General features: G+C 72.4%; 95 protein-coding genes, 2 rRNA genes, 2 pseudogenes and 1 riboswitch (1 of these 100 running past the window's edge). Of the genes and pseudogenes, 65 read left to right on the top strand and 34 right to left on the bottom strand.

Annotated features, from left to right (window positions below):
• Positions 1-1,190: ribosomal RNA gene (locus tag ACQEVC_RS17455) — 23S ribosomal RNA — on the top strand; it begins 1,920 nt to the left of the window's first position.
• Positions 1,191-1,290: 100 nt separating this feature from the next.
• Positions 1,291-1,407: ribosomal RNA gene (gene rrf / locus ACQEVC_RS17460) — 5S ribosomal RNA — on the top strand.
• Positions 1,408-1,524: 117 nt separating this feature from the next.
• Here rrf and ACQEVC_RS17465 read toward each other — a convergent pair.
• Entirely contained in the window at positions 1,525-2,256 is a 732-nt protein-coding gene (locus tag ACQEVC_RS17465) for a hypothetical protein (RefSeq protein WP_432878544.1), read from the bottom strand.
• A 69-nt stretch (positions 2,257-2,325) separates the two neighbouring features.
• Here ACQEVC_RS17465 and ACQEVC_RS17470 point away from each other — a divergent pair, with 69 nt between their 5' ends.
• From ACQEVC_RS17470 to ACQEVC_RS17480, 3 genes are all read left to right on the top strand, one after another.
• Positions 2,326-4,968 (top strand): valine--tRNA ligase, encoded by a 2,643-nt coding sequence (locus tag ACQEVC_RS17470; RefSeq protein WP_432878547.1) that lies wholly within the window; start codon positions 2,326-2,328, stop codon positions 4,966-4,968.
• A gap of 348 nt (positions 4,969-5,316) precedes the next feature.
• The gene (locus tag ACQEVC_RS17475; protein WP_432891483.1) at positions 5,317-6,588 is read left to right on the top strand and encodes a bifunctional folylpolyglutamate synthase/dihydrofolate synthase; all 1,272 of its coding nucleotides are present in this window, start codon (positions 5,317-5,319) and stop codon (positions 6,586-6,588) included.
• A complete protein-coding gene (locus ACQEVC_RS17480; RefSeq protein WP_432878550.1) occupies positions 6,585-7,085 on the top strand; it encodes a DUF4233 domain-containing protein in 501 nt (166 codons plus the stop codon). The genes ACQEVC_RS17475 and ACQEVC_RS17480 overlap by 4 nt, the downstream gene beginning before the upstream one ends.
• Positions 7,086-7,099: 14 nt before the next feature.
• Here the strand turns inward: ACQEVC_RS17480 and ACQEVC_RS17485 are convergent, their stop codons facing one another.
• Positions 7,100-8,779: a VOC family protein gene (locus ACQEVC_RS17485; protein ID WP_432878552.1), complete on the bottom strand. Its 1,680-nt coding sequence runs from the start codon at positions 8,777-8,779 to the stop codon at positions 7,100-7,102.
• 194 nt (positions 8,780-8,973) lie between these two features.
• Here ACQEVC_RS17485 and ndk point away from each other — a divergent pair, with 194 nt between their 5' ends.
• The 3 genes from ndk to ACQEVC_RS17500 all read left to right on the top strand — a co-directional run bounded on the left by ndk (position 8,974) and on the right by ACQEVC_RS17500 (position 13,886).
• The gene (gene ndk / locus ACQEVC_RS17490) at positions 8,974-9,399 is read left to right on the top strand and encodes a nucleoside-diphosphate kinase (RefSeq protein WP_432878554.1); all 426 of its coding nucleotides are present in this window, start codon (positions 8,974-8,976) and stop codon (positions 9,397-9,399) included.
• 498 nt (positions 9,400-9,897) lie between these two features.
• Positions 9,898-13,071, top strand: coding sequence for an isoleucine--tRNA ligase (ileS, locus tag ACQEVC_RS17495; protein WP_432878556.1), 3,174 nt, complete (start codon positions 9,898-9,900; stop codon positions 13,069-13,071).
• Positions 13,072-13,199: 128 nt separating this feature from the next.
• Positions 13,200-13,886, top strand: coding sequence for a lysophospholipid acyltransferase family protein (locus ACQEVC_RS17500; protein WP_432878558.1), 687 nt, complete (start codon positions 13,200-13,202; stop codon positions 13,884-13,886).
• A gap of 133 nt (positions 13,887-14,019) precedes the next feature.
• Here ACQEVC_RS17500 and ACQEVC_RS17505 read toward each other — a convergent pair whose 3' ends face one another.
• Positions 14,020-16,083 carry a hypothetical protein gene (locus tag ACQEVC_RS17505; protein ID WP_432878561.1) on the bottom strand — a complete coding sequence of 688 codons (2,064 nt, stop codon included), beginning with the start codon at positions 16,081-16,083 and terminating at the stop codon, positions 14,020-14,022.
• A gap of 235 nt (positions 16,084-16,318) precedes the next feature.
• Here ACQEVC_RS17505 and ACQEVC_RS17510 point away from each other — a divergent pair, with 235 nt between their 5' ends.
• The 8 genes from ACQEVC_RS17510 to ACQEVC_RS17545 all read left to right on the top strand — a co-directional run bounded on the left by ACQEVC_RS17510 (position 16,319) and on the right by ACQEVC_RS17545 (position 26,087).
• On the top strand, positions 16,319-18,307 hold the full coding sequence (locus tag ACQEVC_RS17510) for a TIGR03960 family B12-binding radical SAM protein (RefSeq protein ID WP_432878564.1): 1,989 nt from the start codon (positions 16,319-16,321) through the stop codon (positions 18,305-18,307).
• Positions 18,308-18,439: 132 nt separating this feature from the next.
• Positions 18,440-19,186: a TIGR03936 family radical SAM-associated protein gene (locus tag ACQEVC_RS17515; protein WP_432891486.1), complete on the top strand. Its 747-nt coding sequence runs from the start codon at positions 18,440-18,442 to the stop codon at positions 19,184-19,186.
• 109 nt (positions 19,187-19,295) lie between these two features.
• Positions 19,296-22,331 carry an Rne/Rng family ribonuclease gene (locus ACQEVC_RS17520; RefSeq protein ID WP_432878567.1) on the top strand — a complete coding sequence of 1,012 codons (3,036 nt, stop codon included), beginning with the start codon at positions 19,296-19,298 and terminating at the stop codon, positions 22,329-22,331.
• A 142-nt stretch (positions 22,332-22,473) separates the two neighbouring features.
• Positions 22,474-22,995: a hypothetical protein gene (locus tag ACQEVC_RS17525; RefSeq protein WP_432878570.1), complete on the top strand. Its 522-nt coding sequence runs from the start codon at positions 22,474-22,476 to the stop codon at positions 22,993-22,995.
• A gap of 267 nt (positions 22,996-23,262) precedes the next feature.
• Positions 23,263-23,577 (top strand): 50S ribosomal protein L21, encoded by a 315-nt coding sequence (gene rplU / locus ACQEVC_RS17530; protein WP_318398548.1) that lies wholly within the window; start codon positions 23,263-23,265, stop codon positions 23,575-23,577.
• A 29-nt stretch (positions 23,578-23,606) separates the two neighbouring features.
• A complete protein-coding gene (gene rpmA / locus ACQEVC_RS17535; RefSeq protein ID WP_101367567.1) occupies positions 23,607-23,864 on the top strand; it encodes a 50S ribosomal protein L27 in 258 nt (85 codons plus the stop codon).
• Between the two features lie 157 nt (positions 23,865-24,021).
• Entirely contained in the window at positions 24,022-25,506 is a 1,485-nt protein-coding gene (gene obgE / locus ACQEVC_RS17540) for a GTPase ObgE (RefSeq protein WP_432878574.1), read from the top strand.
• Between the two features lie 71 nt (positions 25,507-25,577).
• On the top strand, positions 25,578-26,087 hold the full coding sequence (locus tag ACQEVC_RS17545; protein ID WP_432878576.1) for a GNAT family N-acetyltransferase: 510 nt from the start codon (positions 25,578-25,580) through the stop codon (positions 26,085-26,087).
• Positions 26,088-26,314: 227 nt separating this feature from the next.
• On the opposite strand, the gene trpS is transcribed toward ACQEVC_RS17545, so the two are convergent.
• From trpS to ACQEVC_RS17565, 4 genes are all read right to left on the bottom strand, one after another.
• Positions 26,315-27,349, bottom strand: coding sequence for a tryptophan--tRNA ligase (trpS, locus tag ACQEVC_RS17550; protein ID WP_432878578.1), 1,035 nt, complete (start codon positions 27,347-27,349; stop codon positions 26,315-26,317).
• A 251-nt stretch (positions 27,350-27,600) separates the two neighbouring features.
• Positions 27,601-30,324, bottom strand: coding sequence for a PQQ-dependent sugar dehydrogenase (locus ACQEVC_RS17555; protein WP_432878581.1), 2,724 nt, complete (start codon positions 30,322-30,324; stop codon positions 27,601-27,603).
• Between the two features lie 346 nt (positions 30,325-30,670).
• The gene (locus tag ACQEVC_RS17560; RefSeq protein ID WP_432878583.1) at positions 30,671-32,206 is read right to left on the bottom strand and encodes an RtcB family protein; all 1,536 of its coding nucleotides are present in this window, start codon (positions 32,204-32,206) and stop codon (positions 30,671-30,673) included.
• 304 nt (positions 32,207-32,510) lie between these two features.
• Complete coding sequence (locus ACQEVC_RS17565; RefSeq protein WP_101371446.1) at positions 32,511-32,729, bottom strand: DUF397 domain-containing protein; 219 nt, start codon at positions 32,727-32,729, stop codon at positions 32,511-32,513.
• 70 nt (positions 32,730-32,799) lie between these two features.
• Between ACQEVC_RS17565 and pepN the strand changes: the two genes are divergently transcribed.
• From pepN to ACQEVC_RS17615, 10 genes and pseudogenes are all read left to right on the top strand, one after another.
• Positions 32,800-35,322, top strand: a complete 2,523-nt coding sequence (gene pepN / locus ACQEVC_RS17570) for an aminopeptidase N (RefSeq protein WP_432878586.1) — start codon at positions 32,800-32,802, stop codon at positions 35,320-35,322.
• Positions 35,323-35,495: 173 nt separating this feature from the next.
• Entirely contained in the window at positions 35,496-36,092 is a 597-nt protein-coding gene (nadD, locus tag ACQEVC_RS17575) for a nicotinate-nucleotide adenylyltransferase (protein ID WP_432878589.1), read from the top strand.
• Positions 36,093-36,191: 99 nt separating this feature from the next.
• A complete protein-coding gene (gene rsfS, locus ACQEVC_RS17580) occupies positions 36,192-36,590 on the top strand; it encodes a ribosome silencing factor (protein ID WP_101371445.1) in 399 nt (132 codons plus the stop codon).
• Positions 36,587-37,216 (top strand): histidine phosphatase family protein, encoded by a 630-nt coding sequence (locus tag ACQEVC_RS17585; protein WP_432878592.1) that lies wholly within the window; start codon positions 36,587-36,589, stop codon positions 37,214-37,216. The genes rsfS and ACQEVC_RS17585 overlap by 4 nt, the downstream gene beginning before the upstream one ends.
• 223 nt (positions 37,217-37,439) lie before the next feature.
• Complete coding sequence (locus ACQEVC_RS17590) at positions 37,440-38,285, top strand: DegV family protein (RefSeq protein WP_432878594.1); 846 nt, start codon at positions 37,440-37,442, stop codon at positions 38,283-38,285.
• A 240-nt stretch (positions 38,286-38,525) separates the two neighbouring features.
• Positions 38,526-39,776, top strand: coding sequence for an alginate lyase family protein (locus ACQEVC_RS17595; RefSeq protein WP_432878597.1), 1,251 nt, complete (start codon positions 38,526-38,528; stop codon positions 39,774-39,776).
• A 169-nt stretch (positions 39,777-39,945) separates the two neighbouring features.
• Entirely contained in the window at positions 39,946-40,842 is an 897-nt protein-coding gene (locus tag ACQEVC_RS17600) for a helix-hairpin-helix domain-containing protein (RefSeq protein ID WP_432878600.1), read from the top strand.
• 341 nt (positions 40,843-41,183) lie between these two features.
• The gene (locus ACQEVC_RS17605; protein WP_432891489.1) at positions 41,184-43,613 is read left to right on the top strand and encodes a ComEC/Rec2 family competence protein; all 2,430 of its coding nucleotides are present in this window, start codon (positions 41,184-41,186) and stop codon (positions 43,611-43,613) included.
• Between the two features lie 216 nt (positions 43,614-43,829).
• A complete protein-coding gene (holA, locus tag ACQEVC_RS17610) occupies positions 43,830-44,804 on the top strand; it encodes a DNA polymerase III subunit delta (protein WP_318398568.1) in 975 nt (324 codons plus the stop codon).
• A pseudogene (locus tag ACQEVC_RS17615) lies at positions 44,801-45,124 on the top strand (hypothetical protein); the annotation flags it as partial. The gene holA and the pseudogene ACQEVC_RS17615, both read left to right, overlap by 4 nt.
• Positions 45,125-45,694: 570 nt before the next feature.
• On the opposite strand, the gene rpsT reads toward ACQEVC_RS17615, so the two are convergent.
• Together rpsT and ACQEVC_RS17625 are read right to left on the bottom strand one after the other, a co-directional pair.
• Entirely contained in the window at positions 45,695-45,961 is a 267-nt protein-coding gene (gene rpsT / locus ACQEVC_RS17620; RefSeq protein WP_107269985.1) for a 30S ribosomal protein S20, read from the bottom strand.
• A 217-nt stretch (positions 45,962-46,178) separates the two neighbouring features.
• Complete coding sequence (locus tag ACQEVC_RS17625) at positions 46,179-47,162, bottom strand: phosphotransferase family protein (protein ID WP_432878605.1); 984 nt, start codon at positions 47,160-47,162, stop codon at positions 46,179-46,181.
• 229 nt (positions 47,163-47,391) lie between these two features.
• Between ACQEVC_RS17625 and lepA the strand changes: the two genes are divergently transcribed.
• The 4 genes from lepA (at position 47,392) to ACQEVC_RS17645 (ending at position 51,294) form a co-directional block, all read left to right on the top strand.
• A complete protein-coding gene (gene lepA, locus ACQEVC_RS17630) occupies positions 47,392-49,272 on the top strand; it encodes a translation elongation factor 4 (protein ID WP_432878608.1) in 1,881 nt (626 codons plus the stop codon).
• Positions 49,269-49,835, top strand: coding sequence for an NUDIX domain-containing protein (locus ACQEVC_RS17635; protein ID WP_432878611.1), 567 nt, complete (start codon positions 49,269-49,271; stop codon positions 49,833-49,835). The genes lepA and ACQEVC_RS17635 overlap by 4 nt, the downstream gene beginning before the upstream one ends.
• A gap of 77 nt (positions 49,836-49,912) precedes the next feature.
• Positions 49,913-50,200, top strand: coding sequence for a GlsB/YeaQ/YmgE family stress response membrane protein (locus ACQEVC_RS17640; protein WP_432878613.1), 288 nt, complete (start codon positions 49,913-49,915; stop codon positions 50,198-50,200).
• A 257-nt stretch (positions 50,201-50,457) separates the two neighbouring features.
• Entirely contained in the window at positions 50,458-51,294 is an 837-nt protein-coding gene (locus tag ACQEVC_RS17645; RefSeq protein WP_432878616.1) for a hypothetical protein, read from the top strand.
• A gap of 376 nt (positions 51,295-51,670) precedes the next feature.
• Here ACQEVC_RS17645 and ACQEVC_RS17650 read toward each other — a convergent pair whose 3' ends face one another.
• The 3 genes from ACQEVC_RS17650 to ACQEVC_RS17660 form a co-directional block, all read right to left on the bottom strand.
• Positions 51,671-52,573: a phytanoyl-CoA dioxygenase family protein gene (locus ACQEVC_RS17650; RefSeq protein ID WP_432878619.1), complete on the bottom strand. Its 903-nt coding sequence runs from the start codon at positions 52,571-52,573 to the stop codon at positions 51,671-51,673.
• A 279-nt stretch (positions 52,574-52,852) separates the two neighbouring features.
• On the bottom strand, positions 52,853-53,713 hold the full coding sequence (locus ACQEVC_RS17655) for a hypothetical protein (protein WP_432878621.1): 861 nt from the start codon (positions 53,711-53,713) through the stop codon (positions 52,853-52,855).
• Positions 53,714-53,797: 84 nt separating this feature from the next.
• Positions 53,798-54,583, bottom strand: a complete 786-nt coding sequence (locus ACQEVC_RS17660; protein WP_432878624.1) for an enoyl-CoA hydratase-related protein — start codon at positions 54,581-54,583, stop codon at positions 53,798-53,800.
• 17 nt (positions 54,584-54,600) lie between these two features.
• On the opposite strand from ACQEVC_RS17660, the gene hemW reads away from it, so the two are divergent.
• Positions 54,601-55,824: a radical SAM family heme chaperone HemW gene (hemW, locus tag ACQEVC_RS17665; protein ID WP_432878627.1), complete on the top strand. Its 1,224-nt coding sequence runs from the start codon at positions 54,601-54,603 to the stop codon at positions 55,822-55,824.
• Positions 55,825-55,888: 64 nt separating this feature from the next.
• On the opposite strand, the gene ACQEVC_RS17670 is transcribed toward hemW, so the two are convergent.
• Positions 55,889-56,620 carry a DUF4870 domain-containing protein gene (locus tag ACQEVC_RS17670; protein ID WP_432878630.1) on the bottom strand — a complete coding sequence of 244 codons (732 nt, stop codon included), beginning with the start codon at positions 56,618-56,620 and terminating at the stop codon, positions 55,889-55,891.
• Positions 56,621-56,993: 373 nt separating this feature from the next.
• Here ACQEVC_RS17670 and hrcA point away from each other — a divergent pair, with 373 nt between their 5' ends.
• From hrcA to ACQEVC_RS17685, 3 genes are all read left to right on the top strand, one after another.
• Positions 56,994-58,016 carry a heat-inducible transcriptional repressor HrcA gene (gene hrcA, locus ACQEVC_RS17675; protein WP_432878633.1) on the top strand — a complete coding sequence of 341 codons (1,023 nt, stop codon included), beginning with the start codon at positions 56,994-56,996 and terminating at the stop codon, positions 58,014-58,016.
• Between the two features lie 66 nt (positions 58,017-58,082).
• Complete coding sequence (gene dnaJ / locus ACQEVC_RS17680; protein WP_318398586.1) at positions 58,083-59,219, top strand: molecular chaperone DnaJ; 1,137 nt, start codon at positions 58,083-58,085, stop codon at positions 59,217-59,219.
• Between the two features lie 59 nt (positions 59,220-59,278).
• On the top strand, positions 59,279-60,022 hold the full coding sequence (locus ACQEVC_RS17685) for a 16S rRNA (uracil(1498)-N(3))-methyltransferase (RefSeq protein WP_432878635.1): 744 nt from the start codon (positions 59,279-59,281) through the stop codon (positions 60,020-60,022).
• Positions 60,023-60,191: 169 nt separating this feature from the next.
• Here ACQEVC_RS17685 and ACQEVC_RS17690 read toward each other — a convergent pair whose 3' ends face one another.
• Together ACQEVC_RS17690 and ACQEVC_RS17695 are read right to left on the bottom strand one after the other, a co-directional pair.
• Positions 60,192-62,693, bottom strand: a complete 2,502-nt coding sequence (locus tag ACQEVC_RS17690) for a glycoside hydrolase family 3 C-terminal domain-containing protein (protein ID WP_432878637.1) — start codon at positions 62,691-62,693, stop codon at positions 60,192-60,194.
• 117 nt (positions 62,694-62,810) lie between these two features.
• Positions 62,811-63,572, bottom strand: coding sequence for an SDR family NAD(P)-dependent oxidoreductase (locus tag ACQEVC_RS17695; RefSeq protein ID WP_432878640.1), 762 nt, complete (start codon positions 63,570-63,572; stop codon positions 62,811-62,813).
• Between the two features lie 105 nt (positions 63,573-63,677).
• On the opposite strand from ACQEVC_RS17695, the gene ACQEVC_RS17700 reads away from it, so the two are divergent.
• The 10 genes from ACQEVC_RS17700 to ACQEVC_RS17745 all read left to right on the top strand — a co-directional run bounded on the left by ACQEVC_RS17700 (position 63,678) and on the right by ACQEVC_RS17745 (position 73,492).
• Positions 63,678-64,031 (top strand): histidine triad nucleotide-binding protein, encoded by a 354-nt coding sequence (locus ACQEVC_RS17700; protein ID WP_432878642.1) that lies wholly within the window; start codon positions 63,678-63,680, stop codon positions 64,029-64,031.
• Between the two features lie 187 nt (positions 64,032-64,218).
• Positions 64,219-65,610, top strand: coding sequence for a serine hydrolase domain-containing protein (locus ACQEVC_RS17705; protein ID WP_432878645.1), 1,392 nt, complete (start codon positions 64,219-64,221; stop codon positions 65,608-65,610).
• 416 nt (positions 65,611-66,026) lie between these two features.
• A complete protein-coding gene (locus ACQEVC_RS17710) occupies positions 66,027-67,088 on the top strand; it encodes a PhoH family protein (protein ID WP_432878647.1) in 1,062 nt (353 codons plus the stop codon).
• A 53-nt stretch (positions 67,089-67,141) separates the two neighbouring features.
• Positions 67,142-67,609: an rRNA maturation RNase YbeY gene (gene ybeY, locus ACQEVC_RS17715; protein WP_101367540.1), complete on the top strand. Its 468-nt coding sequence runs from the start codon at positions 67,142-67,144 to the stop codon at positions 67,607-67,609.
• Positions 67,609-69,036: a hemolysin family protein gene (locus tag ACQEVC_RS17720; protein ID WP_432878651.1), complete on the top strand. Its 1,428-nt coding sequence runs from the start codon at positions 67,609-67,611 to the stop codon at positions 69,034-69,036. The genes ybeY and ACQEVC_RS17720 overlap by 1 nt, the downstream gene beginning before the upstream one ends.
• The gene (locus ACQEVC_RS17725) at positions 69,029-69,424 is read left to right on the top strand and encodes a cytidine deaminase (RefSeq protein WP_432878653.1); all 396 of its coding nucleotides are present in this window, start codon (positions 69,029-69,031) and stop codon (positions 69,422-69,424) included. The genes ACQEVC_RS17720 and ACQEVC_RS17725 overlap by 8 nt, the downstream gene beginning before the upstream one ends.
• Complete coding sequence (gene era, locus ACQEVC_RS17730; protein WP_432878655.1) at positions 69,421-70,383, top strand: GTPase Era; 963 nt, start codon at positions 69,421-69,423, stop codon at positions 70,381-70,383. Before ACQEVC_RS17725 ends, era begins: the two co-directional genes overlap by 4 nt.
• A 38-nt stretch (positions 70,384-70,421) precedes the next feature.
• Entirely contained in the window at positions 70,422-71,261 is an 840-nt protein-coding gene (locus tag ACQEVC_RS17735) for an NAD-dependent epimerase/dehydratase family protein (RefSeq protein WP_432878657.1), read from the top strand.
• Between the two features lie 296 nt (positions 71,262-71,557).
• Complete coding sequence (locus ACQEVC_RS17740; protein WP_318398592.1) at positions 71,558-72,214, top strand: MOSC domain-containing protein; 657 nt, start codon at positions 71,558-71,560, stop codon at positions 72,212-72,214.
• Between the two features lie 147 nt (positions 72,215-72,361).
• Positions 72,362-73,492, top strand: coding sequence for an acyltransferase family protein (locus tag ACQEVC_RS17745; RefSeq protein ID WP_432878660.1), 1,131 nt, complete (start codon positions 72,362-72,364; stop codon positions 73,490-73,492).
• Here the strand turns inward: ACQEVC_RS17745 and ACQEVC_RS17750 are convergent.
• Positions 73,473-74,258: a DUF4097 family beta strand repeat-containing protein gene (locus ACQEVC_RS17750; RefSeq protein ID WP_432878662.1), complete on the bottom strand. Its 786-nt coding sequence runs from the start codon at positions 74,256-74,258 to the stop codon at positions 73,473-73,475. The genes ACQEVC_RS17745 and ACQEVC_RS17750 overlap by 20 nt on opposite strands.
• Before the next feature lie 174 nt (positions 74,259-74,432).
• Between ACQEVC_RS17750 and recO the strand changes: the two genes are divergently transcribed.
• The 3 genes from recO to ACQEVC_RS17765 all read left to right on the top strand — a co-directional run bounded on the left by recO (position 74,433) and on the right by ACQEVC_RS17765 (position 76,641).
• Positions 74,433-75,272, top strand: a complete 840-nt coding sequence (gene recO, locus ACQEVC_RS17755; RefSeq protein ID WP_432878664.1) for a DNA repair protein RecO — start codon at positions 74,433-74,435, stop codon at positions 75,270-75,272.
• An 8-nt stretch (positions 75,273-75,280) separates the two neighbouring features.
• Positions 75,281-76,093: an isoprenyl transferase gene (locus ACQEVC_RS17760; protein WP_318398596.1), complete on the top strand. Its 813-nt coding sequence runs from the start codon at positions 75,281-75,283 to the stop codon at positions 76,091-76,093.
• 293 nt (positions 76,094-76,386) lie between these two features.
• Positions 76,387-76,641: a hypothetical protein gene (locus tag ACQEVC_RS17765; RefSeq protein WP_432878669.1), complete on the top strand. Its 255-nt coding sequence runs from the start codon at positions 76,387-76,389 to the stop codon at positions 76,639-76,641.
• A 161-nt stretch (positions 76,642-76,802) separates the two neighbouring features.
• Here ACQEVC_RS17765 and ACQEVC_RS17770 read toward each other — a convergent pair whose 3' ends face one another.
• Together ACQEVC_RS17770 and ACQEVC_RS17775 are read right to left on the bottom strand one after the other, a co-directional pair.
• Positions 76,803-77,366 (bottom strand): hypothetical protein, encoded by a 564-nt coding sequence (locus ACQEVC_RS17770; RefSeq protein WP_432878672.1) that lies wholly within the window; start codon positions 77,364-77,366, stop codon positions 76,803-76,805.
• Positions 77,363-79,102 carry a PHP domain-containing protein gene (locus tag ACQEVC_RS17775; RefSeq protein ID WP_432878675.1) on the bottom strand — a complete coding sequence of 580 codons (1,740 nt, stop codon included), beginning with the start codon at positions 79,100-79,102 and terminating at the stop codon, positions 77,363-77,365. Before ACQEVC_RS17775 ends, ACQEVC_RS17770 begins: the two co-directional genes overlap by 4 nt.
• A gap of 241 nt (positions 79,103-79,343) precedes the next feature.
• Between ACQEVC_RS17775 and ACQEVC_RS17780 the strand changes: the two genes are divergently transcribed.
• Positions 79,344-81,347, top strand: coding sequence for a serine/threonine protein kinase (locus ACQEVC_RS17780; protein WP_432878677.1), 2,004 nt, complete (start codon positions 79,344-79,346; stop codon positions 81,345-81,347).
• A 101-nt stretch (positions 81,348-81,448) separates the two neighbouring features.
• Here ACQEVC_RS17780 and ACQEVC_RS17785 read toward each other — a convergent pair whose 3' ends face one another.
• The 3 genes from ACQEVC_RS17785 to ACQEVC_RS17795 all read right to left on the bottom strand — a co-directional run bounded on the left by ACQEVC_RS17785 (position 81,449) and on the right by ACQEVC_RS17795 (position 84,392).
• Positions 81,449-82,249: an energy-coupling factor transporter transmembrane component T family protein gene (locus ACQEVC_RS17785; RefSeq protein ID WP_432878680.1), complete on the bottom strand. Its 801-nt coding sequence runs from the start codon at positions 82,247-82,249 to the stop codon at positions 81,449-81,451.
• Entirely contained in the window at positions 82,246-83,715 is a 1,470-nt protein-coding gene (locus tag ACQEVC_RS17790) for an ABC transporter ATP-binding protein (RefSeq protein WP_432878683.1), read from the bottom strand. The genes ACQEVC_RS17785 and ACQEVC_RS17790 overlap by 4 nt, the downstream gene beginning before the upstream one ends.
• Positions 83,716-83,801: 86 nt before the next feature.
• On the bottom strand, positions 83,802-84,392 hold the full coding sequence (locus ACQEVC_RS17795; RefSeq protein ID WP_432878685.1) for an ECF transporter S component: 591 nt from the start codon (positions 84,390-84,392) through the stop codon (positions 83,802-83,804).
• A 76-nt stretch (positions 84,393-84,468) separates the two neighbouring features.
• Positions 84,469-84,576, bottom strand: a riboswitch (TPP riboswitch).
• Between the two features lie 132 nt (positions 84,577-84,708).
• Here ACQEVC_RS17795 and ACQEVC_RS17800 point away from each other — a divergent pair.
• The 7 genes from ACQEVC_RS17800 to ACQEVC_RS17830 all read left to right on the top strand — a co-directional run bounded on the left by ACQEVC_RS17800 (position 84,709) and on the right by ACQEVC_RS17830 (position 90,926).
• Positions 84,709-85,458, top strand: a complete 750-nt coding sequence (locus tag ACQEVC_RS17800; protein ID WP_432878688.1) for a sugar isomerase domain-containing protein — start codon at positions 84,709-84,711, stop codon at positions 85,456-85,458.
• Positions 85,459-85,602: 144 nt separating this feature from the next.
• Positions 85,603-86,112, top strand: coding sequence for a DUF6328 family protein (locus ACQEVC_RS17805; RefSeq protein ID WP_432878690.1), 510 nt, complete (start codon positions 85,603-85,605; stop codon positions 86,110-86,112).
• A gap of 226 nt (positions 86,113-86,338) precedes the next feature.
• On the top strand, positions 86,339-86,620 hold the full coding sequence (locus tag ACQEVC_RS17810; RefSeq protein WP_432878693.1) for a hypothetical protein: 282 nt from the start codon (positions 86,339-86,341) through the stop codon (positions 86,618-86,620).
• Positions 86,621-86,684: 64 nt separating this feature from the next.
• Positions 86,685-87,266, top strand: coding sequence for an RNA polymerase sigma factor (locus ACQEVC_RS17815; protein ID WP_432878696.1), 582 nt, complete (start codon positions 86,685-86,687; stop codon positions 87,264-87,266).
• Positions 87,263-89,179 carry an EAL domain-containing protein gene (locus ACQEVC_RS17820; RefSeq protein ID WP_432878699.1) on the top strand — a complete coding sequence of 639 codons (1,917 nt, stop codon included), beginning with the start codon at positions 87,263-87,265 and terminating at the stop codon, positions 89,177-89,179. Before ACQEVC_RS17815 ends, ACQEVC_RS17820 begins: the two co-directional genes overlap by 4 nt.
• A 129-nt stretch (positions 89,180-89,308) precedes the next feature.
• A complete protein-coding gene (locus tag ACQEVC_RS17825) occupies positions 89,309-90,013 on the top strand; it encodes a hypothetical protein (protein WP_432878702.1) in 705 nt (234 codons plus the stop codon).
• Positions 90,006-90,926, top strand: a complete 921-nt coding sequence (locus ACQEVC_RS17830) for a serine hydrolase (RefSeq protein ID WP_432878705.1) — start codon at positions 90,006-90,008, stop codon at positions 90,924-90,926. The genes ACQEVC_RS17825 and ACQEVC_RS17830 overlap by 8 nt, the downstream gene beginning before the upstream one ends.
• A 39-nt stretch (positions 90,927-90,965) precedes the next feature.
• Here ACQEVC_RS17830 and ACQEVC_RS17835 read toward each other — a convergent pair whose 3' ends face one another.
• Positions 90,966-91,499, bottom strand: a complete 534-nt coding sequence (locus ACQEVC_RS17835) for a COG4315 family predicted lipoprotein (protein ID WP_432878708.1) — start codon at positions 91,497-91,499, stop codon at positions 90,966-90,968.
• A 95-nt stretch (positions 91,500-91,594) separates the two neighbouring features.
• On the bottom strand, positions 91,595-92,206 hold the full coding sequence (locus ACQEVC_RS17840; protein ID WP_432878711.1) for a TetR/AcrR family transcriptional regulator: 612 nt from the start codon (positions 92,204-92,206) through the stop codon (positions 91,595-91,597).
• A 99-nt stretch (positions 92,207-92,305) separates the two neighbouring features.
• Here ACQEVC_RS17840 and ACQEVC_RS17845 point away from each other — a divergent pair, with 99 nt between their 5' ends.
• Complete coding sequence (locus ACQEVC_RS17845) at positions 92,306-93,409, top strand: aldo/keto reductase (RefSeq protein WP_432878713.1); 1,104 nt, start codon at positions 92,306-92,308, stop codon at positions 93,407-93,409.
• A gap of 638 nt (positions 93,410-94,047) precedes the next feature.
• Entirely contained in the window at positions 94,048-96,033 is a 1,986-nt protein-coding gene (locus ACQEVC_RS17850) for an acyl-CoA dehydrogenase family protein (protein ID WP_432878716.1), read from the top strand.
• A 45-nt stretch (positions 96,034-96,078) separates the two neighbouring features.
• Here ACQEVC_RS17850 and ACQEVC_RS17855 read toward each other — a convergent pair whose 3' ends face one another.
• From ACQEVC_RS17855 to ACQEVC_RS17890, 8 genes and pseudogenes are all read right to left on the bottom strand, one after another.
• On the bottom strand, positions 96,079-97,047 hold the full coding sequence (locus tag ACQEVC_RS17855; protein WP_432878719.1) for an aldo/keto reductase: 969 nt from the start codon (positions 97,045-97,047) through the stop codon (positions 96,079-96,081).
• 359 nt (positions 97,048-97,406) lie between these two features.
• Positions 97,407-98,021 (bottom strand): hypothetical protein, encoded by a 615-nt coding sequence (locus ACQEVC_RS17860; protein ID WP_432878721.1) that lies wholly within the window; start codon positions 98,019-98,021, stop codon positions 97,407-97,409.
• A gap of 20 nt (positions 98,022-98,041) precedes the next feature.
• On the bottom strand, positions 98,042-98,449 hold the full coding sequence (locus ACQEVC_RS17865; RefSeq protein WP_432878724.1) for a Fur family transcriptional regulator: 408 nt from the start codon (positions 98,447-98,449) through the stop codon (positions 98,042-98,044).
• Positions 98,450-98,493: 44 nt separating this feature from the next.
• The gene (locus ACQEVC_RS17870) at positions 98,494-98,793 is read right to left on the bottom strand and encodes an ArsR/SmtB family transcription factor (protein WP_346260634.1); all 300 of its coding nucleotides are present in this window, start codon (positions 98,791-98,793) and stop codon (positions 98,494-98,496) included.
• A gap of 106 nt (positions 98,794-98,899) precedes the next feature.
• Positions 98,900-99,775: pseudogene (locus ACQEVC_RS17875) on the bottom strand (metal ABC transporter permease); the annotation flags it as partial.
• Entirely contained in the window at positions 99,772-100,542 is a 771-nt protein-coding gene (locus ACQEVC_RS17880) for a metal ABC transporter ATP-binding protein (protein WP_432878727.1), read from the bottom strand. The pseudogene ACQEVC_RS17875 and the gene ACQEVC_RS17880, both read right to left, overlap by 4 nt.
• Before the next feature lie 86 nt (positions 100,543-100,628).
• Complete coding sequence (locus ACQEVC_RS17885; protein ID WP_432878730.1) at positions 100,629-101,627, bottom strand: metal ABC transporter substrate-binding protein; 999 nt, start codon at positions 101,625-101,627, stop codon at positions 100,629-100,631.
• Positions 101,628-101,733: 106 nt separating this feature from the next.
• Positions 101,734-101,994 (bottom strand): DUF6703 family protein, encoded by a 261-nt coding sequence (locus tag ACQEVC_RS17890; RefSeq protein WP_432878732.1) that lies wholly within the window; start codon positions 101,992-101,994, stop codon positions 101,734-101,736.
• 96 nt (positions 101,995-102,090) lie between these two features.
• Between ACQEVC_RS17890 and ACQEVC_RS17895 the strand changes: the two genes are divergently transcribed.
• The 4 genes from ACQEVC_RS17895 (at position 102,091) to dusB (ending at position 106,079) form a co-directional block, all read left to right on the top strand.
• On the top strand, positions 102,091-102,432 hold the full coding sequence (locus tag ACQEVC_RS17895) for an antibiotic biosynthesis monooxygenase family protein (protein ID WP_432878735.1): 342 nt from the start codon (positions 102,091-102,093) through the stop codon (positions 102,430-102,432).
• A gap of 351 nt (positions 102,433-102,783) precedes the next feature.
• Positions 102,784-103,260: an Rv0361 family membrane protein gene (locus tag ACQEVC_RS17900; RefSeq protein ID WP_318398709.1), complete on the top strand. Its 477-nt coding sequence runs from the start codon at positions 102,784-102,786 to the stop codon at positions 103,258-103,260.
• A gap of 193 nt (positions 103,261-103,453) precedes the next feature.
• On the top strand, positions 103,454-104,833 hold the full coding sequence (locus ACQEVC_RS17905) for a glycine--tRNA ligase (RefSeq protein ID WP_318398627.1): 1,380 nt from the start codon (positions 103,454-103,456) through the stop codon (positions 104,831-104,833).
• A 55-nt stretch (positions 104,834-104,888) separates the two neighbouring features.
• Positions 104,889-106,079 carry a tRNA dihydrouridine synthase DusB gene (gene dusB / locus ACQEVC_RS17910; protein ID WP_432878738.1) on the top strand — a complete coding sequence of 397 codons (1,191 nt, stop codon included), beginning with the start codon at positions 104,889-104,891 and terminating at the stop codon, positions 106,077-106,079.
• Positions 106,080-106,205: 126 nt separating this feature from the next.
• On the opposite strand, the gene ACQEVC_RS17915 is transcribed toward dusB, so the two are convergent.
• On the bottom strand, positions 106,206-107,903 hold the full coding sequence (locus ACQEVC_RS17915; protein ID WP_432878740.1) for a beta-N-acetylhexosaminidase: 1,698 nt from the start codon (positions 107,901-107,903) through the stop codon (positions 106,206-106,208).
• A gap of 387 nt (positions 107,904-108,290) precedes the next feature.
• Here ACQEVC_RS17915 and ppdK point away from each other — a divergent pair, with 387 nt between their 5' ends.
• Positions 108,291-111,026 carry a pyruvate, phosphate dikinase gene (ppdK, locus tag ACQEVC_RS17920; RefSeq protein ID WP_432878742.1) on the top strand — a complete coding sequence of 912 codons (2,736 nt, stop codon included), beginning with the start codon at positions 108,291-108,293 and terminating at the stop codon, positions 111,024-111,026.
• 120 nt (positions 111,027-111,146) lie between these two features.
• Here the strand turns inward: ppdK and ACQEVC_RS17925 are convergent, their stop codons facing one another.
• Positions 111,147-111,815 carry an NADPH-dependent F420 reductase gene (locus ACQEVC_RS17925; RefSeq protein ID WP_432878744.1) on the bottom strand — a complete coding sequence of 223 codons (669 nt, stop codon included), beginning with the start codon at positions 111,813-111,815 and terminating at the stop codon, positions 111,147-111,149.
• A gap of 118 nt (positions 111,816-111,933) precedes the next feature.
• Between ACQEVC_RS17925 and ACQEVC_RS17930 the strand changes: the two genes are divergently transcribed.
• Positions 111,934-112,353 (top strand): winged helix-turn-helix transcriptional regulator, encoded by a 420-nt coding sequence (locus ACQEVC_RS17930; RefSeq protein ID WP_432878747.1) that lies wholly within the window; start codon positions 111,934-111,936, stop codon positions 112,351-112,353.
• Positions 112,354-112,433: 80 nt separating this feature from the next.
• Here the strand turns inward: ACQEVC_RS17930 and ACQEVC_RS17935 are convergent, their stop codons facing one another.
• Entirely contained in the window at positions 112,434-112,940 is a 507-nt protein-coding gene (locus ACQEVC_RS17935) for a roadblock/LC7 domain-containing protein (protein WP_432878749.1), read from the bottom strand.
• A gap of 495 nt (positions 112,941-113,435) precedes the next feature.
• Between ACQEVC_RS17935 and ACQEVC_RS17940 the strand changes: the two genes are divergently transcribed.
• Both ACQEVC_RS17940 and ACQEVC_RS17945 read left to right on the top strand, forming a co-directional pair.
• Positions 113,436-113,789 (top strand): VOC family protein, encoded by a 354-nt coding sequence (locus tag ACQEVC_RS17940; RefSeq protein ID WP_432878752.1) that lies wholly within the window; start codon positions 113,436-113,438, stop codon positions 113,787-113,789.
• 34 nt (positions 113,790-113,823) lie between these two features.
• A complete protein-coding gene (locus ACQEVC_RS17945) occupies positions 113,824-115,062 on the top strand; it encodes a deoxyguanosinetriphosphate triphosphohydrolase (RefSeq protein ID WP_432878755.1) in 1,239 nt (412 codons plus the stop codon).
• The last annotated feature ends 281 nt before the right edge of the window (positions 115,063-115,343 follow it).

Consider the following 115,343-nt stretch of genomic DNA (forward strand, 5'->3'; position numbering starts at 1 on the left):
GACGTGAAGGGACTTGCTCCTGGAGCGTTGTATGGCCGCAGAGAGCAGGGGGAAGCGACTGTTTACTAAAAACACAGGTCCATGCGAAGAAGTAATTCGATGTATATGGACTGACGCCTGCCCGGTGCTGGAACGTTAAGGGGACCGGTTAGTCTTTCGGGGCGAAGCTGAGAACTTAAGCGCCAGTAAACGGCGGTGGTAACTATAACCATCCTAAGGTAGCGAAATTCCTTGTCGGGTAAGTTCCGACCTGCACGAATGGCGTAACGACTTCCCCACTGTCTCAACCACAGGCCCGGCGAAATTGCAGTACGAGTAAAGATGCTCGTTACGCGCGGCAGGACGGAAAGACCCCGGGACCTTTACTATAGCTTGACATTGGTATCTGAATTAGCTTGTGTAGGATAGGTGGGAGCCGGTGAAGTCCATACGCCAGTATGGGTGGAGGCAATCTTGAAATACCACTCTGGTTGGTTTGGGTATCTAACTTCGGGCCCTTATCGGGTTCAGGGACAGTGTCTGGTGGGTAGTTTAACTGGGGCGGTTGCCTCCTAAAATGTAACGGAGGCGCCCAAAGGTTCCCTCAGCCTGGTTGGCAATCAGGTGTTGAGTGTAAGTGTATAAGGGAGCTTGACTGTGAGACTGACGGGTCGAGCAGGGACGAAAGTCGGGACTAGTGATCCGGCACTTGCGTGTGGAAGCGGTGTCGCTCAACGGATAAAAGGTACCCCGGGGATAACAGGCTGATCTTCCCCAAGAGTCCATATCGACGGGATGGTTTGGCACCTCGATGTCGGCTCGTCGCATCCTGGGGCTGTAGCAGGTCCCAAGGGTTGGGCTGTTCGCCCATTAAAGCGGTACGCGAGCTGGGTTTAGAACGTCGTGAGACAGTTCGGTCCCTATCCGCCGTGCGCGTAGGATACTTGAGAAGGGCTGTCCCTAGTACGAGAGGACCGGGACGGACGAACCTCTGGTGTGCCAGTTGTCCCGCCAGGGGCACGGCTGGTTGGCTACGTTCGGGAGGGATAACCGCTGAAAGCATCTAAGCGGGAAGCCTGCTTCAAGATGAGGTATCCCACCCCAGTGATGGGGGTAAGGCTCCCAGTGAGACGACTGGGTTGATAGGCCGGAGATGTAAGCCAGGTAACTGGTTCAGTTGACCGGTACTAATAAGCCGAGGACTTGACTACAAAGCTGCTACGCGTCCACTGTGTGATTCACAGCAAACGAACAACGAGTGGTTCCCTTGCGTGTGGGTGAGGGAGTTGTTGTTTGTGTTGTTGATAGGGTTACGGCGGTTATGGCGGAGGGGAAACGCCCGGTTACATTCCGAACCCGGAAGCTAAGCCTTCCAGCGCTGATGGTACTGCACTCGGGAGGGTGTGGGAGAGTAAGACGCCGCCGGACATCTTCTACGAAGTGGCGCCACCCTCAAAGGGGTGGCGCCACTCGTGTTTTACCCGGCCGGTCTACAGGGGTGGGGATTGGCCGGTTCCCACGGCCCCGACCACACCCCGCAGCAGATCAGTCCCGGCTCTGTACGGTCTCCCGGATATCGCGGAGCAGCGCCGCGGACTCGTCGAGGGAACGGCCCGGGAACATGCCCATCGCGATGCTGCCGTGGTCGGCCCAGCCACAGAAGACGAGCTGCCCGTCCCGGATCGGGGCAGTACCGCACTTCATCACCCCGCCGAGTGCACCGGCATCCACCTCGTGGACGCCGGCGACCGTACTGTCCTCCTCGGAAGCCAGGTCGAAAAGGCGGTCCAGATCCCGTTCGGGCTGCCAGACGAGGGTCGTACCTCCGAAGAGCAGGACGCTGCGGTCCGGGCCGGCCGGGTCGGCGTAGACGGCGCCGAAGCTCTCGGCGAAGTTGATCTCGGCGTTGACGGCGGTGCGGAGGTATTCGATGGTCGCCCGGGCACCCTCGCTCTCGTCCCGGGTGAGCCCGGCGACCTCGACCGGAGCGGCGAGGGTGGCGTCCTTCTGCTGCAGGATCCGCCAGCTCACGCTGCCGAAGACGGCGGCTCCGGCGAGGGTGACCGCGAGCACCGAGCCGAGGACGATTTTCCGACGCCGGGACGACGGCCGGCCACCCGGTCCGGCGGGGCCAGGCTCGGCATCGCGCGCCGGAGTGATGTCGACCGCCTCGGCGTCCCGGCTGACCGAGTGGTCCAGCACGATCGGCTCCGACGTGATCTCGATGGCGCCGGAATCGGCCGTGGCTTGCCGATCGGTGCGGGGGGCATCGGACATAGCCGCCACCGTACGCGACCGGGAGGTGGCGCACGACGGGCCTGGCACGCAGGCTCGTAGACTTCGAGGGTGACCGAGACTCTGGATGCGAACCGCGCCCCGGCCCCGACCCTTTCCGCCCAGTACCAGCCGGGCGAGGTAGAAGGTCGGCGGTACGAGGAGTGGGTAGCGGCCGGGCGTTTCCGGGCCTCGGCCGACACCGACAGGCCGCCGTTCACCATCGTCATCCCACCGCCGAACGTGACCGGCTCACTGCACATGGGCCACGCCTTCGAGCACACCCTGATGGACGCGCTCACCCGGCGGCGACGGATGCAGGGTTACGAGGCGCTCTGGCTGCCCGGAATGGACCACGCCGGCATCGCCACCCAGAACCTGGTCGAACGCCAGCTCGCCGGCGAGGGGCTGTCCCGGCACGACCTGGGCCGGGAGAAGTTCGTCGAGCGGGTCTGGCAGTGGAAGGCCGAGTCGGGCGGCAAGATCCTCGGCCAGATGCGCCGGCTCGGCGACTCCGTGGACTGGGACCGCGAGCGCTTCACCATGGACGAGGGGCTCTCCCGGGCGGTACAGACGATCTTCAAGAAGCTGTACGACGACGGCCTGATCTACCGCGCGGAGCGGATCATCAACTGGTGTCCGCGCTGCCTCACCGCCCTGTCGGACATCGAGGTGGAGCACACCGACGACGACGGCGAACTCGTCTCGATCCGGTACAGCGACGAGGTGGTGGTCGCCACCACCCGGGCCGAGACGATGCTCGGCGACACCGCGGTCGCGGTGCACCCGGAGGACGAGCGGTACAAGCACCTGATCGGCACCGAGGTGGAGCTGCCGCTGACCGGGCGGCGGATCCCGATCGTCGGTGACGAGCACGTCGACCCGAGCTTCGGCACCGGCATGGTCAAGGTGACCCCGGCGCACGACCCGAACGACTTCGAGATCGGCCAGCGGCACGACCTGCCGTCCCTGACGGTGATGGACGAGCGGGGCGTCATCACCGCGCCCGGCCCGTTCCAGGGACTCGACCGGTTCGAGGCCCGGCCGGCGATCGTCGCCGCGCTGCGCGAGCAGGGTCGGATCGTCGCCGAGAAGCGGCCGTACGTGCACGCGGTGGGGCACTGCTCGCGGTGCCGTACGACGGTGGAGCCGCGACTGTCGTTGCAGTGGTTCGTCAACACCGGTCCGCTGGCCCGGGCGGCCGGCGACGCGGTGCGGGACGGCCGGGTCAAGATCGAGCCCGCCGACATGGCCAAGCGGTACTTCGCGTGGGTCGACAACATGCACGACTGGTGCATCTCCCGGCAGCTCTGGTGGGGGCACCGGATCCCGGTCTGGTACGGCCCGGACGGCGAGGTGCGCTGTGTCGGCCCGGACGAGGAACCGCCGACCGGCGACGGCTGGCACCAGGATCTCGACGTGCTGGACACCTGGTTCTCCAGCGCGCTCTGGCCGTTCTCCACGCTCGGCTGGCCGGAGCAGACACCCGACCTGGCGAAGTTCTATCCGACCAGCGTGCTGGTGACCGGCTACGACATCCTGTTCTTCTGGGTCGCCCGGATGATGATGTTCGGCCTGTACGCGATGGACGGCCGGCAGCCGTTCGACGTGATCGCCCTGCACGGCATGGTGCGCGACCAGTACGGCAAGAAGATGTCGAAGTCCTTCGGCAACGTAGTCGACCCGCTGGACTGGATCGAGCGGTACGGTGCCGACGCCACCCGGTTCACCCTGGCCCGGGGCGCCAACCCCGGCCAGGACGTGCCGGTCAGCGACGAGTGGTGCCAGGGTTCCCGCAACTTCTGCAACAAGCTCTGGAACGCCACCCGGTTCGCCCTGATGAACGGCGCGCACGTGGCCGGCGAGCTGCCCGAGCCGGCCCGCCTGTCGACCGTGGACCGGTGGATCCTGTCCCGGTTGCAGCAGGTCACCGCTGAGGTGGACGAGCAGTTCGAGGCGTACGAGTTCGCCAAGGTCTGCGACGTGCTCTACCACTTCGCCTGGGACGACGTCTGCGACTGGTATGTCGAGCTGGCCAAGCCGGTGCTGGCCGCCGGCGGCGAGCCCCCCGAGGTCACCCGCCGGGTGCTCGGACACGTGCTCGACCGGCTGCTGCGGCTGCTGCACCCGGTGGTGCCGTTCGTCACCGACGAGCTCTGGACCGCGCTGGCCGGTACCGAGAACGCCGGCTCCGGCCCGGCCGGGCCGTCGGTGATGACCGCCGCTTGGCCGGTGGCCGTGCCGGCGCTGCGCGACGAGGCGGCGGAGCGCGAGGTGGCCGAACTCCAGCGGGTGGTCACCGAGATCCGCCGGTTCCGTTCCGACCAGGGGCTGCGCCCGGCGCAGCGGGTGGCGGCCCGGCTCGACGGGCTCGCCGGAGCCGGCATCGCCGCGCACGAGCCGCTGATCCGCTCGCTGGTCCGGCTGGACGAGGCGGCCCCGGACTTCCGGGCCAGTGCCACCCTCGCCGTCTCCGGCGCGGTGACGGTGGCCCTGGACACCCGGGGTTCGATCGATGTCGCCGCCGAGCGGGCCCGGCTGACCAAGGACCGGGCGGCGGCGGAGAAGGAGATCGGCCAGGCCCGGGCGAAGCTCGACAACCCGGCCTTCCTCGACAAGGCGCCGGCCCCGGTGGTCGACAAGATCAGGGACCGGCTGGCGGCGGCCGAGGCGGACCTGGAGCGGATCGCCGCCGCCCTCGCGGCACTCGGTTGACCGGTAGCGGGGTGCGGACCGAGAGCGGGCGGACGGTGCGGGCGCGGATGCCGGTGCCGGGTGCGGATGCCGTGCCGGTGCGAGCGGGTGCGGGTGTGCGGGCGCGGACCGAGGGTGTACGGGTGCGAGAAGGCGGTGTGCGGGTGCGAGACGGCGGTGTGCGGTGGTCAGGGCGCGGCGGTCGAGTACAGGGCGGTCGAGGGGTTGGCGGTCGAGAGTGTGGCGGTCCGGCGGAACGGGCGGGGGGCGTACGGTGCGGGGGCGAGGGTCGCGGTGAGTGAGCGCGCGGAGCGGGCGGCCGAGTTCGCCCAGGTCGAGGCGGAACTGTCCAGCCGCGGCTACACCCGGATGGTCTTCGACCTCGGGCGGATCGAGGAACTGCTCGACGTGCTCGGCAGCCCGCAGCGGGCGTACCCGGCGATCCATCTGACCGGCACCAACGGCAAGACGTCGACGGCCCGGATGATCGACTCGCTGCTCCGGGCCTTCGGCTTGCACACCGGTCGGTACACCAGCCCGCATCTGGAGACCGTGCGGGAGCGGATCAGCCTGGACGGCGAGCCGATCGGCGAGGACCGTTTCGTCTCGGTCTACCGCGAGGTGGCGCCGCTGGCCCGGCTCGTCGACGAGCGCGCCGACGAGCCGCTGACGTACTTCGACATGACCACGGCGCTCGCCTTCGCCACCTTTGCCGACGCGCCGGTCGACGTGGCGGTGGTCGAGGTCGGCCTCGGCGGTGCGGAGGACTCCACCAACGTGTTGAGCGCCGGAATCGCGGTGATCACCCCGATCGGGCTCGACCACACCGAGTGGCTCGGGGACACCATCGGAGACATCGCGCTGGCCAAGGCGGGGATCATCCACAAGGGCGCGACCGTGATCTCGGCGGTCCAGCCGGAGGAGGCCGCCGAACCGATCCTGGAGCGCTGCGCCGAGGTCGGCGCCACCATCGCTCGGGAGGGCGGCGAGTTCGGCGTACTGCGCCGGAGCATGGCCGTGGGCGGCCAGGTGCTCTCGTTGCAGGGCCTCGGCGGGGTCTACGACAACGTCTTCGTACCCCTGCACGGGGCACACCAGGCGCAGAACGCCGCGATCGCGCTCGCCGCCGTCGAGGCGTTCCTCGGCGCGGGCGCGTCCCGCCAGCTCGACGTCGAAGCCGTCCGGCAGGGCTTCGCCACCGCCGACTCACCTGGCCGGCTGGAGCGGGTCCGGTCCGCCCCGACGATCCTGCTGGACGGGGCGCACAACCCGCACGGCATGGCGGCCACCGTCACCGCGCTCCAGGAGGAGTTCGCGTTCAGCCGGCTGATCGCGCTGGTCGGCGTACTCGACGACAAGGACGCGGCAAGTCTGCTCGAACTGCTCGAACCGGTGGTCGACGCGGTCGTGGTCACCCGGAACAGCTCGCCCCGGGCGATGCCGGCCGCGGAACTCGGTGAACTCGCGGTCGAGGTCTTCGGGCCGGACCGGGTCGAGGTGGCTCCGGATCTGCCGGACGCGATCGAGGCCGCCGTGGCGCTGGCCGAGTCGGACGTGCAGGGAGAGTTGAGCGGGGTGGGTGTGCTGGTCACCGGATCGGTGGTCACCGTGGCCGACGCGCGACGGCTGTTGAAGCGATGAGCGCCCCGGACGAGGCGGCGAACCCGGCCGGTCGTACCGGGCCGGCAGCCGGCTCTGCGGAGCCCTCCGGCCGGGGCGAGGACGACGGGCCGGCCGGCACGGCCAGCTCCGCCGGCTCGACTGGTACGGCCGCCGGCTCGACGGGTACGCCTGGCGGCCGGCCTTCCGGACTGCGGAACCCGGACCGGGCGGTACGCGGCCTCGGCGCCCTCACGCTGAGCGTCGAGACACTGGTGCTGCTGCTCGCGATCCAGCCGATCAGACTGCTCGGCGGCGACCTGGGCGGCAGCGCCATCGGAGTGGTCGTCGGGCTCGCCGTGCTCGCGGTCGTACTGGCCGGCTTCCTGCGCCGGCCGTGGGCCTGGCACGCCGCCACCGTCCTGCAGGGGCTGTTGCTGCTCGCCGGCTTCCTGCACTGGTCACTCGGCGCACTGGGGCTGATCTTCGCCGGGGTCTGGGCGTACGTGCTGCACGTCCGCCGGGTCATCCTCGGCTGACCCGGCCCGCCGGTTCAGCCGGTGGCCCGGCCCCGCCACTGGGTGAGGGCGATCCCGTGCCCGTCCGGGTCCCGGAACGCGGCGGCCCAGAGTTCGAGTTTGGCGCCCCGGTTGACCGCCCGGGGGGCGTAGGTGAACTTCACGCCCTTGGCCAGGAGTTCCTCGTAGAACGAGGTCACGTCGTTCACCTCGAGATTGAGGTGGACCAGCCGCCGGTTGATCGGGGCCACCTCACGGATCGCCCGCAGAACCAGCCGGGTCGCCCCGGAGGCGAGGATGGCGTTGCCCTCGCCGCCGTCGATCTCGAAGAACCCGAGCAGGTCCCGGTAGAACGCGATCGACCGTTCGAGGTCGGTGACCAGCAGGGTGATCCCGACCCCGGCGATCGGGCCGGACCCGCCGAGCCGGGCCGGCGGCTGGGTGGCGATCAGGTCGGCCAGGATCGCCTCGTCGTCCGAGGCGGCCGCGAGGTCGTCCCGCGGCGCCGCGCCGGCCCGCGGGTCGAGATCCGGGTCGAAGTCCGCGTCGGCGTCGAGGTCCGGGTCGGGATCGTCCAGCGGGATGTCGATCTCGTCGGTGTCGCCCGGACCGGTGGCGCCGGTACCGGGGCCACCGGCGGCGGTGGCCGACCGGCCGGAGTCCGCCGCCGCGGGCTCGGGGGCGGGTCGGGGCGACTCCAGGTCCGGTTCGGCCGGTGCCGGGCCGGCCGGCGGGATGTCAGCGGACCGGGCCTCCGGGATCGGCGGCGTCTCCGGCCCGGTGCCGTCGCCGCCGGGCCCCGTCGCCGGCACGTCCGGCTCGGCTGAGCGCGGCGCCGGCGGCGCGTCGGAGACCGGCGCGGCGGCGGCCGTGGCGCTGTCCCGGGTGGTCGAACCGGGCGCCGGGCGGGGGCGGCGGTTCCGGCCGCCCGGACCGGGGGTCGGCCGGGGGCGACGGGGCAGCGGCGCGGTGGACGGCGGGTCGACCAGTGTCCCCTCCAGCACGATCGTCCCGCCCGGGGTCTGCCGCATCACCACCTGATCCTCGCGGGGCGTACCCCGGTCGTCCCGCAGTGGCTCCAGGTCGTCCCGGAGCGGGGCGAGATCGTCCTCGGTCAGGTCCTCGGTGGCCGGCGTGCCGCCGGGCGGTGCGGCGGCGTACGGGTCGTCCCGTCCGCCCCGCGCCCACGGCGGCGCCTCCTGCTCGATCAGGATGTCGTCGTCACCCGGGTCGAAATCGTGGAACTCCGGCGGCAGGTCGCCGCTCGCCGCCGCCTCGGCGTGGGTCAGCACCTCGTCCCAGAGGATCCGGACGTGCCGCTGGTCGTCGATCGCGACCATGATCGGCAGGGTGGCGCCGGGATCCGGCCACTTCGACACCGGTACCCGGGGATCGCGGATCCGCACCGAGCGGCCCGGCACCCCCGGCGCGTCGATCACGATCTGGAGTTCACACCGGCCGAAGGTCGACGAGGCGGGCGGCTCGGTGACGCTGTGCACGTGCCCGATGCCGGTCACCCAGGCCCGGGGGCCGCTGCGTACGGCGGTGAACGCGACGAGCGCGATGGCCAGGGCGAGCAGCGCCACCCCGAGTACGGCGATCGCCCAACTGCGCATCCCGAAGCCGAACAGGATGACGAAGGTGGCGAAGGTACCCAGCACAGCGGCGACCAGCTTGCGCACCGGCGCGACCTGGCGGCGACGACCATCTGCCACAGTGGACCTCCCTGGTTAAGGCCAGGCTAGGCCGGATCTGGCGGGAATGGAACGACCCGCGGCCGGTGTGCGGCCTTCGCCGCCGGATCAGGCGGCCGTGAGCTGGCCGAACGTGCCGACCTCCGGCGTCGCGGCCGAATGGCGCCGACATACGCTGGCGGTGCCCAGCTCTCCGGCCGTACCGAGGGATGTCCGTGGTCAGCAGCGAGTCCGCCGAGCGTACCCTCGTATTGATCAAGCCCGACGCGGTGCGGCGGCGGTTGGTCAGCGAGATCCTCGGCCGGTTCGAGCGCAAGGGCCTGGGCATCGACGCGATGGTGCTGCGCCGGATGGACGACCGGCTCGCCGACCTGCACTACGCCGAGCACGTGGCGGAGCCGTTCTATCCGGCGCTGCGCGAGTTCATGACCTCCGGGCCGCTGGTCGCGGTGGTGCTCTCCGGCTCCGGCGTGGTCGAGATGGTCCGCGGTCTGGTCGGCGCGACCGACGGGCGTCGGGCGGTCCCCGGCACGATCCGGGGCGACCTGGCCTGCTCTTCCCGGGAGAACCTGGTGCACGCGGCCGACTCGGTCGAGACCGCCCGCCGGGAGATCGCGCTCTGGTTCCCCGAGCTGACCTGACCCGAGCTGACCTGACCCGCCGGTTCCCCGAGCTGACCTGACCTGACCCGAGCTGACCTGACCCGCCGGTTCCCCGAGCTGACCTGACCTGACCCGAGCTGACCTGACCCGCCGGTTCCCCGAGCTGACCTGACCCGTCGGCCGGTCGGCACGAATCGGTTGTCGGGTGGCGGGTGCGCCGGTCGGCGGCGGTGCCGCAGGCCCGGCGGTGGAGCCGGACGGGGATATCGGGTGGGGGGCGGCGCGGGGGTCGAGTATCGTTGACGGGCACAGGCGTCGACCCGGCCATCACCGGCGAGCCTCCGGAAGAACAGGTGGAAACACCCCAGTAGAACCGGACGGGACCGGCCCGTCACAGCCGGCCAACGAGCGGGTGGTCGATCACCGACCGCCAAGCGGGGTGGTACCGCGGGCCCACCGGCGCGCCGGCTTCCGGCGTACCAGGGCTCGTCCTCGCAGACCACGGTCAGTGAGCTGCGACGAGGAGAGCGACCCGCGATGGCGTACCCGAAGAACGCCCCCGCCGGCACGGGCGTGCCGGCCAGTCCCGAGCTGCCGGCGGTCGAGCAGCGCGTGCTCGACCACTGGGTGGCCGACAAGACCTTCGAGGCCAGCGTCGAGGCCCGCGACCCCGGCCCGAACGGCGGCAACGAGTACGTCTTCTACGACGGCCCGCCGTTCGCCAACGGCCTGCCGCACTACGGCCACCTGCTGACCGGCTACGTCAAGGACCTGGTGCCGAGATACCAGACGATGCGCGGCCGGCGGGTGGAGCGGCGCTTCGGCTGGGACTGCCACGGCCTGCCGGCCGAGGTGGAGGCGGAGAAGCAGCTCGGCATCACCACCAAGGCGGAGATCCTCGACCTCGGCGTGGGGCGGTTCAACGACGCCTGCCGGACCTCGGTGCTGGCCTACACGCGCGACTGGGAGCGGTACGTCAACCGGCAGGCCCGGTGGGTCGACTTCGGCAACGACTACAAGACGCTCGACCTCAGCTACATGGAGAGCGTCATGTGGGCGTTCCGCCAGCTCCACGACAAGGGGCTGGTCTACGAGGGGTTCAGCGTGCTGGCGTACTGCTGGCGCTGCGAGACCCCGCTGTCGAACACCGAGACCCGGATGGACGACGTCTACCGGGACCGGCACGACCCCGCCCTGACCGTCTGGTTCGCGCTGACCCCGGACGAGTCCGCCCCGGATCCGCTGCGCGGGCCGGTCCGGGTCGGGGTCTGGACCACCACGCCGTGGACGCTGCCGTCGAATCTCGCGCTCGCGGTCGGCCCGGACATCGAGTACGCGGTGCTGGAGCGGGACGGCCAGCACTACGTCGTCGGTGCCGCCCGGCTCGGCGCGTACGCCAAGGAGCTGGACGGCTACACCCAGGTCGGCACCGTGTACGGCCGGGACCTGGTCGGCCGCCGCTACACCCCGCTCTACGACTTCCTGGTCGGCCCGGGCGGGCCGAACGCCTACCAGGTGCTCGGCGCGGAGTTCGTCACCACCGAGGACGGCACCGGGGTGGTGCACCTGGCCCCGGCCTTCGGCGAGGACGACCAGAAGGCGTGCAACGCGGCCGGCATCCCGACCGTGGTGACCGTGGACGACCACACCCGGTTCACCGCGCTGGTCCCGCCGTACCAGGGCCAGCAGGTCTTCGACGTGAACAAGTCGGTGATCCGGGAACTGAAGGAGCGCGGGGTGGTGCTCCGGCAGGACACCTACACCCACGCGTACCCGCACTGCTGGCGCTGCGACACCCCGCTGGTCTACAAGGCGGTCTCCTCCTGGTTCGTGGCGGTGACCAAGGTCAAGGACCGGATGCTGGAGCTGAACCAGCAGATCGACTGGACGCCGGCACACGTCAAGGACGGCTCGTTCGGCAAGTGGCTGGCGAACGCCCGGGACTGGTCGATCAGCCGCAACCGGTTCTGGGGCTCGCCGATCCCGGTCTGGAAGTCGGACGACCCGCAGTACCCGCGGATCGACGTCTACGGCTCGCTCGCCGAACTGGAGGCCGACTTCGGGGTCAAGGTCACCGACCTGCACCGGCCCGGCATCGACGAGCTGACCCGGCCGAACCCGGACGACCCGACCGGGCGCTCCACCATGCGCCGGGTGCCGGAGGTGCTGGACTGCTGGTTCGAGTCCGGGTCGATGCCGTTCGCCCAGGTGCACTACCCGTTCGAGAACCGGGAGTGGTTCGAGCACCACTACCCCGGGGACTTCATCGTCGAGTACGTCCCGCAGGTGCGGGGCTGGTTCTACACCATGCACGTGCTGGCGACCGCGCTCTTCGACCGGCCGGCGTTCCGCAACGCCGTGGTGCACGGCATCGTGCTCGGCTCGGACGGGCGCAAGATGTCCAAGAGCCTGCGCAACTATCCGGACGTCTACGAGATGTTCGACAGCTACGGCTCGGACGCGATGCGCTGGACGCTGATGTCCTCGCCGGTGCTGCGCGGCGGCGACGTGGTGGTCAGCGAGACGACGATCCGGGACTCGGTACGCCAGGTGCTGCTGCCGTACTGGAACGTCTGGTACTTCTTCTCGCTCTACGCGAACGCGGAGGGATACGAGGCGGTCCGGCGTACCGACTCGACGCATCTACTCGACCGCTACGTGCTGGCCAAGACCCGGGAGCTGGTCGAGGCGGTGCAGGGGCAGCTCGACGTCTACGACATCTCCGGCGCCTGCGGCACGGTCCGGTCGTTCCTGGACGCGCTGACCAACTGGTACGTCCGGCGGTCCCGGGACCGGTTCTGGTCCGGTGACCGGGACGCCTTCGACACCCTCTACACGGTGCTGGAGACGGTGAGCCGGGTGCTGGCCCCGCTGGCCCCGCTGACCGCCGAGGAGGTCTGGCGCGGGTTGACCGGGGAGCGGTCGGTGCACCTGACCGACTGGCCGGACGCCGCCGAGTTCCCGGCCGACCACGAGCTGGTCGCCGCGATGGACGCCATCCGGAACGTCGCCTCGGCGGCGCTCTCGCTGCGCAAGGCGAAGGGCCTGCGGGTCCGGCTGCCGCTGCGGTCGCTGACCGTGGCCACCCCGGCGGCGGCCGCCCTGCGGCCCTTCGCCGACCTGGTGGCGGACGAGGTGAACGTCAAGGCGGTCACCTTCAGCGACGAGCTGGCCAGCTACTGCGAGCAGGTGCTCACGGTGGTGCCCCGGGCGCTCGGCCCCCGGGTCGGCAAGCAGGTGCAGGCCGTGATCAAGGCGGTGAAGTCCGGCGCCTGGGCGCTGGTGGACGGGGTACCGGAGGCGGCCGGGGTGCGGCTGGAGCCGGGCGAGTACGAGCTGAAGCTGGTCCCCGCCGACGCCGAGCACTCCGCACCGCTGCCCGGTGGGGAGGGCGTGGTGGTGCTGGACACCGCCGTCACCCCGGAACTCGCCGCCGAGGGGCTGGCCCGGGACGTCGTACGGGTGGTGCAGCAGGCCCGCCGGGACGCCGGGCTGGACGTGTCGGACCGGATCGACGTGTTGCTCGCCGCTCCGGCGGAGGTGGCCGCGGCAGTCGAGGCGTACCGGGACTTCGTGGCCCGGGAGGTGCTGGCCGACTCGATCGGCTTTGCCGACCAGGCTGACCCCGCAGCCCTCGCCGACCGGGGCCACAGCTTCGCCGGTGAGGTCGGCGAGGGCGACCGGGTGACGGTGGCGGTACGCCGCCGCTGAGGATTCCCGGTGCGTCGCCGGGTGCCGCCCGACCGGTCCGGGTGGGTGATCGCGACGGTCACCTACGCGGACCGGTCGGGCGTCGGTTAACGTGACAGCGCCCGACTACCTTGACCGCCGGAGGTCCCGTGCCGCTGCTCTACACCATCGGCCAGTACACCGTGGGCACCGCGATGCGGGTTGCCTGGCGTCCGACCGTGGAGGGCCTGGAGAACGTCCCCGCGACCGGCGGCGCGATCTTCGCGGGCAACCACCTCTCGGTCGCCGACGAGTTGTTCCTCGGCTCGGTGGTGCCCCGGCACCTCGCCTTCTGGGCCAAGTCCGAATACTTCACCGGCACCGGGCTGCGGGGCTGGGTCACCCGCTCGGTGATCAGCGGGCTCGGCGCGATCCGGGTGGAACGGGCCGGCGGCCGGGCCGCGCTCTCCGCGTTCGACGGGGCGATCCCGGTGCTCCGCGCCGGTGACCTGGTGGCGATCTATCCGGAGGGCACCCGGTCACCGGACGGGCGGCTCTACCGGGGGCGTACCGGGGTGGCCCGGCTGGCGCTGGCCGCCGAGGTGCCGGTGATCCCGGTCGGGATGATCGGCACCGAGCGGGTACAGCCGATCGGGGCCCGGCTGCCCCGGCTCGGCACCGGCAAGGTGATCGTCCGGTTCGGCAAGCCGATGGACTTCGTCGGCCGCCCGACGGACCGGACCTCGCTGCGGCAGATCACCGACGAGATCATGACGGAGATCCAGAAGCTGACCGGGCAGGAGTACGTGCCCCGGTACGCGCCGGCCCGCAACGGGGCCGAGAACGGCGGTTCGTAGGCCGCCGTCGGTCCGTGGCTGCCGGCTGTCCGTGGCTGCCGGCTGTCCGTGGCTGCCGGCTGTCCGTGGCTGCCGGCTGTCCGTGGCTGCCGGCCGCCGCCCGTCGGTGCGGCGGCGGCCGCTGGGAGCGGGCTCATCCCGTACTGGCGCTGCCGCTGCCCGAGCCGACCGGGTCACGCACGATGATGCTGTCGCGCAGCGTGCTGAGCAGCTCGGAGCTGTCCGCTATCGACAGCCGGGTGAACAGCGCGGTGGCCGAGCTGCCGTGGTCCGCCCACGTGCAGACCACCACCTCGTCGCCGTCGGCCCTGCCCGTGCCACAACTGCGGTACTCGCCGCGGACGCCGGTCGGCACCGACTCGACCGAGGTGACCGCGTACTCGTTCTGGAGCCGGGTGACCTCCTCCTGCACCGCCGACTCGGGACTGAGCCGGAAGCCGGTGCTGCCGAAAATGACCACCCGCTTGCCGTTCGAGGCCCGGTAGACCCCGGCGAACGCCTCGCCGCCGGTGAACCAGCTCCGCCCCTGTACCTCCCGCTTCAACTGATCGGCGGCCTCCCGGCCGGCCGCGTTGTCCAGCAGCCGCAGGTCCAGTACCTCGCTCGGCAGCGGATCCACCGGCGAGGCCGGGTACTGGTCCCAGATCGGCTTGGCGTAGTACGCCGGAACGCCGCAGCAGCAGGCGATGGTGAGCAGGGTGAGCGTGAACATCACCCTGGGCCAGCGCCGGCGGCGGCGTACCGGAGGAAGGGGGGCGGGCGGTGCCTTCCGGACCGGCGGCGCCTCCGGCCGGCGCCGCTGTTTCGCCGGTCGGGGCGGAGCGACCGGTGGCGGCGGCTGCTTCCGTGGTGCGGGCGGGGCCGGCGGTCGGGCGGCCCGCGCCGGTGGTGGCGGTGGCGGTGGCGCCGCGTGTGGTGGCGCCGCGTGTGGTGGCGCGGCGTGTGGTGGCGGCGCGTGTGGTGGCGCCGCGTGTGGTGGCGGCGCCGGTGGGCGTGGCCCCGTCGGTGGGGGCGCCGTCGTGCGGGGCGGTGGCGGTGGACCGGTCGGCGCGGGGAACCGCCGGGTCACCGGCAACTGTCGGGCCGGCGGCGGGCTGACCGGTGGGTCGTAGCCGACCGGCGGATGACTCGCCGCTCCCTGGTGGCCACCGACCGGCGGGTACGCGTCCCACGGGTCGTCGGCGGCACCGGCCCAGGGGTCGACCGGGGTGGGGATCTCGTCCTCGTCCGCCTCGACCTCCGGCATCCGCAGGGTCGGATCGGCCGGTCGGGTACGGGCCGTCGGTGCCGCCGGAACGTCCGCCTCCTCGGCATCGCTCCGGAGCCAGCGACGCTTGCGCGGCCGGGGCGGTGGTACGGCCGCAGAGCCGGTCCAGCGTGGCGCTGCGACCCGGGTCGGGGCCGGCCCGTCGTCCTCGGACGGCGACGCCGGCACACCGCCCTCGGCCGGAACCGAGGAGCCATCGTCGTCGACGGGCCGGTCGATCCGGGTGGCGTCGGGCGGCGGGGTACGGCGGGTGGGTGCGTCGTCGTCGGCTGCTGGTGGTCCGTCCGGTGCCGCATGCTCGGTGGCGGCTGCGCGCGGCGAGTCTTCGACCGTCGGGCGTTGGGCGGTGGCGTCGGGCGGCGGGGTACGGCGGGTGGGTGCGTCGTCGTCGGCTGCCGGTGGTCCGTCCGGTGCCGCATGCTCGGTGCTGACTACGCGCGGCGAGTCTTCGGTCGCGGCACGTTCGGTGGCGGCTGCGGGCTGTGGCTTTTCGGCTGGGGACCCTTCGTCGCCGACGGCCGGTGCTGGCGCGGCGTGCACGGAGTCGGCCGGTGACGTGGGGTACGCGGTGACAGTGGCCTCGGGCGGCGGCGTGGGCAGGGTCGGTCGGTCGAGGTCGGCGTCGCCGGACCCGTCCGGTTCCACCGGGACGTCCACGGCCGTGTCGTCCGGCTCACCGGCGTGACCGTGCTCGTCGCCGGCCTGGCCGTGCTCGTCGCTGGCCTGGCCGTGCTCGTTGCCGGCGGCCTGACCGTGCTGCTGGTCGCCTGCTCGACCGTGCTGCTGGTCAGCGGCTCGGCCGTCCTGCTGGTCAGCGGCCCGAGGGTGCTGGTCGCCGGATGCCACGGTCGCCGATCCCTCGGCCGGGGGCGGCCCGGCCGGCGTGGCTCGGCCCGCCGGTGCGGTTTCCTCCGGCTGCGGCTGGGACATTGTGCGGGTCTCCTCTCGCGCCCGTTCGAGGTTAGTACCGCCCGACCAACCGGTCGTTCCGCGCCGGATCGTACGAGTGTCGCCGACGGCGGGGGAAATCGCGGCGAGCCGGCATGCGGGGGGCTTTCCGGCGGAAACTCCGCACCCGGCGGGGGCGGGGACTACCGGACCGGGGCTCGGGCGTGCCGCGTACTCTGGATGGTTGGTGTTCCAGCGGAGTGTCCCGGGAGGTCCCATGAGCGCCGCGTCGTCCGCCGCGGAAAGGTCAGCGGCGATGACGGTCTGGCCGCAGCTCGAGCAGTTGCTGCCCCAGGTCAGCAAGCCGATCCAGTACGTCGGCGGCGAACTGGGCGCGGTGGTGAAGGACTGGGAGTCGGCCGTCGTCCGTTGGGCGCTGATGTATCCGGACGCGTACGAGGTGGGCCTGCCGAACCAGGGGGTGCAGATCCTCTACGAGGTGCTCAACGAACTGCCGGACGTACTGGCCGAGCGGACGTACGCGGTCTGGCCGGACCTGGAGCGGCTGATGCGGGCCGAGGGCGTGCCGCAGTTCACCGTCGAGGCGCACCGGCCGGTCGGCGCGTTCGACCTGTTCGGGATCTCGTTCGCCACCGAACTCGGCTACACCAACCTGCTCACCGCGATCGACCTGGCCGGCATCCCGCTGCTCTCCGCCGACCGTACCGACGAGCACCCGGTGGTGGTGGCCGGCGGGCACGCCGCGTTCAACCCGGAGCCGATCGCCGACTTCCTCGACGCGGCGGTGCTCGGCGACGGCGAGGAAGCGGTCCTGGAGATCACCGAGATCGTCCGGGCCTGGAAGGTGGAGGGCAGCCCTGGCGGGCGGGACGAACTGCTGCTCCGGCTGGCCCGGACCGAGAGCGTCTACGTGCCGGGCTTCTACGACGTCGACTATCTGCCGGACGGCCGGATCCAGCGGGTCGTGCCGAACCGGGCGGACGTGCCGTTCCGGGTACACAAGCGGACGACGATGGACCTGGACGCCTGGCCGTACCCGAAGAAGCCGATCGTGCCGCTCGCCGAGACGGTGCACGAGCGGTACGCGGTGGAGATCTTCCGGGGTTGCACCCGGGGCTGCCGGTTCTGCCAGGCGGGCATGATCACCCGGCCGGTCCGGGAACGCTCCATCACCACCGTGGGCCAGATGGTGCGGGACGGCCTCGAATACTCGGGCTTCTCCGAGGTGGGGCTGCTGTCGCTGTCGTCGGCCGACCACTCGGAGATCGGCGACATGTGCTCCGGCCTGGCCCAGCAGTACGAGGGCACCAACGTCTCGCTCTCGCTGCCGTCGACCCGGGTCGACGCGTTCAACATCGACCTGGCCCAGGAACTGTCCCGCAACGGCCGGCGTACCGGGCTCACCTTCGCCCCGGAGGGCGGCTCGGAGCGGATCCGCAAGGTGATCAACAAGATGGTGTCCGAGGAGGACCTCATCCGCACCGTGGTCACCGCCTACACCAACGGGTGGCGGCAGGTGAAGCTCTACTTCATGTGCGGGCTGCCGACGGAGGAGGACGAGGACGTCCTCCAGATCGCCCGGCTCGCGCACGAGGTGATCAAGGCCGGTCGGGCGGCCACCGGCTCCAAGGACATCCGCTGCACGGTCTCGATCGGTGGGTTCGTGCCCAAGCCGCACACCCCGTTCCAGTGGGCCCGGATGGAGCGGCCCGAGGTGATCGACAACCGGCTCAAGCTGCTCAAGCAGGCGATCAACTCCGACCGGTCGCTCGGCCGGGCGATCGGTTACCGCTATCACGACGGCGAGCCGTCGCTGATCGAGGGGCTGCTCAGCCGGGGTGACCGCCGGGTCGGTGCGGTGATCCGCCGGGTCTGGGAGAACGGCGGCCGGTTCGACGGCTGGAGCGAGCACTTCTCCTACCAGCGCTGGGTGGACGCCGCGGCCGAGGTGCTGCCGGCCTTCGGGGTGGACCTCGACTGGTACACCGTCCGGGAGCGGGAGCAGGCCGAGGTGCTGCCCTGGGACCACCTCGACTCCGGGCTGGACAAGGACTGGCTCTGGCAGGACTGGCAGGACGCCCTGACCGAGTACGAGCAGGACGACTGCCGGTGGACCCCGTGCTTCGACTGCGGCGTCTGCCCGTCCATGGACACCGAGATCCAGATCGGCCCGACCGGCAAGAAGTTGCTGCCGCTGACGCCGGTGAACACCGGCCTGCGGATGCCGGCCGGCACCGGACACTGACCCCCGACCGTTTCCCCGGAGCTGCCCGCTCCCGGGGGAGCGGCCCACCCTGACCATTATCCGAGGAGCGGCACGATCAGCAGGAAACCACAGCCGGAGGGCGGCCAGGCGCCGGTCGTACAGCGGATCCGGATCAGGTACGCCAAGCGTGGGCCGCTGCGGTTCACCTCGCACCGGGACTTCGCCCGGGCCTTCGAGCGCGCGTTGCGCCGGGCCGGCGTACCGGTGGCGTTCTCCCAGGGCTTCACCCCGCACCCGAAGATCTCCTACGCCAGCGCGGCCCCGACCGGGGTGGCCAGCGAGGCGGAGTACCTGGAGATCGGGCTCCAGCGGCCGGTGGATCCGGCCGATCTCCGTGCCGCCCTGGACGCGGTGCTCTCGCCCGGACTCGACGTACTGGACGCGGTGGTGGCCGGCGGCGGCAGCCTGGCCGACCGGATCGACGCCTCGCGCTGGCGGGTCGAACTGCCCGGTGTCGGGCCGGACGTCGCCCGTGCCGCCGTGTCGACCTTTCTGGCCGCCTCCGAGGTGCTCGTCGAGCGGATGACCAAGCAGGGCCGACGCGTTTTCGACACCCGGGCCGCTGTCACGGCCATCGATGTGATCGAGAGGACCGAGGCACCTTCCGGGGTCGCGGGCGTACCGTGTGCGATACTCGAAGTGGTCGTGCGGCAGGTCACCCCGTCCGTACGACCCGATGACGTCCTTTCCGGCCTCCGCGTGGTGGCCGACCTGGAGCCGCCGGTGCCGCCGAGGGCGACCCGGCTGGCGCAGGGCACGCTGACCGCGCAGGGGGAGATCGTCGATCCGTTGGAGGCGGATCGCGACGGGACCGCCATCGGCGAACGCCAGCCGGAAGTCCGGCCGGCGGTCAGGTAGGCAGACTTCGGCGACCCGGTCACCTCGACGCGTCACCGGAAATACTTTGCGGCAACCCTGCGTGGCAGCGCTCACCCGCGCCCGGGGAAGCCAGAACTGGAGAACGTCCATGCTCGAGAACGAGCCAGAGGGCGGAGAACGGACCGGCGCGCAGCCGGCCGTCGACGCCACCACCGCAAACGGCAGCACCGAGAGCACGAGTGCGCAGAGCGCCACCGGAGAGAGTGCGGCCGCGCAGGGCGGCAGTGCGGAGAGTGCGGCCGCGCAGGGCGGCAGTGCCGAGGCGCCCGCGCGGCGGCGTACCACCCGGCGCCGTACGTCCAGCACGACGAGTGAGTCGGCGCCGACCGGCGTACCGGCCGAGGCGTCCAGCACGGCCCGGACGACCAGCGGAGAGGCGTCCGACGCCGAGGTGCTGGCACCGGTGGCCGCGGACATCGAGGCCGCTCCGAAGGCGACCCGCCGGCGCCGCAAGGCCACCACGACGGAGAAGAAGGACGACACCGGACTTCCGGCCGCCGAGGCGAGCGCGGCCACCGACCCGGGTACGCCCGCGGTCGACCCCGACGACGCGGCGGTCGAACCCGTACCGCCGGTGAAGGTCACCCGTACCCGTCGGAAAAAGGCGGCGTCACCTCCCGCCGAGCCGACTGAGACGGCCGTCACCCCAGCCGGGGCCGCCGAGAGCGACCCGGCGGCCGGCGAGGTCCCGGTGACCGGCTCCGACGTCGGCGCTCCCGCCACCCCGGAGTCGACCGGCGGAGCCGGTCGCCCGGTGGCCGCCGGGCCCGCCGAGGCCGAGCCGGCGGCCGAGGAGGCCCCCCGGGGACGCCGGCGCCGCGCCGCGCTCTCCGCACCCACCGTGCTGTTCATGGCCCCGGAGCCGGAGACTCCGCCGGCCCGGGCCGGCGTGGTCGAGCCCGTTCCGTCGACCCGGCCGACCGAGGCCGAGGCCGAGGGTGAGCCGGTCGAGCCGGTCGAGGGCGTCCGGCGGCGCCGCCGGGGCCGGCGTGCCGGCGAGCCTGCGGTGCTGGAAGCCGAGCCGGAGGCCGAGGCCGAGGGCGTCGCCGACGAGGAGGCCCTGGACGTCACCGACGCCGAGGAGGACGAGGACGAGGAGACCGCGGCGGCCCGGCGTCGTCGGCGGCGCGGTCGCCGGGGTCGGGGCCGGGGCAAGGGCACGGCGGACGACGCCGAGGAGGGTGACGAGCCCGAGGCCGGGGTCGAGGCCGGGGCCGACGAGGACGAGGACGACGAGGGCGAGGCCGGTGACGGGGTGACCCGGCGCCGCCGCCGACGGCGGCGCAAGGGCGCCGGGGACACCGACGGTGCGGCCGACGACGGCGTACACACCGTTATCAAGATCCGCGAGCCTCGCAAGACCGTGGACGAGGTGCAGGGCGTCTCCGGCTCGACCCGGCTGGAGGCCAAGCGCCAGCGCCGCCGGGACGGCCGTGAGCAGCGGCGTACCCGGCCGCCGATCCTGAGCGAGTCGGAGTTCCTGGCCCGCCGGGAGGCGGTCGACCGGGTGATGGCGGTACGCCAGCGCGGCGACCGGACCCAGATCGCCGTACTGGAGGACGGGGTGCTGGTGGAGCATTACGTCACCCGCGCCTCCGCCGGCACCATGGCCGGCAACGTCTACCTGGGCAAGGTGCAGAACGTGCTGCCCAGCATGGAGGCAGCCTTCGTCGACGTCGGGCGCGGCCGCAACGCGGTGCTCTACGCCGGTGAGGTCAACTGGGACACCACCGGCCTGGAGGGGCGGGCCCGCTCGATCGAGCAGGCGCTGCGCTCCGGCGACTCGGTGCTGGTGCAGGTCACCAAGGACCCGATCGGTCACAAGGGCGCCCGGCTGACCAGCCACATCGCGCTCTCCGGGCGGCACCTGGTGTACGTGCCGCACGGCAACGCCTCGGGGATCAGCCGCAAGCTGCCGGACACCGAGCGCAAGCGGCTGCGCGACATCCTGAAGAAGCTGGTCCCGGACGGTGCCGGTGTGATCGTCCGGACCGCGGCCGAGGGCGCCAGCGAGGACGAACTGGCCCGGGACGTGAAGCGACTCCAGGCGCAGTGGGAGGACATCCAGGCCAAGGCGGCCGAGGGCGGCGCCCCGGTGCTGCTCTACGAGGAGCCCGACCTGGTGATCCGGGTGGTCCGGGACCTGTTCAACGAGGACTTCCGCGAGCTGGTCGTGCAGGGCGACGAGTCGTACGACATGGTCGAGTCGTACCTCTCGCACGTCTCGCCCGACCTGGTGCCCCGGCTGCGCCGGCACACCGGTGCGGGGGACGTCTTCGCCGAGCGGCGGATCGACGAGCAGATCCTCAAGGGGCTGGACCGGAAGGTCTTCCTGCCCTCCGGCGGCCACCTGGTGATCGACCGCACCGAGGCGATGACGGTGATCGACGTCAACACCGGCAAGTACACCGGTGCCGGCGGCAACCTGGAGGAGACGGTCACCCGGAACAACCTGGAGGCGGCCGAGGAGATCGTCCGGCAGCTCCGGCTCCGCGACCTGGGTGGCATCGTCGTGATCGACTTCATCGACATGGTGCTGGAGTCGAACCGGGAACTGGTGCTGCGCCGACTCACCGAATGCCTGGGCCGGGACCGGACGAAGCACCAGGTGACCGAGATCACCTCGCTCGGCCTGGTCCAGATGACCCGGAAGCGGATCGGTGCCGGGCTGCTGGAGGCGTTCAGCGAGACCTGCGACTGCTGCAAGGGCCGGGGCGTGATCATCCACACCGAGCCGGTGTCGGAGAAGTCCCGCTCGGGCGCGGGGGACAAGGTCAAGGCGGTCGCCTCGGCCACCGGTACCCCGGCACCGGCCTCCGAGGCGCCGGCCGTCGGCGGTCGGCGCCGGGGCCGCAAGGCGGCCGCCCCGGAGCGGGTGGTCGTCGAGGTCTCCGAGTACGAGGACACCATGGGATACGACCTGTCCCGCTACGAGGCGGAGACCCCCGAGGCCGACGACGTCGTCGAGGCCGCGACGGCCGAGTCGATGCGGCTGGCCGGTGCCGGCGACCCGGACGGTATCGAGGACACCGGTGACCTGGACGCGGAGGCCGAGGCCGCGGAGATCGGCGGCGGTCGTCGCCGGGCCCGGCGCGGCGGCACCCGCCGCCGTACCCGTCCCTGATCCGGCGCTGCCCGGGGAGACGGGTTTGGTCCGCTGACACCGGCGGTGGCTACGCTGGTCACTCCCTCACGGTCCCCGACCGGTCGCCGACCACCGTCGGCGCCGGTCGTGTGGGCCAGCCGCACCCCCGGAGGAGAAGACCATGCGACGCCTGCTGGTGACCGCCGCTATCGCCGCCGCGCTGTTCGCGGCGGCCGGCTGCTCGGGTGAGCGGGACGGCGCCGCCGCACCCGGCCCGTCCGGCGGCCCGTCGGCCGGAGCGCCGTCCTCGGGTGCCGCGACGCCGGGCGCCAGCCCGGGCGGATCACCGGCGGTGGACACCAGCCCGGCCGGGGGCAACGGCAAGGAGGTCTGCGAGGCCGCCACCAAGGCCGCCACCTCCTCCGTGCAGACCTTCGTCTCCGAGCTGGGCAAGTCGCTCCAGGCGGCGAGCACCGGCGACACCGCCGGGGCGCAGGCGGCGCAGCGCAAGGCGGAGGCGGCATTGCAGACCTGGGGCAACGCGATGCGGGAGCAGTCCGCCCGGGCCACCGACGAGCGGCTCAAGACGGTACTGGCCGAGATCGCGACCGAGGTCGGCACGATGAAGGCCACCGTCGAGTCGGTCGACGAGAACAAGCTCCAGGAGTTGCAGCAGCGGCTGGAGGCGCTCTGCCCGAGCTGACCCGACCGGCCCGGTCAGGGCTGGCCGCTCCGGCTCTCGCCCGGCGAGGTCTCGTCGGGCGCGGGGAGGGCGGCGAGCCTGCTCACCGGCGCCTCGACCGGCCCCGGGAGCGGGCCCGGTTTGGGTGAGCGGCCCGGCATGGCGTACGCTAGCCTGCGGCGCTCATTACGTGCCAAGTTCTCGCGTGCCCGCCCCGCACCCCAGTGCGGTCGAGTTGGCCGTCGCGAACACCCACCCGCAGCCTCAACGACAGGGAGTCCGCGTCCGATGTACGCGATCGTCAAGACCGGCGGCAAGCAGTACAAGGTCGCCGAGGGCGACGTGATCGAGGTCGAGAAGCTGGTCGGCCAGCCCGGCGACGCGATCAAGCTCGCCGCCGTCCTCCTCGTCGACGGGGACAACCTGGTGACCGATGCCGCGCAGTTGGCCAAGGTTGCGGTGTCCGGCGAGATCGCCGCACACACCAAGGGTCCGAAGATCCGGATCCACAAGTTCAAGAACAAGACCGGCTACCACAAGCGCCAGGGTCACCGCCAGCCGCTGACCCAGGTCAAGGTGACCGGCATCACCAACGGCAAGTAAGCCCCAGCGGAAAGACAGGTCGTCCTCAGATGGCTCACAAAAAGGGTGCGTCCAGCTCGCGGAACGGTCGCGACTCCGCGGCGCAGCGACTCGGCGTCAAGCGGTTCGGTGGGCAGGTCGTCAGCGCCGGCGAGATCCTGATCCGGCAGCGGGGCACCAAGTTCCACCCCGGTGACCTGGTCGGTCGCGGCGGCGACGACACGCTGTTCGCGCTGGCCGCCGGTGCGGTCCAGTTCGGCACCAAGCGCGGCCGCAAGGTCGTCAGCATCGTGCCGTCCGAGCGGTAACGTCAGCTTTCCGGCGGAGCGGGCCGCGGACCTGGTGTCCGGGCCCGCTCCGCCGTTTCTCGGGCACCGGTCGACCCGTGCCCGGCCCTCCCGGCCGGGCGGACGACCTGTGCCGTATCCGGCGCCGCCGGTCGGCGCCGATGAAAGGATTGGCAGCGTGACGACGTTCGTTGACCGGGTCGTACTGCACCTGCAGGCCGGGGACGGCGGGCACGGTTGCGTCTCGATCCATCGGGAAAAGTTCAAGCCGTTCGGCGGGCCGGACGGCGGCAACGGCGGGCACGGCGGCAGCGTGTCCCTGGTGGTCGACCCCCAGGTGCACACCCTGCTCGACTTCCACTTCCGGCCGCACGTCAAGGCCGAGAACGGCAAGGGCGGCGCCGGCTCCAACCGGGACGGTGCCAACGGGCAGGACCTGGTGCTCAAGGTCCCGGACGGGACGGTCGTGCACGCCGTGGACGGCACGGTGCTGGCCGACCTGGTCGGCGCCGGCACCACCTTCGAGGTGGCCCGGGGTGGCCGGGGTGGCCGGGGCAACGCCTCGCTGGCCAACGCCCGGCGCAGGGCGCCCGGCTTCGCCGAGCTGGGCGAGCCGGGGGACCGGCTCGACGTCGTACTCGAACTCAAGAGCGTGGCCGACGTCGGCCTGGTGGGCTTCCCATCGGCCGGCAAGTCCTCGCTGATCTCGGTGCTCTCGGCAGCCAAGCCGAAGATCGCCGACTACCCGTTCACCACGCTGGTGCCGAACCTCGGCGTGGTCCGGGTCGACGAGCACACCTTCACCGTCGCCGACGTGCCGGGCCTGATCCCCGGGGCGGCCACCGGCAAGGGGCTCGGGCTGGAGTTCCTCCGGCACATCGAGCGCTGCGCGGTGCTGGTGCACGTGGTGGACGCGGCCAACCCGGAGCCGGGGCGCGATCCGCTGGCCGACATCGATGCCATCGAGGCCGAACTCTCCGAGTACGGCGGGTTGGCCGACCGGCCTCGGCTGGTCGTACTGAACAAGATCGACATACCGGACGGGCGGGATCTCGCCGAGATCGTCCGGCCCGACATCGAGGCCCGTGGCCTGCGGGTCTTCGAGGCCTCGGCGGTGACCCGGGAGGGGCTGCGCGAGTTGACCTTCGCACTGGCGGAGCTGGTCGAGCAGTCCCGGGCGGTGGCGCCCGACCTGGAGCCGACCCGGATCGTGATCCGGCCGGTCGCGGTCGACGACGCCGGCTTCACGATCGAGGCGGCGCCGGACGGCGCGTACGTGGTGCGCGGGCAGCGGCCGGAGCGCTGGGTCAAGCAGACCAACTTCGACAACGAGGAGGCGGTCGGCTACCTGGCCGACCGGCTGGCCCGGCTGGGCGTCGAGGAGCAGCTCGGCAAGGCCGGTGCCGAGCCGGGCAGCCTGGTCCGGATCGGCGAGCGGGAGTTCGACTGGCAGCCGACGCTCTACGCCGGTGCCGAGTACGTGCCGAGCGCGCGGGGCACCGACAGCCGGCTGGCCGAGAAGGTGACCCGGCCGACCGCGGCCGAGCGGCTCGCCGCCCGCAAGGCCCGCCGGCAGCGACCGCCGGAGGAGGTGGCCGGGGAGTCGGCGCCGGACGGCACCGTGGACCGGCCGGGCGGCGGTACGGCAGAGGGCGCGGATTAGTTCTCTACGCTCCGTATCGGGGCCACTTGGCCGAAACCTTGTTGAAATGCCCGGTGGTTAGCGTCGATGGTGTGCTGATCGAGTCGCGTGCGTCGTCGGATCCCGAGCTGGCCGCCCTGGTGGTGGCTCAGCAGCGTGAGCTTCGGGAGGCCGACGGCGGTCTGGACGGGCAGGTGTTCATGCCGCACGACGACGCCCGCTACCTGGTGGGTGTGGTCGCCGGCCGGGCGGTCGCCTGCGGCGCGATCCAGGCGCTGGACCGGGACACCGCCGAGGTCAAGCGGATGTACGTGCGGCCGGCGCAGCGGGGCCAGGGCTTCGCCCGGCAGATGCTCGGCGCGCTCGAAGAGCTTGCCCTGCGGGCCGGGTACACCGTGCTGCGGCTGGAGACCGGCAGCTACCTTCCCGGCGCGATCCAGCTCTATCTCTCGTCGGGCTACGTCGAGATCCCGGTCTACGGCGAGTACGTCGACAACCCCTACAGCGTCTGCTTCGAGAAGCGCCTGCCGGGTGCGGGATCGGCCACTTCAGGGATGCAGTGGCTTGCCGGACGGGCCGAGGCCACCGCCTCCCTGACGTAGCGCGCTTTCCCGACGCGGTCGGCCGGCTCTTCAATGAACCTTGCCAACCTCCCCTTGCGGTTCGTCGTGCTCCCCTTGCGGTTCGTCAACCTCCCCTTGCGGTTCGTCGTGCTCCCCTTGCGGTTCGTTAACCTCCCCTCGCGGTTCGTCGTGCTCCCCTTGCGGTCCGTCGTGGCCCCAGGTGGAGGTCGGGGCGGACCCGCCGCGCTGTCCCGGTTGACGAAGGTTCAATGGCTGAGTAGGCCGATGGCGTGTTTTGCCCGGTGGACCGTGTCGGCGGCGTTGTCCCGGGCCCGTTCGGCGCCGTCGGCGAGTACCCGCCGGACGTAGCCCGGGTCGCGGGCCAGTTCCGCGTAGCGGAGCCGGATCGGCCGGAGCATCGCCTCGACCGCCTCGGCGACGGCGTTCTTGAGCTGGGCGTACGACCGGTAGTCGGCGGCCAGAGCCGCGGGTGAGCCGCCCAGGCAGGACGCCAGGATCTCCAGCAGGTTCGCCACGCCGGGCCGGTGCCGCGGGTCGTACCCGACGGTCCGGCTCGGGTCGGTCACCGCGCGCAGCACCTTGCGGCGGATCACCTCGGGCGGATCGAGCAGGAAGATCGTGCCAGCCCCGCTGGCACTGGTCTTGCCCATCTTCGCGGTCGGATCGGCCAGGTCCATCACCCGGGCCGACACCGCCGGATGGACCGCCCGGGGCACGGTGAAGGTGTCGCCGTACCGGGCGTTGAACCGGGTCGCCACGGTCCGGGTGAGTTCGAGGTGCTGGCGCTGGTCGTCGCCGACCGGCACCTCCTGCACGTCGTGCAGCAGGATGTCGGCGGCCATCAGCACCGGATAGCTGAGCAGGCTCAGTCGCACCTGCCGGTGCTGCGCCGACTTCTCCCGGAACTGGATCATCCGCTGCACCTCGCCGTAGCCGGTGGCGGATTCCAGCAGGTAGTGCAACTCGGTGTGCTGCGGCACCTGTGACTGCACGTAGAGCAGCGCCCGGTCCGGGTCGAGGCCGGCGGCGAGCAGCACGGTTGCCTGTTCCAGGGTGAGCGCCCGGATCTGCGCCGGCTGGTGGGTCACGGTGAGCGCGTGCAGGTCGGCGAGGAAGACGATCGTCTCCGCCCGGTACTGGCCGGCGACGATCGGCCGGATCGCACCGACCAGGTTGCCCAGGTGCAGGTGCCCGGTCGGCTTGAGGCCGGTGATCCGGCGTACCGCCGGGGTGTTCGGGGCGAGCGCGGTGGCTGCCGGAAGTGGCGAGGTCGGGGCCATGGGGTGCTCCTTACCGGTTTGGCCGCCGCCCCCGGGTGAGCACATGCGAAACGGCCGCCCGGAGGGCGGCCGCTGGCTGTTGTTCGGGTACGCGGATGCGTGGGCCGCCCGTCAGGGCAGCCACCAACCGTTCGAGGTCATCCGCACACCTCCACGGTAGCAGGGACCGGGACCGCCCGGCGGCTTCCGGCGACCGGTCGGGGACGGTCGTCCGCCGCCCCCGACCGGTCGCCAGAACCGTGATCATCGGTTCAGCCGGTCGGCACCACGCCGACGTTGAGTTCGGCGACCGAGGTCCACCGGTTGCCGCTGACCTCACCGAGGGCGCGGAGCCGGATGTACCGCCCGCTGGTCGGCGGGATCGTCACCGTCTGTTCCGCCGCGCTGTTCGGGAAGGTGCCGGTGGCCACCGGCGTACCCCAACTGCTCCGGCTTGCCGAGACGTACACCTCGTAGCCGGTGATCCGGCCGGCGGTGTTCGAGCCCTGCCGGGGCAGGTAGTACAGCCGGTTGACCGTCCGGGCACTGCCCAGGTCGAGGTCGATCCAGTGCGGGTGGGACGAGTTCGACAGCAGCCGCTGGGTGTGCCAGATCGACGACGTGTTGCCGTCCCGTACGTTGGTCGCCCGGCCGTTGACCAGCAGCGTCTCCTGGCTGTCCGCCCCGGCCACGGTCCACGCCGACTGCGGCAGCCGGACGCTGCCGGACTGCGGGTTGTAGCTGGCGGTGTAGCTGGTCGGGCTGGTCGGGGCGGTGAGCACATGGGTCTGTGCCCCACCGTCGGACCAGGAGCCGAAGACGTACGGCACGCCGCCGAGGGTCTGCGGGGTGACCGCGCTGACGGTGTTGCTCGACCCCTGGATGACGGTACGGGTGAACGGTGCCGCCTGTGCGGTCGCGCCGAACACCAGTTGCAGGCCGGCCGGACTGGAGTTGAAGGTCAGGTCGACGGTCTTCGGGTCGAGCCGCACGCTGGTGCTGTGCGACAGGCCGCCGCTGTCCGTGGCGGTCAGCACCAGCTCCAGATAGGACGGATACTCGTGGTCCGGCCCGAACATGCTGCCGCTGGTGCCGGTGAAGTCCTGCAACGTGTGGATGTGGCAGTTGTCCAGCGTGTAGCAGTGGTGCAGCAGCATCCGCCAGTGCAGCGCGCTGGCCGGCAGGGTGCCCTGGTCGGGGTCGGTCGCGTGCCCGGTGAAGCTGATCTGGTCGTTGACCGCCCAGGTGAAGGCGCTGCCCGGGGTGTCGATCACCGCGGTCGGCATGCTGTTGCCGGTCTGGATCGGCACCGTCTGGGTGCCGGCGGCGTTCAGCGTGTCGTAGACGGTGAGCCGGGCGGTGTACGGGCCGCCGGCCGGGTAGGTGTGCGAGGCCGTCGGCGTGGTGGCGTCGACGGTACCGTCGTTGGTGAAGTCCCACTCGTAGCGCAGCCGGCCCACGTCGGCCGGGTCGGCGTCGGAGGAGCCGGTGCCGTCGAAGTTCACCGTCAGCGGGGCCGTCCCGGAGGTGGGGGAGGCGGCGATCGACGCGACCGGCGGCTGGTTGCCGGGGAAGTACCGGATCCGGCGTACCGAACCGGCGTGGTCGACGTAGTAGAGGTCGCCGCCCGGCCCCACGGCCAGATCGACCGGGTTCGCGGCGGCGCTGCCGAAGGTACGCCGGTTGGTCGCCACCGGCAGCCCGCCGGGTGCGGCGGGCAACATGGCCCAGATGCAGTCCCGGGAGTAGTCGGAGAAGAAGAGCGCGCCCGCGTACTCGGCGGGGTAGCTGCCGCCGGCAGCCGGGTAGAAGGCGGCACCGGAGACCGAGGAACCGCCGGTCGGGCAGGCCTCCCCGGCCACCACCCGGGCCGCGTGGTCGTACGTGTAGAACGGTGCGGTCTGCCCGGCACCGCTGTAGAGGCTCTCGCACATGTCGAGGTTGGCGCTGTCGTAGCCGCTCTGCCGGCCGGCGCCCTCGAAGCACGGCCAGCCGAAGTTGGCCACCCCGGCGGTCGGGTCGACCACCCGGTTGACCTCCTCCCACCGGGTCCAGCCCACGTCGCCGAGCCATACCTCGTTGGTGCCGGGCCGGATGGTGAACCGGAACGGGTTGCGCAGCCCCTGCGCGACGATCCGCCGGATGTTCGGGTCGGGGCTGGCTGCCGACGGGTTGCCGGACGCGGCGGCGCCGGTCAGCGGGTCGAGCCGGAGTACCGTGCCGTCCAGGCTGGTCGGGTCGGCGGTGGTCCGGGAGTCCTGGGAGCGCAGCGCGCCGCCCTCGGCGGTCGGCGCGGACATCGTGCCACCGGGCGGGTCGGCGCAGGGGTTCGGCGGGTTGCCGAGCTGGCCGTAGTCGACCAGGTCGTAGCTGGCCCCGTCCCCGGCGGTGGCGTAGAGCATGCCGTCGGCACCGAACCGCAGGTCACCGGTGGCGTGGCTGGCGTACTGCTGGCACCAGTCGTCGATGAACACCTGCTCGGTGCCGGTCATCGTGTTGCCGGCGGCGGTCAGCCGGGAGAGCCGGCCGGTGACGATGCACCGCCCGCCGTTGGTGCCGCCGACCGAGGCGCAGTTGTCGTTCCAGTACGGAGCGGTCTGCCCCGGCGGGGCGTCGTAGGCGTAGAGCACGTAGACGTACGGCTGGGTGGGGAAGCCCGGGTGCAGGGCCAACCCGAGCAGCCCTCGGTCGTGCTGGTTGTGCACGTTCGCCGAGAGGTCGGCGAAGACGGTCGCGGTGGTGTCGGCGAGGTCGTCGTACACCTTGATCCGGCCGCCCTTCTCGGCGACGAAGATCCGCCCGTCCGGGGCGAACTCGATGTTGGTCGGCTGGTTCAGACCGGTGAAGACGATCTGCTCCTGGAAGCCGGTCGGCAGCACCACCGCGGCGGCGGGTGCCGTACCGGAGATGGGTGCGGCCAGGGCGGCGACCAGCGCGACCGCGACTCCTGTCCGCAGCAGGCGGGCGACCGGTGACGGTCGTGCGGAAGATGGCATTCGTTCCCCTAACTTGGCGCAGCTCCAAGCAGTGCACGGTGCGACCTTCGCGCCCCGCCGCGAAGAGCCCGAGCGCGGCCGGTGCGGGACCGGTGCACAAAGGACCTGTCACGCTAGGGGTAGGGGCGGAGCGCGGCAGCCCGGTCCCGCCCGGAGTGAGCAATTCGTGATTACGGGCTAACGGTACGTCACCTGATGTTTGGGGATGATGCCGTCCGGACCACGACGCACCGCCTCGGCGGATCATCGGAGAGTGTCCGGCCGGTCGGGCGAGGAGAATCACCCGACCGGCCCGCCTACACCGTCCACACCGGTCCCCGCCGGGGCGGGGTGCGGTGTGGACGGGTCAGCCCTTGACGGTCAGCAGGGGCCGCAGCTCCGCCACCGGCTCGGCCACCCCGGCCCGGCGCAGGCTCCGCACCACCGGGCCCACCTCCTTGTACGCCCACGGCGCCTCCTGCTTGAGGTCCCGACGCCAGGCGTCGACGATGTCCCGCCGCGCGGCGACCGCCGGATCCCGGTGGTCGACCGGGGTGACCACCCGGAACTCCCGCAGAAAGGCGTCCAGTTCGGCGTCTCCGCCCCGGGACGCCGCGCCCCGCGGGATGCTCCGACCGGCACCGTGGCAGGCACTGGCCAGCGCCCGGGCACTGCCCAGCCCCCGGAGCAGGTAGCTCGGCGCACCCATCGAGCCCGGCACGATCACCGGCTCGCCGTACAGGTCGGTCGGGCGCTGGCCGGCACCGCCCGCTCCGGCGGCCGGGGTGGCGCCCTTGCGGTGCAGTACCGTGCCGTCCGGCTCCGGCCACAGCAGGTTGTGCGGTGCGTCGTAGACCAGCCGGGACCGCAGCTCACCGGCGACCTCGGCCAGCCCGGCCCGGAGCATCAGGGCCAGGAAGAACCGGTTGCCGAGCGCGAAGTTCGCCGCGTTGCCGAAGGCGGTCAGATAGCGCTGCCGGGCCGGTGCGGTGCGCTCGTCCAGCGGGATCGGCAGGATCCGGTTCCGGGGCAGCGGCACCGCGCGCGGCCAGGCGGCCCGGGCCAGGTCCCGCCCGGTGGCGTTGGCCTGGTGGCCGAGCGAGAGCGAGCCACTGTGCACCATCAGCACCACCTGGCCCGGGGCCAGCCCCCAGGCGTACGCGGTGGCGCCGTCCCGGACGTCCGATACGTACTGCAACTCGGCGAAGTGGTTGCCGCCGCCGACGCTGCCGATGATGCTGTCGTAGCTGGTCCCGCCGCCGCTGGTGATCCAGTCCCGGAAGTCCTCGGCGGAGTCGACCGGGAAACCGGCGGCGTGCAGCCGGCCGTCGAGGCCGGCGAGATCGTCCGGCCCGACCTGCCGCCAGGCGCCCACCGGGTCGGCCGGTACTCCGTCGGCGAGCAGCCCGGGCAGCCCCTCGCGGAGCAGCCCCTCGCGCTGCCCGGGGGTCAGCCCGATCCGGCGGCCACCGGCGAAGAACAGGTGCCGCAGCCGGCGTTCGAGCCGGTCGAGGTGCGGGCGGAGTTGGTCGACGGTGAGCGAGGTCGCCTCGACCCGCATTCCGCAGTTGACGTCGTTGCCGACCGCCTGCGGGATCAGCGCGCCGACCGTGCGCAGTACGGTGCCGATCGGGATGCCGGCACCCTTGTGGAAGTCCGGGGTGCAGACGACCCGCTCGACCCGGGGCTCGGGGTCCAGCCCCGGAACGGCCCGGGCCAGCGTGTTCAGGGTGTCGGCGGTTTCCAGCACGGTGAGCAGTTCGTCGACCGCCACCGGTTCGACGGGTACGTCCGGCCCGGCGCAGATCTCGACCGGGACGTCGTACGGGTTGGGCAGGCGCAGCCAGGAGTCGTCGACCCTGACCAGGCGTGGATCATGTCGGTTCGCCGCTGATATCGGCACGTGTAGAGACCTTTCGCAGGCTGCTGTGAGTGAACCCTTTCCACCTCGCCTTGCGGTCTGGCGGACCACAAGGTCGGACGCGGTGCGTGGGCGCCGCGCGGTTCGGGTTGAAAAAGGTTCAGTGGGTACGAGCCATCGGCACGCGGTCGTACGCGTGCGGGCTCGGCGGGGTGGTCCCGCGTTCTCCGGTTGTGGTGCTCGACGGTTCAGCAGCCGCGAGGTCAGGATCAGGCTAGGACCCGGCCGGTCGGGCGGCAATCGAATTGCCCCGGCGCCCGACGGCGGGTCCGCCGCCCGTGCGTACCTAGTCGAGGTCGAACTCGCCGTCCTGGGCGCCGGCCACGAAGGCGTCCCACTCGGCCTGGGTGAAGACCAGCACCGGACCGTCCGGTTCGGCGGAGTTGCGCATGCCGATCAGATCGTCGACGAACGCGATCTCGACCGCGCCCTCGGAGTCGTCGCCCTCGGCACGCTGCCACACGGCGCGCGACAGGTCGAAATCGCCCTTGGGGTGCTGCGCCATCGTCGGTTCCTCCATCGGTGAATCTGCCCGGGACCGAACCGTCCACGGACCCATCGTGCAGGATAAGCGGATGCCGAGCCTGACCCGGGTAGCGGCGGGGGAACGCGCCGCCCTGCTCACCGTCGAGTCGTACGACATCGAACTGGATCTCACCGGGCCGGCGGAGCGGTTCCGGTCGACCAGCACGGTCCGGTTCCGCGCGGCAACCCCGGGCGCCGGCACGTTCGTCGAGGTCAGGCCGGCCCGACTGCTCGGGGTACGACTGAACGGCGCGGAACTCGATCCTGCGGCGCTGGACGACAACCAGTTCCCGCTGACCGGGCTGGCCGCCGAGAACACGCTGGTGGTCGAGGCGGAGATGGCGTACTCGAACAGCGGGGAGGGGCTGCACCGGTTCGTCGACCCGGCCGACGGTGAGACCTATCTCTACGCGATGTCGGGGATGGACAACGCCCAGCGGATCTTCGCCTGCTTCGACCAGCCCGACCTGAAGGCGCCGGTGACCCTGACCGTCGTCGCGCCGCCGGAGTGGACCGTGGCCGGCAACGGGCGGCTCGGCACCGGGCCGGTCTCCGGACGGTGGGTGTTCGCCCCGACCCCGCCGCTGGCCACCTACTTCGTGACGCTGGTCGCCGGGCCGTACTCGGTGCGCCGGGCCGAGCACGACGGCATCCCGCTCGGCCTCTACTGCCGGCGGTCGCTCACCGAGCATCTCGACCGGGACATCGAGGAGATCCTCACGGTCACCCGGCAGTGCCTGGACCGGCTGCACCGGCTCTTCGGGGTGCGCTACCCGTTCGACAAGTACGACCAGGCGTTCGTGCCGGAGTTCAACATGGGTGCGATGGAGAACCCGGGCCTGGTCACCCTGCGGGACGAGTACCTGCCCCGGTCGGCGGTGACCGACGCCGAGCGGGAGCGCCGGGCGAACGTCATCGCGCACGAGATGTCGCACATGTGGTTCGGCGACCTGGTCACCCTGCGCTGGTGGGACGACCTGTGGCTGAACGAGTCGTTCGCCGAGTACTTCGGCACCCGGGTCACTGCCGAGGCGACCCGCTTCGACCGGGCGTGGATCACCTTCGCGCTGCACCGCAAGGCCTGGGGGTACGCCGCCGACCAGCGGCCCTCCACCCATCCGGTCGCGCCGGCCGAGGTGGTCGACGCCGCCGAGGCGCTGGCGAACCTCGACGGCATCTCGTACGCCAAGGGCGCCTCGGTGCTCCGCCAACTCGTGGCCTGGCTCGGCGACGACGCGTTCCTGGCCGGGCTGCGGGAGTACTTCGCCGCACACCGGTTCGGCAACGCCACCCTCGCCGACCTGCTCGCGGCGCTCGCCACCAGCAGCGGTCGCGACCTGACCGGCTGGGCGCAGGTGTGGCTGCGCCAGCCGCGGCTCAACACCGTGCGCACCGAGGTACGGCTGCGCGACGACGGGCACTACGCCGAGGTGGCCCTGGTGCAGAGCGCCCCGCCGGAGCATCCGGTGCTGCGCCCGCACCGCATCGGCGTCGGGCTCTACGACACCGAGCCGGCCGGCGAGGGGATCGCGCTGTGGTTGCGGGACCGGATCGAGGTGGACCTCGACCCGGCGGTGGACGGCGGTCGGACAGTACTCGACGGGCTGTCCGGTCAGCCGGCGGCCCGGCTGCTGCTGCCCAACGACGGCGACCTGACCTTCGCCAAGGTACGCCTGGACGCCGGCTCGGTCGCCGCCGTGCCGGCGGCCCTGTCCGAACTGGCCGATCCGCTGGCCCGGGCACTGTTCTGGGCGGAGGCGCTGGACGCGGTGACCGACGGGGAACGGCCGGTCGCCGACCTGGTGGCGCTGGTGGTGGCCGCCCTGCCGGCCGAGACCGAGGTGGCCGTGGTGCAGGACGTACTGGCCCGGGCCCGCAACCTGCTCGACCGCTATCTCGACCCGGAGGTCCGGCCGGCCGCCCTGGAACAGCTCGCCGGGGCCTGTGCCCGGCTGCTCGCGGTGGCGCCGCCCGGCGGGTCGGGCCAGCTCGCGGCGGCACGCGGGTGGATCTCCTCGACCGTCGACACCGCCCGGGTGGCCGGCTGGCTGGCCGGCAAGGACGTACCCGACGGGCTCGCGGTCGACGCCGAGCTGCGCTGGGCGGTACTGCGCCGGCTGGCCGTGCTCGGCGCGGCGGGCGAGCCGGAGATCGCCGCCGAGCAGGCCGCGGACCGCAGCGCCAGCGGAGCGGAGTGGGCCGCGACCTGTCGGGCGGCGCTGCCGGACCCGGCTGCCAAGGAGCACGCCTGGCGGCTGCTCGTCGGCGGGACGAGTCTGTCGAACCGGCTGCTGGAGGCGACCGCGCGCGGGTTCTGGCAGCCGGAGCAGGCCGGACTGACCGACTCCTATGTGGAGCGGTACTTCGCCGAGATGCCGGCGGCGGCGCGGCGGCGTACCCCCTGGGTGGCCGACCGGGTGGCCGGGCTGGGTTATCCGCGGTACGCCGTCTCGGCGCGGACCCGGGAACTGGCGGCGGCGCTGCTCGCCCGGGACGACCTGCCGCCCGGGCTGCGCCGGGTGGTCGTCGACGAGGACGACGACCTGCGCCGGGCGCTCGCCGCGCGGCGGTGAGTACCCGCCCGCCCACCAGCCCGCCTGCCCACCAGCCTGCCCACCAGCCCACCAGCCCACCAGTCCGGCCGCCCACCAGCCCGGCCGCTCGGCAGATCGGTAGATCGGCCGGAAAGTGCGATCTGGCTCATGCTCCCCGGAACGGGCGGCGGGTCCGGGCCTACGATCAAGTCGTGGAGGCAGACATCCGGCGGATAGGGATCATGGGGGGCACTTTCGACCCGATCCACCACGGGCACCTGGTGGCCGCGAGCGAGGTGGCCGACCGGTTCGAGTTGGACGAGGTGGTCTTCGTGCCCACCGGCCAGCCGTGGCAGAAGGCCGACGAGCCGGTCAGCTCGGCCGAGGACCGCTATCTGATGACCGTGATCGCGACCGCCTCGAACCCGCGGTTCCAGGTGAGCCGGGCCGACATCGACCGGGGCGGCCCGACCTACACCGTCGACACCCTGCGCGACCTGCACTCCGAGTACGGCCCGAAGGTGCAGCTCTTCTTCATCACCGGCGCCGACGCGCTGGAGAAGATCCTCTCCTGGAAGGATCTCGACCAGATGTTCGAGTTGGCCCACTTCATCGGGGTCACCCGGCCCGGCTTCGTCCTCTCCGACGCCCACCTGCCGGCCGACACGATCAGCCTGGTCGAGGTGCCCGCGCTGGCCATCTCCTCGACCGACTGCCGCGCCCGGGTGGCCGCCGGTGGGCCACTCTGGTATCTCGTCCCCGACGGTGTGGTGCAGTACATCGCCAAACGGGGGCTCTACCGGGGGTGATTCCGCCCGGTTTCATGCTCGTCGTTCGTTAACCGCCGGGCCGTACGGTGCCACCGTGTGAGAGGCTAGGAGGGTCCGACGGTTGATCGAAGGAGAATGGTGACAGCTTCCGACCGCGCCCGTGAGCTGGCAACGGCTGCCGCACAGGCCGCAGCCGACAAGAAGGCGCAGGACATCGTCATCATCGACGTGGCGGACCAACTGGTGATCACCGACGCGTTCCTGCTCGCCTCCGCGCCCAACGAGCGGCAGGTGACCGCGATCGTGGACGCGATCGAGGAGGCGCTGGTCGGTCTGCCCGAGAAGGCCAAGCCGGTCCGCCGCGAGGGCGAGCGGGCGGGCCGCTGGGTGCTGCTCGACTACGTCGACCTGGTGGTGCACGTCCAGCACACCGAGGAGCGCGAGTTCTACGCGCTCGACCGGCTGTGGAAGGACTGCCCGACGATCCCGTTCGTCGATCGCGACCTGGTGGAGGCCGAGGCGGGCATCGCCGAATGACCCGGCTGATCGTCTGGCGGCACGGCAACACCGACTGGAACGCCGCCAACCGGGTGCAGGGCCAGCTCGACGTACCGCTGAACGACCTCGGCCGCGAGCAGGCCGCCGAGGCCGCGCCGCTGCTCTCCGCGCTGCGTCCGGACGCGATCGTCGCCAGCGACCTGCGCCGGGCGGCCGACACCGCCGCCGCGCTGGCGGCGCTGACCGGCCTGCCGGTCCGCACCGACGCCCGGCTGCGGGAGCGGTTCTACGGGCAGTGGCAGGGGCTGCTGATGACCGAGGTGGCGCAGCGGTTCCCCGCCGAGTACGCCCGCTGGCGGACCGGTGACCCGGATCCCGGCAGCGAGGTGGAGAGCCTCGACGACCTCGGCAAGCGGGTCGGTACGGCGTTGCAGGAGGCAGCCGACGCGGTACCGGGCGGCACGATCGTGATCGCCACGCACGGCGGTGGCGCCCGACAGGGCTGCGGCTACCTGCTCGGCTGGGACTCGACCGTGCTCCGGTCGGTCGGCTCGCTGAACAACTGCCACTGGACGGAGTTGCGGCACGACGAGGTACGCGGCTGGCAGTTGCGTGGGCACAACGTCGGCCTGGTCGCCCAGGGCCCGGCACCGGCAGCCGTCTGAGCCGTTCCGCTCGGCCGCCCGCTGCGGCGGTCTGCCGGCCGTCCGGCGGTGTCTGTCATCCGAGGCTGCCTGCCGTCGGGCTTCGCTGGCTGCCTGCCGTCGGGCTTCACTGGCTGCCTGCCGTAGGGCTTTGCTGGCTGCCTGCCGTAGGGCTTCGCTGTCCGGGCCGCCGCTCGCTGGGTGGTCGGTCGTCCTGCCGCCGGTGATCGGCTAACGTGCCGGAATGCCTGTCGCGGTTGTCACCGACTCCACCGCCTACCTGCCGGCCGAGCTGGCCGAGCGGCACCCGCTCACCGTCGTGCCGCTGATCGTCGTGCTGGACGGGACGCAGGGCCGGGAGGGCATCGACGTCGGGCCGGCGGACGCGGCCCAGGCGCTGAGCGCCCGGCGGTTCGCGATGAGTACGTCCCGGCCCGCCCCGGAGGAGTTCGTCGAGACGTACCGCCGGTTGCTGGCCGAGGGGGCCGACGCCGTCGTCTCGGTACACCTGTCTGCCGAACTCTCCGGCACGGTGGAGGCGGCCCGGCTGGCCGCCGCCGAGCTGGGTCCCCGGGTCGGCGTGGTCGACGCCCGGTCGACCGGGATGGGTCTCGGCTTCCCGGCGCTCGCCGCCGCCGAGGCCGCCGCCCGGGGTGCGGGCCTGACCGAGGTACGCCGGGCGGCGCTGGACGCCATCGCCCGGACCAGCACTTTCTTCTACGTCGACACCCTGGAGTTCCTTCGGCGGGGCGGCCGGATCAACGCGGCCGAGGCGTTGCTCGGCACCGCCCTGTCGGTGAAGCCGATCCTGCACGTGGCCGACGGTGGCATCGCGCTGCGGGACCGGGTCCGCACCGCCGGACGGGGACTGGCCCGGCTGGTCGACCTCGCCGTGGAGGCGGCCGGCCCGGGTGAGGTCGAGGTGGCGCTGCACCATCTCGCCGTACCCGCTCGGGCGGCCGACCTGGCCGAGAAGTTGGGCGCCCGCCTGGGTGACCGGCTCCGGGCCACGTACGTCACGGAGGCCGGAGCGGTGATCGCCACGCATGCCGGGCCGGGACTGGTCTGCGTCGTGGTGCACCGCCGGTAGGTGACGTCCCCGGCTCTGCATCCTGCTGGCTCTCCGCGTTGGTGGATCCTCTCCGCCCGGCTGGCTCTCCGCATTGGTGGATCCTCTCCGCCTTGGATCTTGCCCGTTGGTGGAACGGTGGCTTTTCGCGCGGTAGGCGTTGACTGGGATCGATCTGGATGATCCTATTGGACAGTAAACCTTCCTAAGAGTTCAGGTCGTCCGTCATCCCCGCCGGCCCCCGCGAGCAGGAGGAGCACCGTGTCCAGATCCCGTCCCCGCCCCAGAACGCTCCGGATGATCGCCGCCGGGCTACTGCTGTCGACCGTCGTGATCGTCCCGTACGCCGGGCCCGGCGCCGCCGCACCGGCAACCGCGTCGGCCGGTCAGCCCGGTGCCGAGGTGCGGATCGCGGCGCCGCCCACCTTCACCCACCCCGGCGTACTGGTCAGCCGGCCGCAGCTCGACTTCGTCCGTGGCCGGGTGACCGCCGGAGCGCAGCCCTGGAAGGGCGCCTACGACCAGATGATGGCCAGCGGCTTCGCCTCGCTGACCCGTACCCCGAAGCCCCGGGCGGTCGTCGAGTGCGGCTCGTACTCCAACCCCAACAACGGCTGCACCGACGAGCGGCAGGATGCGCTGGCCGCGTACAGCCTGGCGCTGGCCTGGTATGTCACCCAGGACAGCCGGTACGCGGAGAAGGCCATCCAGATCATGGACGCCTGGTCGGCGACGATCCGGGACCACACCAACAGCAACGCACCGTTGCAGACCGCCTGGGCCGGGTCGAGCTGGCCCCGGGCCGCCGAGATTATCCGGTACACCTACGGCGGCTGGTCCGCAGCCGGTGTCAGCCGGTTCGGCACCATGCTGCGCGACGTCTACCTGCCCGAGATCATCAACGGCAACGCGACCAGCAACGGCAACTGGGAACTGAGCATGATGGAGGCGTCGCTCGGGATCGCGGTCTTCCTGGAGGACCGGGCCGTCTACGACCGGGCGGTCGCCAAGTTCCGCGACCGGTTGCCGGCCTTCCTCTACCTGACCAGCGACGGGGCGTACCCGCGCGGCCCGGTCGGCAGCAGTATCGACACCCGGGCCGAGATCGTCTCGTACTGGCACGACCAGCAGGTCTTCTCCGACGGCCTCTCCCAGGAGACCTGCCGCGACTTCACCCACACCGGGTACGGCATCTCGGCCATCTCGCACGTCGCCGAGACGCTCCGGCACCAGGGCCAGGACATCTACCCGGAGATCCAGGACCGGTTGCGGCACGCGCTCGGCTTCCACGCCAAGTACGAACTGGGCGACGCCGTCCCGTCGACGCTCTGCGGCGGCAGCCTGACCCGGGGGCTCGGCCCGGTCACCGAGGTTGCCTTCAATGCCCTGAACAACCGCCGGGGCATCGCGATGACCCGTACCCAGCAGCTCACCGAGCGCCAGCGTCCGGCCGGGACGAACTACCTCTTCGTCGCCTGGGAGACCCTGACCCACGCCGGCAACCCCCACTGACCCGCCGGGTCGCCGGCCGGCGAGCGGGTCGGCCGGCGACCCCCCGGTGCACGGGGCAGCCCATAGCACATGTTTGCTTGATCAGGGCGTTGTCCACAGTGGCGTTGGTTGTCCACAGCCGGCGGTGTACGGCCGGGGCGAGGCCGGGTCGGTCACCTACCTTCGCCGGGTGTCCGACGACGACGAAACACTGGTGCGGCAACGGCTCTCCCGGCTGCTCGGCGGCCGCACCCCGGCGGAGCGGTTGCCGGCCGGCACCGTCGCAGCGCCGTCAGGATCGACGGCAGCGGTCGCCACCGAGATCACCTGGCTGGACAGGTTCGGCGGTCCGGGCGAGGGCCTCCTTGCGCCCGCCGGCCCCATCCCTGCCAGTACCGGGTCGGATCCGTCGGCGGAGACCTCGGTGGAGTCGGCCCGGCTGGCCGGTCCGGGTGCCTTCGACCCGGGACGACGCGGCGTCAAGGCCCTCGCCGTGCTGGCGGTGGTCGTGGTGCTCGGCGCGGCCGGTTGGGCCTGGGCGTCCCGGCCCCGGACCGAGCCGGTCGTGTCCGTGCCCTCGTCGGCGCCCGCGTTCGTGCCGACACCGTCGGCTCCCGGGTCTGCGGTCGGCGCCGCCGAAGTGGTGGTCGCGGTGGCCGGCAAGGTGCGCCGCCCCGGTCTGGTACGCCTGCCCGCCGGTGCGCGGGTCGCCGACGCCCTCGAATCCGCCGGTGGCGTGCTGCCCGGCGTCGATGTGGCGCTGCTCAACCTCGCCCGCAAGGTGACCGACGGCGAACTGATCCTGGTCGGGGTGACCCCGCCACCCGGAGCCGGCCCGGCCGGCGCCGGGGCGCCCGGGGCGCCGGCCGGAGCCGCCGGCACCCAGCCGGGCGGCGGGAAGGTCAACCTCAACACCGCCACCGTGGCGCAACTCGACGCCCTGCCCGGGGTCGGGCCGGTGCTCGCGCAGCGCATCGTGGCGCACCGGGAAGAGCACGGCGGATTCCGTTCGGTTGCCGACCTGCGCCAGGTCACCGGCATCGGCGACGCCCGCTACGAGGACCTCAAGGATCTGGTGACGGTGTGACGGTCCGCCACCACCGGCCGCCCGTTCCGGCGAGCCCGCCCGATCCGACCGCCGTACCCGGCGTGGGAGACGTGGCCGATGGCCGTCGGCGGCTGCCGGATCTTCGGCTCGCCGGGCTGGCGGTGGGGGCCTGGCTGTCGGCGCTGGCCGGGCTCCTACTCGGGACGGGCCCGACCCTGCTGGTCGCGTCGCTGGGCTGCGTCGCCGCGCTGGCCCTGTCGTATCGGCTGGCCCTGTGGCGTCGACTGGCCCCGCGGCGTCGGCCAGCCGTGGCGTATCGGCTGGCCCCGTGGCGTCGCCTGTCGCCGTCGCGTCGGCCAGCGGTGGCGTATCGGCCAGCGGTGGCGTATCGGCCAGCCCGGCGGTGTCGGGTGGCTCAGGCACATCGGCCCGGCTCGTCGCATCGGCCAGCCCTGACGTCTCGGCTGGCGCCCTCACACCGGCCCGCTCCGTCGTTTCGACCGGCCCGCTGGGCGTTCGTCGTACTGAACCTTTTTCGACCTGGACCGCGCGGCGCTCACGGACCGCCTCCGACCGTACGGTCCGCCGGACCGCAAGGGGAGGTGGAAAAAGGCTCACTGGACCGGCACGGCTGGGTGGTGGTCACCGTACTCCTCGGCGTGGTCTGCGGCAGCGTGGCCACGGCCGCCCGACTCGGGGTGCGGGACGCCCCGCCGGTCAGCCAGTTGGCCGAGGCGCGGGCCAGGGTCAGCGTCGAGCTGATGGTCCGGGACGATCCACGGTCGATCGGTGGCGTCGCCGGCCGGCCGGCGACCTATCTGCTGTCGACCCGGCTGGTCTGGGTGGCCGAGGAGGAGGGGAGCAGGGTCTGGGTGCCGGCCCGGATCCTGGTGCTGGCCACCGATCCCCGCTGGCGTGAGTTGTTGCCCGGCCAGCGGGTGGCCGCCACCGGCCGGCTGGCGGAGCCACGCGGCGGGGACCTCACCGCCGCCGTGCTGACGGTCAGCACCCCACCCGTGCAGCGTGGGACCCCGTCCTTGGCACAGCGGGCGGCCGGCTCGTTGCGGGCCGGGCTGCAACGAGCCTGCGCGCCGCTGCCCACCGAACCGGGCGGGTTGCTGCCGGGGCTGGTGGTCGGCGACACCAGCCGGCTGGAACCGGCGGTCGAGGAGGACTTCCTGACCACCGGCATGACCCATCTGACGGCGGTCTCCGGGTCCAACGTGGCGATCGTGGTCGGGCTGGTGCTGCTGCTGGCCCGGTGGGCCCGGGCCGGCCCCTGGCTCGCCGCCGTCCTCTGTGGGGTCGCGCTGGTCGGTTTCGTCATCCTGGCCCGGCCGTCGCCGAGCGTCGTCCGGGCCGGCACGATGGGGGCGATCGGTCTGCTGGCGCTGGCCGTCGGACGGCCGCGGGCCGCCCTGCCAGCGCTGGCCAGCACGGTCACCGTACTGGTGGTCGTCGACCCGGAGCTGGCCGGTGACGCGGGGTTCGCGCTCTCCGTACTGGCCACCGGCGGTCTGCTGCTGCTCGCTCCCCGGTGGCGGGACGCGCTGCGGCGTCGGCGCGTACCGGCCGGTGCGGCGGAGGCGCTGGCCATTCCGGCGGCGGCACAACTGGCCTGCGCGCCGGTGGTGGCCGGACTCTCCGGGACGATCAGCTTGGTGGCCGTACCGGCCAACCTGCTCGCGGTGCCGGCGGTGGCGCCCGCCACGGTGCTCGGGGTGACGGCGGCGGTGCTGTCCCCGCTCTGGCCCGCCGGTGCACAGCCCGTGGCGTGGCTCGGCAGTTGGCCGGCGTGGTGGCTCGTCCTGGTGGCGCGGTACGGCGCACGCCTGCCGGCCGGGACGTTGCCGTGGCTGGACGGGGTGGCCGGTGGACTGCTGCTCGGGGTCCTGACCGTGGCCCTGCTGGCCGCCACCCGTCGGCCACTGGTGCGCCGGCTCGTCGCGGTGGTCGCGGCTGCCGTGCTGGTCGGTGCGCTGCCGGTGCGGGTGGTCGCCACCGGATGGCCACCGACCGGCTGGGCGGTCACCGCCTGCGCGGTGGGCCAGGGCGACAGCCTGGTGCTGCCGGTCGGTGCCGGCCGTGCGGTGGTGGTGGACGCCGGTCCGGACCCCGGGGCGGTGGACCGCTGCCTGCGCCGGCTCGGCGTACGGGCGGTGTCCCTGCTGGTGGTGAGCCATTTCCACGCCGACCATGTGGGCGGGGTGGACGGGGTGTTCCGGGGACGGCGGGTGGACGCGGTGGTGGTGCCGCAGTGGCTGGAGCCGGCCGAGGGACGGGCCACCGTGGAGCGCGCCGCCAGCCCGAACGGCGTACCGGTCGGCACGGTCGGTGCCGGCTGGACCTACGCGGCCGGCCCGGTGGCGTTGACCCTGCTCGGCCCGCCGTACCCGATCCGTGGCACCCGGTCGGATCCGAACAACAACTCGCTGGTGCTGCGCGCCGAGGTACGCGGCGTCAGCATCCTGCTCACCGGGGACGCCGAGATTGAGGAGCAGCAGGCCCTGCTGGACCGCGTGCCGGTCGCCCAGCTCCGGGCGGACGTGTTGAAACTCGCTCACCACGGCTCGGTGTACCAGGAGCCGGCGTTCCTCGACGCCGTACGTCCGGCGGTGGTGCTGGTGCCGGTCGGTGTCGACAACGGATACGGGCACCCCAACTCCGGAGTGCTGGCCCGGCTGTCCCGGTCCGGCGCCCGGGTGCTCCGGACCGACCAGCACGGGGATGTGGCGGTGGTGCGGCCGGCTGGGGGAGGGCTGTCGGTGGCGGTCCGGGGCCTCGATCCCGGCGACCCGTCCACCCGGTGATCTCCCAGGTGTACCCGTTGGAATGGACCGGACCCGGCCCGCGTGGTGACTCCGTCACCGTCGGTTCTGGCGGTAAGCTCCAATCGGTTACCCCAACCACTGGCGAAGAATGCCAGGGTTAAGATAAATGTCTGGATTTGCACTAAGTGCGGGGTCAGCCGCAGCGAGCCGGGTGACCAGGCCCGATGGACGCACGCCACGTGCGACGATGACCTCGTGACCCCCGCTAGCCTTCCCCCCGTCGTACTCGTGCTCGGTGACGAAGAACTGCTCGCCACCAGAGCGGTCGCCGGAGTGGTCGACGCGGCCCGAGCCGCCGACCCGGACGTCGACGTACACGACCATGAGGCGGGCGCGTTGGGGCCGGGGGAGATCGCCGAGCTGCTCGGACCGTCCCTGTTCGGCGGTCGGCGGATACTTGTCGTCCGGGCTGGACAGGACGCCAAGAAGGACCTGGTCGCGGCGCTGCTGGCGTACGCGAAGAATCCCGATCCCGAGGTGCAGTTGGTGGTGGCGCACCTCGGCGGGGCCAAGGGCAAGGCATTCGCCGACGGCTTGCGGGCGGCGGGCGCGGAGGTCGTTCCGGCGGCGAAGCTGAAGGGTCACCGGGACCGGGTCGCGTTCGTCCGGGACGAGATCCGGCGCGGCGGCGGCCGGTGCACCGACGACGCGGCCGAGGCGCTGATCGCGGCGGTCGGCAACGACCTGCGCGAGCTCGCCTCCGCCTGCTCCCAGTTGCTGGCCGACACCGACGGGCGGATCGGCGTCGACACGGTGGCCCGGTACTACCGGGGACGGGCCGAGGTCAGCGGGTTCACGGTCGCCGACGCGGCGATGGCCGGTGACGTGCCGGGCGCCCTGGAGGCGCTGCGCTGGGCGCTGCACGTGGGGGTGGACCCGGTGCCGATCGCCGACGCGATCGCCGACGGGGTACGCACGGTGGCCCGGGTCAGCTCGGCGGGCCGGGGCAGCGCGTACCAGTTGGCGAGCAGCCTGGGCATGCCACCGTGGAAGATCGAGAAGGCGCAGCGCGTCGGCCGGGGCTGGACCCCGGAAGGGCTGGCCGACGCCATGTACGCCGCCGCCGAGTGCAACGCCGCCGTCAAGGGCGGCTCCGACGACCGGGGCTATGCCCTGGAACGTGCCGTGGTCGCGGTCGCGGCCGCCCGCAGGGCGAGCGCCTCGCGATGACTGCGGCGACGGCGGTGCCGGCGGACGAGGAGCGGCTACGCCCGCTGTACGCCCGCGTGCTGCGGCTCCGGCACGTCGACCCGGGCGGGATGCTCTGCTTCGTCTTTTTCGAGGGCACCGTCTCCCTCGGCCTGCTGCTCGCGCTCGCCGAACTGGTGAGCTGGTGGGGCGTACTCGTCCTGCCCGCCACCGTCGCGGTCATGGTGAAGGTCAACGACGTGGTGGCCGCGGCGGTGCTCCGCTCGGCGGCCCGGGTGCCCGCCCAGGAACGGGAACGGTTCCGTCGGCAGATCCAGCCGGCGGTCGGCCGGGCCAGCGTGCCCAAGCGGTCGCTGGTCGAGTCCGGACAGACCCACCGGCTGACCACTCCCGGAACCGGCGCCTCCGACACCCCGAACCGCCGGGCCCTCGGTAACCGGCTGCCGGCCCGGTTCCTGGTCGCCCGCCCGTTCAGCATGACGGCGGTCGTCCGGGCTCGGCTGGAACTCGGCGGGCGGCGTCGACCCCGTGCCGACTCGGCCGGGCCGGACCGGGCCGACGGCGGCGGGGCCGACAGCGGTGGGGCCGACGCCCCGGGGTGGGAGGCCGGTCGAGCGCGCTCCGGATTGCCGCAGACCCGGCAGGCCGCACCGCCACCCTCCGCCGCGGCAACCTCGCGGGCCCGCAACAGCGGTCTGGCCGAACGCCTGGACCAGCGACCGGACCGGCGCTGGCTCTCCCGGAAGGATCCGATCGACATCAGCCGGCAGTCGGCCAGACGCCGCTACCGCTGACCATCCCCGGAAAGAAGCATGCTGGCCCGGGGAAGAAGCGGGCCTCAGGAAGAAGCACGTATGGCCCTCAAGCCGGCCGGCTTGAGGGCCACACGTCAGGTGTGTGGTGTTCCGCCGTCAGGCGGAGAGCGACTGGAGCCGCTTGGCGATCGCCGACTTGCGGTTCGCCGCCTGGTTCTGGTGGATCACGCCCTTGCTGACCGCCTTGTCGAGCTTGCGCGAGGCGTCCCGCATGAGCTCGGTCGCCTTGGCGCTGTCTCCGCTCTCGGTCGCCTCGTGGAACTTGCGGATGGCGGTCTTCAGCGACGACTTGACCGACTTGTTACGCAGCCGGCGCTTCTCGTTCTGCCGGTTGCGCTTGATCTGGGACTTGATGTTCGCCACGCGACAGCCTCGTCCTGGTAGCTAGGGTTACGTTTGCCTTTGATGCGCGGGCGACGACGCACGTCGGAGTGCGGCCGTGTCGGCACGCGCGAAGAGCCACGTTACCAGGTACGCCGCGTCGGGGCCAAAACAGCTCACTGCCGTCGCACCGCGGCTCCGCCCTCTCCGCTCTGGCTCCCGCCCTTTCCGCTGCGGGTCACCGCCGTCCCGACGCGGTTCAACGCCATCCCTGGCGTTCGGCCAGCCAGCCGAGCGCGGTCTCCCCACTCCAGCGCTGGTGCGCCCGGATGTGCGGCGAGCCGGTGCCGGTGCCGGCCGCCGCGCGTACCAGCCAGTATCCGGAGAGCGCGGCGAGGGCCGCGTCCAGCCCGTCGGCCGGAGCGTCCTGCGCTGCGGGATGGGTGTCGAACAGGGCGTCGGCGTCCAGCCCGCTGGCGTACCCGGTGACCAGCAGGCTGGCCAGGTCGAACCAGGGCGGCCCGTAGCAGAGCCACGTCCAGTCGCAGAGCCAGGCGGCGCCGGTCGGGTCCAGCAGTACGTTGTCCACCCGCAGGTCGCCGTGGATCATCGAGGGCACGTCGGCGTACCCGGGAAGCCGGGCCTCCAGCGCGGCGAGTTCGGGCAGCCGGTGCCGGGCGACGGCGGGGACGTCCGGCAAGGTCTCCCGGCCGGTGGCCAGCTCGGCCCACCAGGCCAGGTCCGCCCGGGCGAGGTCGGCGAGCCGGGGTACGCCCAGCGCCGCCAGCTCGACCGGGGGCTCCCGGAGCGCTGTCGCGACGGTCGCGTACGTGCCGAGGGTCGCCGCCAGCTCGGCCGGCGCCCAGGGCAGCCCGGGCATCCGGCCGTCGATGGCGTCCAGGCAGATCACGTGGTACCCGGCGGCGGTCAGTGTCCAGCGGGGGCGGGCGACGGCGAGCCCGGCCGGCAGTACGGCGGTGATCGCCGCCTCCCGGGCGTACCAGTCGCTGAGGTGCCGCTGGTCGACCAGGGAGGCCGCCTTGACGAAGATCCGGTCCCCGGCCACCGTCTGCAGCACCCCGGCGAACCCCCGGGTGAACCCGCCGCCGGCGGTACTGGCCCAGTTGACCCGGGCGCCCAGCCGGGCGGTGATCGCCGCCCGCAGGTCGGCGGGGAGATCGGCCCAGCCCGGCCGGACGGCGGTCGCGTCGTACGGTCGCGGCGGTACCGAGATGGCGGCCATGTCACCAAGTCTGCCCTGGTCCGGTCACATCACCGGGATTTCGTCACGCCGCCGGGTCACCGCGTCGCCCGCCGCCGTTCGCGCCCCGGCCGACGGCTCGGTACTCCCGGGTCCTGCCGGGCGTGGTGACGGAACTCGCGGTGGTGATCCGGCGGCCTCGGCCGGGCACCTCCCGGCGGCATGGGAACATAGAAAGCCCATCGTCGTCAGCCAAGCAGAACGGACCGCCGTGCCACCGACGCCCGACTCCGGCGCGAACTCCCCTGGTGCCACCGACCCCGGCCGCATCAGGAACTTCTGCATCATCGCCCACATCGACCACGGCAAGTCGACGCTGGCCGACCGGATGTTGCAGCTCACCGGCGTGGTCGACCCCCGGCAGATGCGCGCGCAGTATCTCGACCGGATGGACATCGAGCGGGAGCGCGGCATCACGATCAAGAGCCAGGCGGTCCGCATGCCGTGGACCGTGCGGGAGGGTGACCAGCAGGGCGAAGAGGCCGTGCTGAACATGATCGACACGCCTGGGCACGTGGACTTCACCTACGAGGTGTCCCGGTCGCTCGCCGCCTGCGAGGGGGCGATCCTGCTGGTCGACGCCGCCCAGGGGATCGAGGCGCAGACCCTGGCCAATCTCTATCTGGCGATGGAGAACGACCTGCACATCATCCCGGTGCTCAACAAGATCGACCTGCCGGCCGCCCAGCCGGACAAGTACGCCGAGGAACTGGCGCACCTGATCGGCGTGGATCCGAGCGACTGCATCCGGGTCTCCGGCAAGACCGGCGAGGGGGTGCCGTACCTGCTCGACGAGATCGTCCGGCAGTTCAAGCCGCCGGTCGGTGACGCGACCGCGCCGGCCCGGGCCATGATCTTCGACTCCGTCTACGACGTGTACCGGGGTGTGGTGACGTACGTCCGGGTGGTCGACGGCCGGATCGAGGCTCGCGACAAGATCAAGATGATGTCCCTCGGCACGGTGCACGAGCTGCTGGAACTCGGCGTGATCTCCCCGGAGATGCAGAAGGCCGGCGCGCTCGGGGTCGGCGAGGTGGGCTATCTGATCACCGGCGTGAAGGACGTCCGGCAGTCCCGGGTCGGTGACACCGTCACCATCAACGCCCGGCCGGCGAGCGAGGCGCTCGGTGGCTACAAGGATCCGAAGCCGATGGTCTACTCGGGTCTCTACCCGATCGACGGGTCGGACTATCCGGCGCTGCGGGACGCGCTCGACAAGCTGAAGCTCAACGACGCGGCGCTCAACTACGAGCCGGAGACCTCGGCCGCGCTCGGCTTCGGCTTCCGCTGCGGCTTCCTCGGCCTGCTGCACCTGGAGATCATCGGTGAGCGGCTGGAACGCGAGTTCAACCTCGACCTGATCTCGACGGCACCCAACGTGGTCTACCGGGTCGTCCTGGAGGACGGCAAGGAGGTCACGGTCACCAACCCGAGCGAGTACCCCACCGGCAAGATCGCCGAGGTGTACGAGCCGGTGGTCCGGGCCACCGTGCTGACCCCGAACGACTACGTCGGCGCGGTGATGGAGCTCTGCCAGGGGCGGCGTGGCTCGTTGCAGGGGATGGACTACCTCTCCGCCGACCGGGTCGAACTGCGCTACACGCTGCCGCTCGCCGAGATCATCTTCGACTTCTTCGACCAGCTCAAGAGCCGTACCAAGGGCTACGCCTCGCTGGACTACGAGCCCTCCGGCGAGCAGCACTCCGACCTGGTCAAGGTCGACATCCTGCTCAACGGCGAGCCGGTGGACGCGTTCAGCGCGATCGTGCACAAGGACAAGGCCTACAACTACGGCGTCTCGATCGCGGCAAAGTTGCAGAAGCTGATTCCCCGGCAGCAGTTCGAGGTGCCGATCCAGGCGGCGATCGGCAACCGGGTGATCGCCCGGGAGACCATCCGGGCGATCCGCAAGGACGTGCTGGCCAAGTGCTACGGCGGTGACATCAGCCGGAAGCGCAAGCTGCTGGAGAAGCAGAAGGAGGGGAAGAAGCGGATGAAGATGGTGGGCCGGGTCGAGGTGCCGCAGGAGGCCTTCATCGCCGCCCTCTCCACCGGAGACTCCGGCGACGGCAAGGGCGGCGGCAAGAAGTGATCCCCCGGGGGTACGGCCCCGGCGCGTCCTTCTGTCCCCGGTGTGCGGCGGCACTGCCCGGCCCCGCACCGACCACCTGCGCCCGGTGCGGCTACCAGCTCTTCGTCAACGCCCGCCCGACCGTCGGCCTCGTCATCCTGGACCGCGCTCCGTCGCTCGGGCCGACCGGTCCCGGGGCGGGGCCCGACGTCGCGGATCTGCGCTTCCTTGCCCTGTGTCGGGCGGCGGAACCGATGATCGGCCGCTGGGAGACGCCGGGCGGGTTCTGCGACGGCTGGGAGCACCCGGCGGAGGCGGCGGTTCGGGAGGCCCGCGAGGAGCTCGGGGTGTCGATCACCCTTGGTGACCATCTCGGCATGTACGTCGGCAGCTACGAGTTCCAGGACGAGACTCTGCCGGTCCTCGACCACTTTTTCCTGGCCACCCTGGACGATCCGAGGGTCGTGCTCGATCCGGCCGAGTCTGCCGAGCTGAGCTGGTTTTCCCTGGTGGATCCGCCGCCGCTGGCCTTCGGCACGATGGATGCGGCGGTTCGGGATGCGGCGCGACGTCTGGGCGTCTAGGTCGGTTTGAGCTTTTCAGCCTTCGGGAACCTAGCAGTCACCACAACAACGTGTGACGCATCCGAAGGAGGACGGCCGTGGAACTCACCGTCTGGGGTATTATCACCGCGCTCATCGTCGGTCTTGTCATCGGCGCCCTCGGTCGTCTGGTCGTACCAGGCCGCCAGGACATGCCGATCTGGCTGACCATGCTGATCGGTGTCGGTGCCGCGTTGCTCGGCACGGTCATCGCCCGGGCCGCCGGCATCGCGACCGAGACGGCCGGCATCGACTGGATGGAACTGCTGATCCAGGTCGCACTGGCCGCCATCGCGGTGGCCCTGGTGGCCGGCGTCGGCCGCCGTCGGCGAATCAGCCGGTACTGAGCAGCCCCCGCTCTCCGGTAGCAAGGGCGCCGGCCGACTCGGCCGGCGCCCCGCCGGCGTTTCGGCCGGCCCGTCGGCACGCCGACTCCGCTGCCGACCGATACGTCGACGCGGACGGTCTGGCGCCGACTGCCTCGGACCGCTAAATTCACCACGGCCGTACGATCGACTGTCGTGATCGACTAGCCGGCATCGCCTATAGTTGTGATCGTTCATTCACATTTGCTCAAATGATCTCCCCATGTTACGCTCTGTAAGTGTCCACGGACTCTCTCCCGGGAAGCGTCAGGGTGTCACCTCTACAGCTTTCGGATCGGCATCCCAAGGTCGCGCTGTACCTTGAGGCGTACACCCCCCTGGTCGAAGAGTGGTTCCAGGCGCTGCGGGATTCCGATGCGCTGACAGAATTGCGCCGTACCGCATCGGGGCGGGACCTCGTCGACAATCTGCAAAGGCTCGACCAGCTTTTCCGGGACCTGGTCGACGGCATGTTCGCGCACCCGACGCCGGTGCTGGAGCGCGCCGTCGCGGTCGTGGCCGTGCACCGGGAGGCGGTCGTCTGGGAGGACCAACTGGTGCCGCGCCCCGGTGCCGGTGCCGAGGAGTTGGCGGCCTCGCTGCGACACAAGTTCAAGCGCAACATCAGCCTCGCCCTGCTGGAGGCGTTGATCTGTCTGGAGTCCGCGCTGACGTACGCGCGGGAGGCCCTGGGCCTGTCCGGGGAGGAACTGGCGGACACCCTGCGGGGCAGCACCTCCATGCTGGCCAGCCTCTCGGTCCTGCACGACCAGCAGGAGATGGCCCGGATGAGGCAGTTGACGGGCGACCCGACGGAGATCCAGCACCCGAAGTTCACCGTCGCGGACATCGTCCGGGGTGCCTTCCGGATCGGGCCCGACAAGTTCCGCGCCGTCGGCCCGGAGGGCCAGCGGAGGATCCGGTTCGGTAGCGTCCCGCCGCACGGTGTCGAGCTGGCCAGCCCGACCATGAAGTGCCCGGCGCATCGGCTGACCAATGACGAGGGCCAGCCGTTGAATAACGAGTTCTGGGCACTTCTCGTCGACATCTACCGGATGTCCGGCCGGCTGGGCTAGCTCCACCGAACGGTGGGTCCGGCCATCGGCCGAACATGAATGGTTTGACGATTCCGTCGCGTTGGCCAACGCTTCCGTTGTCGAATACTCGCCGACTGCGTCACCGTCGCTGCCCGCCCGGACCGGCACAACGGCCCCGTTCGGCGCATGGTGTGTGCCAGGCCACTCCGGATGGCATCGGCAAAAGTGCCAGTGCTGTCGAGGAATAACCCACGGTTATGTGCCGGTGTCATTAGGCAAAGGGGTCCTGCGGACGGGACAGGAAATCACCGGCAGGCCGTCCGATGGCTTTGTCTCGACCGCGCCCGAAAACAAAGCGGCGGCTCCGCCGGCCCGGACCGGACCGGCGGAGCCGCCACTGCCACGTCGAAGACGGTCAGCGCAGCCAGGGGATGCTGCGGTCGAGCAGACCGCGCTCCTTCAGCTCCTTGCGCAGCGGGATCTCGTCGTCGACGTACCCGTTCCAGTTGATGCCCCAGTAGTTGGCGGTGTGCGTACCCTCACCGAGCAGTTGGCGCTGCACCGGGGTCCGGTTCCGGTACCACTCGCCGTCCTTGTCCGGGTGCAGCTCGTCCAGCGGCCGGATCCACCGGTAGGTGTAGCCGACGAAGAGCATCTTCCGGGTGATCGTGGAGAGGTTGGTGGACCGGGAGTGCCACTGACGCCGGTCGAAGATGAAGGCGTCACCGGGATTGGCGGTGATCTCGACCGTGCCCTCGGGGTCCGGGTTGTGCACCGTCAGGTCGGCCGGGCGCGGCAGCGAGTTCCACAGGTGGCTGCCCGGGATGACCTTGGTCGCCCCGCGGCCCTTCTCCGACAGGTCGGAGAGCACGTACGCGACCTTGAGCGAGAACATCGGCCGCGGCAGGTTCGGATCCATCGTCTCGGGGTCCGAGTTCTGCCGGTAGCCGTCCTGGTGCCAGCCCCAGTACGGCTTCTCCGGCTCCAGTGCCGGCGGCGTGACGTCCAGGTGGTTGTGGTGGGTGTAGATGTTCCACCCCGCGAGACCCCACATGTAGGGGAACGCGATCGGGTGGGTGAGCAGCTCGCCGAAGAGTTCGTCCCGCTCCAGGAAGCCCAGCAGGTGCAGCGTGCCGTCCTTGGTGGTGTTGCCGGCCGCCTTCTCCTCGGCGTAGACCCGGTCGACCGCGGCCTCCAGGGCCGCGCGGTGGTCCTCGGTCAGGACGTTGCGGAGCAACAGGAAGCCCTGCTCGTGGAACTCCTTGCGATCCGTGTCACTGATCGGCTCGTAGCCAGTGCGGCCGCCGTAGTCGAACACCGCGTCCCCTCCCCATAGGGTGAAACTCTTTCTGAGCACACAGGCTGCCGATCGTAGCTCCCTCCGCAAGATCCGCATCTCGACGCTCCGGCGTGCGTCCGGCGCCGGCCATCCGGAGGTACGCAGGGCAGCCGGGCCATGACAGCACGCAATAAATCCGTCGAAAAATAGGGGTATTCGAGCCGATCTGGCCGTTTGTGCAATCACTGCCAGTTAGCGGTGGCCCGGTCGTGCAACAAAATCGCCGGCCGATCGGTGCCGCTCGCGGCCCGAACAGACTCAGTCGGTGAAGACCTCGGCGACCACCTGGTGCGGGGTCGGCGGCGCGCCCTTGACCGGCGCCCAGGTGCCGTCGTCCGCCGTCCACTGGAGGTCGCCGAAGCGCACCGTCTTCACCCCGTGGTCGTCGGCGTGCGACACCAGCCAGTGCGCGTAGCGCCAGCCCACCTGCTGATCCGTCGTCGGTACGGCCAGACCGGTCAACTCGGCCGGAACCGACGTCTCCAACCGGCCCCAGTCCAGCTTCAGCCCGGCGGTCAGCGCCGTCGCCGCCGCGTTCCCGCGCATCGCCGGCTCCCGGCCCACCGTGCAGGCCACCGCGCCGGTGGCATTGCCCAACAGTGCCCGGGTCAGCACCTCGGACTCGTCCGCCCACTGCTGGTACGCCCGCGGATAGGCCGACCGCTGCACCCGCTGCGCCGCGACCGTGACCTCCATCTGCTCCCAGCCGCGAACCTTCTTCAGCGCGTTGTAGAACTTGGTCGCGGCGTAGCGCGGATCCCGGATCTGCTCCGGCTTGCCCCAACCCTGACTCGGCCGCTGCTGGAACAGCCCCACCGAGTCCCGGTCACCGCCGGCCAGGTTGCGCAGCCGGGACTCCTGGAACGCCGTGGCCAGCGCCACCACCACGGCCCGTTCCGGCATGTCGCGCCGGACGCCCACCGCGGCGATGGTCGCGGCGTTCGCCATCTGCTCGGCGTTCAGCGTGACCCGGCCGTCCGCCTCCACCACGCAGCCGGGGGCGGCGCTGGGGATCGGCAGGGTATGCCCGAACTCGCGCGCGCCCAGGTAGACACCGAAACCGGCAACCGCCGCGAGCGCCACCCCCGCCGCCACCATGGCCCGAGTCTGCACCGCCACCCCCTGTCCGATAGCCGGACACAGCCTACTTCGAGCGCCCAAAATCCCGACCCGGTTCGGCCGGGTCGGCCGGCGGAGCCGGAGTCAGTTGCCGGGTACCCACCGGGCGGGCCGTTTCTCGCCGAACGCCGCGACGCCCTCACGCCCCTCCTCGGAGTGGAAGTACCGCACCGACAGGTCGCGCAGCTCCGCCAGGTCGGCCCGGAAGCTCTCCGCCGAGCCGCGCCGGAGCAGTTCCTTCGCCCCGGCCAGCGCGCCGGGCGCACCACGGACCAGCGCCAGGCAGTAGGAGGCGACGGTCTCGTCCAGCGCCTCGGCCGAGGTCACCGTGGTGACCAGGCCGATCTCGGCCGCCCGACGACCGTCGAAGACGTCCCCGGTCAGATACAGCTCGGCGGCGGCCCGTGCTTGCAGCCGGGGCAGCACGGTCGCCGAGATCACCGCCGGGATCACCCCGAGCCGTACCTCGGTGAACGCGAAGGTCGCCTCCTGGGCGCAGATCGCGATGTCGGCCGCCGCGACCAGGCCGAGGCCACCGGCCCGGGCCGGCCCGCCGATCCGGGCCACCACCGGCTTCGGGCACTCCCAGATCGCCGCGAGCACGTCACCCAGCATCGCCACCGGCACCGTGCCCTCGCGGTACGCCGCCGCCGTCTCCACCAGGTCGGCGCCGGAGCTGAAGACCGGCCCGGTGTGCGAGAGCACCACCACCCGGACGTCGTCGTCCGCCGCCGCCGCGCCCAGCGCGTCGAGCAGTTGCCGGAGCAGGGTGCTGGAGAGCGCGTTGCGGTTGTGCGGGCTGTCCAGGGTGAGAGTTGTCACTCCGTGCGTGGTGGAGACCCGGACGAGTGGATCAGGGGCTGAGGTCATGCCCGCACACTAGTCATATGCCTGGAGAGCTCCCAGTGGGCGAGCCCGTACCCGTCGACGGGGCGCTGCCCGACGCCGCCCTGGCCACGGTCGGCGACCGCGGCTTCGGCGTCTACGTCCACGTACCGTTCTGCGCCAGCCGCTGCGGCTACTGCGACTTCAACACCTACACCGCGACCGAACTCGGCGGGACGGCCGGCCGGGACGGCTATCCCGACCAGGTGCTCGCCGAGCTGCGGTTGGCCGCCCGGGTGCTGGCCGACCGGCCGCCGGCCCGGGTCGACACGGTCTTCGTCGGCGGCGGTACGCCCACCCTGCTGCCCCCGGACGACCTGGCCCGGATCCTGGACGGCATCGACCGGACCTGGGGGCTGGCCGCCGACGCCGAGGTCACCACCGAGGCGAATCCGGAGTCGGTGACCCGGGAGTCGCTCAAGGAACTGCGGGCCGCCGGCTACACCCGGATCTCCCTGGGCATGCAGTCGGCCGCCCCGCCCGTGCTGGCGATCCTCGACCGCCGGCACACCGCCGGCCGGGCCACCGAGGCCGCGCAGGAGGCCCGGGAGGTCGGCTTCGCCCACGTCAACCTGGACCTGATCTACGGGACGCCGGGGGAGCGCGCGGAGGACTTCGCGGCGTCGCTCCAGGCGGTGCTGGCCGCCGGGGTCGACCACGTCAGCGCGTACGCCCTGATCGTCGAGGACGGCACCCGGCTGGCCGCCCGGATGCGGCGCGGCGAGCTGGCGTACCCGGACGACGACGTGGCGGCGGACCGCTACCTGGCCGCGGAGGCGGCGCTCTCCGAGGCGGGTTTCTCCTGGTACGAGGTCTCCAACTGGGCCCGCACGCCGGCTGCTGCCTGCCGGCACAACCTGCTCTACTGGGCCGGCGGCGACTGGTGGGGCCTCGGTCCCGGCGCGCACAGCCACGTCGGCGGGGTCCGCTGGTGGAACGTCAAGCACCCGTCGAGTTACGCGGCCCGACTCGGCGCGGGGCAGTCCCCCGGGCAGGCCCGGGAGGTGCTGTCGGCGCGGGAGCGGCGGGTGGAGGAGGTGCTGCTCCGGCTCCGGCTCGCCACCGGGCTGCCGCTGACGGCGCTGGACGACGCGGGGCGGGCGGGTGCGTCCCGGTACCGCGAAACCGGGTTGCTGGACGGGGCGGCGTACGACGCGGGGCGGGCCGTGCTCACCCTGCGCGGGCGGCTGCTGGCCGACGCGGTGGTCCGGGACCTGCTGCCCTGACCCGGCCCCGACAGTGCGATGGCCCGCGCCGGATCCGGCACGGGCCAGCACGGCGCTGTCGGCACTACTTGATCATGCGGATGGACATCGGGTAGCGGTACAGCACGCCCTCGTTGGCCTTCATGCCGGCGATGATCGAGAAGATCAGCACCACCAGCCAGGCGATCAGCGGCAGGAAGAACAGCACGAGGGTGCAGGTCCCGACGATGAGCGAGACGATCGAGATGATGCCCCAGGTGATCTGGAAGTTGAGCGCCTCGACCGCGTGCGCGCGTACGGTCGGCGACTCGTTGCCCTTGGCGAGCAGCGCGACGAGCGAGGCGATGAAGCCGACCACGATGCCGCCGAAGTGGGCGATCAGGGCCCAGGTCTTCTCGTCGCTGTTGGCGTAGCCGGACGGTGCCGGTGCGCCGTACGGGTTGCCCGGTGGCGGGTAGCCGCCCGGTGGCGGGTAGCCGGCACCCGGGTACCCGCCCGGGGGCTGGCCGCCGGGGGGTGGGTAACCGCCGCCGGGGGGTGGGTAACCGCCGGGCGGCGGGTAGCCCCCGGGCGGGGGATAACCGCCACCGGAGGTCGGGTAGGTCCCGCCACCTGACGTCGGGTAGGTCCCGCCGCCCGAGGTCGGGTACGTGCCGCCGCCGGAGGTCGGCGAGGGCGAGCCGGGCGCACCGTACTGGGGTGCGGCGGGCGGGGGGTACCCCTCGCCTGGCGTCGGGTATTGGCCCGGATTCATCGGGGCGGTCGGGTCCGGGGGCGGACCGCCGTATTCTCCGGGAGGGCGAGGCGGTTCAGTCATGGAGGTCACGGTAGGACTCCCGCTCAACCGGCGCCAGCCGCCCCCCGGATTGAACCTTTTTCAACCTGAACCGCGCGGCGCTCACACACCGCGTCTGACCCTGCGGTCCCACGGACCGCAAGGGGAGGTTGAAAAAGGTTCATTGAATCTGGACAATGGCCGACCGTGCCTGCTAGGCCGACCGGGGTAGGGTGTGCTGGCAAGCCTGTTGTCCGGGTTCGGATAGCCCTTCCAATCGATCATCGCGCCGGGTACGCCTTGGTCGTAGACTGGCACTCGCTACAGTCGAGTGCCAGGGCGGACCTGGCCCGACCGTCGTGGCCGCCCCGGTCGTTTCGCCCAGCCGGGGCCGGGACGTCGCAGGGAGGTGAGGATGGGTCTCGACGACCGCAAGCTCGACGTGCTGCGCGCGATCGTGGAGGACTACGTCGCCACCCAGGAACCGGTCGGCAGCAAGGCCCTGGTCGAGCGGCACCAGCTCGGGGTCTCCCCGGCCACCGTCCGCAACGACATGGCCGTGCTGGAGGAGGAGGGTTACATCCGGCAGCCGCACACCAGCGCCGGCCGGGTCCCCACGGACCGTGGCTACCGGCTCTTCGTGGACCGGCTCTCCCGGGTCAAGCCGCTCACCCCGGCCGAGCGCCGGGCGATCGAGCGCTTCCTGGTCGGCGCGGTGGACCTCGACGACGTGGTGCACCGTACGGTCCGGCTGCTCGCCCAGCTCACCCGGCAGGTGGCCGTGGTGCAGTACCCGAGCCTGGCCCGGTCCTCCGTCCGGCACCTGGAGCTGGTGCCGATCTCCACCACCCGGCTGATGCTGGTCATGATCGCCGACACCGGTCGGGTGGAGCAGCGGCTGGTCGAGCTGCCGACCCCGATCAGCGCCGACGACGTGACCGACCTGCGCCGGCTGGTCAACGAGCGGCTCGGCGGCGAGAAGCTGGCCGAGACCCCGCCGCTGGTCCAGGCGCTGGTCGACGAGGTGGCCCCCGGGCTCCGCCCGGCGATGACCACGCTCGCCACGGTGCTGCTGGAGACCCTGGTCGAGCGGCACGAGGAGCGGATCGTGATGGCCGGCACCGCCAACCTGACCCGGGGCGGGCTGCTCGACTTCCAGGGTTCGCTGCGGCCCATCCTCGAGGCGCTCGAGGAGGAGGTCATCCTGCTCAAGCTGATCGGCGAGGTGGAGCCGAACACCCTCCAGGTACGCATCGGCGACGAGAACGAGATCGACAATCTGCGGGCCACCTCGGTGGTCAGCACGGGATACGGTCCGGGTACGACCATCGTCGGCGGACTCGGCGTGTTGGGTCCCACCCGGATGGACTACCCGGGCACCATCGCCACGGTGCGGGCCGTGGCACGCTACGTCGGCGACGTGCTGGCGCAGAACTGACCACCAAAGCTCACCCTGACGACCGGCGGACGGTAACGCGAGACAGACATGAGGACACGGAACGCAGTGGCCAAGGACTACTACGGGATTCTCGGCGTCAGCCGGGACGCCTCCGACGACGACATCAAGCGCGCCTACCGCAAGTTGGCGCGGCAGTACCACCCGGACGTGAATCCGGATCCGGAGGCACACGAGAAGTTCAAGGACATCAACGCCGCGTACGAGGTCCTCTCGGACGACCAGAAGCGGCAGATCGTCGACCTCGGTGGCGACCCGCTGGCCCCCGGCGGCGGCCCCGGGGCCGGCCCGGGCGGTGCCGGTGGGCCGTTCGTCGGCTTCCAGGACATCATGGATGCGTTCTTCGGGGCGGCGGGTGGCGCGCGCGGGCCGCGTCCGCGTACCCGGCCCGGTGCCGACGCGATCCTGCGACTCGAACTCGACCTGCACGAGACGGCGTTCGGGGTGGAGGCGCCGATCGCGGTGGACACCGCCGTGCTCTGCACCACCTGCTCCGGGGCCGGCACGGCGCCCGGTACCCATCTCGCCACCTGTGAGGCGTGCGGCGGGCGGGGCGAGGTGCAGTCGGTGCAGCGGACCTTCCTCGGCCAGGTCGTCTCGTCCCGGCCGTGCACCGTCTGCCAGGGGTACGGCACGGTCATCCCGCACGCCTGCCCGACCTGCGCCGGTGACGGCCGGGTGCGTACCCGCCGCTCGCTGACCGTCAAGATCCCGGCCGGGGTCGAGGACGGCATGCGGATCCGGCTGGCCCAGCAGGGCGAGGTCGGCCCCGGCGGCGGTACGGCCGGCGACCTCTACGTCGAGATCCACGAGCGGCCGCACGACGTCTACTCCCGCAAGGGCGACGACCTGCACTGCCGTGTCACCGTGCCGATGACCGCCGCCGCGCTCGGCACCCGGCTGACCATCAAGACGCTGGACAGCGAGGAGCCGGTCGACGTCAAGCCGGGCACCCAGCCGGGCTCGACGCTGCGGCTGCGGGCCCGGGGGGTGCCGCACCTGCGCGGTACCGGCCGGGGTGACCTCTACGTGCACCTCGACGTGCGTACCCCGACCAAGCTCGACGCCGAGCAGGAGCGGATGCTGCGCGAGTTCGCCAAGACCCGGGGCGAGGAGGTCGCCGAGCTGACCAAGCAGGGCGGCTTCTTCTCCCGGATGCGGGACGCCTTCAACGGCCACGCCTGACGGGCGCGTCGCCCGGCCGGCGAGCCGTGCCGGGCGGACGACCCGCTAACCTGCTCGCCGTGAGCGCGCCGCTGTTCCTGGTCGAGTCGCTGCCGCCCGGCGACTCCGTCACGCTGGACGGTCCGGAGGGGCACCACGCCGCGACCGTGCAGCGGCTGCGTACCGGTGCGGAGCTACTGCTCGCCGACGGGCGCGGCGGCACCCTGACCGCCGTGGTCACCGCCGTCGGCCGGGGCACCCTGACCGCCTCGGTCACCTCCCGGCGGTACGCCGACCCGCCCGACCCGCGCCTGGTGGTGGTGCAGGGCATCGCCAAGGGTGACCGGGCCGAGTTGGCCGTGCAGGCGATGACCGAGGTCGGGGTGGACGAGATCGTGCCGTGGGCGGCCGAGCGTTCGGTGGCGCAGTGGCGCGGCGACCGGGGCGCCCGGGCCCGGGACCGCTGGGTGGCGACCGCCCGCGAGGCGACCAAGCAGGCCCGCCGGCCCTGGCTGCCGGCGATCGCCGGGTCGGCGCAGGCGCCGGACGAGTCGACCCGCGCGGTGGCCCGGCGGATCGCCGGGGCGGCGGCCGGTTTCGTGCTGCACGAGGAGGCGGAGGCCCGGCTCGGCACCGCCGAACTGCCCGCGACCGGTGACGTCGTGCTGGTGGTCGGCCCGGAGGGCGGCGTGTCGCCGGCCGAACTGGAGACGCTGGCCTCGGCCGGCGCCGTACCGGTCCGGCTCGGGCCCGAGGTGCTGCGGACCTCGACCGCCGGGGTCGCGGCACTGGCCGTGCTCTCCACCCGACTCGGCCGCTGGTGACCCCGGGTCCACGATCCGTCCGGGACCGGCTTGCCGGCCGGGACGGCCGACGTCCCGGTGCTCGGGCAGTGTCCGTCCAAGATCCTTGTAGATCTATGGTTCGGAGCTGACCACAGATCTACCAGAATCCTGGCCGGCCTCCCCGGCGGGGTTGGGTGAGGGGGCCGGGTCAGCGGTCGAGGGCGGCGGTCAGGCGTGGGTCGGCGACGCTGCGGCCCGCCTCCACCCGGTACCGGCCGGACCGGGTCCGCCAGCCCTCCGGCTCCCAGACCTGGAAGGTCCGCTCCGGCAGCGGCACCCGTACCGTCACCGCCGCGCCGGGAGCCGCACCGGCAGCGGCGAAGCCGGCCAGCCAGCGGGCCGGACGGTCCGGATCGGTGGCCTCCGGGCCGACGTACACCTGCACCACCTCGCGGCCCGGGCGGGCGCCGGTGTTCCGGACCGTGACCACCGCGACCGGCCCCTCCGGCCCGACCTCGACGGTCAGCGACTCGTACGCCCAGTCGGTGTAGCCGAGCCCGTGCCCGAACGGGAAGAGCGGTGCGGCCCGCCAGCCCCGGTAGCCGACGAAGACCCCGTCGGTGTAGTCGAGCACCCCGTCGACCGGGGTGGTGGACAGCGCCGGGCAGTCCCCGGGCCGGCGTGGCCAGGTGGTGGGGAGCCGTCCGCCCGGTTCCGCCCGCCCCAGCAACACGTCGGCGAGCGCCGCCCCGGCCTCCTGGCCGGGAAACCAGGTGAGCAGGATCGCCGCCACCTCGTCGGCCCAGGGCATCAGCACCGGCGAGCCGGCGTTGACCACCACCACCGTCCGGGGATTGGCCGCCGCGACCCGGGAGACCAGCTCGTCCTGCCGGCCGGGCAGCGCCAGCGTGCTCCGGTCGAACCCCTCCGACTCCACCTCCTCGGTGGTGCCGACCACCACCACCGCCACGTCGGCGCCGGCGGCCGTCCGGACCGCCTCGTCGAGCAGTTCGTCGTCCGAGGCGGCCGTGGGCTCGGCATGCCCGAGGGTGAACGACACGAAGCCCGGGTCTTCGCCGTCGACCATCCGGCGGGTGAGCCGCACCTCGACCGGTTCGCCGGCCCGGACGGAGATCTCGAACCGGCGTTCGACGGTCGCCCGGAAGACCGTCCCGGTCTCCTCGGCCGGGTCGTAGAGCGGACCGTCGAAGAGGTCCACGCCATCCACGGTGAGGGTGAAGACCCCGAAGCCCTCGATCGAGAGCCGGGCGGTGCCGCTGGTCAGCGGCGTGTGTACGGCGGTGAGGTCGACGCTGGCCAGCTCGTCCGGCGGCAGCCCGTCCGGCAGGTCACCCATCCAGCGCACCGTCGCCCGGTCCAGCTCCGCCCGGTGGCGCTCCCGGCCGTCGGCGTCGCGCAGCGTCGCGGTGATCGGGGTCCAGGCCACGCCGCCGGCCGCCGGTAGCCGGAGCCGGGGGTCGGCGCCGACCGCGTACCCGAGGTCGGTGTCGGGGAGCGCGGCGGCCAGCCCGGCGAGCGGGGAGATCGCGTGCGGCGGCGCGACCAGGGCACTGCCGCCGCCCTGGATCCGCGCGTCGTCGGCGAGGGCGCCGAGCACCGCGACCCGGCGCAGCCGGCCCGGGTCGAGCGGCAGCAGGTCGCCGTCGTTGCGGGCCAGCACGAAGGAGCGGACCGCCACCGCGTGCGCCAGGGCAGCGCCGTCCGGCGGGCGCGGCAGGTCGGCCGGGTCCACCACCGGGGGTACGCCGTCGAGCAGCCCGACCCGGCCGGCGAGCCGGAGCACCCGGCGTACCTTCTCGTCCACCTCGGCCTCGGCGACGGTGCCGGCCCGCACGGCGGCGACCAGCGCGGCACCCCACGGATCGCCGACGGCCGGCATCACCACGTCGAGCCCGGCGTTCGCGGACGCCTCGGTGCTCTTCGTCGCCGTCCAGTCGGAGACCACGATCCCGTCGAAGCCCCACTCCCGCCTGAGCAGGTCCCGGAGCAGCCCGGCGTGCTCGGTCATGGTGTGCCCGTTGACCCCGTTGTACGCCGCCATCACCGCCCAGACCCCGGCGGCGACGATCCGCTCGAACGGGACGAGGTAGACCTCCCGGAGCGCCCGCTCGGAGACCCGGACGTCCACGGTCATCCGTTCCGTCTCCGAGTCGTTGGCGACCAGGTGCTTGACCGTGGCGCCCACGCCGAGGTCCTGCACGCCGGTGACATAGCCGACGCCGATCTCGGCGCTGAGCAGCGGATCCTCCGAGTAGCACTCGAAGTGCCGGCCGCCGAGCGGGCTGCGGTGCAGGTTGACGGTGGGGGCGAGGAGCAGGTGGATGCCCTTGCGCCGGCACTCGGCGCCGAGCACCCGGCCGGCCTGCCGGGCCAGCTCGGGATCCCAGGTGGCGGCGAGCGCGGTCGGGCTGGGCAGGGCGGTGGACGGGTCGTCCGGGGTCCAGCGGACGCCGCGTACCCCGACCGGGCCGTCCGACATCACCAGCGAGCCGAGCCCGATCGAGGGTACGGCCGGCAGGGTCCAGAAGTCCTGGCCGGAGAGGAGCCGGACCTTGGTCTCCAGGTCCAGCGCGGCGAGCGCCCGTTCCCGCACCGCGTCGTCCCCGCCGACCGTCGCCGCGTCGTCCCCGCCGACCGTCGCCGGGTCGTCCCCGCCGACCGTCTCCGCGTCCCGCCGATCCACCGTCATCGTCGCGCTCCCTCCACCGGCCGGATATCGATCATCCTGCCAGTCGGAGCCACCTCCCGCTGCCCGACGAGGACCGCCCCGACCCCGGGCGGCACCGCCCGGCGGCCGGCCGGCGGCTCAGGTGCGCAGGTAGGAGGCGCCGTTGAGGTCCACAATGGTGCCGGAGGCCCACTCCGCCTCGGGCGAGGCCAGCCAGTGCACGGCGGCCGCGATCTCCTCCGGCCGGGCGACCCGGTTGAACGGGCTCTGCGCCCGGATCGCGTCGCCGCGCGGCGCCTTGAGGTGCTCGTTGGTCATGTCGGTCTCGACGAAGCCGGGCGCGACGGTGGCGACGGCGATGCCGTACGGGGCCAGGGCCACCGCGAGGGACTGGCCGAGCGCGTTCAGCCCGGCCTTGCTGGCGCCGTACGCCGGCTGGGTCGGCTCGCCCCGGAACGCGCCCCGGGACGAGACGTTGACGATCCGGCCGCCCCGGTCCCGCAGGTGCCGGGCGGCGCACCAGATGGTGTTGGCCGCGCCGAGCAGGTTGACGTCGAGGGTCCGGCGCCACTGCTGCTGCCACTGCTCGTAGGAGGAATCGAAGACCGGGTGCCCGGCGTCCGCGCTGCCGAAGACCCCGGCGTTGTTCACCAGTACGTCGAGTCCGCCGAGCCGTTCGGCCGCGTCGTCGACCATCGCGCGTACCCCGTCCGGGTCGGCGAGATCGGCCTGGACCGCCACGTGCCCCTCGCCGGGCAGGGCGGCGACGAGTTGCTCGGCCAGCGGGGCCGAGTCGCGGTGGTGCACGGCCACCCGATCGCCGTCGGCGGCGAACGCCGTCGCCACCGCTCGCCCGATTCCCCGGGACGCCCCCGTCACCAGCACCGCTCGTCCAGCCATCCGATCATGATGCCGGGCGGCTCCCGGACCCGGACGCCCGGGCCGGCCATCCCGGGGTACGCCCGGGCCGGACCGCGCCGGGAAGCGGCAGCCCCTACGATTTCGATGATGGAGACCGACTGCCTGTTCTGCCGGATCGTCGCGGGCGAGATCCCGGCCACCGTCGTCCGGGAGACCGACACCACGCTGGCATTCCGGGACATCGACCCGAAGGCGCCGGTGCACGTGCTGGTGATCCCGAAGGAGCACTACGCCGACGTGGTGACCCTGACCGAGGCCGATCCCGGGCTGGCCGGCGACGTGCTCGGCACCGCGGCGGTGGTGGCCGAGACCGAGGGACTGGCCGCCGACGGCTTCCGGCTGATCTTCAACACCGGCCCGTACGGCGGGCAGGAGGTCTTCCACGCCCACGCCCACGTGCTCGGCGGTGAGCCACTAGGGCCGATGCTGGCCCGCTGAGCGGCCCGCAGCGCGGTACGCAGCCGGTCGACGCGCATCCCCTCGCCCCCGTTCGACGGTCCGGGCCGCACACCGGGCGGTAGCCGGGCCCAGGTCGGCGGGGCCGCGGCGCAGGCCGGCGGGCGGCGCAGGCCCGCGGGCGTAAGATCCGTGATCTTGGCGAGGGGACCGTGGGCGAGGGGGGATCATGACCGGGGGAAACCGGCAGTTCGAGCGGCTGGTCCGGCAGGCGCAGGCCGAGTCCCGGATTCCGGCGGTCTCGGCCGCGCTGCACCGGGCCGACCGGCCGATGCAGACCTGCACGGTCGGCACCACGGGCAACGACGCCCCGTTGGGTCCGGGCACGGCGTTCCGGATCGGCTCGGTGACGAAGACCTTCACCGCCGTACTCGTGTTGCAGTGCCGGGACGACGGACTGCTCGACCTGGACGACCCGATCGGGGCGCACCTCGACGTACCGGCACACGGCGAGCTGACCGTACGTCGGCTGCTGTCGCACACCTCCGGGGTGCAGCGCGAGCCGTACGGCGACGTGTGGGACACCCTGCACACCCCGGAACTCGACGAGTTCCTCGCCGACCTGGCGCGGGCCGAACGGGTACTGCCGCCGGCCCGCCGGTTCCACTACTCCAACCTCGGCGCCGCGCTGCTCGGCCAGGCGGTTGCCCGGCTGCGCGGCGGCACCTGGGCGGAGGTGCTCGCCGACCGGGTACTCGGCCCGCTCGGGCTGGCCGACACCGTCCCGCACCCGCCGGCGGGTGCGGCGACCGGCTTCCTGGTCGACGCCTACTCCGACCACGCCCGGCCCGAGCCGAACACCGACCTGGGCGCGGTCGGGCCGGCGGCCCAGCTCTGGAGTACCGCACCCGACATGGCCCGCTGGGCGGCGTTCCTGGCCGACCCGGCGGCGCTGGACCCGGCCGGTGCGGTGCTCCGGCCGGGCACCCTGGACGAGATGCGCTGGCCGTTGACGGTGACCGACGAGTCGCTCTGGACCGCCGGGTTCGGGCTGGGCCTGATCCTGCTGCCCCAGCGGGACGCCTCGGGAGCCGCCGAGCGGATCGTGCACGTCGGCCACGACGGTGCCATGCCCGGCTTCCTGGCCAGCGTCTACGGCCGGCGGGGCGGTTCCGGCACCCCCGGGGCGATGGGCTGCGCGGTGCTCGGCTCCTCCGGTACCGGTGTCGCGGTGAACGAGCTGGCGCACCAGATCCTGGCCGCCTCGGCGCAGGACGATCCCGCCGACATCGCGCCGTGGACCCCGGGCGAGCCGGCTCCGGAGCCCTACCGCGGGCTGCTCGGTCGCTGGTGGGGCGAGGGTTTCGAGTACGTCTTCTCGTGGCGGGACGGCGCCCTGCGGGCCCAGGGCGCGGCGGACCCGGCCGGCAAGCCGCCGGCCGTCTTCGCGCCGCTGCCGGACCGGCCGGACGTGCTGCGTACGGTCTCCGGGCGGGAGGTCGGCGAGCTGCTCCGGCTGACCCGGGACGACCGGGGCGAGGTGGTCAGGATGCACTGGGCCACCTACCGTTTCACCCGGAGCCAGGAGACTTTCGACCGCTTCGACTTCCGGGCGAGCTGACGGTCCCGCCCGCCTACCGGGCTCACCGCATCCACCCGTCCGGCACGGTCCCGGTCGTCGCGTTCCGAGGGGCGCCCCGGAAGGCGGCCGGTCGGCGACCTGTACTCCGGGAGGCGTCACGGCCGTCCGGTTACGCCCAGGATGTCCAGCTCGGCGGCTGACCGGGCCCCTTTCGGTGAGGGCGCCCCTGGTCGGTCCGACGCGGCGGGGCCGGGTCGGCGGGACGCGGACGCGGAGCGGTTGTGGGACGACCTGCCCAGGTCGGCGGAGAGCGGCGGAAATGGGCAGCGTGCCGTCGGCGTTGAACGGATACGATGACTCCAACGTCCGCACGTCGCGCGACCAGCCGGGAAGCTCCCGGTGGCACCGCGGCACCGAGATCGGAAGCAGGTGGCACAGGGCCTCGGGCCCGACCCATGACCGGTACCCCACCCCCGGGGCAGGCCCGGGTGCAGACCAGGATCACGGTTCCTGACCCCAAGATCATGGTTAACCTGCTCGGCGCGGGCGACGAGATCCTGCGACTGATCGAGCGGTCGATCCCCAGTGACGTGCACGTCCGGGGAAACGAGATCACCCTCACCGGTGCCCCTGCCGACAACGCCTTTGCCGAACGGCTTTTCACCGAGCTGCTCGAGTTGATCGAGAAGGGCGAGACACTGACCACCGACGCCGTGCGGCGTACCCTCGGCATGATCGAGCAGGGCGGCACCGAGCGCCCCGCCGAGGTGCTGACGCTCAACATCCTGTCCCGGCGCGGCCGGACCATCCGGCCCAAGACGCTGGGCCAGAAGCGGTACGTCGACGCGATCGACGGGAAGACCATCGTCTTCGGCATCGGCCCGGCCGGTACCGGCAAGACCTACCTCGCCATGGCCAAGGCCGTGCAGGCGCTCCAGGCCAAGCAGGTGAACCGGATCATCCTGACCCGGCCGGCGGTCGAGGCCGGCGAGCGGCTCGGCTTCCTGCCCGGCACCCTGCACGAGAAGATCGACCCCTACCTGCGGCCGCTCTACGACGCGCTGCACGACATGCTCGACCCGGATTCCATCCCGAAGCTGATGGCCGCCGGGACGATCGAGGTCGCGCCGCTGGCATACATGAGGGGTCGGACGCTCAACGACGCGTTCATCATCCTGGACGAGGCGCAGAACACCACGCCCGAGCAGATGAAGATGTTCCTCACCCGGCTGGGCTTCGGCTCCAAGATCGTGGTGACCGGTGACGTGACCCAGGTCGACCTGCCCGGCGGGACGACCAGCGGCCTGCGCGCCGTGCGGGACATCCTGGAGGGCGTGGAGGACGTGCACTTCTCCCAACTCTCCAGCTCCGACGTCGTGCGGCACCGGCTGGTCAGTGACATCGTGGACGCGTACGCCCGCTGGGACGCCGAGCGGGAGTCCCAGCAGCAGGGCCAGGGCGTGCACGCCGTACCGGGGCGGACCGCGCACGGCGGCCGGGCCGGCCGGCGCCGCTAGTCCGTCCGACAGTGCAGTCACCACAGCTTTCCACAGTCCATCAGGGGAACCAGTTGTCCATCGAGATCGCCAACGAGTCGGGGAGCGCCGTCGACACCGACGCCGTGCTCGCCGTGGCCCGGCACGCCCTCGACGAGATGGGGGTGAACTCCCTCGCCGAGCTGTCGGTGCTGCTCGTCGACGTCGACTACATGACCGAGCTGAACCACCGCTGGATGGGTGGCGACGGCCCGACCGACGTACTCGCCTTCCCGATGGACGAGGGCAGCGTCGACCACGGGCCCGGCGAGGTCAACGGCGGTGAGCCGGCACTCCTCGGCGACATCGTGCTCTGCCCGGAGGTCGCCGCCAAGCAGGCCGCCACGGCCGGGCACTCGGCCGCCGACGAGCTGCACCTGCTGACCGTGCACGGCGTACTGCACCTGCTCGGCTACGACCACGCCGAACCGGAGGAGGAACGGGAGATGTTCGCGCTACAGGCGCGGCTCCTGGATAGCTGGCGCGCGACCCGGACCCAGTGATGCCTGACCATTTAGCCGCGCTGCCCGCGTCGCTGGCGTCGTCCGCCAGTACCCCGGGCGGCCTGCCCGATCTCCAGTTGCTGTTCTTCGCCGCCGGTCTGGTGGTGCTCGCCGGGATCTTCGCGATGGCCGACGCCGCGCTCGGTGCCGTCTCCCCGGCCCAGGCCGGCGAGCTGGCCCGGGACGGCGTACGCGGCGCGCGTACCCTCCAGGTCGTCGCCGCCGACGCGGTCCGGCACATCAACCTGCTGCTGTTGCTGCGGCTGCTCTGCGAACTGACCGCGACCGTCCTGGTCGCGCTGGTCGCGGTGGACACCTTCGGCGCCGGCTGGACCGCCGCCCTGGTCACCGCGGGCGCGATGACCGTGGTCAGCTTCGTGGTGGTCGGCGTGGCGCCGCGCACCATCGGTCGGCAGCACGCCTACACCGTCGGCCGGGTCACCGCGCCGCTGGTCCGCTGGCTGGGCCGGGTGCTGAACCCGCTCGCCTCGCTGCTGATCCTGATCGGCAACGCGGTGACCCCGGGGCGCGGCTTCCGGGAGGGCCCGTTCGCCACCCAGGTCGAGCTGCGCGAGCTGGTCGACCTGGCCGAGCAGCGCGGCGTCGTGGAGCACGGCGAACGGCAGATGATCCACTCCGTCTTCGCGCTCGGCGACACCATCGTCCGCGAGGTGATGGTGCCGCGTACCGAGATGGTCTGGATCGAGGCGCACAAGAAGCTGCCGCAGGCGCTGGTGCTCTTCCTCCGCTCCGGCTTCTCCCGGATCCCGGTGATCGGGGACAGCGTGGACGACGTGCTCGGGGTGCTCTATCTCAAGGACGTGATCCGGCAGACCCAGGGCGACGACCCCGCCGCCGCCGGGCGGCCGGTCTCCGAGGTGATGCGCACCGCCACCTTCGTGCCCGAGTCGAAGCCGGTCGACGACCTGCTCTCCGAGATGCAGGCGGCCCGCACCCACATGGTGATCGTCGTCGACGAGTACGGCGGCACCGGCGGGCTGGTCACCATCGAGGACATCCTGGAGGAGATCGTCGGCGAGATCACCGACGAGTACGATGTCGAGCGCCCGCCGGTCGAGCGCCTCGACGACGGCCAGGTGCGGGTCACCGCCCGGCTGCCGGTGGAAGACCTCGGCGAGCTGTTCGACGTCGAGCTGCCGACCGACGAGGTGGAGACCGTCGGCGGGCTGCTCGCCCAGGCCCTCGGCCGGGTGCCGCTGCCCGGCGCCTCGGCCGACGTGGGCGGGCTGCGGCTGATCGCCGAGGGCACCACCGGCCGGCGCAACCACATCGACTCCGTACTGGTCCGCCGGCTCACCGCGGCCGACGAGCCGGAGCAGACCGTTACCGACCCCGAGGTCCGGGGCGCACAGAGCACCCGGGAGCAGCACTCCCGGGCCGAGGAGAGGCAACCCGCCGATGCCTGACCCGTCCGCCGTGCCGACCGCCCCGGTCGGCGGGCACACGCCGTCGGTGACGGTCGAGCTGACCGCCGAGGACACCAAGCTGGTGGTCCTGGCCCGGGGTGCCCGGGGCCGGGTCGGTGCGGTGGAGGGCGCGGCAGTACGCGACCAGGACGGCCGGACGTACGCCGCCGCCAGCGTCTCACTGCCGTCGCTGACCATCACCGCGTTGCAGCTCGCGGTCGCCTCGGCGGTCGCCGCCGGGGCCACCCGGCTGGAGGCAGCTGCGGTGGTGACCGAGGCGTCGACGCTGGACGGCGCCGGGCACGCCGCCGTCCGCGACCTCGCCGCCGACGCGCCGATCCACGTCGCCGCCCCGGACGGCACCCTGCTCGGCACGGTGCTGGAGTGACCGCAGCAGACTCCGGCCACCGCTCGACCCGGCAGCGGTCGACCGGCCAGGCAGCCGGCCAGCGGTCGCCCCGCGAGGCGGCCGGTTACCGGGCCGGGTTCGCCTGCTTCGTCGGCCGGCCGAACGCCGGCAAGTCGACGCTGACCAACGCGATCGTCGGGCAGAAGATCGCGATCACCTCCAACAAGCCGCAGACCACCCGGCACGTGATCCGGGCCGTACTGCACCGGCCCGACTCGCAGCTCGTCCTGGTCGACACCCCGGGCCTGCACCGGCCGCGTACCCTGCTCGGCGAGCGCCTCAACGACCTGGTCCGGCAGACCTGGAGCGAGGTCGACGTGATCGGCCTCTGCATCCCGGCGGACGAGCCGATCGGCCGGGGCGACCGGTTCATCACCGGCGAGCTGGCCGAGCTGAAGGCCACGGTGCTGGCGGTGGTGACCAAGACCGACCTGGTGGACCGGAAGCGGCTGGCCGAGCAGTTGCTCGCGGTCAGCGAGCTGGGCGACTTCGCCGAGGTGGTACCGGTCAGCGCGGTCTCCGGCCACCAGGTGGAGACCCTGGTCGACGTGATGACCGGCTATCTGCCGTCGTCGCCGCAGCTCTACCCCGACGACATGCTCACCGACGAGCCGGAGCAGATCCTGGTCGCCGAGCTGATCCGGGAGGCGGCCCTGGAGGGGGTCCGGGACGAGCTGCCGCACTCGATCGCGGTGGTGGTCGAGGAGATGATCCCCGAGGACCGGCTGATGAAGATCTACGCCGACGTCTACGTGGAACGCTCCAGCCAGAAGGCGATCGTGATCGGGGCCCGGGCCAGCCGGCTCAAGGAGGTCGGCATCCGGGCCCGGCAGCAGATCGAGGAGCTGCTCGGCACCCGGGTCTATCTCGACCTGCACGTCCGGGTCGCCAAGGACTGGCAGCGGGATCCGAAGCAGCTCCGCAAGCTCGGCTTCTGAGCCCGCGCGTCGATCGGCCGGGGGGAGGGGAGGCGCGGATGCCGGCACGGCTACTGGTCACCGGCTCGGCCGGGCGGGTCGGGCGGCTGCTCCGGCCCCGGCTGGCCGGCCCGGAGCGGATCCTGCGGCTGCTCGACGTCGCCGACCAGCCCCCGGCGGCGCCCGGCGAACCGGTGGAGATCGTCCGCGCCGACCTGCACGACCCGGTGGCGCTGGCGGCGGCCTGTTCCGGGGTCGACGCCGTACTGCACCTGGCCGCGATTCCCGGCGAGGACACCTTCGCCGAACTGCTCCGGGTGAACGTGGCGGGCACCAGGAGCGTCCTGGAGGCGGTCCGCACGGCGGGGGTACCCCGGGTGGTGCTGGCCTCGTCGATCCACGCGGCCGGCTGGTACCGCCGGGCCGGCAGCAGCCCGGAGCCGGCCGGCGTACCGGCACCGACCGGGCCGGACGGGGTGCCGGCGGCGGTACCGCCCCGTCCGGACACCTACTACGGCTGGTCCAAGGCGGCCGTCGAGTCGCTTGGCAGCCTCTACGCGGACCGGTTCGGCATCACCGTCTTCGCGCTGCGGCTCGGTGCCTGCTTCCCCGAACCGCCCGGGATGAGCGGGCTGGAGAACTGGATCTCCCCGGACGACTGCGCCCGGCTGGTCGACGCCTGCCTGCGGGCGGACGCCACCGGCTTTCGGCTGCTCTGGGGGATCAGCCGGAACAGTCGCCGCTGGTGGTCGCTGGCCGAGGGGCGGGAGATCGGGTACGAGCCCGAGGACGACGCCGAACACTACGCCGACCGGGCACGCCCGCTCGACGGCGAAGCCGCCACCGCCGGTCTGGTCGGCGCCCAGTTCTGCGGCTACCCGCTGGGCGAACGGCGCTGAGGCCCCGGGACGGGGTCGGGTCGGCGCGGCGATTCTGCGGCTAGCCGCTGGGCGAACGGCGTTGAGGCTCCGGGGCGGGGTCGGGTCGGCGCGGCGATTCTGCGGCTAGCCGCTGGGCGAACGGCGCTGAGGCCCCGGGGCGGGGTCGGGTCGGCGCGGTGATTCTGCGGCTACCCGGCTCGGCGGACGGCGCTGACCGACGGCCGGGGCCGACTGCGAACCCGGCGGCGTCCAGGCCGGGCCGGCGAGCGAAATCGGTGTCTGTCGAAGGATCGGACTGGGTAGGGTGCGGACCCATGGGGAAAATCCTCTCGGTCAACCTGGCCGTGCCCGAGCCGAACAGCGCCAAGGCGGTCGGGACCACCGGCATCAACAAGCGCCCGGTGGACGGGCCCGTGCTGGTCCGGGCGCCCGGACCGAAGACCGTCGGACTGGGCAGTGGCCTGGTCGGTGACCAGATCTTCGACGTGGCGCACCACGGCGGCGACGACCAGGCGGTGTACGCGTACGCCCGGGAGGACTACGACTGGTGGGAGGCGGAACTGGGGCGTCCGCTGCCCGGTGGACTCTTCGGGGAGAACCTCACCACGGTTGGGCTCGACGTGAACGGGGCGGTCCTCGGCGAGCAGTGGCGGATCGGCGCCGAGCTGGTGCTGCAGACCACCTTCGGCCGGATCCCGTGCGCCACCTTCCAGCTCAAGATGGGGGTGCCGCAGTGGCTGAAGCAGTTCACCCGGGCGGCCCGGCCGGGGGCGTACCTCCGGGTGGTGCGGCCGGGTCAGGTGCGGGCCGGTGACGAGGTGACGGTGCTGCACCGGCCGGAGCACGGGGTGACCGTCGCCGAGGGGTTCCGGGCCTGGATGTCCGAACCGGAACTGCTGCCCCGGCTGCTGGCCGTCGAGGAGGCACCGGAGGGGCTCCGGGAGCAGGTACGCCGGAGGTTGGGCGTTTGATCCGGTAGGCGTACCCGAGTGCGGGTCCGGGCTATTCGCCGCCAATTTCCGGAAGGTTCATCTCACCACCTTCCCGGAATCCGTTGCAGCGGCGGAGATGCGGGGTAGGAAGGCACCTGCCCCTGCCCCGCCGACCAAGTCAGGCTGATGCGAAACCGGTACTACGACCTACTGCGCTGTCTTGCCATCGTCCGTGTCGTCGTCTACCACGTCACCGGTTGGGCCTTCCTCACCCTGGCGTTCCCGGCCATGTCGGTGATGTTCGCGCTGGCCGGTGCGTTGATGGCCAACTCCCTCGACCGCTGGGGTACGGCCGCCGTCGGCCGCCGGCTGCGTCGACTCCTGCCCTCGCTCTGGCTGGTGGCGCTGCTCTTCGTACCCGCCATGCTGCTCACCGGACTGGCGCCGTCCTGGCGGCTGGTGTTCTGGGTGCTGCCGTTGGCCGACCCGCCGGCCAACTCCTGGGGCGCGCTGGCCCTGAGCGTGGTCTGGTACCTGCGCGACTACCTCTGGTTCGTGGCGGTCTCGCCGCTGGCCCGCTGGCTGTTCCGGCGCTGGCCGGTGCCGACGCTGCTCGCGCCGTACCTGCTGCTCGGGGTCGTCGAGTTCGGCTATCCGGACGCGCCGGGACTGCTCCGCGACTTCGGGCTCTACTACGGGGCCTGGCTGCTCGGGTTCGCCCAGCACGACGGGCTGCTGCGGCGGATCCCCCGCCGGCTGCTGCTGGCGGTCGCGGTACCGGTCGGCGCGGCCGGCCTCGGCTGGATCCTCACCCACCAGGGGGCACGCGGCTACGACCTGAACGACGTACCGCTGGGCAACGCGCTCTGGTCCGTCGCCTTCGTGCTGCTGGTCTTCGGGCTGGCGCCCTCGGCCGTCGCCTGGGTCGACCGCTGGGCGCCGCTCGACCGGGCGGTGACCGTGCTGAACAGCCGGGCGCTGACCGTCTATCTCTGGCACATGCCCTTCGTGATCGCCCTCAACGAACTGCTCTCCGGGCTGGGGCTGGCCCATTCCTCCGCGCTGGGCCTGGCGGCCCGGCTGGCCGCCGTCGCGGTGCTGGTGGCGGTCGCGGTCGCGCTCTTCGGCTGGGTCGAGGACCTGGCTGCCCGGCGCCCGCCGTGCCTGCTGCCCGGCGGTACCGCCCGGGCGCCGGCCGGCGTCGCCGCGCCCCCCGTCGGACCGCCGGCCGGCGTCGCCGCACCGCCGGTTCCGGGAGATCCCGCGCGGAGTACGCCGGCCGGCGAGCCCGCCGGCCTCAGCTCGATCGGACGGTGATGGTGCCGCTGCCGGTCTGCAGGTCGAGTACGGACGTGGCCGCCGGGTCGTTCGGCACCTGCACGTCGGTGTCGCCCGAGTCGGCGTGCGCCGTCACCCGGTAGCCGCCGGCCGGGACGGTCAGGTCGATCGAGCCGCTCGACGCGCTGGCCTGGACCGAGGTGGCGGCGGCGAGGGTCAGCGAGATGTCGCCGGAACCCGTCTGCGCGGTCACCTTCCCGGCGCCCAGCGAGCGTCCCTCGATCGACCCCGAGCCGGCCCGCGCCGAAACGGTGCCGGGCACCCGGTTGAGGGTGACGTCCCCGGAACCGGTCTCGACGCGTACCGAGCCGCTGGCGTCGGTCACCGAGATGTCGCCGGAGCCGACCTTGAGGTCCACCTCGGTCAGCGCGGTCAGGGTGACGTTTCCGGAGCCGTTCTCGCCGCGCAGTGCGACGCCGGCCGGGGCGAGGACGTCGTACGACACCCCGCAGTGCCGGCCGCAGTCGGTGTCCAGGACGAGCTTCGTGCCCTCGATCCGGTAGGTGGCGTCGTTCGGTTCGGGACCGCGGTACTGCACCACCCGTTCGATCCGGACGTTCTGCACGGCTCCGGTGCGTACCACCACGTCTCCGGCGCCGGGGGATATCTCGATCTCGGTGATCTTCACGTCCTCGGTGCGGTCGTAGGTGAGGCGCTGCTCGGCGAGGCCGTCGCAGCCGGCCAGGGCGATCAGGGCGACCAGGGCGAGCCCACCGGTCAGGGCGGTGGTCCGGGAAACGAGCATGGCCGAAGGCTATGGCCGCGGCGGCCCGCCGGACATCCGGGTCCGCCACCGACCCACCCCGATGCCGACCCTGAGAACGGTCTCAGGGTCGCCGATCGGGAAACCCGGTCGCCGGACCTGGACGGCCCCGGACCGGGCGTCCGGCCGGATGCGCCGGCAGGCAACAATGGGCGGGTGCCCGGGTACCGCCGACAGCTCTACCGCGACGACGCGGTGGTGTTGCGCGTGCAGAAACTCGGCGAGTCCGACCGGATCATCACCCTGCTGACCCGCCGGCACGGTCGGCTGCGGGCGGTCGCCCGGGGGGTACGCCGGACCACCTCGCGGTTCGGTGCCCGGCTGGAGCCGTTCGGCCACGTCGACATCCAGATCGCCGGCGACCCGAAGGGCGAGCAGGGCAGTTCGCTGCACTCGATCAGCCAGGTGGAGGGGATCCAGCTCTACGGTAAGGCGTTCGTCGCCGACTATCCCCGCTACACGGCGGCGAGTGCGATCGCCGAGACGGCGGAGCGGCTCACCCCGGTCGAGCGGGAGCCGTCGCTGCGGCTGTTCCAGCTCACCCTGGGCGGGCTGCGCGCGCTGGCCGACGGGGAGCACGCCAGCACCCTGGTGCTGGACGCGTACCTGCTGCGCGGGATGGGGCTGGCCGGCTGGGCGCCGGCACTGGTCGCCTGCGCCGTCTGCGGTACGCCGGGCCGGCACGGCGCGTTCTCCGTACCCGCCGGGGGGTGTGTCTGCCCGGACTGCCGACCGCCCGGCGCCGCCCATCCGGCGCCGGCCACCCTCGACCTGATGGCCGCGCTCGCCTCCGGGGACTGGCCGACGGCGGACGCCGCCTCCTCGCCGCACCGCCGGGAGTGCAGCGGGCTGGTGGCGGCGCACCTGCAATGGCACCTGGAGCGGGGGTTACGCTCGTTGCCGCTGGTCGACAGGGGCTCGACCGGTGAGCGTACGGAACGGGCGCGACACGTCCCGCGCCCCGACCCGGCGGACGTAGCGAAGGAAGCACAGTGATCCGAGCGATGACCAACCGAGCCCGTCGGAAGCCGGTGCCACCGACCCCGCATCCGTCCGGGGCGCGGCCCCCGGCGTTGCCGGTGGAGGCGCTGCCCAAGCACGTGGCGGTGGTGATGGACGGCAACGGGCGGTGGGCCAAGCAGCGCGGACTGCCCCGGACCAAGGGTCACGAGCAGGGTGAGTACTCCCTCTTCGACACCATCGAGGGCGCGATCGAGCTGGGCGTCCCCTATCTCTCGGCGTACGCCTTCTCCACGGAGAACTGGCGCCGCTCGCCGGACGAGGTGCGCTTCCTGATGGGCTTCAACCGGGAGGTCATCCGGCGCCGCCGGGACCAGTTGGTCGACCTCGGGGTCCGGGTGGTCTGGTCCGGGCGGGCCGGTCGGCTCTGGAAGAGCGTGATCTCGGAGTTGCAGACGGCCGAGGAGATGTCCCGGGGCAATTCGACGCTGACCCTCCAGTTCTGCGTCAACTACGGCGGGCAGGCCGAGATCGCCGATGCCGCCGCCGCGATCGCCCGGGACGTCGCGGCCGGCAAGGTCCACCCGGACAAGGTCAACGAGAAGATGATCTCGCGGTACCTCTACCACCCCGAGGTGCCGCCGGTCGACATGTTCCTCCGCCCCTCCGGCGAACAGCGCATCTCCAACTTCCTGCTCTGGCAGAGCGCGTACGCCGAACTGGTCTACCTGGACACCCTCTGGCCGGACTTCGACCGCCGGCACCTCTGGTACGCCTGCGAGCTGTACGCCCAGCGGGACCGCCGGTTCGGCGGCGCCCTGCCCAACCCGGTCGCGCCCGGGCCGGCGCACGGCTGACCGCCGGCCCGGCAGACCCGGCTCGACTTCGACCCGGAAAACGGGTGCGCCCGGGGCACGGTCCGGGTTATGGTCCAGGGCATGCGGTACTGACGCCCCTTCATCCGAGCCCACCCGCCCGCCTGTTCCGCGCGGCGCGGGTGTGAGCGCTCCGGGCGTCCGTACCGTTCCGCCTTCTCCGGCGACCAGTCACCTCTCGGTGACACCTCCGCGAACGGACTCCCGGGATCCCCGTCCCGCGCGCCGCTGCCGCCGTGCAGGCGGAGCGGCCGACCAGGAGGAGAGAACACCGTATGCCTGCCAAACGAAAGTCCAGGAAGACCACCGGCTCCACCGGATCCGGCTCCCCGGCCCGGGCCGGCCGGCCGAAGGACGAGTCGATCGAACTCGGTACCCCGATCGTGCTGCCGGGTGACGACACCCCGGCGCCCCAGCGACCGGCGGCACCGAAGGCCGGTCCGATCGTCCGCAACGGCGGTGGTCCGGGCGGGGTCGGACACGGTCGGGGCGCCGCGTCGTCCCGCCGGTACGCCTTCCGGCGTAGCTGAGCCGACCCGCTCCCGGGCCGCCGTACGCGTGGGGCCGGCAAGCGCCGGCCCCACGCGTGCCCGCCGTCCGGTAGCTCCGGCTGGTACCCGGGGATCGCGCCCGGCGTCTCCGGTCGCTCTCCCGGGCCGCCCGGCTGCTGCGCGTGCCGGGCGGCCGGCGGTTACCGGTGGTCCGCGCAGCAGGGAGTCGGGTCGGGCACCTCGAAGGGCCCGATCCGGTTGCCCGCGACCGGCGTGGTGACCAGGGTCAGCCGCCCGTCCAACCACTGTGGACGGACAAAGTCCCGGGTCTCGACCGGAGTGTCCGGATCCGGCGCCCCGGCACCGAGCACGGTCACCCGCTCGATGGCGCTCACCTCGATCAGCTCGGCGACGGTGAGGGTGCCGACCAGCAGCTCGACACCGGGATAGCGCACCGCCCGGCCGGACCGCCGGGCGAGGTGCTCGGCGGCGCCGTGCCCGGCCGCCTCCCGCAGCTCGGGTGCGGTGACCGGCAGCTCCGGCAGCGCCGCACCGGGCAACCGCACACTGATCGTGACGTGCGGGTACGGCGTGGCCGTCAGGTGCGTGCAGGCGACCAGGTCGGGACGGCCGAGCGGCTGCACGTACTCGCGCAGCCAGTGTTCGGCCTCCCGGTCGGTCCGGTGCCCCAGGCTGAGTCCGAGCACCGGGCCGGCCCCCGCGTCGGAGCCGGCCCGGGTGACGCCGGGGTGCCGGCCGGTCAACTCGGCAGCACCCAGATCGGGTTGGCGTAGAACCACAGGTCCTGCCACGGGTCGGCGGCCCCGACCACGTCGATCGCCGGTCCGTGCGGGTCCACGGCGGCACCCATCAGGCCGGGCGCGCTGCGCCTGCCGTCGGTGCCGCGCAGCCGGACGTAGAACGGCTCGTCGACCCGGCCGAACGAGTAGCTGAACGAGACCCGTCCGGTGCCCCTGCCGACCTCGTACGACTTCACCACCTTGGCGGTCGGGGCGGTGAACGCGTCGCGGTCGCGGACCGGGCCGGTGACCCGACCCGTGATCACGTCGACCCGGGCCAGTACCGGCACGAACTGCGACCAGTTGGGCGTGTTCGCCAGGTCGATGTCGATGGTCAGCTCGACCGGGGTTCCCCGCCGGACCCGAAGCGTTCCGCCGAGCGGGGTGCCGGAGTCCTTCCGGCGGTCCCCGGCCACCCGGGCGCGTACGTCGAGACCGCTGATCAGGCCGCCGTGGTCCACCCACACCCGGCCGGAGCGCAGCCCGTCCATCACCGCGCGGTAGCTGAACGAGGTCGCACCGACATGCGTCCGGCTGTACTGACCCGGCCAGTAGTCACCGGCCTCGGTCAGCAGCGGCCCGTACACCGGGTCCGGGTAGCGGCCGTCGGCGTCGAAGTTCCCGCCCGGCCCGCGCTGCGAGGTGTCCAGGTAGTTGACGTGCGAGTCGGAGTTGGCGCTGATCCACCACGGCTTGCCCTCGGCGAGCAGGCTGTCCCAGAGCCCGCCGACGGTGGCGGTCATCCAGTCGAAGCCGCCCCAGGTGCGGTAGCTCTCCAGCGGGTAGCCGGGGAACGACGAGGCGGACGGGTTGTTGTCGTAGTAGCCCCGGGCCCGGCCGGCGGTCAGCCTCGGCAGGCCGGCGGCCTGGTGCCCGGGGGCACCCTCCATCCCGATCGCCACGGTGGGGTCGGCGTCGCGCCAGCCCCTTACCTCGTGCGGCGAGTCGATGCCGCGCCGGGCCGGGTGGTTGGCGAGGAAGAGCGCACCCTCGACCCGGCGGCGCCGGACCGCCTCGCCGAGGAACTTGATGCCGGCGATCGCCAGTGCCTCGTTCGCCGGGGTCGGGTCGCCCGCGCCCTTCACGCTGCCGTCGAAGGCGTTCTCGAACTCCTTCAGCACCGTCACCTCGTTGCGCCCCGGCGCGACGAAGACGGTGGCGTGCTCGGCGGCCGGGATGTTCCACTCCAGGCCCTGGTAGATCAGCAGGTCCTTGAGCCGGCTCCGGGCGGCGACGATGTCCGGGTTGACCTTCTCCACGCCGATCTTCGCGTGTGCCACGCTGCCGTGGTCGGTGACGACCATCCAGTCCAGCCCGTACGCCCGGGCGTGCCGGGCCTGGTCGATCACCCGGTACTGGGCGTCCGAGCTGTACTGCGTGTGGATGTGGTGGTCACCGGCGAGCCACTGGAAGCCGCCCTGCCGGTCCCGGTCGTCGCCGTGGCCGCCGTGGCCGCCGTGGTCGCCGTGGTCGCCGTCCGAGCCGTGCGCGTGGGCCAGTTCGGGGGTGGCCAGTACGGTCGCGGCGGCACCGGCGCCGAGCAGGCCCGCGTTGCGCAGGAAACCCCGCCGGGAGCGGTCGGCGGGCGACAGCTCCTCGTCCGGTACGCCCAGGTCGACGGCGGCGGGCAGTTCACCGCCGGTGCCGTGGTCGTGACCGTGGTGCTGCTCGTCGTGGTGGTGCGGGTGGCCGTGGCCCATGAGGTCGCTCTCTCTTCTCGAGTCAGTGCAGGTGGCCTAATCTCGCCCGGCTCGGGAAACAACAGATGGCCTGTTCAGGGCACCCGTGCAAACATGCTGACGCGGACATGGGTCGACCGGTGGACCGGGTCGACCGGCGGGTCGCATCCGACCGGCCTGCCGATGGAGCTGGTCCGATGTGATACTTACTCGACTTCCGGCAACGGGGGGTGGCTGGTCCGCGGGGCGGTGGAGGGTCGGGATGACGGGCGAGGCTGCCGGGGTACGACCGCTCCGGCCCACCGATCCACGCCAACTCGGCCCCTGTGAGCTGGTCGGTCGGCTGGGCGAGGGCGGCATGGGCACCGTCTACCTGGCGCGGCTGGCCGGCGGGCGTACGGTCGCGGTCAAGGTGATCCGGCCGGACCTGGCGTACGACGCGGAGTTCCGGCGCCGCTTCCGGGGCGAGGTGAAGCGGGCCCGCCAGGTGCCACCGTTCTGCACCGCCGAGGTGCTCGACGCCGATCCCGACCACGATCCGCCCTACCTGGTCGTCGAGTACGTCGACGGCCCCAGCCTGTCCACCGTGGTCGCCGATCGCGGCCCGCTCACCCCGGGCAACCTCTACGGGCTGGCGATCGGGATCGCGACCGCGCTGACCGCGATCCACGGCGCCGGGGTGATCCACCGCGATCTCAAGCCCAGCAACGTGCTGCTGCCGCCGGGCAGCCCGAAGGTGATCGACTTCGGGATCGCCCGCGCGATGCACGGCACCGCCGCCGGCACCCGGACCGACCAGGTGATCGGCACGGTGGCGTACATGGCGCCGGAACGGTTCGAGTCGGCGACCAAGGGCGTACTCACCCCGGCCGCGGACGTCTTCGCCTGGGGCGCCGTGGTGGCGTACGCCGGCACCGGGCGTACCCCGTTCGCGGCCGAGACGCAGGCCGCCACCGCAGTACGGATCATGACCGAGGAACCCGATCTCGACGGGTTGACCGGACCCCTGCGCGAACTGGTCGAACTGGCGCTGGCCAAGGAGCCGCACCGCCGGCCGGCCACCCGTGACCTGCTGGACCGGCTGCTGGCCGGTGGGCCCGGCCGGAGCGGCCACGTCGCCGAGACGCTGGTCGGGCAACCTGACCTGCTGGCCGCGGTCGAGCGGGCCCAGGCCGCCACCGACCGGCGCCCGCTGGCCGAGACCGCGCTGGCCGCAGGTCCGGCCGCCGGATCGGTCACCGGCACGACGGCGAGTCCGCCTGGCACGACGGCGAGTCCGCCCGGCACGACGGCGGGTCCGTCAGCGATCCCGGACCGGTCCGCCGGCAATCTGGTCGGGCGGGGCGGCTCGCGACCCGTCACCGCCGGCTCGGCCCAGACGGCCGTTGCCCCGCCGGGGGCACCGGCCGGAGCGGTCCGCCCGGCGCTGTCCGGGCAGCCGGCGGTGCCCGGGCAGCCGGGTCGCCGGGGAGGCGGCCGGTGGGGCATCCTCGCCAGCGCGCTGTTCGCGCTGGTAGGACTGCTCGGCGCGGCGGTCACCGTCGGTTACGCCAGCGGGATGTTGCCGCCGGGCGGGGACCGGGGAGCGGCCAGCCAGCCGCCACCGGGTCCGGTGGCCAACGCGGGACCGGACGCCACGATCGGTGGCCCGACCGCGCCGGCCGGTTCCACCCCGACCGGTGCCGGCCCGTCCGCCGGGACGCCTCCGCCCGGCCGGGTGGTGGTGGCCGACCCGCTGACCGGGTCGGGCCGGTGGTTGCCGAGGACGGACGAGCGGCACCGGGTCGGGTGCGAGTTCGACGGCGGGCTGGTGGTGTCGAAGCGCAGCGACGGCCCGTACCGGTGCCCGGGGCCGCAGGAGACCTGGACCGACGTACGGGTGGACGTCGACGTGACCCTGGTCGAGCCGAGCAGCTGCGCCGGGATCTGGTTCCGGTTCACCGACGCGCAGGGCGGTTACGTGCTGCGGGTCTGCGCCGACGGGTACCACCTGATGCGGCACGGGTCCGAGACGGCGAGCGAGGCCGGCGACTTCCCGTACCCGCCGGATCGGCGGCCGGACGGTCGGATCCGGGTCGGTGTGGTCGCCGAGGGTGAGGACCTGCGCTTCTATCAGGACGGCCGGCAGATCGGCACGACGCAAGACGCTGCTCCGGCGGCTGGCCGGGTGGTGCTCGGCATCTTCTCCGATCCCGTCTCCGACCAGGGTCCGGAGCCGTCCTACCGGGTCACGTTCGGAAACGTCGAGATCGCCACTCTGGACTGACCCGCACCAGCCGCCCGGCGGAGCGGACCGGCACCGAGCCGTCCGAGATGGCCCTCCGGTGTCTCCTCGACCGGGTTCACCGGAAAGCCGAGCCGACCGGCTCAGCCGACCAGTGGGCGGAAGGTGCCGAGCACGACGCTGACCGCGAGCGCTCCGCCCGCCAGCGTCGCCGCCCCGACGACCAGGGCGGCGTCGGCACCGGTGAACCGCTGCCGGCGCGCCGACGTGCGCGGCGAGCCCGAGTCGAAGCCCCGGGCGTCCATCGCGGTGGCCAGCCGGGTACCCCGGCGGATCGCCCCGACCAGCAGGGCGAACGCGGTCGAGCCGAACAGCCGCAGCCGGGTCAGCGGATTCCGTCCGGCGTCGATGCCCCGGGCCCGTCGGGCCAGGCTCAACATCCGCCACTCCAGTGCGAGCAGCGGCACCAGCCGGAACGCGGCCAGCGCCCCGATGGCGAACCGGGGCGGTGCCTTGACGTTCTGTACCAGCGCGTCGGTCAGGTCGGTGGGGTCGGTGGTGGCGAAGACCATTACCCCGGGCAGCGCCACCGCGATCACCCGGAGCGCCATGCCGAGCGCGGTGACCAGTACTCCGCTGGTGACCTCCACCGGCCCGGCCTGCCACAGCAGGCTGCCGGTCCGCTCGGCGGCGAAGAGCACCAGGGTGCAGAGGATGCCCAGCGCGCTGAGCAGCAGTGGCCAGGCCCGCCGGGCCAGTGCCGCGTACCGGAGGCCGAAGAGCGGCACCACGGCGAGCTCGAACCCGATCGCCACCGCCGGCGCCACCGGGTCCACCGTGGCGATCAGCGCGACGGAGACGACCAGCGCGGCGGCGACCTTCGCCACCGGGTTGCGCCGGGCCAGCGGTGCGTCGGCGGCGGCGATCGGCTGGTACGGAATCATCCGGCCCGCCCCGCCGATCCGGTCTCGGCCCGGTCCGCCGGCTGCCCCGGCCCGTCGCCGCCGAGCCGGATCGTCCGGTCGGCCAGCGCGGCGACGAAGTCGGCGTCGTGGGTGACGGTGACGATGCCGTGCCCGCCGTCCCGCAGCCCGGCGAGCAGGTCGACCAGTTCGAGCCAGGTGCGCCGGTCCTGGCCGAAGGTCGGCTCGTCCAGCACCAGCAGCCGGGGGGCGGTGGCCAGCGCCGTCGCCACGCTCAGCCGCCGTGCCTGGCCACCGGAGAGGGTGTACGGGTTGGCCGCCGCCAACCGGTCCAGCCGGAGCCGGACCAGCAGCTCGTCCACCACCGACCGGACCACCGCCTCGGGCCGGCCGGTCCGGCGCGGCCCGAGTGCCAGCTCCTCGAAGACCGTGCTCCGGACGAACTGGTGCTCCGGGTCCTGGAAGACCGAGCCGATCCGGCCGGCCAGCACCGGCGCCCGCCACCGGTGCGGTGCGGTGCCGGCGTGCCGGCCGGCCAGTGCGGGGGAAGCCGACAGCCGGCCGGTGCCGGGCCGGAGCAGTCCGCCGAGCAGCAGCGCCAGGGTGGACTTGCCGGCACCGTTGGGACCGAGTACGGCGAGCGCCTCGCCGGCGCGTACCCGCAGGTCGGTGCTTGCCAACCGGGGCGGCAGGCCGAGCCGGTCGGCGGTGAGCAACAGGTCACCGGGGCCGGTCGCGGCCCGGCGCGGTGCCGGCGGCGGCCCCGGCACCCAGACCCCGGCGGCGGCCAGCGCCGCGCCGTGCGCCGCGAAGACCTCCGCCGGGCGGCCGTCGGCCCGCACCCCGGCACCCGGTTCGAGCACCACCACCCGGTCGACCAGCGGCAGCGCCTCCGACACCCGGTGCTCGACCAGGATCAGCGTGGTGTCGTCGTCGACCGCCGCCCGGACCGCGCCCCGGACCAGGGCCGCGCCGGTCGGGTCCAGGTTGGCGGTCGGCTCGTCGAGCAGCAGCAGTCCGGGCCGCAGCGCCAGTACCCCGGCCAGGGCGAGCCGCTGCTGCTCGCCGCCGGAGAGTGCGGCGGTGGACCGGTCCAGCCCGTACCGGAAGTCGACCCGGGCCAGTGCCTCGGTGACCCGGGGCCAGATCTCCTCCGCCGGAACGCCCCGGTTTTCCAGGCCGAACGCCACGTCGTCGCCAGCCCGGGCCATCACGAGTTGGGTCTGCGGGTCCTGGAAGACGATGCCCACCCGCTCCCGGGCCTTGCGCGGGTCGAGCCCGTCGATCTCGACGGTGCCCTCCTGCTCGCCGGAGTCCTCGGCGAGCAGCCCGGCCAGCGCCGCCAACAGCGTGCTCTTGCCGGCACCGGAGGCGCCGAGCAGGAGTACCCGCTCGCCGTGCCCGATCCGCAGGTCGAGGTCGCGGACCGCCCAGGCCCGGCGGCCGGCGTGCCGCCAGCCGAAGCCGCGCAGCCGTACCTCACTCATGCCGGCACTCCGCTGCGCTCCGTGCCGTCATGAGGCTCATCCGCACTGAGCTGGCTGATTCGCTCGCTCATGACGTCGCCACCGGCTCACACGGCGGTACGCTCGCGGCCGGCCGGGAACCGGTCCAGCGCTCCGGTCTGGGCCAGCGCCCGGGTGAGCGCCCAGCCGCCGGCACCGGCCAGCACCGCCGAGCTGAGCACGGTGAACAGGAAGACCGGCAGTCGGAACGAGTCGAAGTCGTACTCGGAGTAGTAGCGGATCTGGTCGAAGATCGCGGCAGCGAGACCGGCCAGCAGACCGGAGCCGACCGCCACCGGCAGCCGGAACGAGCGGTACCCGACGGCGAGGAACGCCGCCTCCGCGCCGACGCCCTGGGCGAGCCCCTGCAGGATCGCGACGGTGCCCCACTGGCTGCCCAGCAACACCGAGACGAAGGCGGCGAGGAACTCGCAGTACAGTGCCGCACCCGGCTTGCGGATCACCAGGCCGCCGAGCACACCCGGCACCAGCCAGATGCCGTAGATGACGGCCTGGGCCGGCGGGAAGAACGTGAACGCGCCCTCGGTGGCGCTCCACACCAGGTTCCAGGCCCAGAAGATGACCCCGAACGCGACCGCGATGACCGAGGCGACGACGATGTCGACGGTGCGCCATCTGGTGGTGGTGGACGGACTCATGAGCGTGCCTCCCAGTCGCGTGGCGAACCAGGCAAGACGCACGCCGCAACCCGGGACGGCCCGGACTGCGGCGCGGCTGGAGACTCGACCGAACTCCCTGCGCTGGCATTACCCAGATCAGGTTCGAGGGTCTGCGGGTGTGTCACCCGCACTCTCAGCGCTGTGCGCTCCCCTGTCGGATGTGCTGTTGTTGCGCAGACGGTACACCGGATGCCGCTGTGCCGACAGCGGTGGAGCCGGTGGATGTGGTGGTGCCCACCATGTCACGGGATAGGGTGGATGGCCCAGATCAACATCTCGAAGGGACGCGTGCGGCGTGACACTCAGCCCCGAGGGCTATCTCGATGTGGTCACCGAGACGATCGGGCGGGTGGCGTACGCCGCCCGGGACGGCGTACGCCGGGCGGCCGACCTGGTCACCGACGCGCTCCGGGCGGGTGGCGTGGTGCAGGCGTTCGGCACCGGCCACTCCGAGGCGCTGGCCATGGAAATCGCCGGCCGGGCCGGCGGACTGGTCCCGACGAACCGGATCGCGCTGCGCGACCTGGTGCTGCGCGGTGGCGAGCCGGTCGACATCCTCGGCCCCACCCTGGAACGGGACCCGACCGTGGCGCGCCGGCTCTACGAGCTGACCCCGATCGACCCCCGGGACGTCTTCGTGATCGCCTCGAACTCCGGGGTGAACGGCACCGTCGTCGAGTTCGCGTCGCTGGTCAAGGAGCACGGCCACGGGCTGATCGCGATCACCTCGCAGCAGCACTCGGCCCGGGTGGCGTCCCGGCATCCCTCCGGACGCAAGTTGAGTGATCTCGCCGACGTGGTGCTCGACAACGGCGCCCCGTACGGCGACGCGACGCTGCCGCTGCCCGGTGGCGGTGCGGTCGGCGCGGTGTCGTCGATCACCGCCGCGCTGCTCGCCCAGCAGGTCGTGGTGGAGGTGGTCCGTCGGCTGGTCGAGGCGGGGGAGACGGCCCCGGTCTACCTCTCGGCGAACATTCCGGACAGCGACGAGCACAACAACACCCTCGAAGCCCGGTACGCCGGCCGGATCCGCCGGGGCGGCTGACCCCCGGGTACCTCAGATCTCCGGCGCCGTCCGGTTTGCCACCGGTACCGCCGCCGCGTCCGCTGTCGAGGCTTCCTCGCGTTTCACGTACGGCCGGTTCGGGCACACTGCTGCGAACTTCGACCGGAACGGGAGGTGGCCCACGTGGCCGTCGAGACGGAGAAGCAGCGTTGGCAGCGCAACTTCGCCGACCTGTTGCAGGAACTGCGGGTGGCACAGACCGGGGTGCAGATCCTGTTCGCCTTCCTGCTCACCCTGCCCTTCAGCAGCGGCTTCCCGCGAGCCACCACGTTCCAGAAGGACACCTATGTCGTCGCGCTGCTGTCGGCGGCAGCCGCCACCGCGTTGATCATCTCGCCGGTCGCCTTCCACCGGGCACTCTTCCGGCAGGGGCGCAAGCCGGAACTGGTCCGCTTCGCGCACGGCATGGCGACCGGCGGGCTGGCCTTCATGCTGGTCTCGATGGTCAGCTCGGTGCTGCTGATCACCGACTTCCTGCTGCCCCGAGCGGTGGCGTTCGTACTCAGCACGCTGACCGGGGCCTGGTTCCTGACCTTCTGGGCCGTGCTGCCGTTCCTGCGTCGCAACTGGGGCGAGGCCGACGAGGACGACGACGAGGAGCCGGTCGCCGCCCGCCCCGACGCGGTCGACTGAACACACCTCGCCGGGCCGTCAAATGTTGCTCTGCGTAATCCATACTGGACAGTATCTATGATCATTCGATCAGCCCGTCTACTGTGGCTGATCGGAGGAAACGCACCAGCTAGTCGCCACTTTTTTGATCATCGGCATCTTCGCCCGGGCGGGTCGCCCCCTACACAGAGGCCCTTGACGGAGAGTTATACCCGGAACGACAAACTACGGACCGCGAGAGGCGAGGATGAGCGAGGTTCTGGGGGGACTGTCGACCGGGAGCTCGGTGGCAGTGCTGGTGGGCCTGGTCGGGGGGCTGGGGCTGCTGGTTCGGGGCTTTCTGCGGCACCGCAGCCGGGTGCAGGCGGAGCGGGAGTGGTCGGCGCGGACCCGGGCCCGCACCATGGGCCTGATCCGGCTGGCCGACGGCCGCTCCACCGACGTACGGATCGACGAGCGGGACCGCGACGGGCACCGGGTCGTGGAGCTGCGGGGTCTGCGTCGAACAGACGGGGGCGAGGCGGCATGAGCGAGCGAATCAGTCTGCTCGGTCGCGCGGCTCGGGACGGCGCCGAGCGCAGCGAGGTGACGGCATGAGGAGCGGGGACAACGCGGTGGTGCGGGCCGAGTCGGCCGCCCGGTTGGGGGACCGGGGCCAGGCCGAGTCCGAGGTGAGCTTCGAGGCGTTCTGCCAGCGGAACTTCGTGCTGGTCGAGCGCTTCCTGCTCGCCCAGTGCGCGGACCGGGGGCTGGTCGAGGACGCCGTACAGGAGGCGTTCATCACCGCCCGGGACAAGTGGGAGCAGATCCGGGACTACGAGAAGCCGCTGGCCTGGATGTACAAGACCGCCCGGTACAAGCTGCTGGTGCTGCACCGGCGCCGCCGGCAGGACGTGACGGTCAGTCTGGAGGAGGTACCGCCGGAGCGGCTCGCCGAACCGGCCGACCCGGCGGAGGCCCGGGAACTGCTGCGTGGCTGGTTGCCGAGGCTGCCGCCCCGCCAGGCCGAGGTCTTCGTACTGGCGCTGGACGGCTGGTCCGACCACGAGATCGCGGCCATCCTCGGCATCGCGTACAACACGGTGCGGACGTACCGGCAGGAGGCTCGGGGTCGGCTGAAGGAACTCGCCCAGCAGGCGGGCTTCGAGACGCCGTCCGGGAGGGATCGGGGATGAACCTGGACGACATCCTGTCCTTGGCCTCGGACCGGACGTGCAGCGAGCTGGAACGGGCCCGGGCACGCCGGGCCACCCGCCGGGTGCAGCAGGAATACCAGCGGGCGCTCTCCGAGGGCCGCGACCTGACCGGCGACATCGAGGTACGCGACCCGCTGACCGCCGACACCGACGAGGCGGCCCGGATCACCCGGGCGGCCCAGTTGGCCAAGCTCGGCACCGTGACCTGGATCCGGGCCAGCGGCGAGCTGACCTGGTCGGACGAGATGGCCCTGATCCTCGGCTACCCGCCCGGCACCCTCCGGCACTCGGTCGCCGCGCTGGCCCGGTTGGTCCACCCCGACGACGTCGACGGGGTGCGCCGGGTGGTCGAGTCGGTGTGGCGGGACCGGACCGTCCGGGAGACGACCTGCCGGGTGATCCGTCCGGACCGGGTCACCCGGTACGTGCACTGCCACCTGGAATACATCGTCGATGCGGAGAACCGGCCGTACGGCATCATCGCCACCGCCCGGGACATCACCGAACTCGAACTCGCCCGCCAGGAGCAGGCCCGACTGGCCCGCCGACGCGAGACGGTGCAGGCGGAGCTGGCCGGCCGGGACCCGGTCACCGGGCTCTTCCACCGGGCCAGGTTCGCCGACGAAATCGACACCGCGCAGCGGGGCGGGCCGGGCGTGTTGCTGGTGGTGGCCGTCGAGCCGGTCGGCCCGGCGGTCGACCCGGACCCCGGCGTCGAGGGCGAGCCCGGCGGTGCCGACGAGCAGGAGCGGCTGGCGGTGGCGGTCGCCCAGGTCGTCCGCCGGGTCGCCCGCCGCTCCGACGTCTGCGGGCTGACCGGTCCGAACGAGTTCGGGGTACTGATGCAGCGGACCACGCTGAGTTCGGCCACCGCGCTCGCCGAGGCGATCATCGACGGCATCCGGTCCCAGTCCTTCGTGCTGGGCCGGACCCGACTGGTCGACGCCTGGGGCGGCCTGGTCCGCTACCAGGGGCGGGACGGCAGTCGCGGCGTCGACCTGATCGTGGACGCGGAGACGGCCTGGCGCCAGGCCCGGGCCACCGGCGTCGCCCGGGTCGCCCTGGACCAGCCGGCGGCCGAGGACGAGCGCCGGGAGCTGTGCCGTAGCCGGGTCCGGGCCACGGTGGCGGAGAACCGGTTCACCCTCTACACCCAGCCGATCCTCGACCTGCGGCTCAACCAGATCACCCGGCAGGAGATCCTGCTCCGGGTGGTCGACGACGGCGGCCGGGCGCACTCCGCCTCGACCCTGCTCGGCGACGCGGAGCGGCTGGACGAGATCCTGCCGATCGACCGGTGGGTGATCGACCGCACCATCGAGCTGATCGCCCGCGGCCCGCGTACCTCGCACTATCAGGTGAACCTCTCCGGGCGCTCGCTCGGCGACCCGCACCTGCTGGAGCGGGTGCAGCAGCGGCTCCAGCAGTACGACGTCGATCCCGGCCAGATCACCTTCGAGATCACCGAGACGGCGCGGATCGGCAACCTGACCGAGGCGCACAACTTCGCGTACGGGATCCGCCAGCTCGGCTGTCAGCTCGCCCTCGACGACTTCGGATCCGGGCACGTCCCGTTCGCCTTCCTCACCTACTTCCCGGTGGACCTGGTGAAGGTGGGTGGCGAGTTCGTCGCCGGCATCGAGCATTCGGTGGCGAACCGGGGCATCGTGCGGTCGATCGTCGAGATGTGCCGCGCGTTGGGGATCCGGACCGCTGCCGAGCACGTGGAGGACGAGGCCACCATGAATCTGCTCCGCGACTACGGGGTGGACTTCGCCCAGGGGTACCTGGTCGGCAAGCCCAAGCCGGTGACCAGCCCGGCGCGTACGCCGGTGGCGCCGGCCGAGCCGCAGGTCGATTCGGAGCGGGAGCTGCGGGCCGCCACCGGATAGCCGGACGGACCGTCGGCCGGCTCGGCGCGGGGCAGCCCGGCACCGGGCCGACCGGCGGTCCATGCAACGTCCCGGGTGCGGTGGCCGTCATTAAGGGGCGTGGAAGCCCGAGCAAGGCCGCTACCAGCGGTGGACAGGCCGACCGCGCCACGGATCCGGAGCGGTCCGGCCGGGCGGGGGCGGCTGGCCGCGACAGTCGTCCTGCTGGTCGTGCTGGCGGTCGCCGGCCTCACCGCCGGCTGCGGTGCCGATCCGGCACGCCGGCCCCCGGCCGGCCCGGAGGCCCGACTGACCGCGAGCGGTCCGGCGGACCGGCCGGTGACACTCGACCTGGCCCTGCTCCAGCCCAGCGGGTTGGGCACGGGATGGCGGCAGAGTCCGCACCCGCCGGAGCAGCCGCCGTGGCCGTGGCTCCAGGCCGACTGCCCGGCGTACCGGGAGGGGGACTACCCCGCCCAGCGGCACCGGACCGGCGCCGTGCAGCGCCGCTACCGGCACGAGCCGTCCGAGCTGGTCGCGACGCAGGTCGTCGAGGCGTACGAGCCGGGCTGGGCGGTGCGGGCCCTCGACGACGTACGCCGGGTCGTCGAGACCTGCTCCCGGTACGACGCCTACGGCGCCAGCATCTCGTTCACGCCGCTCGACATTTCGCTTCCACCCGCCGACGGGCTGGTGGTGCAGGGGCGGATCGACTCTCCCGGAGCACCCGCCCGGTCCACGCTGCTGGTGGCGGTACGCCGCGACGACCGGCTCTCGACACTTAACGTTCCGGGTCCGGTGGACCGGGCCACCGCGTACGCGGTGGTGAAGAAGTTGGCGGACCTCCTTGACTAGCCGGCGCGGGCCGAGGCGCCGGGAGCTGCTCGCCGCCACCGCCGCCGCACTGCTCGGCGCGGGCGCGGCCGGCACCGGGCTGGCGTACCGGTGGGCGGGTTCGGCGGATGCCGGCTCGCAGCCGGGGGCGGCGGCCAGCCCGGCCCGACCGACGCCCAGCCCGACCCCGGACTACCCGGCGCTGGCCCGTACCCGGATCGAGCGGTACCTGCGCGGAGTCGGCGGCCGGGTCACGCTGGCGGTGCGGGACCGGACCAGCGGCCTGGCGGTCACCGCCGGCAACCGGCGGTACCAGACCGCCAGCATCGTCAAGGTCGACATCCTGGCCGCGCTGCTGCTGCGCCGCCAGGACCAGGGGCGCAAGCTCAGCGCGAACGAGCGGCAACTGGCCCGCTCGATGATCGTGGTCAGCGACAACGCCGCGGCGAGCAGCCTCTACGCCACGATCGGCTACCGGACCGGACTGACCGCCGCGAACCGGACTCTCGGACTGCGCCAGACGACGCCCAACTCCAGTTGGGGGATGACCACGACCACGGCGGCCGACCAGCTCCGGCTGCTGACCGCGGTCACCGACCCGGCCGGTCCGCTCAGCGACGGCAGCCGCGACTTCCTGCTCGGGCTGATGGCCCAGGTGGACAAGGAGCAGGACTGGGGGATCACCGCCGCCGCCGGTCGGGCCGGCACCGCCAGGTACGTCAAGAACGGCTGGACCACGGTCGACGCCGACAACGGGCTGTGGCTGGCGAACAGCATCGGCCGGATCGTCGAGCCGGGCCAGGACTGGCTGATTGCCGTACTCTCCGACCACCACTCGACGCGGCAGAAGGGGATCGCGGCGGTGGAGAAGGCCGCGAAGTACGCGCTGACCGAGCTGCGTGCGATCCCGCCGACCGGTGCGCCGGCACACTGATCGCCGCGACGGCCGTGACGCGGAGCTGTGCGGGTTTCGCTAACCGACCCGGTTGCCGTTGCGCAGGATGATGGTGAACTTGCCGCCGAAGGACTGCTTGCCCAGTCCGTTCGCCTGTCCCGGTGCGGTGTCACCGGAGTAGTAGTACAGCGGCCAGGAGGAGTACGTCGCCTGCCAGGTGCCGTTGCCGAGTCCCTGCCTACCGCCCCGCTCCGACGGGTCGTCGGCGAACGTGGGCTCGCCCACGGTCAGCAGCGGTGGCCACTCCTCCGCGCAGGCATCCAGGCAGGTGACGTTGCCGTGGCGGTCACCACTGAAGGTGTAGAGCGTCCGGCCGTTCGCGTCGACCAGCGCCTCCGGGTACTTCGGCAGGCCGAACTTCAGCGCCGCCGCCTTCCCGCCCGGGGTGGTGGCCGTACCCGAGGTCGGCGCCGAGGTTGTCGGGGCCGCCGAGGTGGTCGCGGGGGCGGGAGTGTCGTCGGCGTCACCGCCGGAGCATCCGGCCGTCAGGAGAAGTACGCCGACCATGGCCAGCACTGCCGGCCGGAGCCGGATTCCAGACCGGTGCGTCACGCCGCCCTCACCACCATCGTTCGCCGGGTTCGGTATCCGTCTAGTGGTATCACACGATGGCAATGTGGACGGTCGGGCCGGGCCGGTCGTCGGTGTCAGGCCGGGTCGGCTCGCCGGCTCGACCGGAGGTTGCCGATGCCCACGTCGAGCGCGGCCTCCAGGTGCGTGATCCCGCCCGTCGCGAGCATCACCACGACACCGCCCTGGATGCCGGCGAGCAGGGCGGCGGACGTCTGTTCGGCGTCGAGGCCGGGATCGATCTCGCCGATCTCCTGCATGTGCCGGATTCCCGCGCTGATCTCCGCCTGCCAGGCGCGGAGGAGTTCGGTGACCACGGCCCGGGCGCCGGGGGTGCTGCGGCCGAGGTGCGCGACGAGGCCGTTGAGCGGGCAGTCCATGCCCTGGCCGCGATAGCGGGCCACCACCCGGTCCCGCCACGCCCACCACGCCGGCCAGGAGGTGAGGTCACCGAGCTGCGGCTGCTGGTCGGTGAGTACCCGGTCGGCCTCGTAGCGGGCGACGGCCAACAGCAACTCGTCCTTGCCGTCCGGGAAGTAGTGGAAGAGCTGGCTCTTGCTGGTGCCGGTCCGGGCCCGTACGTCGTCGAGGGTGGTCGCGGCGACACCACGCTCCCGGATCTCCGCCGCCGCGCCCTCGATGATGCGTTGCCGGGTGGCGGCCCCTTTATGGGTTAACGTCCGATTCATGTCCATCCGATTCTTTGGACTATCGGGTCCACTCTATCCCGGATCACCGCGCGTTCTTTGGACTTGCCGGTCCAATTTTTTCGAAGCAGGGTTGCGCACATGAACGACTACTACCTGCTCGGCCGGTCCGGGCTGCGGGTGAGCCGGCTGGCGCTGGGCACGATGAACTTCGGCACCTCCGGCTTCCACGCCGCCTACGGCAAGACCGAGGCGGAGGCCGAGCCGATTCTCCGGGGCTATCTGGAGGCCGGCGGCAACTTCGTCGACACCGCGGACTTCTACACGGCGGGGGAGAGCGAGCGCATCCTCGGCAAGTTGATCGCCGCCGCCGGAGTGCGGGACAGGATCGTGCTGACCAGCAAGTTCACCAACAGCATCGATCCGGCGGACCCGAACGCCAGCGGTAACGGCCGCAAGCACATCGTCCGGGCCCTGGAGGCGACGCTGCGCCGGCTCGACACCGACTACCTCGATCTCTATCTGCTGCACACCTGGGACCGGATCACCCCGGTCGAGGAGGTGGTGCGTACCTTCGACGACCTGGTGCGGGCCGGCAAGATCCGGTACGCCGGCCTCTCCGACGTCCCCGCCTGGTACGCCGCCCGCGCACAGAGCCTCGCCGAGGCACACTCGTTGAACCCGATGATCAGCCTCCAACTGCCGTACTCGCTGATCGCCCGGGGGATCGAGCCGGAGTTCGTACCGATGGCCCAGTCGCTCGGGCTGGGGCTCACCGCGTGGAGCCCGATCGGCGGCGGGCTGCTCACCGGCAAGTACCGGCGGATGGGTGACGGCGTGACCGGCGAGGGCCGGCTCGGCGCGCCGGGCGGGCACCAGCGGCCGATGGACGAGCGGGAGTGGCGGGTCATCGAGGTGCTGGCGGGCGTGGCGGCCGAGCTGGGCCGGAGCATGGCCCAGGTGGCGATCAACTGGGTGGCCAGCCGGCCCGGGGTCGGGTCGGCGATCATCGGCGCGAGCAGCCCCGAACAGTTGGCGAGCAACCTGGCCGCGCTCGACTTCGAGATCCCGGCGGAGGCGCGGCGCCGGCTCGATCAGGCCAGCGCGGTCCCGCTGGCGGGGCCCTACTCGATGTTCACCCCGGAATACCAGTCCTGGATCGTCAACCCCGGGCTGGGCATCGGCGACAAGCCCGCTGGCTACGCCCCGCCGGTGTGGAACGGCGCAGCCCAGCCGGTCGGCTGACGCCGCTCCCGCTGCTGGGGGCGGGGCGAGTGGGACGCCGGCTCGGCCGGCGGCGGGTATTCGCGGTGCTGGCGGCGGGTATCCGTGGCGCAGACTGTCGAGCTGCCCCGTTTGTGCGCCCGCCCAGGGCGCTGCCCGCCATGCCGCCGCTATGCCGCCGGCCCGTGGCTGGTGGCGGCCGTCGACCCGGCCGTTGGTGGAGGATGGCGCCCGTCGTCCGCCCGGTCCGCTGTGGTCACCTGGACATCAGATGCGTTACGGCAGCCTCGTAGCGCATCTGATGTCCAGGTCGGTGTCTGCGGCGGCCGTCGCGGGTCAGTGGGTGCCGACGGTGTGGACGAACGGCACCGGAGCTACCTTTGTCGATTCCTGGGCGTACCGTAGGGGTTCCTGACCGGACGGTGAAGTCCGCTGGTGAGGTCTGTGGAGAGATTCCGGATGTCTGTCGAACCCGGTGGCACGGCTCCCGGGGCGCGGAGATGTCGACATCCGCATATTCAGTGCTACCGACGGGTAACAAAACCGGGTAGCGTGGGCCGTGTACCAGGCCGCAGCACGTCAGGGGGTTGCCCGCTCCGCTGCACGGAGTGATGAGCGCGGTTACCTCCTTGGCGCCGTACTCGATCGAGGGGGTTGCCGTGACCACCACAGAGCAGAACAGGCCGGCGGCGGGCGGGTCGGACGGAGTCGGGCCGCTGCCGAAGGAGGCCGGGCAGGTCACCGAGCGTGAGGCCCGGCAGGTCGCCGAGGCCGCCCGGGAGACGGAGTGGGGCAAGCCGAGCTTCGGCAAGGAACTCTTCCTCGGCCGGCTCCGGCTGGACCTGATCGACCCGTGGCCGCAGCCCGATCCCGAACGCGCCGCCCAGGCACAGGAGTTCCTCGACCGGCTCGACAGCTACGTCCGGTCCGAGGTGGACGGCGCGGCGATCGAGCGGGACGCCCGGATCCCCGACGAGGTGTTCGCCGGGCTCGCCCGGCTCGGCACCTTCGGGATGAAGATCGACCAGAAGTACGGCGGCCTCGGTCTGAGCAACCTGCACTACTGCCGGGCGTTGACCCTGGCCGGCTCGGCCAGCCCGGCGATCGGCGCGCTGCTCTCGGCGCACCAGTCGATCGGGGTGCCGCAGCCGCTCAAGCTCTTCGGCACCGACGAGCAGAAGCAGCGCTTCCTGCCCCGGCTGGCCGCCGGCGAGGTGTCGGCGTTCCTGCTGACCGAGCCGGACGTCGGCTCCGACCCGGCCCGGCTGGCCACCACCGCCGAGCCGACCGAGGACGGCACCGGTTACCGGCTCAACGGCGTCAAGCTGTGGGCCACCAACGGGACGGTGGCGAGCCTGCTGGTGGTGATGGCCCGGGTGCCGAAGGCCGAGGGGCGGCGCGGCGGGATCACCGCGTTCGTCGTCGAGGCGGACTCGCCCGGGATCACCGTCGAACGCCGCAACGCCTTCCTCGGGCTGCGCGGCCTGGAGAACAGCCTGACCCGGTTCTCCGACGTCGTCGTACCGGCCGAGAACGTCATCGGCGGCGAGGGACGCGGCCTGAAGATCGCGCTGACCACCCTGAACACCGGCCGGCTCTCGCTGCCGGCGATGTGCGTCGGCGCCGGCAAGTGGTCGCTGAACGTGGCCCGGGAGTGGGCCGCCGAACGGGTGCAGTGGGGCCGGCCGGTCGGCGGGCACGAGGCGGTGGCGAGCAAGCTCGCCTTCATCGCCGCCACCACCTACGGCATGGAGACGATGCTCGACCTCTGCTGCCTGCTCGCCGACGACGACACGAACGACATCCGGATCGAGGCTGCCCTGGTCAAGCTCTACGCCAGCGAGATGGCCTGGAAGATCGCCGACGAACTGGTGCAGATCCGGGGCGGGCGCGGCTACGAGACGGCCGATTCGCTGACCGCCCGGGGCGAGCGGCCGGCGGCCGTCGAGCAGATCCTCCGGGATCTGCGGATCAACCGGATCTTCGAGGGGTCGACCGAGATCATGCATTTGCTGATCGCCCGGGAGGCGGTCGACGCCCACCTCTCGGTGGCCGGCGACATCATCGATCCCGACGCCGAACTGGGCCGGAAGGTCCGGGCCGGGGCCAGGGCGGGTGCGTTCTACGCCAGGTGGCTGCCGACCCTCGCGGTCGGTCGCGGTCAGAACCCCGGCGGGTACGCCGAGTACGGCCCCCTCGCCGGTCACCTGCGGCACGTCGAGCGGTCGTCCCGCAAACTGGCCCGGTCGACGTTCCTGGCGATGTCCCGCTGGCAGGGAAAACTGGAGCACAAGCAGGGGTTCCTCGGCCGGATCGTGGACATCGGCGCCGAACTGTTCGCGATGTCGGCGGTCTGCGTACGGGCGAACGCCGAACGGGAGACCCGGCCCGAGGGCGTGGAACTGGCCGACCTGTTCTGCCGCCAGGCCCGGGTGCGGATCGCGGCACTGTTCCGGGCGCTCTGGGAAAACACCGACTCGGTCGACACGGCGGCGGCGAAGCGGATCCTCGCCGGCCGGTACGCCTTCCTGGAGGAAGGTGTGGTCACCCCGCCGGCCGACCTGCCCTGGGTCGCCCCCTGGCAACCCGGTCCGTCGACGGTCGACGACGTGCGACGCCGGATTCCGAAGCCGGACGGCGCGTGAGTGGGGGCCTGGGGTGGCGCTGGCCACCCCGGGCGACCCGCCCCGTCAGTACAGCCAGGACTCCTTCGGCGCGGCGAGCGGGGCGAGGGTCTCCCACAGTTCGTCGGGGATCTGCCAGGTGGCGAGTCGGGCGGTCTCGCCGATCCGCTCCGGGCGGGACACTCCGACGATGGTGGAGGTGATCCGGGGGTCGCGTAGCGAGAACTGGAGCGCCGCCGCCGCGAGCGGTACGCCGTACTCCGCGCACGCCGCCTCCATCGCCCGGATCCGGGCCAGCGTCGCGGCGTCGGCCTGCCGGTAGGCGTACTTGGTGAACTGGGCCGGGCCCTTGGCCAGGATGCCGCTGCCGAAGGGGGCGGCGTTGACCACGCCGACGCCGAGCGAGACCGCCTCGTCGATCAGGTCACCGGCCGAGCGGTCCACCAGGGTCCAGCGGTTGTGCGTGATCAGCGCCGCGAAGTGCCCGGTACGCAGGTACTGCGCCATCAGCTCCACCGGGCCGCCGGCCACTCCGAGGTGCTCGATCACCCCCTCGCGCTGCAATTCGAGCAGTACCTCGACCGGGCCGCCCGGCGCCATGCCAGCGGAGAAGCTGATGTGCTCGGGGTCGTGCAGATAGACCAGCGGCAGCCGGTCCAGGCCGAGTCGTTCCAGGCTGCCCTCGGCGGAGCGGCGCGTCTGATCGCCGGAGAAGTCGCCGGTGGTGAAGTCCCGGTCGACCTTCGTGGCCAGCACGAAGCCCTCCGGCACCCCGCCGATCCGGCGCAGCGCGGCACCGACCCGCCGCTCGCTCTCCCCGTCGCTGTAGCCGGCGGCGGTGTCCAGGAAGTTGAACGGGCCGGTCAGCGCGGCGAGCGCGGTCTCGGTGCCGCGTTCCGCGCTGACGTCGTACCCGAAGAGGCCCGGCATGCTGCCCAGGGGGCCGCCGCCGATGCAGACCGGGGTGACGCGCAGCCCGGTGCGGCCCAGCGGGCGGCGCGGGAAGTCGTCCGGCGATTGCTGTTTTCCGTACACGGACATCCTCGACTCGCGGGGCGGCGGTGTGCCGGCAGGCCGCACCGGCGGACGATCATGTTACCCGCCCGCACCTTTGACCGCCTGAACCAGCAGTGTCGTGGTCCGAAATGGACTAAGGGCGAGTGAGACTGCTGGCTGCTCGGGTGCTGCCTTCCCGCCTCGGCGGCGGTGCACGTCGGCCGCTGTTCGTCGGTGTACGCCTCCACAGTGGACGCGCCGTCAACCACTTGCCGTACCCCGGCCGAGCCGTCAAGGTAAGCTCGACACTGTCGGACCAGCCGCCGTTCGCCGCGACTCGAAGTACCTCAGCTCGATGCCGTGTTCCCGGCTCGCCGACGTCCCGCCGGTGTACGGCGTCAGCGTCGTACCGGAGCGGCCCGCAACCCGAGCGCCCGCAGCTCCAGCGCCGCCAGCGCGTCCACCGCCTCGGCGTCACCCCGTCGCCACGCCTGCGCCACGTCCGGGTCGATCCGGGTCAGCTTCCGGATCGGCTGGTTCGCCAACGCCCGCAACGCCAACAGGTCCCGGCCGGCCGGCGCGGACCGCAACGCCCGGGCCGCACCGGCCCGCCGCATCCACCGGACCCGCAGCGGCAGCCAGCCCAGCAGCACCACCCCGAGCGGAAACACCAGCAGGGTCAGCGACAACGCCAACGCCAGCTCCCCGACCAACTCCTGCTGGTCGCGCCCGGCGTCCGCCATCGCCCGGGCCGCCCCGGCGGCCTTCTCGAACGGAGAGGTCAGCTCGTCACCCACCACCGGCACCCGGCCGATCTTGCCACCGGCGTCGGCCAGGTTGTCGGCGAGTCCACCGCCGGCCCCCTCCAGCTTCTCTCCGGGTACGGCGAGCTTCTGCACCAGGTCGTGCAGCCACATCGCGGCCCGGATCCAGAGGTAGATCCAGGCGACGACGAGCAGATCGGTGAGGAGTTGACGGGCGGCGGTCGGAACCCGATCGGCATAGAACTTCATGCCGGTCAGAGTGGCGTACGTCAGCGACCCGCGCACTCCGGGCAGGTGCCGAAGATCTCCAGGGTGTGGCTGACGTCTTTGAACCCGTGCTTGTTGGCGACCCGGTCGGCCCAGCTCTCCACGGCCGGTCCCTCCACCTCGACCGTACGGCCGCAGGCCCGGCAGACCAGGTGGTGGTGGTGCCCCTCACTGCACCGCCGGTAGAGGTGCTCGCCGCCCGGCGGGCGCATCACGTCGATCTCGCCCGCGTCGGCGAGCCCTTGCAGCGTGCGGTAGACGGTGGTCAGCCCGACCCGCTCGCCCCGGCTGCGCAGCATCGCGTGCAGGTCCTGGGCGCTGTGGAAGCCTTCGACCTCGCCGAGCAGTGCGCTGACCGCGCTGCGCTGTCGGGTGTTGCGTACCGCCGCGCCGCTGTCCGCCGCTACCATCTCGCCCTCCTCGCGTCGTGTCAGGTGCCTCCCGGACGTCCCCGTCAGGTGGCTTCCCCCGAATGGCTCACCGCGTCCGCCACGATATGCGCGATGTGCTCGTCGACCAAGGTATAGGCGATTTCCCGACCGCGTCGCGAGCCGCGTACCACCCCGGCCCCGCGCAGCACCCGCAGGTGTTGGGAGACGAGCGGCTGCGGTGCGCCGAGGCTTTCCACCAGCTCGTGCACGCACCGTTCGCCGTGCGCGAGCTCGCTGACGATGGCGAGCCGGATCGGTGCGGCGAGCGCTCGTAGCAGCTCACCGGCGCCCGTATAGGCCTCGTAGGCGTTTGTGCTCGTCACCCTGTAACGGTAACCGTTGTTAACGGCGTACCGCCGTTCGGTGCGCGGTTCCAAGGTCAACCGGCGCCGGCCCGACCGGTGGGGTGGCGTCCGGGGCGGTCCGCCGGGCGGCGTCGAGTATCACGTCGCAGGGCTCGACCTGTGGCTCCGGCCCGGGTACGGCGCGCCGGCGGGCCAGCCCCCGGCGTACCGCCACTCCCACCGACACCACCAGGAACAGCCCGATCGCCAGGATCACGATGGTGGCTCCGAGCGCGGTGTTGGCGGTGCCGGCCAGCCACACCCCGGAGCCGGAGGCCAGCAGTCCCAGCCCCATCGCGGCGAGCATGGTGCCGAGGAAGCCCCGGGTGAAGAGCTGCGCGGTGGCCACCGGCACCACCATCAGGGCACTGATCAGCAGCAGCCCGACCGCCCGCATCGCGATGGTCACGGTCACCGCCGTGGTCACCGCCAGCAGTATGTTCAGCGCCCGGACCGGCAGCCCGGAGACCCGGGCGTACTCCTCGTCGTGGCAGATCGCGAAGAGCGCCGGGCGCAGCGCGACCATGGTCACCAGGACCACCGCCGCGAGGGCCACGATCACCACCAGATCCTGCGGCGACGTCGTGGTCAGCGAGCCGAAGAGGTACGCCATCAGGTTGGCGTTGCTCCGGCTGCCGGAGAGCCCGACCAGCATCACGCCACCGGCGATGCCGCCGTAGAAGAGCATCGCCAGGGCGACGTCGCCGGATGTCCGGCCGCGTTCCCGGATCAGTTCGATGGCGACCGCGGCGACCGCCGCCACGATCACCGCCGTCAGCACCGGGGACTGGTTGAGCAGCAGCCCGACCCCGACCCCGGTCAGCGCGACGTGCCCGACCCCGTCGCCGATCAGCGACATCCGGCGCTGCACCAGATAGATGCCGAGCGCCGGGGCGGTCAGCCCGATCACCAGTGCCCCGACCAGGGCCCTGATCATGAAGTCGTACTGGAAAAGGCTCACGGCCGACTGCCCCACATCCCTGTCGACTCCTCCGGCGCGTGCGGGTGGACGTGCTCGTGTCCGGGCGCCGCGTGGTGCCCGGCCGGCTCCGGCACCGCGCCGTCGTGCGCGATCGTTCCCTCGTGTACGACCACCGCCCGGGTGATCACCCCGGCCAGGGGCCCGAGTTCGTGCGCGACCAGCAGCACCGTCCCGCCGTCGGCGACGAACCCGCGCAGCGCCTCGGCGAAGGCGTCCTGGCTGGCCGAGTCGACCCCGGCGGTCGGTTCGTCGAGGACCAGCAGTTCCGGCCCGCCGGCCAGCGCCCGGGCGATCAGGGTGCGCTGCTGCTGGCCGCCGGAGAGGGTGGCCACCGGGTCGCCGGCCCGGTCGGCGAGCCCGACCGCCGCCAGCGCCTCGGTCACCGCAGCCCGGTCGGCCCGCCCCGGCGGCCGGAACACGCCCCGCCGGGCCAGCCGTCCGGAGGCGACCACCTCGGCCACGGTGGCCGGTACGCCGCTGCCGGCGCCCATCCGCTGCGGCACGTACCCGATCCGGGCCCACTGCCGGAACCGGCGCTGCGGGGTGCCGAACAGGGTGACCGCACCGGCGGCCAGCGGCACCAGGCCGAGGATTGACCGGATCAGGGTCGACTTGCCGGAGCCGTTGGCGCCGAGCACGGCGACCACCTCGCCGGGGTTCACCCGCAGGGAAACGCCGCGGAGCACGGGGCGATCGTCGTAGGCGACCACCCCGTGCTCCACGGTGACGACTGAACCTTTTTCCACCTCCCCTTGCGGTTCCACGGACCGCGAGGTCGGACGCGGTGTGTGAGCGCCGCGCGGTTCAGGTTGAAAACGGTTCACAGGTTCGGTCATGAACATCCCAGTGCGGTCTTCAGGGCCCCGAGGTTGTTGCGCATCACCGAAAGGTAGTCCCCGGTACTGCCGGGTTGCAGGCCCTCGATCGGGTCGAGTACGGCGGTCTTCGCCCCGACCTCCCGGGCGATCGTCTCGGCGACCTTCGGGCTGACCAGGGTCTCGAAGAAGATCGTGGTGGTCTTGTGCTCCCGGGCCTCGGCGGCCACCTCGGCCAGCCGCTGCGGGGCCGGCTCGTCCTCCGGGGTCAGCCCGGAGATGCCGATCTGCTCCAGTTGGTAGCGCTCGGCGAGGTAGGCGAACGCGGTGTGGCTGGTCACCAGTTCCCGCCGCTGGCAGGTCTTCAGGCCCTGGGTGTACTCGGAATCGAGGGCTTCCAGTTCGGTGCGGAGCGCCTTCGCCCGGGCGGTGTAGTCGGCGGCCCGGTCCGGGTCGACCGCGCCCAGCCGCTCGGCCAGCTTGTCGGCGATCCCGGCCAGCCGGGTCGGGTCCAGCCAGACGTGCGGGTCCTTGCCGTTGGCCCCCTCCGCGTGCTCCTCCTCGGCACCCGGCTCCTCGGTCGCGTGGTCCGCGCCCTCGCCCTCGTGCTCCCCCTCGCCCTCGTGCTCGTGCCCGCCGGCGGTCGCGGCCAGCAGCGGCTGCACCGTGGCGACGTCGAAGGCCCGGTCGCCGGCCTGCTGCTGCACCGCCTCGTCCACGCTCGGCTGGAAGCCGGCGAGGTAGACGACCAGTTCCGCGTCGGTGACCTGGCCCACCTGGCCGGGGTTGAGTTCCAGGTCGTGCGGCTCGGCGCCGGGCTTGGCGAGGTTGGTCACCCGGACGGCGTCCCCGCCGACCCGCTCGGTGACGAACTGGAGGGGATAGAAGGCGGCGACGACGTCGACCCGGTCGGGGTCGGCGCCGCTGCCGTCGTCACCACAGGCGGCGGCGCCGGCCAGTGCGAGCAGGCCGGTGGCGGCGAGGGCGACGGTACGGAGGGCGGAGCGGATCACCATGCCATCCACTCTCCGCGCCAATGAGAATGATTGTCAAAAACGCATGCTTGCATGAAACCGCTTCATGCGCTCGGCCGGTGGCGTGGGGACGTCGGGAGGAGGTCGGTCATTCGAGGATCTTCATCAACGCGGCGCCGACCAGCAGGGTCAGGATCACCAGCCGGAGGATCCGGGTCGCCGGGCGCTGCACCGGCCAGGTAGTGAGCAGCAGCGCGGCCAGCCCGGCGGCGAGCGCCAGCAGCAGTGCGCCGCCGACGATCCCCGGCGCGAAGAGGCCGACCAGCACCAGCACCAGCGCGGCGAGGAACACGCCCGTGGGGTTGACCCGGGCCAGGCGGGTCAGCAGAACGCTCTGCGTACGCTGCATTCCACAGACTCTACGAGATCTCGATGCTCCGGCCGGTGAGCTGTTGCCAGCGACACCCCAGCTCGCCGGGCCGGCGGCCGACGGCAGGAGGCGTACGTGCTCGTGACCAACCGGTTCGTGGTGGCGGAGGAGAGCGCCGGAACCTTCACGGAACGGGCCCACGCCGCGCTGGCCGCCCTCGCCGCTCGGCCGGGATACCGCCGGGGCCAACTGCTTCGGGCCCTCGACGACCCCCGGCACTGGTGCCTGGTCACCGAGTGGGAGTCGGTCGGCACCTACCGGCGGGCCCTCGGCGCCTTCGACGTCAAGGTCAGCGCCACCCCGTTGCTCGCCGAGTCGCTCGACGAGCCGTCCGCGTACGAGACGCTGGCCAGCGCGGAACCGGACGGTCAGGTCGAAGTCACCCCGAGTGACCGGGCCGCTGACTCCGGCCGGTGATGACCCGGGCACTACCCTTTTCCCATGACCGTTCCCGGACCGCCCGGCGGGCCGTCGTCCCCACCCGAGTCCGTCCGGGCTGACGACCCGGCCCCACCCGGTGGACCCGTGCCGCCGCCCGGCCCGCCACCGCCGTCCGGGTACGGGCAGGCGGGCCCGCCGGTCCCTTCCGCCGGCTACGGGCCGCCCGCCGCCGGCTACGGGCCGCCTCCTCCGGCGGGGTACGGGACCCAGCCGGGCGGATACGGGACGCCTCCTGCCGGGTACGGGACGCCTCCTCCTGCCGGGTACGGGACGCCGCCGGCCGGGTACGGGACACAGCCGGTCGGGTTCGGTCCGGTGCCGCCGAGCGTGCCGGCGCCGCCACCGGGGCCCGGCGTCGAGCCGGTGTTCGCCGCGCCGCCCAGCGAGGGGCGTGGTGCGCGGTTGTGGCTCGGGCTCGGGGTGGCCGCCCTCGCCGTCGTACTCTTCTGCGGCGGTGGCGGAGCGGCGCTGGTCGGCCTGCTGATCTCCGGCTCCCAGGCGTTGAACGAGCAGGCCAGGACGGTGGTCACCGACTACTTCGACGCGGTCGAGGACGGGGACTTCGGCAAGGCGTACGACCTGCTCTGCGAATCCGCCCAGCAGCGGGAGTCGCCGGCCGAGTTCGAGCGTCGGGTCGGTGCCGAGCCGGAGATCGCCTCGTTCCGGATCGGCGACGTGTCGCTGACCAGCGAGTTGAGCGTGCCGGTGGACGTGACCTACGCCAGCGGGGGGCAGGACAACCTCGAGGCCCTGCTGGACCAGGACCAGACCACCGGCGGATTGCGGGTCTGCGACATCAGGTGATCCGTGGACGGCCCGCCGGGCGGCGGCGGTACGGCCGCCGAGGTGGAGTAATCTGCTGGGCTCGGGCCGCAGGTGACCGTACCGTTGTGCGGAGCACCGCCCGATCCAGGTCCGAGTGCCGTCCCTGACCGTTGTCCCCGTTGACCGCCCCGAGGATGTCCCCGCCGGCCGCCAGCCGGTGTAGGAGGTAACCATGCCAGCCGACCGTATCGACGCCGTCGTCAGTCTCGCGAAGCGTCGAGGCTTCGTCTTCCCCTCCAGCGAGATCTACGGGGGCACCCGGTCGGCCTGGGATTACGGCCCGCTCGGCGTCGAGCTGAAGGAAAACGTCCGGCGCCAGTGGTGGCGGACCATGGTGCAGCAGCGGGACGACATCGTCGGCCTCGACTCGGCGGTGATCCTCGCCCGGGACGTCTGGGCCGCCTCCGGCCACCTGGACGCCTTCGTCGACCCGCTGACCGAGTGCCAGTCCTGCCACAAGCGGTTCCGGGCCGACCACCTCGAAGAGGCGTACGCGGAGAAGCACGGCCACCCGCCGGCCTCGCTGGCCGAGCTGAACTGCCCGAACTGCGGCAACAAGGGCACCTTCACCGAGCCTCGGATGTTCAACGGCCTGATGAAGACCTACCTCGGCCCGGTGGAGAGCGAGGAGGGCCTGCACTACCTCCGGCCGGAGACCGCACAGGGCATCTTCGTCAACTACAACAACGTGGCCGCCTCGGCCCGGAAGAAGCCGCCGTTCGGCATCGCCCAGGTCGGCAAGTCCTTCCGCAACGAGATCACCCCGGGCAACTTCATCTTCCGGACCCGCGAGTTCGAGCAGATGGAGATGGAGTTCTTCGTCGAGCCGGGCACCGACGAGGAATGGCACGAGTACTGGCTGCGGGAGCGCTGGAACTGGTATATCGACCTTGGCCTCTCCGAGGAGAACCTGCGGTTCTACGAGCACCCGCAGGAGAAGCTCTCGCACTACTCGAAGCGGACCGTGGACATCGAATACCGCTTCCGGTTCGGTGGCACCGAGTTCTCCGAGCTGGAGGGCATCGCCAACCGCACCGACTTCGACCTCTCCACGCACAGCAAGCACTCCGGTGTCGACCTGTCGTACTTCGACCAGGAGAAGCAGCAGCGCTGGGTGCCGTACGTGATCGAGCCGGCCGCCGGGCTGACCCGGGCGGTGCTCGCCTTCCTGCTGGAGGCGTACGACGAGGACGAGGCGCCGAACACCAAGGGCAGCGTCGACAAGCGGACCGTGCTCCGCTTCGACCCGCGGCTCTCCCCGGTGAAGGTGGCCGTGCTGCCGCTCTCCCGCAACCCCTCGCTCTCCCCGAAGGCGAAGGACCTGGCCGCCGCGCTCCGCAAGCGCTGGGTGGTCGAGTTCGACGACTCGCAGGCGATCGGCCGCCGCTACCGCCGGCAGGACGAGATCGGTACCCCGTTCTGCGTCACCGTCGACTTCGAGACCCTGGACGACAACGCCGTGACGGTTCGTGAGCGGGACAGCATGTCCCAGGAGCGGATCTCCATCGACCAGGTGGAGCGGTACCTCGTCGAGCGCCTGCCCGGCTGCTGACGGCGACGTCCGTCCGGCCGCCACGCCTGATCTCGGAAGTCCGGACGGACGTGCCATGCTCGAACGCGTGACCCCGACCGACCGCACGCCACCGGCCGCTGCCCGCCCGCTGCACCTGGGCGGGCACCCGGTGTGGCCGCCGGTCGTGCTCGCCCCGATGGCCGGGATCACGAATGTCGCCTTCCGGCGTCTCTGCCGGGAACAGGGCGGCGGCCTCTACGTCTGCGAGATGGTCACCACCCGCGCGCTGGTCGAGCGGAACCCGAAGACCCTGCGGATGGTGGCGTTCGGCGGTGACGAGCGGCCACGCAGCCTCCAGCTCTACGGGATCGACCCGGAGGTGACCGCGGCGGCGGTCCGGATGGTGGTCGAGGAGGATCTGGCCGACCACGTCGACCTCAACTTCGGCTGCCCGGTGCCGAAGGTCACCCGCAAGGGCGGTGGGGCGGCGCTGCCGTGGCGCCGCCGGCTCTTCGCCCGGATCGTCCGGGCGGCGGTCGAGGCGGCCGGCCCGGCCGGGGTGCCGGTGACGGTCAAGATGCGCAAGGGCATCGACGACGACCACCTGACGTACGTGGAGGCGGGGCTGGCCGCCCAGGAGGCCGGGGTGGCGGCGGTCGCCCTGCACGGGCGCACGGCCGCGCAGCGGTATTCCGGTACGGCGGACTGGGACGCGATCGGCACGCTGAAGCAGGCGCTGGACGTGCCGGTACTCGGCAACGGCGACATCTGGGAGGCCGACGACGCACTCCGGATGGTGGCGCACACCGGGGCGGACGGTGTGGTGGTCGGCCGCGGCTGCCTCGGCCGGCCCTGGCTCTTCGCGGATCTGGCGGCGGCTTTCGACGGCCGCCCCGTACGCCGGCTGCCGGTCCTCGGCGAGGTCGCCGCGACCATGCGCCGGCACGCCGAACTGCTGGTCGACTGGTTCGCCGGGGGCGACCGGCCGGACACCGCCGAGCGGGACGGCTGCGTGGACTTCCGTAAGCACGTCGCCTGGTATCTCAAGGGTTTCCCGGTCGGCGGCGAGCTGCGCCGGGCCCTGGCGATGGTGAGTGGCCTGGCCGAACTCGACGACCTGCTCGGCAAGCTCGACCCGGCCGAGCCGTTCCCGCTGGAGACGCTCGGCCAGCCCCGGGGCCGGACCAATTCGCCCGGCAAGGTCTTCCTGCCGGACGGCTGGCTGGCCGACCGGGACAGCGCCGAGGTGCCGGCCGGCGCCGAACTCGCCGACTCCGGTGGTTGAGCCGCGCCGATTCCGGTGGTTGAGCCGCGCCGACTTCGGTGGTTGAGTCGTGCTGGCTTCGGTGGTTGGGGCGCGCCGGCCGGAGCCGCACCGGGCCGCGCCCGGCCGGGCGCGGCCACGGCCCGGTTAGGCGATCGGTACCGACTGGTCGTCGGCGGGCGGCGGGCCGCTTCCGGGTGCCGGGTCGGCCGACGCACCGGCGGCGCCCGCCGTCGATCCCGCGGACCGGGGCTCGGGTACGACCGGGCTGCCCGCCCACGGCACCTCCGGCGAGCGGTGGAAAGTGATCCCGGCCGTGCTCCACCGCACGCCCTGACCGGCCAGCCGCAGCCGGAAGTCCGCCCAGTCCCGGGCCTGCGCCGGTGACCAGCCCAGCTCGGCGATGGCCGGCAGCCGGGGGAAGGTCATGAACTCGATGTCGCCGACCGTCCGGATCGTCTCCGTCCAGAGCGGCGCCTCCACCCCGAGCACCGCGTCGGCCGGCACCCCGGCCAGATAGTCGCCGGGATCCCAGTCGTACGCCGCGCGGACCTCGACCAGCCCGGCCCAGTCCTTGCCCAGCGGGGTCGCCGCCGAGTACTTCATGTCGAGGTAGCTGCGGTTGCCGGGGGAGAGCAGCAGCTTCGCGCCGTCCCGGACCGCGGCGGCCACCACCGGGTCCTCGGTCGAGGTGCCCCAGTACTGGACGACCCGCCCGGGGCTGTGCTCGGCGACGGCGAGCTGGTGCCAGCCGAGCACCCGCTTACCGTGCCCGGTGACGATCCGCTGGACCCGGTTCATGAACCGGGTGTAGTCGGGCCGGTCGAGGGTGAACGCCTCGTCGCCGCCGATGTGCAGGTAGCGGCCCGGGGTGAGCGCGGCGATCTCGCCGAGCACGTCGTCGATGAACTGGTACGTCCGCTCGTTGTCGACGGCGACCGCGCTGAACCCGACGTCGGTGCCGGTGTACTCCGGCGGCGCGACCCCGTCCGGAGCGAGTTCGCCGTAGGCGTTCAGTGCCGCGTTGGTGTGCCCGGGCAGGTCGATCTCGGGCACGACGGTGATGTGCCGGGCGGCCGCGTACGCGACGATCTCGGCGTACTGCTCCTTGGTGTAGTAGCCGCCGGGGCCGCCGTCCACCTCGGTGGAGCCGCCGACGCTGGCCAGCCGGGGCCAGGAGTCGACGGCGATCCGCCAGCCCTGGTCGTCGGTGAGGTGCAGGTGCAGGTGGTTGAGCTTGTACCGGGCCAGGTGGTCGATGAAGCGCAGCACGTGCGGTACGGCGAAGAAGTGCCGGGCCACGTCGAGCATCGCGCCCCGGTAGCCGAACCGGGGGTGGTCGTCGATCACGCCACCGGGGATCGCCCACGGACCGGGCTGCCGCCGGGCGGACTCGATCTTCGGTGGCAGCAACTGCCGGAGCGTCTGTACCCCGTAGAAGAGCCCGGCCGCGGTGCGGGCCCGGACCACCACGCCGGAAGCGCTGATCTCCAGCCGGTAGCCCTCGCCGGAACCGCCGCCGGTCGCCGGCCTGCCGAGCCGGCCCGACGGGGCCTCGTCGCCGGTCAGCAGCAGGGAGATGCCGCCCGGCACCTCGGCCTGGCCGGCGGTGACCACTGGCAGCGGATAGCCGGTGGGGCGGCGCAGCAGCTCGGCGAGGTGCCGGCCGACCGCGCTCGCCTCGGGGCTGGGGGTGGTCCGGATCGTCGTGCCGGGGGTCAGGATGAACTCGACCCCGGCGGCCGGCTCGACCCGGGCCGGGGCGGGCAGCACGTCGGTGAGCCGGGGCGGGGTGTCGCCGGTGGTCGCGAGGGTGGACCGGGACTGGAAGGTGATAGGTCGCACGGCAGATCTCTCCGGGGGGAGCCGCAGGTGATTTCCGGGCAAATCTCATGAAACGTACGTTCGAAATGGCCAGGTGTCAAGGGTTGGTCACCCTGTGGTACGAGCCTTCCTTCGCACCTGGTCGATCCAGCCCAACGCCGAGGCGACCCCGATTTCTTCCGTTGACTGATCTTGCTCATGGGATCGTTCCCACACAACCTCGCGAACACGTACAGCCTTCGCAACTGTGCGGATTGTCACCGAACGGTCCCAACCTGCCCGTCGGTCGCTTAGCCTTCGCCCACCAGCAGCCGGCGGTTTTCCGCTGGTACGGGCAACCGTCCCCTGGGTACGTACAGAGCGGCTAAACCTTCGTTCAGTGTCGAACGGCGCACGTGGGAGGGTCCGTTGACAGCGCAGCAGACGGCGGGACACAAGTACGTTTACGACTTCACCGAGGGCAACAAGGACCTGAAGGACCTGCTCGGTGGCAAGGGCGCGAACCTGGCCGAGATGACCAACCTCGGGCTGCCGGTTCCGCCGGGATTCACCATCAGCACCGAGGCCTGCCAGGCGTACCTGAGCACCGGGAGCCAGCCCGCAGGGCTGGCCGACGAGATCGACGCGCACCTGTCCGCGCTGGAAGCCGGCATGGGCAAGCGGCTGGGCGACCCGGTCGATCCACTGCTGGTCTCGGTCCGCTCCGGGGCCAAGTTCTCCATGCCCGGGATGATGGAGACGGTGCTGAACGTCGGGCTCAACGACGCGAGTGTCGAAGGACTCGCCCGCCAGGCCGGCGGCGTGGCCGACCAGGTCGGCTCCGCCGACGGCGAGCGGTTCGCCTGGGACTCCTACCGCCGGCTCATCCAGATGTTCGGCAAGACGGTCTGCGACGTGCCGGGCGAGGACTTCGCGCACGCCCTCGACGACGCCAAGCGGGCCAAGGGTACCGAGAACGACCTGGACCTCGACGCGGCCGACCTGCGGGCGCTGGTGGACGCGTACAAGACGATCTTCCGTAAGCACACCGGCCGGGAGTTCCCGCAACAGCCGCGGGAGCAGCTCGAACTCGCCATCAACGCGGTCTTCGAGTCGTGGAACGCCGAGCGGGCCGTGCTCTACCGCCGGCAGGAGCGGATCCCGGCCGACCTCGGCACCGCGGTCAACGTGGTGGCGATGGTCTTCGGCAACCTCGGGCCGGACTCCGGCACCGGGGTGGCGTTCACCCGCGACCCGGCCAGCGGCGCGCAGGGCATCTACGGCGACTACCTGGCCAACGCCCAGGGCGAGGACGTGGTGGCCGGGATCCGGAACACCGTACCGCTGCAACAGCTCGAAGAACTGAACAAGCCGGCGTACGACGAGCTGGTGGCGATCATGGCCCGGCTGGAGGGGCACTACCGCGACCTCTGCGACATCGAGTTCACCATCGAGCGCGGCAAGCTGTGGATGTTGCAGACCCGGGTCGGCAAGCGCACCGCCGCCGCCGCGTTCGTGATCGCCGCCCAACTCGTCGACGAGGGCCTGATCGACCTGGACGAGGCGCTGCACCGGGTCAACGGGGCCCAGCTCGCCCAGCTCATGTTCCCCCGGTTCAAGCTCGACGCCGACCCGACCCCGCTGGCCCAGGGCATCGGCGCCTCGCCGGGCGCCGCCGTCGGCAAGGTGGTCTTCGAGGGGCGGCGGGCGGTCGAGCTGGCCGAGGCCGGCGAGGACGTCATCCTGGTCCGCCGGGAGACCAACCCGGACGACCTGCCCGGCATGATCGCCTCGCGCGGCATCCTCACCTCGCGCGGCGGCAAGACCAGCCACGCCGCCGTGGTCGCCCGGGGGATGGGCAAGACCTGCGTCTGCGGCGCCGACGCGCTCGACGTTGACGTCCGGGCGCGGAAGTTCACCGTGGACGGCCAGACGGTCTCCGAGGGGGACGTGGTCTCGATCGACGGCACCACCGGCAGGGTCTACCTCGGCGAGGTGCCGGTCTGGCCCTCCGAGGTGGTGCGCTACTTCGAGGGCAGCATGGACGGCCGGACCACGGACGATCCGCTGGTGGCCGCCGTACACCGGATCATGACGCACGCCGACGCCCTACGGCGGCTGGGCGTCCGGGCGAACGCCGACACCGGCGAGGACGCGGCCCGGGCCCGGCGGTTCGGGGCCGAGGGGATCGGCCTGTGCCGGACCGAGCACATGTTCCTCGGCGACCGGCGCACGCTGGTCGAGCGCCTGATCCTGGCCCGGTCCGACGACGAGCGGCAGGCGGCGCTGGCCGAACTGCTGCCGTTGCAGCGGGCCGACTTCGGAGAGGTCTTCCGGGCGATGGACGGCCAGCCGGTCACCGTCCGGCTGATCGACCCGCCGCTGCACGAGTTCCTGCCCTCGCTGGAGGAGCTGGCGGTGCACGTCGCGGTCGCGCACGAGCGTGGCGAGGACGCGGCCCGGGACGAGGCCCTGCTCAGCGCGGTACGCCGGATGCACGAGCAGAACCCGATGCTCGGCCTGCGCGGGGTCCGGCTCGGGCTGGTCATCCCGGGCCTGTTCGCCATGCAGGTCCGGGCGATCGTCGAGGCGGCGGTGGAGTGCGCCAAGGCCGGCGGCACCCCGAAGCCGGAGATCATGGTGCCGCTGGTCGGCGCGGTCCAGGAACTGGAGACGGTACGCGCCGAGGCCGAGAAGATCATCGCGGAGGTGACCCGGGAGCAGGCTGTCGAGGTGCTGATCGGCACCATGATCGAGGTACCCCGGGCGGCGCTGACCGCCGGGCAGATCGCCGAGGCCGCCGAGTTCTTCTCCTTCGGCACCAACGACCTCACCCAGATGGGCTGGGGCTTCTCCCGGGACGACGTGGAGGGCGCGTTCTTCTGGCGCTACCTGGAGCTGGGCATCTTCGGCATCTCGCCGTTCGAGTCGATCGACGCCGACGGGGTCGGCCGGCTGGTCCGGATCGCCACCGAGGAGGGCCGGGCGGCCCGGCCCGGGCTCAAGCTCGGGGTCTGCGGCGAGCACGGCGGCGACCCGGACTCGGTGCACTTCTTCCACGACGTGGGACTGGACTACGTCTCCTGCTCGCCGTTCCGGGTGCCGGTGGCCCGGCTGGAGGCCGGCCGTGCGGTGGTCGAGTCCACCGGCTCCGACAGCCGCTGAGACACCCCGCACAACCTCTCTGCAGGCTGTCGGCCCGGTACCGGTGGTGAGCAACGGCGTTCACCACCGGTACCGGGCCGACGGCCGATCACGGTCAGTGGGCGATCGCCGGGCTGAAGGTCAGTGGGCGACCGCCAGGCCGAAGGGCACCGGCCCCAACGCCGCCACCAGCGGCCGGACCATCAGCACGAAGCTCTCCGGCCACCAGGCCGTCGACAGCGCGCCCAGGTCGACGATCCACTCCGCCGGCCAACCCAGCCAGCCGAGGAGATCGACGGCGACCGCCTTCGCCGCCGGGTCGTCACCGGACAGGAACGCGGACAACGGCGCCGACAGACTGGTCGGGTCCGCCATCAGCTCGGCCGGGCCGACCGTGTTCAGCGTCTTGACCACCCTGGTCTCCGGCAGCGCCCGCTGGATCTCCACCGCCAGGCTGCTGCGCGGATAGCGCAGGGCGGTGGCGATGCCGTCCGGACCCTGCTCGACCGCGTTGGCGACGTCGAGCAGTACCGCACCGGCGAGGGCCGGGCGCAGCCCGCGCAGCACCGGTACCGACACCGCGCCCGGTAGCGCGTTCACCACGATCCCGGCCGAGGCCGCCTCCGCCAGCCCGGTCCGGCGTGGCCCGTCGGACCGGCCGTCGGTCGAGCCGTCGGGCCCGCCGTCGGCCCAGGACAGCTCGCGGCCCGGGTCGCGTACCCCCACCAGGACCCGATGACCGGTCCCGTGCAGCCGGGTCGCCAGTGCCCGACCCACGTTGCCGGAGCCGAGAATTCCGATCGTGCCCATCCGTACCGCTCCCTCCCGTCGGCGGCGACTGGTCGCACCGCCCCGGCCAAAGCTAGGTTCGGCGGGCAGGACCTGGGAGTACGCACCTCAAGGTGCCCAAGGTACGCGGAGGTAGCCGATGACCACCCAGACCGCCGCGCAGCGCAGGGCGCGGGACCGGGCCGACCACCGGGAGCGGCTGGCCGCCTGCCCGACCCAGCGGGTGATCGCCGTGCTCGGCGACAAGTGGGTCGCCCTGGTGCTGAAGGAACTCGCCGCTGGTCCCCGGCGCTCCGCCGAGCTGGCCCGGGCGGTTGCGGGGGCGAGCCAGAAGATGCTCACCCAGACCCTGCGCGGACTGGAACGCGACGGCCTGGTCGCCCGGACCGTCGAGCCGGCGGTCCCGGTACAGGTCGGCTACCGGCTCACGGAGCTGGGGCGGAGCCTGCTGCCGGTGTTGTCGGCCGTCACCGAGTGGGCGGACCGGCATGCCGCCGACATCGAGCTGGCCCGCAGCCGCTACGACGACCGGCCGCTCGGCTCGCCGGCCGGGATGTGACGCCCTCCGGGGTGCCGGCCGGGATGTGACGCCCTCCGGGGTGCCGGCCGGGATGTGACGCCGTGCCGGGCGCCGGCCGGTCACTGCCGGCCGGGGGAGCGCCGGTCCCCGGAGGAGGACCAGAGGCCGGCGGGAAGGGCGGCCATCGGAGTACGGGTGGCCAGCGGCGCGCCCGGGTCGGTGGCCGGCGGGATCGCGGTCGCCACCGTCGGCTGCCGGACGGCGTCCCAGAGCGCGCCGAGCCGCTGGGCGGTCGAACGGGCCTCGGCGTGCAGCCGGACCAGGTCGGTCTCCGGGTGCACCACGATGGTCAGGATCGCGTCCTCACCGGCCGGGTAGACGACCACGCAGCCTTCGGCGCCCCGGACCACGGACTCCCGCAGCGACCCGTGCCCGACGAGGTTGGCGAAGCGACCACCGATCCCGAGCCCCGCCGCGGAGAGGGCGGCGATGTGGTGCGGGTCGACGCCGGGCAGGTCGCTGACGACCAGCAACCCGTCCACGGCGGCCAGTACGGCACCTGATATCTCCGGCACCGCGCGGCGGAGCCGGTGCAGTTCGGCCAGCAGGGCGGCATCAGTGTTCACTGGTGACTTCTCCTTGGCGTTGGTCCGTGCCGCTGGACTTTGCTTGGTGCCGTCGCTTCCGTCGGTGGCTTCGTTGCCGCTCGACGTCGCTTCCGTCTATGGGGTTCGTTGCCCTATGGAGTTCGCTGCCGCTCGACGTCGCCGGCTACTCTCCGGCGGCGCCGCCAGGTCGCCGCCCGGCGCGGTCCGTGCCGCCGGGGGTCGGGGCTGCCGCCCCGGTGGAGCGCCGCCCGCTGCTCGCCGACCGCCGCCGGGGTCGGTGGTTCCCCGCCCGGTAACCTTCCGACTCCGGCACGCTACACCGAGCGAGGTCGCGACGCCGTCCCATGACCATCAGCGATCGTCCGGCAACTCTCGGCTGTTTGGCGGTTGCGTGCGGAGGGGCAGGTCAACCGGCTGGTGTGTCGGACGTTCGTTGGTGCACCCGAGTCGGGAACCCCGGCGTAACCTGATCGACACGCGAACTTCGTTTCCCTCGTGACGGAGGTGTGGCCCATGGGCAGCGTGTGGGAAAACCTGGTGGTCGATTCCGCCGATCCGGCCCGGCTCGCGCGCTGGTGGGCCGAGGCGCTCGGCTACCAGATCGTCGCCGAACTGCCGGACGAGGTGGAGATCCGCCGCACACCCGACACGCTGCCCGGCCTGGTCTTCGTACCGGTGCCGGAGGGCAAGGAGACGAAGAACCGGCTACACATCGACCTCCGCCCGACCGATCGGGAGGCCGAAGTCGAGCGGCTGGTCAACATGGGGGCCCGGCACGTCGACGTCGGGCAGTCGCCGGACGACACCTGGACGGTGCTGGCCGACCCGGAGGGCAACGAGTTCTGCGTACTCGCCCAGCGGGGTTGACGGGGCCGGGGTCGGCCGGGTGAAGATCGGTGGCGTGATCAGCCAGCCTGACGCGGAGCGCCGGGTGGCCGAGCCGGCGAAGGACAGCGGCTACGGGCGGAGCCCGTACCAGCGGGACCGGGCCCGGGTGCTGCACTCGGCGGCGTTCCGACGGCTGGCCGCGAAGACCCAGGTGCACACCGCCGGGACCGACGACTTCCTCCGTACCCGGCTGACCCACTCGCTGGAGGTCGCCCAGATCGCCCGCGAGATGGGCGGCCGGCTCGGCTGCGACCCGGACATCGTGGACGTGGCCGGGCTCGCGCACGACCTCGGGCACCCGCCGTTCGGGCACAACGGCGAGGCCGCGCTCGACGTGCTCGCCGCCGACTGCGGCGGCTTCGAGGGCAACGCACAGACGCTGCGGGTGCTGACCCGGCTGGAAGCCAAGGTGTACGGCCCGGACGGCACCTCCGCCGGGCTCAACCTGACCCGGGCGGCCCTCGACGCCACCTGCAAATATCCCTGGCCGCGCCGGCCCGGACAGCGCAAGTTCGGGGTGTACGCCGACGACGCCGACACGTTCGGCTGGCTGCGCCGGGGCGCCCCGGACGGCGACGTCCGCTGCCTGGAGGCGCAGGTGATGGACTGGGCGGACGACGTGGCGTACTCGGTGCACGACGTCGAGGACGGCATCCACGGCGGCTACCTGCGACTCCGGCTGGCACAGTTGCGGGCCGACGCCGACGAGCGGGCCGCGCTCTGCGCCGACGTCGCCGGGCGGTACTCGACCGAGTCAGCGGACGACCTGGCCGAGGTGCTGGCCGGGCTGCTCGCCGACCCGGTGCTCGGCCCGCTCTGTGACTACGACGGCAGTCACCGGGCACTGGCCGCGTTGAAGGCGAGCACCAGCGTGCTGACCGGGCGCTTCGTCGCGGCGGCGGTCGAGGCCACCGAGCAGCGCTACGGCACCGGACCGCTGCGCCGGTACGCCGCCGAACTGGTCGTCCCCCGGCGGATCCGCGCCGAGTGCGCGCTGCTGAAGGGGATGGCGCTGCGCTACGTGATGCGCCGCCCCGGCGCGCAGGACTGGTACGAGCGCCAGCGCGAGATCCTGACCGAACTGGTGACGGCGCTGCTGACCCGGGCACCGGACGCGCTCGACCCGGTCTTCGCGCCGTTGTGGAAGGCGGCGCCGGACGACGCCACCCGACTCCGGGTGGTGGTGGACCAGGTCGCCTCGCTGACCGACCCGGCCGCGGTGACCTGGAACCAGCGGCTTCGTACGGGTTGAGGGGTACGGCCCTCGTCCACCACTCCCGGGGTACGTCGACCTCGTAGACGCCGGCGCTGGGACGGCCGGGTTCGAGGACGTGCACGGGTTGCAGCGAATGCTCGCAGTGACGGGGGCCCGGTCTTTGTCGAAGAGTTCGAACGGCGTCGCGATAAGGCGCAGGGTGGATCTGTGTCGGTGGCTGGAGCCACAGCAGAAGATCACAGTGTCGGTGGTCGTTTGAGGCCGGATGACCTGGTGAAGGGTTCCGACCGGCGGCACCGTGCCGGTCTTGCTACAGA

The organism is Plantactinospora sp. CA-294935, assembly GCF_050936445.1.
Classification (GTDB): Bacteria; Actinomycetota; Actinomycetes; order Mycobacteriales; family Micromonosporaceae; genus Plantactinospora.

What these genes read in the sequence shown, in the direction of transcription:
- ACQEVC_RS17815 (WP_432878696.1), top strand. Translation starts at nt 86,685, where the DNA reads ATGAGGAGCGGGGACAACGCGGTGGTGCGGGCCGAGTCGGCCGCCCGG.
- ACQEVC_RS17845 (WP_432878713.1), top strand. Translation starts at nt 92,306, where the DNA reads ATGAACGACTACTACCTGCTCGGCCGGTCCGGGCTGCGGGTGAGCCGG.
- ACQEVC_RS17745 (WP_432878660.1), top strand. Translation starts at nt 72,362, where the DNA reads ATGCGAAACCGGTACTACGACCTACTGCGCTGTCTTGCCATCGTCCGT.
- ACQEVC_RS17465 (WP_432878544.1), bottom strand. Translation starts at nt 2,256, where the DNA reads ATGTCCGATGCCCCCCGCACCGATCGGCAAGCCACGGCCGATTCCGGC.
- ACQEVC_RS17925 (WP_432878744.1), bottom strand. Translation starts at nt 111,815, where the DNA reads ATGGGCACGATCGGAATTCTCGGCTCCGGCAACGTGGGTCGGGCACTG.
- ACQEVC_RS17885 (WP_432878730.1), bottom strand. Translation starts at nt 101,627, where the DNA reads ATGGTGATCCGCTCCGCCCTCCGTACCGTCGCCCTCGCCGCCACCGGC.
- ACQEVC_RS17780 (WP_432878677.1), top strand. Translation starts at nt 79,344, where the DNA reads ATGACGGGCGAGGCTGCCGGGGTACGACCGCTCCGGCCCACCGATCCA.
- rpmA (WP_101367567.1), top strand. Translation starts at nt 23,607, where the DNA reads ATGGCTCACAAAAAGGGTGCGTCCAGCTCGCGGAACGGTCGCGACTCC.
- hemW (WP_432878627.1), top strand. Translation starts at nt 54,601, where the DNA reads ATGCCTGGAGAGCTCCCAGTGGGCGAGCCCGTACCCGTCGACGGGGCG.
- ACQEVC_RS17725 (WP_432878653.1), top strand. Translation starts at nt 69,029, where the DNA reads ATGCCTGACCCGTCCGCCGTGCCGACCGCCCCGGTCGGCGGGCACACG.
- ACQEVC_RS17690 (WP_432878637.1), bottom strand. Translation starts at nt 62,693, where the DNA reads ATGACGGTGGATCGGCGGGACGCGGAGACGGTCGGCGGGGACGACCCG.
- ACQEVC_RS17860 (WP_432878721.1), bottom strand. Translation starts at nt 98,021, where the DNA reads ATGAAGTTCTATGCCGATCGGGTTCCGACCGCCGCCCGTCAACTCCTC.
- pepN (WP_432878586.1), top strand. Translation starts at nt 32,800, where the DNA reads ATGCCGAGCCTGACCCGGGTAGCGGCGGGGGAACGCGCCGCCCTGCTC.
- ACQEVC_RS17735 (WP_432878657.1), top strand. Translation starts at nt 70,422, where the DNA reads ATGCCGGCACGGCTACTGGTCACCGGCTCGGCCGGGCGGGTCGGGCGG.
- ACQEVC_RS17720 (WP_432878651.1), top strand. Translation starts at nt 67,609, where the DNA reads ATGCCTGACCATTTAGCCGCGCTGCCCGCGTCGCTGGCGTCGTCCGCC.
- ACQEVC_RS17660 (WP_432878624.1), bottom strand. Translation starts at nt 54,583, where the DNA reads ATGACCTCAGCCCCTGATCCACTCGTCCGGGTCTCCACCACGCACGGA.
- ACQEVC_RS17765 (WP_432878669.1), top strand. Translation starts at nt 76,387, where the DNA reads ATGCCTGCCAAACGAAAGTCCAGGAAGACCACCGGCTCCACCGGATCC.
- ACQEVC_RS17475 (WP_432891483.1), top strand. Translation starts at nt 5,317, where the DNA reads ATGGTCTTCGACCTCGGGCGGATCGAGGAACTGCTCGACGTGCTCGGC.
- ACQEVC_RS17810 (WP_432878693.1), top strand. Translation starts at nt 86,339, where the DNA reads ATGAGCGAGGTTCTGGGGGGACTGTCGACCGGGAGCTCGGTGGCAGTG.
- ACQEVC_RS17705 (WP_432878645.1), top strand. Translation starts at nt 64,219, where the DNA reads ATGACCGGGGGAAACCGGCAGTTCGAGCGGCTGGTCCGGCAGGCGCAG.
- ACQEVC_RS17790 (WP_432878683.1), bottom strand. Translation starts at nt 83,715, where the DNA reads ATGAGTGAGGTACGGCTGCGCGGCTTCGGCTGGCGGCACGCCGGCCGC.
- ACQEVC_RS17555 (WP_432878581.1), bottom strand. Translation starts at nt 30,324, where the DNA reads ATGCCATCTTCCGCACGACCGTCACCGGTCGCCCGCCTGCTGCGGACA.
- ACQEVC_RS17840 (WP_432878711.1), bottom strand. Translation starts at nt 92,206, where the DNA reads ATGAATCGGACGTTAACCCATAAAGGGGCCGCCACCCGGCAACGCATC.
- ACQEVC_RS17520 (WP_432878567.1), top strand. Translation starts at nt 19,296, where the DNA reads ATGCTCGAGAACGAGCCAGAGGGCGGAGAACGGACCGGCGCGCAGCCG.
- ACQEVC_RS17480 (WP_432878550.1), top strand. Translation starts at nt 6,585, where the DNA reads ATGAGCGCCCCGGACGAGGCGGCGAACCCGGCCGGTCGTACCGGGCCG.
- ACQEVC_RS17585 (WP_432878592.1), top strand. Translation starts at nt 36,587, where the DNA reads ATGACCCGGCTGATCGTCTGGCGGCACGGCAACACCGACTGGAACGCC.
- dusB (WP_432878738.1), top strand. Translation starts at nt 104,889, where the DNA reads ATGCTCGAACGCGTGACCCCGACCGACCGCACGCCACCGGCCGCTGCC.
- ACQEVC_RS17760 (WP_318398596.1), top strand. Translation starts at nt 75,281, where the DNA reads ATGACCAACCGAGCCCGTCGGAAGCCGGTGCCACCGACCCCGCATCCG.
- hrcA (WP_432878633.1), top strand. Translation starts at nt 56,994, where the DNA reads ATGGGTCTCGACGACCGCAAGCTCGACGTGCTGCGCGCGATCGTGGAG.
- ACQEVC_RS17695 (WP_432878640.1), bottom strand. Translation starts at nt 63,572, where the DNA reads ATGGCTGGACGAGCGGTGCTGGTGACGGGGGCGTCCCGGGGAATCGGG.
- ACQEVC_RS17525 (WP_432878570.1), top strand. Translation starts at nt 22,474, where the DNA reads ATGCGACGCCTGCTGGTGACCGCCGCTATCGCCGCCGCGCTGTTCGCG.
- ACQEVC_RS17700 (WP_432878642.1), top strand. Translation starts at nt 63,678, where the DNA reads ATGATGGAGACCGACTGCCTGTTCTGCCGGATCGTCGCGGGCGAGATC.
- ACQEVC_RS17750 (WP_432878662.1), bottom strand. Translation starts at nt 74,258, where the DNA reads ATGCTCGTTTCCCGGACCACCGCCCTGACCGGTGGGCTCGCCCTGGTC.
- ACQEVC_RS17865 (WP_432878724.1), bottom strand. Translation starts at nt 98,449, where the DNA reads ATGGTAGCGGCGGACAGCGGCGCGGCGGTACGCAACACCCGACAGCGC.
- ACQEVC_RS17795 (WP_432878685.1), bottom strand. Translation starts at nt 84,392, where the DNA reads ATGAGTCCGTCCACCACCACCAGATGGCGCACCGTCGACATCGTCGTC.
- ACQEVC_RS17505 (WP_432878561.1), bottom strand. Translation starts at nt 16,083, where the DNA reads ATGTCCCAGCCGCAGCCGGAGGAAACCGCACCGGCGGGCCGAGCCACG.
- ACQEVC_RS17710 (WP_432878647.1), top strand. Translation starts at nt 66,027, where the DNA reads ATGACCGGTACCCCACCCCCGGGGCAGGCCCGGGTGCAGACCAGGATC.
- ACQEVC_RS17890 (WP_432878732.1), bottom strand. Translation starts at nt 101,994, where the DNA reads ATGCAGCGTACGCAGAGCGTTCTGCTGACCCGCCTGGCCCGGGTCAAC.
- ACQEVC_RS17670 (WP_432878630.1), bottom strand. Translation starts at nt 56,620, where the DNA reads ATGACTGAACCGCCTCGCCCTCCCGGAGAATACGGCGGTCCGCCCCCG.
- ACQEVC_RS17510 (WP_432878564.1), top strand. Translation starts at nt 16,319, where the DNA reads ATGAGCGCCGCGTCGTCCGCCGCGGAAAGGTCAGCGGCGATGACGGTC.
- ACQEVC_RS17775 (WP_432878675.1), bottom strand. Translation starts at nt 79,102, where the DNA reads ATGGGCCACGGCCACCCGCACCACCACGACGAGCAGCACCACGGTCAC.
- ACQEVC_RS17625 (WP_432878605.1), bottom strand. Translation starts at nt 47,162, where the DNA reads ATGGCCGCCATCTCGGTACCGCCGCGACCGTACGACGCGACCGCCGTC.
- ACQEVC_RS17820 (WP_432878699.1), top strand. Translation starts at nt 87,263, where the DNA reads ATGAACCTGGACGACATCCTGTCCTTGGCCTCGGACCGGACGTGCAGC.
- ileS (WP_432878556.1), top strand. Translation starts at nt 9,898, where the DNA reads ATGGCGTACCCGAAGAACGCCCCCGCCGGCACGGGCGTGCCGGCCAGT.
- ACQEVC_RS17905 (WP_318398627.1), top strand. Translation starts at nt 103,454, where the DNA reads ATGCCAGCCGACCGTATCGACGCCGTCGTCAGTCTCGCGAAGCGTCGA.
- ACQEVC_RS17740 (WP_318398592.1), top strand. Translation starts at nt 71,558, where the DNA reads ATGGGGAAAATCCTCTCGGTCAACCTGGCCGTGCCCGAGCCGAACAGC.
- rplU (WP_318398548.1), top strand. Translation starts at nt 23,263, where the DNA reads ATGTACGCGATCGTCAAGACCGGCGGCAAGCAGTACAAGGTCGCCGAG.
- ACQEVC_RS17785 (WP_432878680.1), bottom strand. Translation starts at nt 82,249, where the DNA reads ATGATTCCGTACCAGCCGATCGCCGCCGCCGACGCACCGCTGGCCCGG.
- ACQEVC_RS17930 (WP_432878747.1), top strand. Translation starts at nt 111,934, where the DNA reads ATGACCACCCAGACCGCCGCGCAGCGCAGGGCGCGGGACCGGGCCGAC.
- trpS (WP_432878578.1), bottom strand. Translation starts at nt 27,349, where the DNA reads ATGGCCCCGACCTCGCCACTTCCGGCAGCCACCGCGCTCGCCCCGAAC.
- ACQEVC_RS17565 (WP_101371446.1), bottom strand. Translation starts at nt 32,729, where the DNA reads ATGGCGCAGCACCCCAAGGGCGATTTCGACCTGTCGCGCGCCGTGTGG.
- ACQEVC_RS17940 (WP_432878752.1), top strand. Translation starts at nt 113,436, where the DNA reads ATGGGCAGCGTGTGGGAAAACCTGGTGGTCGATTCCGCCGATCCGGCC.
- ACQEVC_RS17590 (WP_432878594.1), top strand. Translation starts at nt 37,440, where the DNA reads ATGCCTGTCGCGGTTGTCACCGACTCCACCGCCTACCTGCCGGCCGAG.